We start from the raw sequence: 115,343 nt of genomic DNA, 5'->3' as shown, positions 1-115,343 counted from the left end.
ATTTCTTCCAGTTCAAGAAATCGGTTTGTTTCTCCCATATCGTTAGAATTACATAAGTTTCAGAGTTGATTGGCCGCAGTACACGAAGTGCGACGAAACCTGGTTCATTTTCGATGAATCCGGCCCGGTTTTTAAAACGATGTTCGAATACCGGCCTTCCTTCTTCACTGACAGGTATATTGTTCATGACTACATACCCATGATCCTGTAGGTTTCCTTTCCCATCAACTACTTCATACTTACGTGGGGAGCTGAAGATCGTTTTACCTGCTGTTTCATGTAAAAGTACTGCAGTGCCAGGATTTTGCATAAGTAATATTTTTTCATTCGGATGCTTATCTTTTTTGATTTTCAAAAAATCGAAACTTCCTGATGTGATGAATACATTCATAAATTCCCCTCCAATATCTATATAGTACCTGTATACCCATTTTACCCAATGAATAGTGCTTTTACCATTTCCAAACTAACCATTAGGCTTGGATTCCGGTATGATTTTAATAAAAACGTCGATTTTCTGACAAATATATAGGTTGGCTATACTTCTATTATAGAAAAAGCTATAGTTTAAGAAGATTCGATTTGAAATTCAACATCCTTCTGATATTCTATGTAGGTAATGAATAAAAATAGAAACGTGATTGCTTGAAAGGTGGATATTAATGTCTAAGGAAATTACGAATGATACATTTTTAAAAGCTGCGAGAGGAGAGAAAACGGATCATGTGCCTGTTTGGTATATGAGACAGGCTGGCCGTTCACAGCCGGAATACCGTAAATTGAAAGAGAAGTACTCCCTTTTTGAAATTACTCATCAGCCGGAATTATGCGCTTATGTGACTAGATTGCCAGTTGAGCAATATGATGTAGACGCTGCGATTTTATATAAAGATATAATGACACCGCTACCAGCCATTGGTGTCGATGTTGAGATTAAGTCCGGAATCGGTCCAGTCATATCCAATCCGATCCAATCAGTGACAGATGTTGAAAAATTAGGTGAATTGAACCCAGAGAAAGACATCCCATATGTGTTGGACACGATTAAATTATTGACCACGGAGCAATTGTCCGTTCCTTTGATCGGTTTCTCCGGGGCACCGTTCACCATTGCTTCATACATGATTGAAGGCGGCCCCTCCAAAAACTACAATAAGACGAAAGCTTTCATGTATTCCGAGCCAAAGGCCTGGTTTGCATTAATGGATAAGTTAGCGGATATGATCATCATCTATGTCAAGTCACAAATTAAAGCCGGCGTTAAGGCCATCCAAATCTTTGATTCATGGGTGGGTGCTTTGAACGTTGAAGATTACCGCGTATTCATCAAGCCAATCATGACTCGTATCTTTTCTTCATTGCGTGATGAAAATGTACCGCTAATCATGTTCGGGGTCGGCGCAAGTCACTTGGCACTTGAGTGGAATGATCTTCCGATTGATGTAGTCGGGCTTGATTGGAGACTACCAATTACAGAAGCAAGACAAATGGGAATACAGAAAACGGTACAAGGTAATCTTGATCCTGCCCTACTATTATCATCATGGGATGTTATAGAAGAACGGACGAAAAGGATCCTGGATCAGGGAATGGAACAAGATGGCTACATCTTTAATCTTGGACATGGGGTTTTCCCTTCCGTAAACCCGGAAACACTGAAGAGGCTGACCGCTTTCATTCATGAATATTCATCAAAAATGAAGTAAGGTGAGCGAACCATTTGCTAAAAATACATAATTGGATGCACAATAAAAGAACGAAATCTTTAAAAGAGGTGTAACTTCATGTCAAGAAAAAAAATGGGCCTTTTAGTCATGGCTTATGGTACTCCGTACACTGAAGAGGATATTGAAAGATATTATACACATATTCGTCATGGGAGACGGCCAAGCGACGAATTGATTGCCGACCTAAAAGGCAGATATGAAGCGATCGGTGGATTATCCCCGCTTGCAAAAATAACAGCAGGACAAGCTGAAGCCCTTGAAAAGAAATTGAATTCCGTTCAGGAGGAAGTTGAATTCAAGGCATATCTTGGACTGAAACATATTGAACCTTTTGTTGAAGACGCAGTGAAACAAATGCATGAAGATGGAATCAAAGAAGCGGTCAGTATAGTATTGGCACCTCATTTTTCAACATTCAGCGTGAAGTCTTATAATGGACGTGCCCAGGACGAAGCCGCTAAATTGGGGGACCTGACCATCACTTCCGTTGAAAGCTGGTATGATGAGCCAAAATTCATTCAATATTGGGTAGACCAAGTAAAAGAAGTAATCGGGAAAATGACCTCGGAAGAACGCGATGATTTCGCTTTGATTGTGTCGGCACATAGCCTCCCTGAAAAAATCTTGCAATCAGGAGATCCGTATCCAAATCAACTGAAAGAAACGGCAGACATGATTGCTGAGGGAGCAGGGGTTACCAATTATGCAGTAGGGTGGCAAAGCGCTGGACAAACACCTGAACCATGGTTGGGACCTGATGTACAGGATTTAACCAGAGATCTTCATCAAGCAAAAGGTTATAAAGCTTTCATTTATATTCCTGTTGGCTTTGTTGCCGAGCACCTTGAAGTCCTTTATGATAACGATTATGAATGTAAGGTTGTGACGGAAGATATTGGTGCAGGCTACTATAGGCCGGATATGCCCAATGTTAAACCTGAATTCATCGATGCTTTGGCCACAATCATTTTAAATGAATTACAGGAAAAGTGATCAGTCAATAGAGGAAATTAGTGTAACCATGTTTGCAATGTGCTCTACATATTTTCATATGAAGCTGATAGATGCTATACACCTGGAAAGTCGACGCTTTTTACATTACCTTGCTGATTTAAATAAATACCCCTTTTTTTGAAAAGTGGCTGTCCAGTAAGGGGGATGGCCATTGTTTCTCTAAAAAATCAAAAATTTAATTGAAAAGACTGAATATTTTTGGTATGATATCGTTGAACTAATGACTGTTTTATCCATTTGGTCAGGATTGAGGTGTGAAATGTCTGTTGATCGTAAAAAATTAATTTTAGAAGCTGCGACCAAGTCGTTTTCACTTTTTGGATATAAGGCAACGACGATGGATCAAGTCGCCAAAATTGCCAATGTGGGAAAAGGGACCATTTATACCTTTTATAAAAATAAAGAAGAGCTGTTTAAAGAAATCGTTCAGCGGATGATAGAGGAAATGAAATATGAGGCGGAACAATCTTTGGATGACCAACTCTCCTTTTTTGAAAATCTGCATCGGGCCGTTTATCGAATTCTGGAGTTCAGGCAGGAACATCAATTATCTTTAAAACTTTTTCAGGAAGAGCGGGAAATTGGTACGCCGGCCGTTCAGGAAATGGTTAATGAAATGGAAGAAGCCATTGTATCCTACATTAAGGAAAAACTAAAAATAGCGATTGATAAGGGCTATATACAGCCTTGCGATCCAGAGATAACAGCTTTCCTGATGCTAAAGATGTACCTTGCCCTGATTTTTGATTGGGAAAGGAACCACGCCCCATTAGAGAAAGAGGAAATTGCTGAACTATTTAAAATATATTTGTTCAAAGGATTATCCGTTACGTGATAATTCTATTTTTTTTGCTGGAAGGCAATGAATCCCAATAAAAAGAAGAGATACTGCACATAACCCTGTCAAGTAGACAATAAAAAAAGAGTATTTTAAGCTGCGGCCTTTTCTCGATATTCAATCGGGGAAAGGCCGTTAAGTTTTTCTTGGAAGCGATCAGTATTATAGAATTCTATATACTCCTGAATAACTACATAAGCTTCCTCTGCTGTTTTTGGGCGTTCCAAATATAACTTCTCTGTTTTTATATGCGAGAAGAAACTTTCTATACACGCGTTATCATGACAATTGCCACGACGAGAGTGGCTTCCTTGAATACCGAGTTCTTTTACCTGCTTTTCGTATGATTTCGTCGTATATTGGAATCCTTGATCAGAGTGAAGAAGGGCACCCTTTTCAAATGACTTGTCCCTTAACTGATTTAACGTATTATGAACCAATTCAAGATCGTTTCGCGTAGAAACTTCCCATGCCACAATTTCATTATTATACAAATCTAAAATGGCAGATAGGTAGACAAACGTGTCTCCAATCCGTACATAGGTTATATCTGTTACTAACTTTTGTAACATGGACTCTGCATAGAACTCACGGTTTAAAACATTTTTAAATACAACGGATCCTCTTCGACCATAGAAAGGGCGTTTCTTTCGAATAATAGATGTAACCCCCAATTCTCTCATCAATCGGCGAACACGCTTATGATTGACAACGATTCCCTCTCTGAATAAAGCTCGGGTCATCCGTTTATATCCGTAGTATGGATGTATCTTATGGATGGCTAATATATGTTCTTTTATCCATAGGTTTTTCTCAAGTCTCAGAGAACGTCTAGACTGAGTCTTCCTCCATTTGTAGTAACCAGCTCTTGAAACTTCACCGATTTTTAATAGCCACGCGAGTGGGTGTGTTTTCCTCAATCCATCAATCACTTTAAACCTTTCGGCTTTCAGGACCATTCCTTCCCATGTAGATTTGGATTGCGCTTTTTTAAATAGTCCACCTGCGCTTTCAGATAAGCATTTTCTTCTTCTACACTAGAAAAATTCTTACGGTTCCATACACCACGTTGGTCTTCAAAAGGCTCATTATTTTGCACTTTCTTTACCCAATTCGCTATTTGCGCATCACTTTTGATACCAAATCGCTCACGAAGCTGACGATATGACCAGCCTTCCTCCAACTTCAAACGAACAACTTCTCGCTTTAATTCTTCTGTATATGTTTGAAAGGTTTGCCCCTTTTTTGCCATAAAAAAATCCCCTCCAAGATAGACTGTTTAAGAGCATTTTATCATGCTCTCTTTTTACTCTGTCTACCTGTAGGGGATAATACCATACCGATCATCGGTATCTCTTCTTTTTATTGGGGATGTTTTTCAGCTGCGAAACTGAACCTTATATGAAATCATCCTGCTATTTGGGAAGCGGATGGTGAAACACAAGACTACTACTCTCCAGAAAGGCAATGATCACAGTGGTTTCCATAACATTCGTGCTGTTCTTCAATTTTTTTTCCGCATTCCGTGCATTGTTTCGGAGGCAGGTTTTTAAAGAACTCAACGCTACTTTGAATCATGAACATCATCTCCTGAGTTTTTTTATTATTCGCTTTTCTATGGTTTTATTGTATTATAACAGAATTATAAAGTCAATGAATGTTTTATAACATAAGTAAAATAGGTGAAATAAGGGAAAGAATAGTTTATATTAATGGGGAAGTCATTGAGAGAAAAAAAGGAGTGCCTAAGCATGAAAATCACCGTAATTGGCTGCTGGGGCGGTTATCCAGCTAAAAATGAGGCAAGTTCCGGCTATTTGCTTGAATATGAAGATTTTCGCATTCTGCTTGATTGTGGCAGCGGTGTTCTATCACAGCTGCAAAACCATATGAAGCCGGAGGACCTTGGTGCAGTTGTATTATCCCACTATCATCCGGATCATGTAGCGGATATCGGTGTCCTGCAGCACGCTGTTTTTATACAGCAGATATTGGGCAGCGAAAAAAGGACCATTCCTATTTATGGTCATGATTTAGACGAAGTCGAATTTGGTAAGTTAACTTATAAAGACGTGACAAAGGGAATAGCCTACTTTGCTGATCAACCCTTAACCGTTGGACCGTGTAAATTTACGTTCATGAAAACAAAACATCCAGTCCCTTGTTTTGCAATGAGGATTGAAGCTGAAAATCATTCGATAGTTTACACAGGTGACAGTTCATATATGGATGAGCTTGCAGATTTCGCTAAAGACGCTAATGTTTTATTATGTGAAAGTAACTTTTACAGTGATATGGATGGTTCAAAAGCGGGTCATATGACGGCAAGAGAAGCGGGAATGCTAGCAGAAAAGGCTGACGTCCAGCTTTTGCTGTTAACTCATCTCCCTCATTATGGGAATCTAAATCAACTGAAAAAAGAAGCATCCGAGGTATTCAAAAGGGAAATAGCTGTTGCTAAAACCAATCTCGAATTCCAACTATAAATGAAACATCAGTGATATGAAGTCTACAAGGAGGAACAACTGTGCTTTTTATTGATAATAAGAGAATTACAGATCCAAGAATTAACCTGGCCATCGAAGAATATGCGCTTAAACATTTAAATATAGATGAAACCTATCTTCTTTTTTACATTAATCGTCCTTCAATCATCATAGGTAGAAATCAAAATACGATTGAAGAAATCAATGCCGATTATGTAGATGGAAATGGCATTACAGTTGTTCGCCGTCTTTCCGGGGGTGGAGCGGTTTATCACGACCTAGGCAATCTCAATTTCAGTTTCATCACGAGGGATGACGGGGATAGTTTCCATAATTTTAAAAAATTCACTCAACCTGTCGTGGAAACGCTTGAGAAACTTGGAATACATGCTGAATTGAGCGGTCGTAACGATATTTTGGCTGAAGGGAAGAAAATCTCGGGAAACGCGATGTTTTCAACGAAGGGCAGAATGTTCAGTCATGGGACATTGCTGTTTCAATCAGAAATGGATCACATTGTATCCGCTTTAAAAGTGAAAAAAGATAAAATCGAGTCCAAAGGGATTAAATCGATAAGAAGCCGTGTCGGTAATATCGCTGATTTCTTAAAAGAACCGATGTCTGTTGAAGAATTCCGTTCATTCCTTTTGCAAAATATTTTCAAAGATAACGGAAAGGTTACAGAGTATGTTTTAACGGAGACGGATTGGGAGAAAATTCACAAAATCTCGGAAGAAAGGTATCAAAACTGGGAGTGGAATTACGGAAAATCACCTAAATTCAACTTGCAAAACTCACATAGATTCGCTGTGGGATCTGTTGACATCCGCCTTGAAGTGAACCGGGGAATCATTGAAAATTGTAAAATCTACGGTGATTTCTTCGGGGTCGGTGAGGTTGCGGATATTGAACAAAAGCTTACTGGAACACGCTATGAAAAGGAAGCAATCAGCAGTGTACTAGATGAGATTGATGTTCGTCATTATTTTGGCAATGTAACGAAAGAAGAAATATTGGCTTTAATATATTAAGCCTGAAAAAGCCGTCCCGACTTAATAGGACGGTTTTTGTGTCTAAAAATGACAGTAATTGCTTGAATATGGATAAAATTGTTGCTGTGATCGCTTTCTTTTAATATAATAAAAATGTATTTAGTTCACCATAAAAATGAATGACTATTCATTCATGCTATTTGCAGGGGAGGGAGAAAGATGAATTTATCTGAACAGCTTCATCAAATGGCTTTAAAAAAGGCTGATAAGCCAGCATATTACTTTATGGATCAATCCACTTCATATGGGGAATTGGATAAAGCCGTTACGAAGTTCGCAGACGAATTACATAGGCTTGGTGTTTCAAAAGGTGATAACATTGCGCTGTTATTAGGCAACTCTCCACATTTCATCATTTCGTTGTATGGAGCTATGCGAGCAGGGGCGACCGTTATTCCCATCAATCCAATTTACACATCTGACGAGATTGGTTACATCCTGAATAATGGCGATGTAAAGGTTGTTGTGGCATTAGATAAGCTTTTACCCTTACTAGAGAAAATGAATCCGATACTCTCAAGCGTAGAGCAATATGTAATTTGTGAAACGCAGCCGGATAATGGGGATATTAGCCAATTTAACATCTATCCAAAAATGAAATCGTTTACAAAAATGATCGAATCGGGGGATGATGGCTTTAAAGGTCCAGAACTGGATCCTGAAGATACGGCAATCATACTCTATACTTCCGGGACAACGGGGAAACCAAAGGGGGCCATGCTTACACATACCAATATATTTTCCAATGCACATGATATTGGTGAGTATTTAAAAATCACGGAAAGTGACCGGGTCATTACGACATTGCCAATGTTCCATGTTTTCAGTTTAACAGTAGTCGTGAATGCCCCATTGATAAGCGGAGGTACGCTTTTAATTGTCCCGCAATTCAGTCCAAAGGAAATATTCAGGCAAATCAAAAAATATGATGCAACCGTTTTTGCTGGAGTGCCTACGATGTATAACTTTCTTTTCCAATATCCAGATGCGAAAGAAGATGCATTGAAGTCGTTGCGCATATGCATATCGGGCGGATCCGCCATGCCAGTGTCCCTGCTTGAATCATTCGAGCGGAAATTTAATGTCAGGGTTTCAGAAGGGTATGGCTTATCAGAAGCATCCCCTGTTACCTGTTTCAATCCTTTGGATCGTCCAAGGAAAGCGGGATCCATCGGAACCTCCATCCTTAGGGTGGAAAACAAAGTGGTCAATGAGCTTGGAGAAGAAGTGCCGGTCAATGGGGTAGGAGAATTGATTGTCAGAGGCCCGAATGTAATGAAAGGTTATTATAAAATGCCTGAAGAATCAGCCGCTGTCTTGAAAAATGGTTGGTTATATACAGGCGATTTAGCAAGGATGGATGATGAAGGCTATTTTTTCATTGTAGACCGTAAAAAGGAGCTTATCATCGTCGGTGGCTATAATGTCTATCCTCGTGAAGTGGAGGAGATTCTGTATGCCCATCCCGAAGTAGTTGAGGCAGCAGCCATAGGCGTTCCCGATCCCAATCAGGGGGAAGTGGTTAAATGCTTTGTGGTAAAGAAAAACAAAGCATTGACCGAGGAAGAACTGCTTGCCTACTGCATGGAACACTTGGCCAAATATAAGGTACCGGCAAAAATTGAGTTTTTGGATGAACTTCCAAAAAATGCGACTGGTAAAATTTTACGCCGCTCCTTGAAAAGCCATGTACTACAAAACTGAATTTCATTGATCATAAGGAGATCATTGCCTATAACCGGCAATGGTCCTTTTTTTGTACAACCAAAGTGTATCAGGCTGCATAAAATATATTGGAGAATCTTAAAACCTTGATTCTTTTTTCGAAAAGAGTTATGATTGTCATTAAAAATTTCCACATAATTGTAAGGAGGGGTTAGATGAGAGATGTAAAGCTTTTGGATATTTTTACACATCCCATTGCTCAAAAATACTTGAACCGTTCAGGCCTGGCACATGCAATTGCGGTATCATACCATGCGTTTCACTTAGCAAATGAATATAATATAGACCCTGATATTGCTGCTAAAGCTGGACTTTTGCATGATATGGGTCATTTCACCTGGTATCGCAATGGTAAATGGGATTATGATCTGTATAAACAAAATGATATCCATCCCATCAAAGGTGCAGAACGAGCACATAAACTGTTAATCCGCTTGGGAGAAAACCCGATAAAGGCAAAGACCATTTCCCTCGCCATATTATTTCACACCGATTCGTTTTTACCTTCAAATGATATTATTCGCACACCGCTTCAGCAAGTCGTCAAATGGGCCGACGAAAAAGATGAAGAAGAAGGTGGAAAACACCATTATCGCAAAATTGATTTTCTAAGGGCAAAGGAGAGCATCATGAAACTTGATACACTCATAGATGAGGAACAAAGAAAAAGGCTATCATCCTGAAGGCAAACGGGTTGATAGCCTTTTTACTGTCAGGAGGTGCACTTTTTTTAGCATTCTATAGTTTAAATTTGTTATCAAGTGAATTAATGATGTAAAATATAGACCAATAGAACTATTTGCTGCAGGCAATTATAAAAAATTATCGGATTAATAACAAATAATGAAAGTAACGGGTGAAGTTATGAAGTCGATTAAGCTAATGATATATGGTGGTCAGGGAGGACTTGAGGGAATCATTGAAAAAGAAGAAGACATTAAGGTAATAGGGATAACCGGAAATGAAATGAAACTTCTTGATTCTGATCATACATCATCAGTCATGCCGGATGTCATTCTTATTGATGCCCGGTCATCAGGGAAGTATGGACAGGAAGTCATGCCAATCCTAAAGGAAAAACATCCATCCACTCCTTTCCTCATTTTTACTGCCTATTCAGAAGATCATTATCTTATCGAAGCGATATGCCATGGTGCAGCAGGTTATGTGTTACAGGATGGCGGAATGAAACAAGTGCTGTCGGCAATCCGTCAATGTGCCAATGGCCAGATAGTTTATCCTGCCTCATTTAAATCCATTTTAATGAAGAAGTTGCAGCAGGATGTTGAAAGATCACCAGTAACTTTGGATAAGGCAATCGGAAAATTGGGGGCCTTTTCTAAACGCGAGTATGAACTGCTTATCCTGCTAACCCAAGGCGAAACGAATCAGCAAATTTCAAAAAAACTTTTTCTATCCATCGGCACGGTAAAAAACTATATAAGCCGGATTTACAAAAAACTGAATGTTAATAATCGACCGGAGCTTATGGCACTTTTGTATAGGTTTCAAAATAGCGGGATGAAGGGATGACTACTCATTAACTTTGATGAAACGATTATGATCAAAGCAATTAGGTGGCGGCAGAGAGACAAATTCGTCTGTGCCTTATACGTCCCAGCCCTCCTTTTTTTATGTCTCTGCATATGCATCATCCCGGAAGTGCATTTTTGACTGAAGGTGTATTCTGTGAAATCTTAAGGTTGATAATAAAGAATAAAAAATCAACAATTGTTGGAAATTGCAAGGAATAAATAATATAGAAGTGAAATGCGGTTCTAACCTGTCCATTTTGGATTAAACTAATAAGAGGGAGATTCGTTTAAGGAGGGGCATCATGGTTAGAAAATGGGCTGGAAGAGCGATTCTATTATATATCCTTTATGCAGCAGCGATGTATTGGTATATTTTTTATGGAGCTGATACCTCCATTCCCGAAGCTTTGCGTGGAACTGCAGCAGATCCTGCAACATTCCTGAATGCAAGGGAACTAAAGCTTAGCGAAGAGTATTCAGGACTGCGGAATTTTATTTTTTTCGTATCCACGCCATATGAATGGCTGCTGTATTTCTTCATTTTATTATTTGGTTTATCAAAAGCATTTGAAAAGTCGTCAATGGCAGTCTCGAGTCGGAAAGTGATCAGAACGGGCATTTACTTATTCTGGCTTTCAGTTATTTCTTACCTGGCACTGTTTCCAATCAGTTTCATCGGATATCGGATGAGCAAGAATTACCATATAAGTACACAGAATTTCACCTCGTGGATGAAGGATGGAGTCATCGAATTCTGGGTGAATTTTGGGATGATGTTCATCATCGTTTCCGTTTTATATTGGTTAATGAAGAAAAGTGTGAAGAAGTGGTGGCTCTATGCTTGGATGTTGTCCATTCCATTTACCTTATTCCTGATGTTTGTACAGCCTGTACTGATTGATCCGCTGTATAATGAATTCTATCCGCTCAAAAATAAAGAGCTGGAAACGGAAATATTGGCACTTGCCTCACAGGCTGAAATTCCGGCTGAACACGTGTATGAAGTAAATATGGCGGAAAAGACAAATGCCTTGAATGCATACGTGACCGGCATAGGTTCCAACTCAAGAATAGTGCTTTGGGATACGACCCTGAACAAACTGAAGGAAGATGAAATCCTTTTTATCATGGCACATGAAATGGCCCATTATGTGGAAAAGCATATTTATATAGGGATTGCAGGTTATTTAGGACTGACTTTAATCGGTTTGTGGCTGACATCAAAAATCATGAATTTTATCATTAGACGCTGGGGCCATCTGTTAAAGGTTCGTTCGGTTGACAGCATTTCTTCTCTTCCATTATTTCTCTTAATAACGTCTGTGCTGCTCTTTGCTTCAAGTCCGCTGTCCAATTATGTTTCCAGATATCAAGAAACAAGGGCTGACCGTTATGCCATTGAAATGACCGGGGATAAAGAATCAGCAATCACGACGTTCCAGGAACTCACGAGGTCGGGTTTGAGTCAGGTCAACCCACCATTCCTGGTTAAATGGCTGCGATATTCCCATCCAACCATGCTCGAGCGGATTTCAACAGTTGAAAATGCAGATACAAAGGGTGATTGAAAGCCAGCTGAAAACCAGCTGGCTTTTTTTTTTCGGAAAGTGGAAGTTTGTAGTTGTTTTCAGAAAAAACTATTATTTTTAAAAATCTTAGGTTCTCTACTATAATAAATTAAATTCCCAGTTCGTTTTAAGGAGATCGGATATGTATAATGTACTTTTCATCACTATAGGCTCGGTGCTTGTTGCAGTAGCCTACAACTTATTTTTGATACCTCATTTAATTTTAAGCAGCGGACTTAGTGGACTTGCGATTATGTTCGGAATCATCACCCCAGTCAACACAGGGATATTGAATTTTCTGTTGAACCTGCCCTTGCTGATTCTTGGATACCTGAAATTAGGGAGACGCTTTATCACCTATACGATATTATCAGTTGTCGTGATTTCGGTCAGTTTATACCTCATTCCAGTTCACGGAATATCCACTGAACCGATTTTGTCTTCTTTATTTGGCGGAATCATATCGGGATTCGGTATAGGCATCATCTTTCGTGCTTCGGGGTCTTCGGGCGGTTTTGATATCATTGCCATGCTGTTAGCTAAGAAGAGCGACTTTCCACTTGGTACATTGCTTTCGGTGATGAATGGAGTTGTGGTGGTTATCTCAGGCTTCATCTTTGGGTGGGATGCCGCATTATATACGCTGATTTCCATTTATGCAGCAGGAAAGGTGATCGATACGATCCATTCCAATCACATTAAATTAACATTGATGATCGTTACCAAAAAGAGTGACGAAATGAAAACGAAGCTCCTGACGAACCTATATCGTGGAATTACAGTCATGGATGGTGAAGGTGCATATTCAGGAGAAAAGAGTAAAGTGATGATGACAGTCATTACACGTTATCAGTTGACCGATGTAAAAACGATGATAAAAGAAGTGGATCCGAATGCTTTTGTCAATATAACCGAAACAGCCGAGGTCATGGGGATGTTTCATAAAGAGTGATGATAATTAGAAAAGCCTCCCAACATTATGGGAGGCTTTTTTGATCATTAGGCTGTTTTTTAATCATGCATTTTAATTTCCAAACTGTTTGAGTAAAACGTTCATTTCAGAACTTAGTTTTAAGAATAAAGGTTTGTTTTTCATATCCAAGGCTTCATCGATCTGTTTTGCAAGGATATTCTTTTTGGTAGTAAGGACGGCTTCCTGAATAATCATATCAATTAACATTCCCTGAACCACGGCATCGTTTTTCATTTCGCTCATTGATAAGGACTTCACTGACTCTGAATAAGATTTTTCATTTTTCAAAGTTACCACCCCTGACCCTTTTTATTATTATATGGATTTGAACGGATAAAATCAACTGAAAATTTAAAAAATTTAAATCTAATAGAAAATGTGTCGTTTAGATGACGAAAAAGCCACTATATAAAAGAATTTTTAATTTTTTGTGAACTTACTTTTTATGTATGAGGGTTGTGCTATTATAGTGAGTAATTTAACATACATTTACTATCTCCCTTCATCTTCTTGGATAATGGGGAATGGAAGGGTACAAGCAATTAAGAGTATAAGCTTTGGTAAAGTAAAAGCGGTGTTTAGCAATGAGGAAGAGGTGGATTAAAAATGAAGGAAAACAATCAGGGAATCATCGAGGAATATGAAATCACGCCACATACACTAATGGTTTCACCAATCAATTACGGCAGTAAAATATATGCCCGTATCGTTGAAATGGAGGACGAGTTCATCTCCCCGTTTAAACCTATGGAAATAATAAAGAAAAGCTGTGAGTTCTTCGGATCAAGTTATGAAGGACGCAAGCAAGGCACGAAACAGCTCATAAACATCACACATAAAGCGCCTATTGCGATTGATCCGACCAGTTCGATTTTCTTCTTTCCCACCACATCTCCGTTGCGTCCTCAATGCATCTGGTTATCACATGAGCATGTGGTATCCTATGATCGCCTGGATTCCAAACATACAACCATCACATTCAGGAATAGACAAACCATCGATATAGAAGTATCATGCAGTTCATTCGAAAACCAGCTGCACAGGACATCTTTTTTAAAAACGAAATTGATCCAGAGGATTGAGGAAACAAAGAGGAAATCATTCTATCTGTTCACCGAAGCAAATGGGGCGAAGGCTTCAGAGGTAATGTCAAAGTATATACCACGTTAGAGGGATTTCAGGGATAATCATAGAAGAATGCAAACTGGATTCATTCAAAATTAAAGCAAGCCCTTCTTATTAAAGGAGGGCCCCGGAATTAATCTTCAAATAATTCATCCATTAAATCGTCAATCTCTTTTCTTAACTTCTCAGTGCCTCCTTTGGAAATGGTGATAGTATTACCATCGATAATTAGCATATCTCCTACTTTTGCTCCCTTGGGAAGAGCGCTTTTAGGAAAATCCTTCATGTCACCACCATCGATTTCAACGACAGCGATCTTTCCCTCGAAGCGATCGATAATTCCTTGTACCATTTATTTCACCGTCTTTACAGTAATTTTCTGACCTGTAGAAGTAAAAATAATGTTACCTGATTTATCTGTGCGATAAGTTTTGGCTTTCACTGAATTCAACCGTTTTACAACAGTAGAAGTAGGGTGCCCATATCCATTTTTCCCTACTGATTACAGCGTATTTCGGTTTTGCTTTGTTAATGAAAGCTGAACTTGTTGATGTTTTTGCACCATGATGGCCGACTTTAAGTACATCCACACTTGGTACCAGTTTTTTAGCCAGCATATCAGATTCTGCTTTTTCTTCAGCATCACCTGTAAACAAGAATGTTTTTTTGTCGTGTTTAAGTAAAAGGACTGCACTCCAATTATTTAAGTCAGACTTAGCATACTCTTTAACAGGTGCAATGAATTTAAGGGAATTATCCTTAGCTTTAGTGTTGATCTCCACGCCAGTCTGCGCTTTTTTTATTGTAAGCTTCTTCTGCTTAACAGCCGTTAAAAAGTCTTTGTATGCTTGGATAGTATGAGAAACTTTAGGGGCATACACAGATTTCACATTAACCGATTTAATCACATAAGCCAGACCTCCCACATGATACGCATCTGGGTGAGTGGATACTAATGCATTAAGTGTTTTTACCTTTTGTTTTTTTAGGTAGGCTACGACTTCGTCGCCCTTTCCTTTACCGCCGCCATCAATTAAAAAGTTTTCGTTACCGGTTTGAATGAGGATTGAATCTCCTTGTCCAACGTTGATGAAATGTACCTTCAAATTTGAGGCTGCCTCAGTTGTTTTAAGTCCAGTGAATAAAGACAAAACAAGAATAGCAACCAGTAGAATATTAATTTTCTTCATTTTTCCCCTCCAATAAATAATTTACCATGTGTAATAGGGAAAATGGGGATTTGGACATAATTTTCTTTGTGATAAAAAAGGAAGCGGGCGTCTGAATCGTGGTTAGGTAAAATGATCCTGGGTATTTATGATTAATTGTCGCTGTTGAAGAAGGGGAATGTACCTTTCTCCTGAGCTTGAGAACGATATGATTCATTCCGTAAAGGATATTGGAAATGGAGGTGAAGCAATCCGAAATTCAAGATTAGAAGGTGATTTTGTTTGATACTTTCATAAGATCGTTCAAATCAAAAGATAATATATGCTTACTTTAGCAAAAGGCCTTATTGCACAACGAAAGCCCTTCTCATATGAGAAGGGCTTTAGAATTAATCCAATCCCGTTACGATATATCCTCACATTTACTGATTAAGCTTAACCTTGTCTCTCAAATAAGATAATGGATGATATTCTCTATTTCTTCTAATGCAGTAATAAAAATCTTTTGCAAAAACGTTGTGCTGACTCAAAAATGATAATGCTGACGAATAGTATAATAGATGAATAGAAATTAAGAGGTGATTAAAATGACGATTAATTATGAACAGACGAGCCCGACCTATATTCGTTAAGATCTGTGTCCTCGAAAATATTTGCCTTTATCAGTAAGCTGCTAAATGTGCAAACGGCTTATGTAACAAAAAGAGGAGAAACGGCGATGACAGTCCTCAGTTCCTATAATAGGGAAGAGGAGATTATACTAGAAGGATACAGCGTAGAATATGGAGGGAAAGGGAATATATTTGGGACCCTTTGTGTAATGGACAAGGAGGAAAAGGTGTTTTCAGAAGAAGATATTAACTATCTGAAATCCATGGCAGACATTTTATCCCATTTTATTCCATATGATAGAGCTCGATCAAACAAAGTATGGCATGGGCTTTTTAATCGTACCGATCATCCCGATAACTAAAGGCATTTCCGTTCATTCGATACAGGGTATTGTTCACGGCAATCGATCAGAGCAAATCATGAGTGATGTTTTACATTCTGCAGCGGATAATGATATTGGTTACTTTATCATTGATTTGTCGAAGCTCCTCGTTCAAGATAACTGTTTTCCTACCTTTCTCTTCAATATGATGAGTGCTCTTGTTTGATGGGGGTGGAAACGACCATAACGGGTGTCACTCCAACCTTTGCCAAGAGCATGTAAATAACTTTGATTTAAAGAATCTCAAAACTAAAATGGTTAAGGATATTCAGTATGAACTTGATTACATAGGCTATGCCTGGATCGAAAAGTAATATTTCATGGCAGTAAATCCATGGTTTTGAACCTATCCAATTATATTATTGGCAGGACAATGATAATGGAAAATCCAAACAGGTGAATGGATGTAAGTGGGTCTTATCAATCTTAATTCTGAAAAATTGAAATGCCTTATCTTTATGCCAGGAAAGATGAAATGCTTTTTTTATGGTCATACTTTTTTACTAAGGGTATCTGTATTCTCCCCAAAAGGCTCCAAAAACCCACCCATATTTCACAGACAAACATATATGGAGGATACCTGTAACCCGCTAATTCCTTGAACGGTGTTTTTTTTCGAAAAAGTAATGACATAACAAGTCTTCGGTTTTGTTGCGAAGGCGGGGATTGAAATAATTATGATGTTCCTCGTATCCTTTATATAAAAAACAATACATCGTGAAGGATTCATCGCGTTTGATTTCACTAACCTTAATATTCTCCTTGCGCAAATAGCGCCGTACCTCGGCAAGTTCGTCTTGAACCACTTTTAAAATATGTTCGACTAGCTCCGAATAGGGCCTTTTTAATTTGAACGGACAAATTTCGATGACCTTGAGATCCCGGTTTAAGACTGTAATAACCATAGGAAGGTAGATGGCTTTTTCAATCATATTTCGGTCATCTTCTGGAATGCGGGTCATCTTGACCGCTCCTTTCTAAAATAGCACGTTTTTAATATAGTATGTATACCTTGCAAAGATGAGAACATTCGTTCTATTTTTTTATCCTAATGTATTTTCAGTGTATAAGCAAGCAGTTTTGATAAATCATAAAATATTCGTTAACAAGATTATGTTTTCCGGAGATAGGGAAAGTATGAAGATATATGGATAATAATTCTTGCAATTTCAGGGGAAAGTGATATATCTAAAATAAACAGTTTTTAATAAGTTTATGCTGCTTTGATAGCAGCATGTCGAGGGAGATAATTATGGATTTGGATACTATACGTGAGTGGTTTACACTTGATCATATATCTGCACTTATTCAGCAATATCGCTCATTCGGTCCAATTCCTGGGATCTTACTGCCGATGCTGGAAGCTTTTTTGCCCTTTTTGCCCTTAGTGGTGTTCGTGCTTGCTAATGCAACGGCTTTTGGTCTCTGGTGGGGATTTTTATTTTCTTGGATTGGTGCGGTAGCGGGTTCTTTTTTAATCTTTTTGGTTATTAGAAGATATGGTCAAATGAGGTTTTTCAGATTTTTGCAAAAGCATAAGCAGGTGCAGAGGTTGATGGTTTGGGTGGAAACCCATGGATTCGGTCCTTTGTTCATATTGCTCTGCTTCCCTTTTACACCTTCGGCTATCGTTAATATCGTGGCAGGACTTTCAAAAGTCAGTCCCTTGCAATATGGACTTGCAGTAGTGGGAGGGAAAGCGGTGATGATTTTTACGATCAGCTTCGTAGGTTACGATTTAGTATCCTTAATTCATAAGCCGGTGCGTACGATCATTATCGGGATCGTCATCTTTATCCTTTGGTATGTGGGTAAAAGACTGGAGGTCCGGTTAAATAAAAGCATGAAGAGGGAAGAAGGACAATAAATTAGTATATAAATGTAGTAGGGGTTGAATTAGATGGAAAAAACAAACAGGAATTCTTTATCCGATTGGATAAAACCAGCGATGATAGCTTTTGTTATTTACATCTTAATCCGTACATTTTTCTTTTCAAGCTATGATGTTGAAGGGAAGTCGATGCAGCCGACCCTTGAAGATGGAAATAAACTTGTCGTGAATAAAATCAATTACCAGATTCATGATATCAACCGTTTTGACATTATTGTTTTTCATGCGAATTCACAAGAAGATTATGTTAAGCGAGTTATAGGGATTGCAGGTGACCGAATTCGTTATAAAGATGATTGGCTTTACGTAAATGGTGAGAAAGTGGATGAGCCTTATCTTGAGAAATTCAAGGAAGGTTTCCCAGGACAGGACTTTACGGGTGATTTTACATTAAAAGAATTGACGGACATGACCAAAGTTCCGGAGGGCAAGCTTTTTGTCATGGGTGATAATCGTCTTGAAAGTGCTGACAGCCGTCACTTTGGTTATATACCGGTTGAAAATGTTGTCGGTAAAGTGGATGTTCGATATTGGCCGGTCAAAGAATTCAATTATAAATTTACAGGTGAATGATTGTGGAAGCCCAAAAATTATGTGGGCTTTTTCTTTTTGGGAAAAACGCGAACGTACGATTGGTGTTTTTTAAAGGGAAACGGTAAAATAATAGAAAGTAAATCTAATTGGAAACAGAAACTTAGTCATAAAGACGAAAGTATTTCTGGTATGATGGATCTAGATATTATGTTATAAGGGGGAAAAAGAGATGTCACTCCGTTTTTTACTGGGAAGATCAGGTGCAGGGAAAACTTCGAATATATTGGACGAAATTCGCTCCAAATTGGCAGAAGATCCCGAAGGAAATCCAATTATCTACCTGGTTCCTGATCAGATGACGTTTCTATCTGAATATAAATTAATTAAAACACCAGGCCTTGCCGGAATGATCCGGACACAGGTTTTCAGTTTTAGCAGGCTTGCTTGGCGCGTTCTTCAGGAAACCGGGGGGATGAGCCGGCTACATTTGGACAGTGTTGGCGTTAATATGTTGATACGGAAGATCATGGATGATAAAAAGGAAGAGTTAAAGATGTTTCGTCGATCTGCTGATAAGCTGGGGTTCATTGCACAGATGGAGCTAATGCTGGCTGAGTTCAAGCAGTATTGCATCCAACCTGATGACATTCAAAACTATTTGGACGAAACCTCACAGGCCGGCAGCGGCATTCAGGATAAACTGCATGATCTTGAATTGGTCTATCAGGCTTTTGAGGATGAAATGGTTAACAAATATTTAGATTCCGAAGATTATTTCACTTTGCTGATCGAAAAAATGTCAGAGTCTTCATATATAAGGAATGCGGATATATATATCGATGGTTTTTATAGCTTGACTCCACAGGAATTATTGGTTGTGGAAGAAATGATGAAGCTGTGCAGGAGTGTAACGATCTCGCTTACGTTAGATCAGCCCTACAGACAATATGCTCCGGATGATTTGCAATTGTTCAGGCAAACAGGAAATCTTTATCATCACCTTTATCAGGCTGGATTGAGGAATGGCATACCGATTTCAGAAGATCGAATCTTAAAAGGAACGGAAAGGTTTGGAAAGAGTCCGGGGCTGAATCATCTGGAAACTTATTTTGCCATTCGTCCTGCACAAGCGTTTGAGCAGTCACCTGATGTAACGATCGCCCAGGCAGTTAACCGCAGAGCTGAGATTGAAGGTGTTGCCCGGGACATCTTGTCGCTGGTCAGACAGAAACAGCACCGTTTCCGTGATATTGCGATTTTAGTCCGTAATGGAGAAGCATACGCAGATATTTTACAAACCGTTTTTCGGGATTATCAAATTCCCTTATTCGTCGATTCCAAACGGACGATGCTGAACCATCCTCTGATTGAACTGATTCGTTCCACTTTGGAGATCATCAATGGCTATTGGCGTTATGAGCCGGTATTTCGTGCAATCAAGACCGAGCTTCTATTTCCGCTGCAAAAAAACCACGATAGGATGCGTGAACAGGTAGATAAGTTGGAAAACTATGTGCTGGCCCGTGGCATTAAAGGAAGCAGGTGGACGTCCAAAGATCGTTGGACCTATCGGCGCTTCCGCGGACTGGAACTCGAGGACCGGAACCAAACTGATAAGGAAATGCGGCTTGAGCAAGAGTTGAATGAGATGAAGCAATTATTTACCGAGCCCATCTTGAAGCTCTCAAAACGTGTTAAAAAGGCTGCTAATGGCAGGGAATTGTGTGAAGCCCTTTATCTATATCTTGAAGAATTGCATGTACCGGAAAAATTGGAAAAGCTGAAACAAGAGGCAGAAGAAGCAGGTGATTTGGTATCGGCAAGAGAGCATGAGCAAACATGGAATGCGGTTGTCGACCTATTAGACCAATTCGTTGAACTGCTGAGCGGGGAAGAGCTTTCCATGAAACAGTTTGCCTTAATCATTGAAGCTGGTCTGGAGTCTCTTGAATTTTCTTTGGTACCGCCGGCAATTGACCAAGTATTGGTCGCTAATCTAGATTTATCCCGCCTGGATGATGTGAAGACAGCTTTTGTTATCGGCCTGAACGAAGGGGTTCTGCCAGGAAAAGCTGTATCTGACGGGATATTTTCAGATAGTGATCGTGAGGTGCTGCTGGCTGGTGGACTTGATGTTGCCCCAAGTTCAAAAGTGCGCCTGCTGGATGAGGAGTTTACAGCGTACAAAGCATTTACTACGCCTGCCGAGGCCCTTTATTTATCATATCCGCTTGCCGATGAGGAAGGAAAGGCACTTTTACCCTCATCCTATTTGAAACGGGTAAGGGACGTATTGCCTAACGTTTCCGATGTGTATTATATGAACGATCCGTCCGATCTGTCTGCTGAGGAACAGGTGAAATATGCTGCAAATCATGATGTGGCCCTATCGTACCTGGCTGCCCAATTGCAGCTGAAAAAAAGGAACTATCCAATCCATTCACTATGGTGGGATGTATATAATGCCATTATTGATGATGAAATGGCCGGTCCTTCCGCAACTAAGGTTTTATCGAGCCTTTTTTATCAAAATAGGACAAAGAAATTATCTGAGGAAACAAGTAAGCAATTATACGGTGAGAGCATTCTTACAAGTGTATCCCGGATGGAAATGTTCAATAGCTGCCCGTTTTCCCATTATGCCGCACATGGCTTGAAATTGCGGGAACGGCAAATTTTCCGTTTGGATGCACCGGATATAGGCGAGATGTTCCATGGAGCGTTGAAAATGATTTCCGATTACTTAAAGGAACATGATATTCCTTGGTCTACATTGACCTCTGAACAATGCTTGGAGTTGGCCAGAATTGCTGTGGAGAGACTTGCTCCTAAACTCCAAAATCAGATTTTGTTAAGTACGAACCGCCATCACTATTTACGCAGGAAACTGGAACACGTGATTGGACGGGCCTCGATCGTATTAAGTGAACATGCAAAGGTGAGCGGTTTTGCTCCAATCGGATTAGAACTTGGATTCGGAAAAAATGGCGAGCTGCCTCCACTTTCTTTCACATTGAAAAACGGTACGAAGATGGAATTGATCGGGCGGATCGACCGCGTGGATAAAGCGGAAGAAGATGAGGGTGTCTATTTGCGTGTGCTCGATTATAAGTCGAGTGAAAAGGAGCTGAACATGAGTGAAGTATATTATGGACTCGCGCTCCAAATGTTGACATACCTTGATATCGTCGTCACCCATTCCAAGTCGCTTATTGGAAAAGAAGCGATTCCAGCCGGCGTTTTGTATTTTCATGTGCATAATCCCGTTGTCAAATCAAAGGGAATGCTCAGTTTGGATAAAATTGAAGAAGAAATTTATAAAAGTTTTAAAATGAATGGACTTGTACTGGATCATTCAAATGTCATTCAAATGATGGATACCTCGCTTGATATTGAAAATTCGGGTAAGTCGGATATCATCCCAGCTGGATTTAAAAAGGACGGATCGCTCCTGGCGGCTTCCAAGGTTGCCAGCAGGGAAGAGTTTTCGCTTCTGAATCATCATGTGCGCCGTATTTATCAGGAGGCTGGTGATCGAATGGTCGATGGTGATGTGGATATAACGCCATACAAATTAAAGGAAAAAACGCCGTGTACCTTCTGTTCCTTTAAATCTGTATGCCAATTCGACCAGTCACTGGAGGAGAACCAATTCAGGAATTTGGCACAGAAGAAACAGAATGACGTTCTTGAGCTATTAAGGGGAGAGGGGGAGAGTGATGGGTAAAACGAAAATTCCAGCTCTGCCAGGAGACGTGACTTGGACGGAAGATCAATGGAAGGCGATATGGGCTAAAGATCAGGACATTCTGGTTGCGGCCGCTGCAGGTTCAGGGAAAACAGCGGTGCTGGTCAATCGGATCATTCAAAAAGTCATTTCGGAAGAAGATCCAATCGATGTTGATGAACTGCTCGTGGTTACATTCACCAATGCCTCGGCTGCCGAGATGCGCCATCGGGTAAGTGAGGCATTAGAAAAAGCGATCAATGATAATCCGCATTCACAGCATTTGCGTAAGCAGTTGAGCTTGATTAATCGTGCTTCGATTTCCACACTTCATTCCTTTTGTTTAGAGGTCATCAGGAAGTATTATTATCTGACGGATATCGATCCGGGCTTCCGGATTGCAGATTCTACGGAGATCCAGCTGCTCCGTGATGAAGTGATGGAAGAGCTTTTCGAGGAGCAGTATGGCCAAAGTGATAATGAAGAGTTCTTTAATTTGGTTGATGCTTTCACAAGCGATCGAAACGATGATGCACTTCAGAATATAGTTCGATCGCTTCATGATTTTTCGCAATCGAATCCTGACCCGGACCGGTGGCTCGATGGTGCCGCTAGCATGTATGAGCTGGCAGATGATGATGGGATTGATGACCTTTCGTTTATCGATTCATTGAAGTTCGATATTGGTTTACAATTGGACACTGCCAGGGATTTATTGGAACGCTCGCTTGCGTTGACAAAAGTCCCTGGGGGGCCGGCACCAAGGGCTGAGAACTATATCGCCGATCTTGCCATGGTTGCTAAACTTTCGGAAGTGAAGGACCAATCCTGGAATGCTCTTTATAAAGAAATCCAAAACGTGAAATTTGGAACGGCAAAACGCCTTACTGGTGCAGATTTTATCAAAGAAGTTACGGATGAGGCTACCAAGTACCGGGATAAGGCGAAGAAGATCATCAAATCGTTACAAGAAGAGTTATTTTCCCGTAAACCGGAAAGCTATCTTCGGGATATAAGGGACCTCAAGGGTTATGTCGATACACTAGTAATGCTTGTTAAAAGGTTTGATGATCGATTCTTCGCTGCAAAAGCAGAAAAGAACTTGGTGGATTTCGCGGATTTGGAACATTATTGTCTTCGGATTTTGACAGGGGAAACTGTGGATGGTGAACGAAAACCATCAGCAGCAGCCGCCGAATACAGGAACCAGTTCAAAGAAGTACTTGTAGATGAGTATCAGGACACGAACCTGGTTCAGGAATCCATCTTAAAACTGGTGACGGCTGACGGCGAATATAATGGGAATCTTTTCATGGTAGGCGATGTCAAACAGTCCATTTACCGGTTCAGGCTTGCGGAACCGAATCTCTTCCTTGGAAAATACACACGTTTTACCCATGATGGTGTTGATTCCGGACTGAAAATTGATTTAAACCGCAATTTCCGGAGCCGAAAGGAAGTTCTCGATGGGACCAATTTCTTGTTTCAACAGTTGATGGGCATTACAGTCGGTGAGATTGATTATGATGAAGATGCCCAATTGAAAAAAGGTGCCCCATATCCCGAAGACGATCCAAACCCGATCGAACTCCATTTAATTGATGGAACAGCCGATCCGGAAGCTCATTCGGAAGCGGAAGGATCGGATGGTGGGTTTGAGGCCGAGGAGCTTGAAAAAGCGCAGCTCGAAGCAAGGCAGATGGCAAAGCTCATTAAAAACGCTATAAGCGAAAAGCATCGGATATATGATACGAAAACTAATAAGTACCGCTCTGCCACTTATCGAGACATGGTCATTCTTCTTCGTTCGATGCCATGGGCACCGCAAATCATGGAGGAATTTAAAAAGCAGGGAATTCCAGTCTATGCCAACTTGTCGACTGGGTATTTTGAAGCGACCGAAGTGGCCATCATGATTTCCTTATTGAAGGTGATTGATAACCCGCAACAGGATATCCCATTGGCTTCCGTTCTCCGTTCACCTATCGTCGGACTGGATGAAGAAGAGATGTCACAGGTGCGTTTATTCCATACAGGGAGCTACTACGAAGCGCTAGCTGATTTTTATAGAAAGAGTGATCCGGAAGAACATCCGGGGCTTTATGAAAAAGCCGCAGCTTTTTATAAAAAACTAGTGAAGTGGAGGAAGCTTGCCAGGCAGGAGGCATTATCAGATTTGATTTGGCTTCTGTACCGCGAAACGCAGTTTTATGATTTTGCAGGTGGGATGCCGGGTGGCAAACAGCGTCAGGCCAATTTAAGAGCGCTGTATGACAGGGCAAGGCAATATGAAGCAAGTTCTTTCCGCGGTCTGTTCCGTTTCCTGCGGTTCATAGAAAGGATGCAAGAACGTGGAGATGATTTAGGGGCAGCTCGGGCTTTAGGGGAACAGGAAGATGTAGTCCGGCTGATGACGATTCACTCCTCAAAGGGGCTTGAGTTCCCGATCGTTTTCATTGCCGGTCTTTCCAAGCAATTCAATATGATGGATTTACGCAAGCCCTATTTACTGGATAAGGATTATGGCTTTGCGGCAAAGTATGTGAATTCCGAATTACGGATAACTTATCCATCCCTCCCTCAATTGGCTTTTAAGAAAAAAAAGCAGCTTGAATTAATTGCTGAGGAGATGCGTGTCCTCTACGTGGCGCTTACAAGGGCAAAGGAAAAGCTTTATTTGATTGCCAGTATCAATGATGCAGAAAAAACGCAGCAGAACTGGGAAAGTAATGCGGCACATGGAGATTGGCTATTAAAGGACTATGTACGGGCAGGTGCAAAAAGTTATCTTGATTGGATTGGTCCATCCCTTGTCCGACATCGGGATTCTCTTGGTGCTGCTGGTCAAGGCTTGGAAATGGAGTCGCATCCATCGAATTGGTCGATTTCCGTCATTCCAAGTGAAGAGCTTGCTGTTCTGGATGAGGAAGAGGCATTAGTTCAAGAGCAAATACTTGATCATGTCCAGAAATCGGAGAAGGTCGGTATCGTTTCCGAATTTTATGATGAAATCAAGGAACAGCTAGAATGGGAGTACCCCGAACATGAGGCGACGGTGTATCGTTCCAAGCAATCCGTTTCTGAACTAAAGCGTCAATATGAACTCAAGGACGAGCAAAGCTCCACAGAGTTGTTACGTAAATTTAAGCGTCCTATCACGAAGCGGCCTACTTTCATGCAAGAAAAGTCACTGACTCCTGCTGAAAGGGGTACGATTACACATTTAGTCATGCAGCATATTGATCTTTCTAAGGAGATTACCATTCAATCGATTCAGGAATTGATGGTTGACTTGATTCAACGAGAGTTGTTGACGGAGGAACAGAAAGAAGCTGTGGATCCGGAGACGATCGTCGATTTCTTTGACAGTGAAATCGGGCAAAGGATGCAGAGGGCCGAGAGCATTCGCCGTGAAGTGCCATTTACGATGTCGTTGCCTGCAAAGGAAGCATACAGCGATTGGGCAGCTGGAGATGAGGAGATCCTTATCCAAGGTGTGATTGATTGTATCTTTGAGGATGAACAAGGTCTTGTGCTTCTAGATTATAAAACGGATACAATCACCGGCCGTTTTGCTAGCGGGTATGAAGGGGCTAAAGAGATTCTTGCCGATCGATACCGGATGCAGCTTCAGCTCTATACGAGGGCTGTTGAAGGAATAATGAATAAGAAGGTGACCGGCCGTTACTTGTTTTTCTTTGACGGCTCGCATTTATTGGAAGTATAAGAGAGAAGGAGTGTCCCATTGATTTGGGACGCTCTTTTTGGTTAAATAAACAGAATAGTTTGAAAAGGTATAAATGCTTACTATATACTAGTGGAGAAAAATACCTTTTTAAAGGAGTAGAGAAGAGTATGACGAGTGAGATCAAGAGCAAGGGATACTTTGGTGAGTTCGGTGGAAGCTTTGTCCCGGGTGAACTTCAGGAAGTTATGGATATTTTAGAAACGGAATTCCTGAAATATAAGGATGACCCGGAATTCATTGAGGAGTTTCAATATTATCTGAAAGAATATGTCGGACGCGAAAACCCGTTAACACTTGCAAAGAATTTAACGAAAAAGGTTGACGGGGCAAAAATATACTTGAAGCGTGAAGATCTGAATCATACAGGTGCTCACAAAATTAATAATGCGATTGGACAAATCCTACTCGCTAAACGGATGGGTGCCAAACGCATCATCGCAGAAACTGGGGCAGGACAGCATGGTGTGGCGACTGCGACAGCATGTGCGATGTTTGACATGGAGTGTGTGATCTATATGGGTAAGCTGGATACGGAGAGACAGGCATTGAATGTCTTTCGGATGGAATTGTTGGGGGCAAAAGTCGTAGCGGTCGAAAAGGGACAGGGTCGATTGAAGGATGCTGTTGATGAGGCATTGAATGATTTGGTGCAAAACTATGAAAATACTTTTTACTTGCTTGGTTCAGCAGTGGGACCACACCCATATCCAACGATCGTTAAGCATTTCCAATCAATCATAAGTGAAGAATCAAAGCGCCAGATCCTTGAAAAGGAAGGAAAACTGCCGACTGCCATCATTGCTTGTGCAGGAGGGGGAAGTAATGCGATTGGGGCTTTTGCTCATTATATCGATGAAGAAAATGTCCGTTTAATTGGTGTAGAGCCAATTGAGGCCCCGAGTATTTCGCAAGGCGTCCCGGCAGTATTGCACGGATTCAAAAGTTTGACGTTAGTAGATGAACAAGGGGAACCCAAGCCTACTTTTTCCATCGCAGCCGGTTTGGATTACCCAAGTGTGGGACCCGAGCACAGTTTTTTGAAAGATAGCGGACGAGCGGAATATGTGACGGTAAAAGGGGAAGAAGCTCTTGAGGCTTTTCAGGTATTATCCAAGACAGAGGGGATCATTCCAGCTCTCGAAAGCTCACATGCTCTAGCTCACGCCATGAAGCTGGCAAAAGAGTTATCAAGAGAGGATATACTGATCGTTAATTTATCAGGCAGAGGTGACAAAGACGTCGAGCAAGTATTTAACATGATAGAAAAATAGGCCGAAATTAAAAGCCTCCCTGGAAATGGGAGGCTTTTAATTGGATTAATTATTCCCTGTAATGGGCTGGTCGACCCCATTGATATCAAGGACATTGCTTCCGTTCAGACCATTAGCCGTGAAGGTGATTGCAGCTGTGTTCCCTGAACCGGATCCGTAAACGGATTTGGAGGAAGACTTAGGGGAAATGACGGCGCAATCACCGAATAATAGGTTTCCTTGAGAGACATTAAATACTTGAACTGGGCCGATAATGGCGGGCATATGAACCCCTCCTTTAAAAGTTTAAGTGTTGTCTGTTGAATCTTTAGGAACCTCCCGAATATGTTTCACTCTTGATTCCATACGTGCATGGCCTACGTTCCCCACAGCAACCACAGATGATGATGATATACCGATTATATTGATATTGCCGACCCGTATGAAGGGATTCGGATTTGAAAACCGTGATATGACGAATTCATTCAATCTTGGGATATAAAGTGGTTTCTTAAAAATGTCATAGTCTTCGAAATGAACATCGACTGAATCGAAAGTTTCACTTTTCTTCTGAACGGCTATAGCCAGGGCATTTCCATCTATATATGAAGCATCCCCGATTTGCAGGGTGGAGCTGAATGATACCGTGTCGGATAATAAAGATTTTACTTTTGATATTCTAGAAAACATGTTATTTATCCTTCTGGAGAAAGCGGCACGAATGACCCGATGATAAGGGATTCCGGCGGGGTATCGAATGCGGAAGAAAGTTGGACCGTTTGGACATCCCCAATTAGAAATAAGGCAGAGCTTGCTACACCGGTAATTTTAATATCACCTACACAAAGCTGGTGATTGATTACATTAAACTCCATTTGGATTTCCTCCTGTCTCGGCTTGTGAATGGGTAATGAATTGTAATAATGCAGTTTGAATATCGGATTTTACCTTCTCCCTGACCTTTTCCTTGACATTATCCCGTTGCTGCGGTGCACGTTCCGCGTAAGAAAGATTATCGAAATACATATTGATCCGTTGATGAAGCTGGCGTTCGACATCCTGTTTAATGAAGTCATGATAAGAGGGCTCCAATGATATTTTCAGCTGGGTTTCTGCATCGTGGATCATATTTTCCAAGTCTGAAAGTATATCGTTGTGAATTTCCTGGACGACGATTTCCCTGCCTGGAAATAGGTTTGGTGCTGGGTGAACGGGTTGGTTGTTGACGGCAAATTCGTCAATGTTGTTAAGGTCATTGGGATTTAAACCGATATTCAATGTTCCATCTAAAGATTCGACCTTTAACTGATCGAATTTATATTCAATTTTATCTACATGGATTGGCGGTTTACTTTTCAGCTCAGCAAGTTCATCTGTCAGGCGTTTGAGTTCGTGTTCAAGTTTCATGATCCGTTTATCCTGGGCTTCAAGAAAACGCTGCATTTGTATGGAATATGAATATAGATCCTGATTCACGATTCAACACCTCACCTTCACAATAAGTTAATTTCATATATGACAGTATATGAAAAAGTTAGATGTAGGTGAATGCCTATGAACTAGGAGGGTGTAAATGGGACGAAACTGGTTAATGGGGTTACATCAGCTTCAATTTGTGGAGCAGGCTCAGTGAATCCTCCGGTATTGGCTAATGTGGAATATGGTTTAATCACCCCGGCACTTCCTATTTGAAAAACGGATGAATTGGAGATGCTTTCAATTTTTATCATATTGATTTGTATGGTCTGGTGAATATTGAAGATCATGCTGACTCCTTTCTTAAAAACATTAGAGATTTAAGACCAGTGGCTGATCAACACCATCTGTATCATTTGTATTTGTGGTGCTATAGGCATTATAAAGGGATATGGATTCACCCGTATATAAACGAGCCAGCACCTGCAAACGTTTTTGAAGTGGAATATGGACTAATTTTAAAGACGTCACCAATATGGACAATTCCACTGCTACCGACGTTGATGACTTGAACGATTCCTACGATGGCCGGCAAGAAAATCACCCTTTTTTCATTCTGGTTTTCCCCTTGAATCTCAGGCCATGAGCCTATCATTGAAGGGAGTTTCAATGTATTGTATGTTGACTCATGATTGATGTGATTCATCTGCCTATTAATATGTTGTTATATAACAATGACTTAATATTATTGAAATAATGGTAACAGATATGGTAATATAATACTAATTCAGAATTTTCAAATAAAATAAGAGGTGAGGAAATGAACGTACCATTAGTATTATCGCATTTCTTAGATCGAGCAGCCTTACTATATGGCGATAAGAAAGCCATCATTGGAGATGACAAGGTATTAACCTACTCAGAGTTGAACGGCCGTGTAAACCAGCTTTCAAATGGTTTAAGGGATCTTGGAGTCAAAAAGGGTGATAAGGTGGCATATTTGGCACCTAACTCAATTGAAATGCTTGAAGGCTTTTATGGGGTATTTCAACTTGGGGCAGTAATCGTTCCATTGAATATCCGTTTGAAGCCTGCCGATTATGTATTCATTTTGAACCATAGCGAGTCAAAGGTCCTATTCGTAGATCAGGAAATGTATCATCTAATTTCCCCTGTCAAGGATGAACTTGAATCAGTGGAGCACATAATCGTTCATTATAAAGATGAAGAGATAAATGAAACCGATTACAACCATTGGCTGGAACCTTATGATAACATGAGCTTTAACCGGGAGTCAGTGGATGAAAATGATGTTTCGAGCCTCCTTTATACTAGCGGGACCACAGGGAATCCCAAAGGGGTGATGCTGACTCACCGCAACAACTATTTACATGCCCTGGGTGCGATGCATCATTTCAGGGTCAATGACCGCGATACATATTTGCATGTACTGCCGATGTTCCACGTGAATGGGTGGGGTGCCCCATTTTATTATACGGCAAATGGTGCCACTCAAGTTTGTTTGAGGAAAACCAGCCCCGAAAGGATATTTAATGCACTACAAAAGCATAAGGTTTCCATAATGCATATGGCACCAACGGTTCTGAATTCCCTGTTTCAATATTATGAACGGAATGTTCCGAACATCGAGCAGGATATCCGAATCGTTGTTGCGGGTTCGGCACCGCCTCCTGCATTCGTTACAAGGGTGGAAAAAGAGTTAGGCTGGGAATTCATTCAAATTTACGGAATGACTGAATCAACACCGGTTAGCCTGATATCGCTGATTCGTTCTGAATTCGATGATCTTTCGGAAAAAGAAAAATACAGAATGAAGGCGAAAGCCGGATATCCCATCATAGGCAGTGAGGTAAAGGTTATCCATGACAATGGTGAGGAAGTTGCCCGTGATGGCGTGGATATCGGGGAGCTAATCGTCCGCAGTCATGGAGTGATGTTAGGTTATTGGAAAAATGAAGAAGCGACCAGCCAGACACTGAAAAATGGATGGCTGCATACTGGGGATATGGCCACAATCGATGAAAATGGTAATGTTGATATCGTTGACCGCAAAAAGGATATAATCATTAGTGGCGGAGAAAATATCTCTTCCATAGAAGTGGAGGGAATACTCTACGAACATCCGGACATTCTTGAAGCGGCAGTCATTGCCGTTCCACATGAAAAGTGGGGAGAGACGCCGCATGCCTTCATTGTGCCAAAAATGGGCGTGGAATTAACGGAGGATGATATAAAGGCCTTCACAAGGGAAAAATTAGCTCATTTCAAATCAGTTACCAGTGTGTCGTTCGTCGATGAGCTTCCAAAAACGGCATCGGGGAAAATACAAAAAATCCATCTTCGTAATGATTACTGGGAATCTAAGGGGAAAACAGGCAGATTCGTTAATTGATGCTCGCTAACGCTGTTCAGAAATGATCAGCGTTTCTTTCTGTTTGCCCTTAAAATTCGGTTAAATATAAAGTTATGAAGATATCGCCCCAGATGAAATGAAGAGAGAGGGCGAAATGTTTCCATTCTTAAATAAGCCACAGTAACTCATGCCATTGTTGGATAAGGGATGGTCATTCAAGAGCATTGAAATTTGTTTCGATAAAAGGCTTCCAGTTTAACGATAAAGTGTTACTATTATAAAATATTTCAAATTATTATAATTTTTCTTTTTCATCATGTTGATTCTAAGAGTTTTGGATTGTGGGGGAGAGCATTGAAACGTATTCATTATAGCTGGGTTATTTTAATCATAACATTCTTCTCGATCATTGTAGCCGGAATCGTTAGGTCGTCTTCGGGAGTATTCATCGTACCCTTTGAAAATGAGTTCGGGTGGGACCGGTCCGTCATTTCGTTAGCCTTCGCCATAAGTCTTTTTCTTTATGGATTATCGGGCCCATTCATGGCCGCTCTAATTGAAGTGCTTGGATTGAAGAAAATGATGGTATTGGCCATGTCCACTTTATTGGCAGGGATTTTCCTCACTTTTTTCATGGAGCATGAGTGGCAGCTCATTCTAATTTGGGGAATTATCATTGGATTGGGTTCTGGAGTGTTTTTAACGGTATTGAGCCCATATGTGGCAAATCGTTGGTTCGAGAAGAGGCGGGGGCTGGCGGTTGGGATACTAACGGCAAGTACGGCCACAGGTCAGCTCATTTTACTTCCGGTATTAGCCATCATCATTGAGAATTACTCGTGGAGATGGGCGATTGGATTAATTTTGGCACTTAGCTTGATCATGCTGGCTATCATCCTTTTATTCATGAAAAACAATCCGAAGGAAGTAGGCACTCTTCCATATGGATTAGAAGAAGAAAGTCAGGGGGCTGTTACAGTCCAAAAGAAGAACCCTATCGCCATGGCTTTTCAGTCGTTGATTGAAGCAGTGAGAGTGAAGGAATTCTGGTTATTGGCAGGAAGCTTTTTTATATGCGGACTTTCAACGAGTGGGTTGATCGGCACACATTTCATTTCTTACTGCATTAGTTATGGTTTACCGGTCGTGACGGCAGCATCTCTGCTATCTTTCATGGGAATCTTTGATTTGATTGGTACGACTGTATCCGGGTGGTTATCAGATCGTTTTGATAACCGTTGGCTGTTGTTTTGGTATTACGCTCTCAGGGGTGCTTCCCTCGTAGTACTTCCATTTGCGCTAAATGAAGGCTCAATCGGTCTATTGATCATCTTCTCCGTTTTTTATGGCTTGGATTGGATAGCCACCGTTCCTCCGACCATAAGCATTTCAAGGCAAGTCTTTGGCATGGAGAAAAGCGGGATTGTATACGGTTGGATTTTCGCAGCCCATCAGGTGGGTGCAGCAGTGGCGGCGTACGGAGGAGGGCTTATCTTCAAAATATTCAACTCCTATACATGGGCATTCTTCCTTGCAGGAATCTTTTGCTTATTGGGCAGCTTGTTTGTCATACTGATAAAAAAGCAAAAAGCGGTCACGAAGGTTAAAGATGATGCAATGGAGTTATAGAAATGATGTTAAATCTGTATGGATGAAAGAGGGTGTACCTATGAAGGGCACGATGGTTCCATTGCAGGAAAGTAAACGGATCGTAAGCATCGACATTTTACGTGGATTAGCCATTTTAGGGATTTTTTTAGTGAATATGCCTTCTTTCCACTCTCCTCTCTTGTACATAGATGGTGCCGGGCGTTGGTCCGGAGGATGGGACAGGGTTTTGTACAGGTTCAGTGATATTGCCGCACAGGCCAGCTTTTATCCGTTATTTGCCTTTCTGTTCGGTTTCGGGGCAATCATATTAGCTATAAGGAGTGAAGAAAAGGGTATTTCATTTCCTTTACTATATATGAAAAGGCTAAGTTTCCTGCTGATACTTGGATGCATTCATGCTTTTTTCATCTGGCATGGGGACATCCTCATAAATTATGCTGTATTTGGGTTTGCCTTTTTATTTTTTTATAGAATGAAGGGCAGGAATTTAATTCTGCTAGGCTCGGTTTGTTATGTCCTGCCTTTTGCGATATTGGGTTCGCTATTTCTTATAATGGGCATTTTTGATAGGGAAGGGATGGCAATTACGACTGATTCGGCAATGGTGAAACAGTCTTTGGAAGTTTATCAATCTGGTACATTTACTGAAATAATGAGTCAAAGGGCACTAGATTGGTATATGGTGAACAACCCTTTTAATGCCATTATCCTTTTTTTATCGATTTTTCCGTTTTTTTTAATTGGTGCAGGCGTTGCAAAACAAGGCTTTCTCCAAAAGCCAACTCAATATAAACGACAATTGAAAGCGATATCGATTGTAAGCTTGCTGGTGGGCATGTCGATTAAGATTCTGCCATATGTGACGGTATACCACTTTGGTACGATATTCGTGCAGGATTATTTGGGAGGACCGTTACTTACGATTTTTTATATCACGGCAATCGTGCTTTTGGCGGAACAGGCCGGGGCTTCCCGCCTGTTATACCCGCTTTCGTATATCGGAAGGATGTCGATGAGCAATTACTTGTTCCAATCGATGGTATGTACGGCCATTTTTTATTCATATGGCCTTGGTTTATATGGATCAGTCTCTTATACCACAGGATTTGTTTTCTTAATAGCCCTGTTTTGCCTGCAAATTCTGTTTTCCTTATTGTGGATGGGGCTGTTTAAATACGGACCGGTTGAATATATATGGCGTTTTGTTACATATGGTAAAAAGCCGGTTATACGCCGGTGAGGACCAGTTAAGAAAAAATGTAAATGATGTTCATTAAATTGTTGATTTTACCCATTCAGGTGGATCCTTAGTTTTGTTTTTTTGTAAAAGCCTATGATATGATGATATGGAAACTGAACGAGGGGGCAAAAAAATGACACATATGCATATTACGGCTTGGGTTATCGGAATCATTCTTTTCTTTGTCACATATTCGATGCTTAAAGGTGGAAATCCAAAAGCGAAAATGCTACATATGATAACACGGTTGTTCTATCTATTGATTTTCCTTACTGGCGGTATGCTGATCACCGATTTTGGTGCTTACGCAGTAAAAATGATTGTTGGAATCATCGTGATTGCGGCGATGGAAATGGTGCTGGTCCGTACGAAAAAAGGAAAAAGCACAAGTGCCATGTGGATATTGTTCATCGTAGCGCTTGTATTCGTCCTTTATTTAGGGCTTTCGCTGCCACAAGGAATGGACTTTTTTTAATACAGAATGAAAACGGGTAAATGAGGAAATCTCATTTACCCGTTTTCTTTTACCCGTTATTGTGAATTCACTTTCTCAATGACGATCCTTTTTCCAGTGTTCAGGGTGAATTCAAAACGATCGTGATCCTTTTTCCCATAAGAAAAGTGGTGCTGAACGAGACAAATTTGGCTCTCGTTATCAAAGGTGAAGAAATTCACGCCGGACTGGTTAGGGACGGCCCTTAAAAAAGTGAGCTGGTTATAGCTATATATACAATCATAAATAGAAAAATCAAGTGAATTCAATGTCGTTACAAATTGGAAAAAGGAATCGTCGTTCAATTCTTCCAATAAACGTTCAAAAGAGTAGAGCAGTTTTTTGCGTATCCGAATGGGCTCATTTTCCCTTAAGAAGGTGATTTCCCGGTGAAGCAGGATTTTTCCCTCTTCCTCAACTACACCTTGCTGCCAGCGCCCACCCCTGTAGACTTCAATGGTGCTATCAACGTGGTCTTCAATGGAGCAGGCCTCATCTGTTTCATCATCGAAAAAAATCCATTGTTGATTGATATTTTCCACTGTTCCTTCGGTAAAAGCTCTTGTTTGCCTGTTCATTAACTTGGTTCGTTGTTGCTGACTCATACATATACCTCCAATAGTGGAATCCTCACCTACTTTTTAGTCAAAATCCAATGAAAATATAACTGTATATTTTAAAATATTATGGACAAATAACCATCTTTCCGTCTTTGCATAGGCTATGTTTAAACACGGGATGCTTTGCTCAACAATTCATTAACAACGCCGGGCGTTGGCAGGGGATCCTACGGAATGATGCTGATCGATACTTAGGGACTGTAAATCTTTTTAAGACAGGGAGCCAATATATTTTTGATGGTCCGGATAGAAAGGATGAAGTGTAAAATGTGTGGAATAACAGGCTGGGTGCATTTTCAAAAAGATTTACGGACAAAAACGAAAACGCTGGAAAACATGACAAAAACGTTGGCAAAGCGGGGGCCAGACGAAGGAAATGTTTGGAGCGAAGCCCATGTTGCCTTTGGTCATAAACGGTTAACGGTTGTCGATGCGGAAGGCGGAAAACAGCCGATGACGAAAAATCACAAAAACGGCAGATATACGCTTTGTTATAATGGTGAGCTATATAACACCGAGGATATTCGTAAACAGCTATTATTAAAAGGATATTCCTTTAACGGTCATTCTGATACAGAAGTTTTGCTAACTTCTTATATAGAATGGAAAGAAAAATGCATTGACTTGTTCAATGGGATTTTTGCGTTTGCGATTTGGGATGAAAAGGAACAGAAATTATTCGTTGGAAGAGATCGCATGGGGGTAAAACCATTCTTTTACGCGGAAAGGGACGGTGGGTTCATTTTCGGATCGGAGCTGAAGGCGATTCTGGCCCATCCGGATGTTAAAACGGAGATTGACCGCGAAGGGTTGTCTGAGGTTTTTGGTGTTGGTCCATCCCGAAAGCCAGGTTCAGGCATATTTCATAATATCCAGGAATTGAGGCCTGCCCATGCGCTTACCTTATCAAGGAACGGCCTCCGGATTTGGAGATATTGGAATGTGAAAAGCGAAGAACATCGGGATACGCTTGATGAGACGGCCGAGAAGGTTCGCTTCCTTGTCGAAGATGCAGTGACACGGCAACTTGTATCAGATGTTCCACTTTGTACCTTCTTATCAGGAGGGCTTGACTCAAGCGCGATAACGGCCATTGCTGCAAATGCCTATCAAAAAGAAGGGAAAGGCCAGCTTCATACGTATTCCATTGATTATGAGGATAATGAGCGCTATTTTAAGGCAAATGATTTTCAGCCTAACTCTGATGGGTATTGGATTAAAAAGATGTCGGATAGTTTTAACACGGTTCACCATTCATCGATCATCACTCAAGAGCAGTTGACGGATTATTTAACAGAAGCTGTCCTTGTAAGGGACCTCCCAGGCATGGCGGATGTCGATTCTTCTTTACTTTGGTTTTGTAAGGAAATCAAGCGGGATTTCGTCGTAGGCCTGTCCGGCGAATGTGCGGACGAAATTTTTGGAGGTTATCCTTGGTTTCATCGTGAGGATGATTTGAATCGTGCTGGTTTTCCATGGATGAGATCGACCGGGGAGCGGGTATCTTTATTGAAAACGGGATGGCGCGAGAAATTGAAGCTGGAGGAATATGCGCTGGAAGCCTATTTGACCACCCTTGCCGAAACGCCTAAATTGGAAGGGGAAAACGGTGTAGCAGCAAAGCGGAGAGAGCTTTTCTATGTGAATTTATTATGGTTCATGACGACGCTCCTTGACCGGAAGGACCGGATGAGTATGGGTGCAAGTCTAGAGGTGCGCGTGCCATTTGCCGATCATCGCCTTGTTGAATATGCATGGAACATTCCTTGGGAAATGAAAATGGAAGGCAACCGTGAAAAGGGTATTTTAAGGAAGGCTTTGGAGGGGCTATTACCGGATGAAGTATTGTATCGTAAAAAAAGTCCTTATCCAAAAACCCATAACCCTATATATACAGACCGTGTGCAGGCGTGGTTGAAAGACTTACTGACGGATAAAAATTCGGTCCTGCATGAGTTTTTCGATAAACAGAAGCTAACCGATATAGTAGATTCCAAGGGTGCCGCTTTTAAAGTGCCGTGGTTCGGGCAATTGATGTCAGGTCCACAGTTGCTCGCTCACTTGGCACAAACCCATGTATGGTTCAAAGAATATGATATCCAAATAATCGATTGAAAAAAACGGGGCGGATGATTTTCATTGCCCCGTTTTCATTGCCTCAATGATTGAATGCGAGAATTTTATATTGATAACCACCCAAATCAAATTTACCTTCCTGTGTGGTTTCTTTTGTTCTTAAATCCGTTAGTGTACTTCCTTTCAAATCAAAAGGGAGGGTAAAGGAGTGCTGGACATCCGTCGGATTGATGATGATCACGACAGAACGTTTTCCATTATACTTTTGGTAGGCCACGATATTTTCATTTCCGGCTGTATCAAGGAATTTGAACTTTCCGTCATTGGCAAGTAATCGTTCTTCTTTTCGCAAGAGAATCAATGCCTTAATTTCATTGAAAAGCTCGGTATTTTGTTTTTCTTCTTCCCAGACCATGCATTTTCGGCACCCTGGATCCATGCCTCCGGTTAAGCCAATTTCATCCCCATAGTATATACAAGGGCTGCCATTGAATGTCAGCAGGATTGCGTGGATGAGCTTGGCCCGAGCTAGATCTTCCCCGCAATCCGTGAAAATCCGCGGTGTATCATGGCTTCCAAGAAGATTGAATGTCACGTCAAAAACATTGGTGGGATAACTGTGATAGATGGCTGTCATTTCTTCTCTGAACTCGCGTGCATTGATGGTTTGTGAAGCGACCAAGCGAAAAACTTGGTTGGTAAAAGGGTAATTCATGACCGCATCGAACTGATCGCCGCGAAGCCATGGCATCGAGTCATGCCAAATTTCCCCAAGAATATAAAGGTCAGGCTTTATCTTTTTCACAGTTGTTCGAAATTCACGCCAGAATGGCTGATCGACCTCATTTGCCACATCGAGCCGCCAGGCGTCTATATCGAACTCCTTGATCCAATAAGCCGAGACTTCGAGCAGATATTCTTTCACCTCCGGATTCGCCGTATTCAATTTTGGCATCGATTCAAAAAAACCGAATGTTTCATAATTGGGCCTTTCCCCTCCCTTAAGAGGGAAGCTGTGTGGGTGGAACCAATCCTTATATTTCGATTTCTCTCCTTTTTCGAGTAAATCCTGAAAAGGGGGGAAATAGTAGCCGCTATGGTTAAAAACGGCATCCAGCATGACCCGTATATTCCGTTTGTGGCATTCGGTTATTAGTGTTTTCAATGTTTCCTTCGTTCCGAATTGCGGATCGATACTCCGGTAATCAATCGTATCGTATTTATGATTGGAGTAGGCATGGAAGATTGGCGTGAAATAAATTCCGTTGATGCCGAGATTCTCTAGGTAATCCAAATGTTCAATGATTCCTTCGAAGTCCCCGCCAAAAAAATTATCCACGGCCGGATCTTCACTTCCCCAAGGTTTCACACCTTCCGGATCGTTGTCGGGGTTTCCGTTCGCGAATCGTTCAGGGAAAATTTGGTACCAAATTGTATCTTTTACCCATTCCGGTGCCCCGAAAACTTCATTTTGATGTAGAAAGGGAATTGCGAAATAGCTTCCGGGATCTCGGGGGGGTTCTTTAAAGAAGCCCTTTTCCGTGTAAATGGCACTTTCATCTTCTGAGGATACCTTGAACCCATATCTAATTCTTCGGTAGGGAGGCTTCACATAAATATGCCAATAATCATAACGGTTATCGCTGCCTGACAAACTCATCGGAAGTTCTTCGTACTGCCATTGACCATTATCTGAAATGTATGGATCCCCGAAAATCAATCCAACTGAGGAGATATCTTGTTTTTTCGTACGTAGGCGGATATGTAGGGTTTCAGTGTTGATGGGATAGCTGTAATTGTCATTAGGTCTATGGTGTATGGATGAAAATTCCATTGAAAACCACTCCAATTCTATAAGTATTTGAGGATGTGAAAAAGGAAACTTCCGGCTGTTTATTAGGGGGTTCTATGCAGTTGTACTAAGCCGTGTTTAAGTTTTTTTTCAATATGGTTATATACCCAATTCCAATTGAAAGAAGCACTTATTAACTAAAAAATAACAAAAAGTGTTCATCACTACAAGGAAATAAATACGTCGAGGAAAATGTTGTAAAAAATCAAAGCCGTTCATATAATGATAACAATAGCCTTGGTATCGCTTTCATTAAGGGGCTTTATTTGAATGACTGAACTGAAAAACAGTATTATTTGATGCTTTTGGACATGATAGAATAAACATTTTAAAAAGGAGAATGAAAGTGAAGAAGCTGATTTTTCATTTGTTCATGTCCATATTTTTGATCGTTAGTGTAAGTGCTTGCGGATCCAGTTCAGATTTGGAAAATAAAGTAGTGAAAGAAAATAAGAAAAAAGAAGAAGCCAGCAATGAAGCGAAGCCGGAAAAATTGATCATTTGGGAGGAAAAAGGTAAAGCGGAGGCCCTGAAGCCGATGATTGAAGCTTTTGAAAAAGAATATGGAATCAAAGTGGAGCCTGAAGAGCTAGAAATAGCTAGCGAAATGTATGAGCGGCTTCGTCGTGATGGGCCAATCGGAAATGGAAAGGCCCCGGATGTCGTAACTTTTTCTCATGAAAAAGTCGGGCAAATCGTGAAGGAAGGCCTAATTCAGGAAGTGAAGGTGAATGATGAAGTATTAAATGCCTTCATTGAACCTTCAATTAGGGGAGAAATATATCAAGATAAGGTATTTGGATTGCCAAAATCCGTAACCACTTCCGTTTTCATTTATAATAAAAAATTGATGGCTAAGGCTCCTGAGACGATGAATGACCTATATAAAATGGCGGGGAAGTTAAGAAAGGGTAACGTGAATGGTTACTATGCCAATTGGAATGATTTCCATGATTCGTATGGAGTAATGGCTGGAATGGGAGGTTATATATTTAAAGATAAGAATGGAAAACTAGACCCTTCTGACATTGGTTTGAATAATAAGGGTGCTATAAAAGGGGCTGCCTACATCCAAAAATGGTATAGGGCGGGCTTGATTCCTAAAGGCGACAAGGCATCGATCGAGAAGTTGTTCATACAGGGGAGTTTGGCTTCTTTCATGAGTGACGGGACCTCATTTACCGAGCGAAAGGATACAGGCACAGCACCCATGCCCAAATTGCCCAATGGCCAGCCAATGAAAACGTTAATGAAAATCAAAGGCTGGCATGTAACAGCATTCACAAAACATCCTTATTGGTCTACGAAGTTAGTTGAACATTTGACTAATGATGATAATGCAATGAAACGTTATGAAATAACAGGGGAAATCCCTCCTAATAAATCAATCAAACACAATGCCGCAATCAATGAAAATGAAAGGGCACAAGCCTTAAGCATACAATTACAATACGCTGAACCAGTGCCGAATATTCCGGAAATGAATAAGGTATGGGGACCGATGAATTCAGCCATGGATGAAATAACCATTCAAAAAGCAAAACCAAAAAGGGCCTTGGATAAAGCGGTCAAGACGATAAAAAAGGAACGTTAATCGTGTTCTGCCTTTTCCAATTCTGTGACCATAACCAGTATCCCCAATTTGTCCCTTTAGTGTAAAGTTTTTTATAAATTGGATTTGACGTTAAGGGGTCAAAAGGCTAATCTTAAAGGCGTAAAGAGATAGCTAGGAGGAGAGCGGATATGAGAAAAAGAGTGTTATCACTCGCTTTAATTCCGTTGCTTCTTTTTTACGCCATTCCAGTAGGAGCAGCTGAAAAAGAACAACGAACTTGGAAGGATGAAATCGTATATTCATTATTGGTCGACAGATTTTTCGATGGGAATATTCAAAATAATGGAGATGCGAACGTGAATGACCCTTCCACGTTTAATGGTGGGGATTTCGAAGGTGTCACGAAGAAGTTGAATTATTTAAAAGATATGGGTTATACCGCTATCATCCTTTCACCGATTTTCGCTAATGATGAAAATGGCTATCATGGCGATTGGGTGGCCGATTTTTATAAAACGGATAAACACTACGGGACTATTAAAGAGTTTAAAAAGCTCGTGAATGAGGCACATAAACGCGATATGAAAGTGATCATTGATTTCCAAGCAAATAATGTGGGTCCTGACTCCACTTGGCTGACCGATCCAAAAAAACAAGATTGGTTCCATGAAGAAAAAAAGATTTCGAAGGACGGTAACCAGACGGATTTGGAAACAGGCTGGGTCGATGGTCTTCCCGATTTGAATCAAAATAATGAGGAAACACGGAAATATTTACTTGATGCAGCCAAATGGTGGATAACGGAAACCGATATTGATGGATACCGTATAAATAAAGTCCAATACGTAGCGAAGGATTTTTGGAAGGAATTTGTAGATGCAGTCAAATCTGAAAAATCAAATTTCTATACAATCGGCGATATACAAGGTGATGCCGATTTGATTTCAAGCTACAAGAAGACCGGTATCGATGCTTTTATGGCTTATCCGCAAAATGCTGAGCTACGGGAAGCATTTGCCGCACCCGATAAAGAATTGAAACCTGTTTTTAATGCGTTTGCGAAAAGTGAAGATGAACTAGGGGGCGATGCCCATCAGGCATTGTTCATGGATACACAGGGAATGCCCCGTTTTACAAAGGATGCAGCCGATCATAACGAAAACCCAGGTTCCAGATGGAGAATGGCGCTGTCGTATCTATATACGATGCCAGGAGTGCCAATCGTATTTTATGGATCGGAAATTGCCTTAAATGGCGATATTGCCCCGGATAATCATAAGTTGATGAATTTTAAGACAGAACAGGAATTGGTGGAATATATAACAAAGCTTTCTGATCTCAGAGATATGTACCCGGCATTGGTAAAAGGGGATATGGAGCTTTTATATGAAAAAGGTGGAACTTCGGTATTCAAGCGTGTTTATGGTGATGAAACGATTGTCGTCGCCATGAACAATACGACTGAAACCCAAACGATAAACCTAACTGATAAGGAACTTGAAAGTAATAAAGAGTTGAGAGGTATGCTGAATGGGGATCTGGTCCGCAGTAAGGACAACAGTTACTCTATCGTAATCGACAGGGAGACGACAGAAGTTTACACGCTATCACCTAAGTCGATTATTAATATTCCTTACCTGTTAGTTATAGGATTGGTTCTTCTTATTTTTGGTATATTCATTGCTTTGGTTATTAAGCGTTCGAAACGGAACCAACCAAAATAATCATATGCCTCTCGATTGTCGGTAGCCGCCAAACATTGTCCCTAAGGCTTTGTGGAAAACAGGATCGGGAGGTTACAGCATGAATAAGACCTGGTGGAAAGAAGCGGTTTGCTATCAAATATACCCGCGCAGTTTCATGGATAGTAATGGTGATGGAGTCGGAGATATAAAGGGTTTGATTTCAAAGCTTGACTATCTGCAGGAATTAGGGATAGATGTTATTTGGATTTGTCCGTTTTATAAATCGCCCAATGCGGATAATGGCTATGATATTAGTGATTATCAAGCAGTTTCCGATGAATTCGGTTCAATCGAAGATATTGATCTGTTATTGAAAGATGTTCACGGACGTGGGATGAAGGTGATACTCGATCTTGTTTTGAATCATACAAGTGATGAGCACCCCTGGTTCGTAGAGTCACGTTCGTCCCGCGATAATCCGAAACGGGATTGGTATATATGGAGGGATGGGCAGGACGGTCGTGAACCTAATAATTGGGAAAGCATCTTTTCCGGAAGTGCCTGGAAATTCGATGAAAGGACCAATCAGTACTATTTACATTTATTTGCCGAAAAGCAGCCAGACTTAAACTGGAAAAATACTGATGTGCGACAGGCATTATATGAAATGGTCAATTGGTGGCTCGATAAGGGAATCGATGGCTTCCGGATTGATGCGATCACGCATATTCATAAGCGTGAAGGCCTTCCGGATATGCCCAATCCTTATTGGCATCAGTATGTACCTGCGTTTGAAATGCACACCAATCAGGACGGGATTCTGGATTACCTTCAGGAGTTGAAAGAAGAGACTTTCTCTAAGTATGATATCATGACGGTTGGTGAAGCCAATGGCGTCAGGATTGAGCAGGCGGAAGAATGGGTCGGGGAATCGAATGGGAAGTTCAATATGATATTTCAATTTGAACATCTTGGACTTTGGAATAGGGGACAGAATCACGATGTTGATGTTCAGGGGTTAAAGCGCACAATGACCAAGTGGCAAAAGGGGCTGAAAAACAAAGGATGGAATGCTTTGTTTTTTGAAAATCATGATCAGCCAAGAAGTGTATCCACCTGGGGAAATGATCATCAATACTGGTTGGAAAGCGCAAAAATGATTGGGGCTCTTTACTTTTTCATGCAAGGCACACCTTTTATTTATCAAGGTCAGGAAATTGGCATGACGAATGTCCAATTTGATTCGATTGATGATTATGATGATGTAGGAATGAAAAACTTTTACCGGATAGAGACCTCCAAAGGTCGTCCGCATGATGAAATCATGAACATTATATGGCATAGCGGCCGTGATAATTCACGAACACCGATGCAATGGAATGATATTGAAAATGGCGGATTCACCCACGGAACACCTTGGATGAGGGTTAATCCCAATTATCGTGCCATTAATGTAGAACAGCAGAAAAAGGACCCGTCATCCATTTATCATTTTTATAAAAAGATGATTGAACTTCGAAAAAAACATCAGGTCCTTGTTTATGGGGAATATGAATTATTATGGGAAGATCACCCTGAACTTTATATTTATACAAGAAATATGAATGATAATTCAGTCATGGTAGTATGTAACTTTAGTATGAATCACCACCAAATTGACCTTTCTCATTGGGGTAAAATGGAACTTTTGCTAGCTAATTATGAAGATTGTCCTGAGGTGTCCCTTATTGATTTACGTCCATATGAAACGAGGGTTTATCGTTATTAATTTGTAAATCACTTTTATGGACTTGATTGGAAATCAGCTTAAAACCTATGTAGTTAGTCGTCTGACTTCTTAATTCCCAATAGACCTGTCGTTTCTTTAGAAGCTGATCATACATCAGCTTCTTTTTGAATTTTAAAACAGAGATGAAAAAACGGAAAAGTGAGTATTTTCTGAAAAATTGAATAAACATTAAAAAAAGTATGGATATAACTATTGAACTGAGTGTATTATGAATACATACAAAATGTATAAATATAAAATGAATATTAGATAAGTGTTTATTGGTATTCACCTTTGAAGTCAATAAAGGCTAAGAGAGGAGAGGGGAAATGCATGGCCATCACAATAAAAGATGTGGCACAGCTAGCGAATGTTGCTCCTTCAACAGTTTCTCGAGTGATTGCAAACAATCCTCGAATAAGTGAAAAAACAAAGGTACGGGTACGTAAGGCGATGAGTAAATTAGGATACCATCCAAACTTCATTGCACGTAGTCTTGCCAATCAATCGACCAGGATCATTGGCTTGGTAATGCCAAGTTCGTCAAATGATTATTATCAAAATCCATTTTTTTCGACGATCCTCCAGGGTCTAAGTGAGGGAGCTCAGGAAAACCATTATTCCCTGTTGCTAAGCACGGGCAAAACAGAAGATGAAATCTACGAAGGAGTAGTGAATATGGTGCAGGGGGGGATGGTGGATGGAATAATCCTGATGTATTCAAGGATAAACGATCACATTCTTACCTATTTAAGAGCAAGGGCTTTTCCATTTGTGATCATTGGGAAACCCTTTGATTTTATCGAGGAGATAACATATGTTGATAATGATAATGTCTTGGCTGCCGAACAGGCAACGGATTACCTCATACAGCTAGGACATGAAAGGATTGGATTCATCGGAGGTGATGTGACCCTTGTGATGACCCTTGATCGCTTGTCAGGATATGAACGGGCATTGAAGAGGGCTGGAATCGATCGAAGGCGGGAATATACCCTGCATGAAGATTTTTTGCATGAAGGGGGACAAGCAGCTGCAAAAAGGTTACTATCCATCGATGAACCACCAACCGCATTGGTGGTCAGTGATGATCTTATGGCACTTGGAATCGTGCATTCACTTCGCGAGATGGGCGTGAGCACTCCTGAAGAAATGTCAATCGTCAGCTTCAATAACGTTGTTTTCTCTGAACTGTCATTACCAGCCCTGACTTCCGTAGATATTAACATTTTTGATTTGGGATATCAGGCCGCTAAGGGCATCATTCACATGCTGCAGACTGGAGATGCTCCTGCTGGAACCATCATTCCACATCATTTCGTGGAAAGGCATTCCTGCAGATCAATCAAGCAGGGTGCAATGGCCATGACTTATTGAACGAAAAGGGCATTGCGTAAAAGCAATGCCCTTTTTTTGCTAGAAATGTACGCTGAAACTTTTGAATGCATGTACACCCGTTCCGTGTCTGACTAAATTATTCTCTTTAAGGTATTGAATGGCTGCAAGGACTTCTTCAAGGATCTTTGGTTCGAGGCCTAGTTGGTTGTGTCCGCCATAGATTTTGGAGACTGCCTTGATCTTTGTGATCTTTTCCAACGAGTTCACAAGGTCTTCAGGGCTTGTCGAGGGATAAAATGCATAAACGGGAGTATCTGAATAAAGCAGGTCGCCAGTAAATAAATAACCTGTTTCATCATCCAAAATTGAAATGTGGCCAGGCGAATGACCAGGTGTATGATAAATGCTTACACTTCGGTTTCCAAGATCAATCGTGTCCCCATCCGATAAGAGCCTATCAGGGTACCCCTGATATGGCTTGTATGTATCAGGATTGAATGATTGGGTATGGGTAATGTGATATCCCGGGCCATGTTCTTTCTTATTTGTTCCAAGGACAAACCTTCAATGCCGTTAATCAGCCAATTGGCATCATCACCATGAACATAAATCGTTTCATAATCACCGTGACCGCCAATATGATCCGCATGAACGTGTGTGGTCAGGACGATGATCGGAAGATCGGTAAGCTGGTCTGTAATCCGCTTAATCGAATCGATGCCTAACCCTGTGTCGATTAACTCAGCCCGGGTCTCACCAAGTAATAAAAAGGAATGAACTTTCTCCCAATGACCATATTCACTGATTGCAAACGTTTTTGAGTCCAATCCCTGAACGGTGAACCATGGATCTACAATATTTTTCAAAAGTGACTCCACTCCTTCCCACTCATATATTCCGCGTTAACCGGAAATATCCTGCCTTAAAGATAAAAGCAGTGGATTTCAATTTGTGAAATCCACTGCTTTTGGAAAAAAGGTAAGGCCTTATCCGTTTACAACGGTCCCGCCGTTTACATGGATGACTTGTCCGCTGACATAGGATGAATCATCACTTGCCAAATATACATAGGCTGGTGCCAATTCCTCAGGCTGACCTGCGCGGCCCATTGGAGTATCCTGTCCGAATTTGGCAACATCCTCTTCACCGAATGAGGCAGGAATCAGCGGTGTCCAGATTGGGCCTGGCGCAACACCGTTCACTCTGATGCCATCTTTTGAAATGGAGTTCGACAGGGCTCTTGTAAATGCCAGTATTGCACCTTTTGTTGAAGAGTAATCGATTAGTTTTGGGTTGCCTTGATAGGCTGTGATAGAGGTTGTATTAATGATGCTGCTTCCTTTTTTAAGGTGCTTCAATGCAGCTTTAGTTAAGTGGAACATCGCGAAAATATTCGTGCGGAACGTTTTTTCCAATTGTTCAGCTGAAATGTCAAGGATGCTTGTCTGCACATGCTGTTCTCCGGCGTTGTTGACTAGAATGTCCAAACCGCCAAATTCATCAACCGTTTTTTTGACGACATCCTGGCAGAAGGCTTCATCACCGATATCTCCGGAAATGAGTAAACATTTCTGGCCTTCTTTTTCAATCAATTCTTTTGTCGCTTTGGCATCCTCGTGTTCATCCAGGTATGCAACTGTCACATTCGCTCCTTCTTTAGCGTAATAAATGGCAACCGATTTACCGATTCCGCTGTCTCCTCCTGTTATGATTGCCGTTTTACCTTTTAGTTTGCCGCTTCCTTTGTAGGCAGCTTTAACTGAATCTGGGTTCGGTTCCATTTTTGTTTCCAATCCAGGTTGATGCTGTTGATGTTGAGGTGGAAATCCTTGTTTGTTCTGATTTTGGTTTTGAGTAGCCAAGATTAAAACGCCTCCTGTTTAATTATCAACGCTTTTTCTATTCCTTTTTTTAAAAAAAAGGAAACATGGAAAAAATGACCAAAATAAGTCTTGTTTAATGTTTTAACTGAAGGGACATGACTAGTCTTTCCATGTTCCATGAAGGCGATTCATTTGAAGAGAAAGGGGATTTGACCGCTGATAGAGGCATTTGCAACAAAAAAAGACCCACCTAAAGCAGGTGAGGCCTTCATAATTAGCGGTAATTTAAGAATTGTACATCAATGGACAGATCAGCGCCCCGGATTGCGGAAATGATTCCTTGCAAATCATCCCGGTTCTTACCGGTAACACGGATTTGATCATCCTGGATTTGGCTTTTCACTTTAAGACCGCTATTTTTAATGATGGTATTGATTTTTTTTGCTTGTTCCTTATCGATGCCTTGAATTAACTTAGCCCGTTGGCGAACGGTTCCGCCAGAAGCTCCTTCTAATTTGCCATAGTCCAGGTTCTTGACTGGTACGTCACGTTTAATGAGTTTACTAATGAGAACATCCTTCAGCTGTTCAAGCTTATATTCATCGTCGGATACTAAAACCAGGTCTTCTTTTTCAATGGTGATGCTGCTTATACTCCCTTTAAAATCATAGCGTGTTTGTATTTCCTTCATAGCCATGGTAACTGCATTCGTTACCTCTGAAAAGTCTACTTTCGAAACAATATCAAATGAATTTTCCTTTGCCATCACTTACCTCCAGCAGGGTTTATTTCCTTTATTATAGAGAAAGTGTGAAAGGAAGACAACTATATAAACCATATTAAAAAAGCGAGGGGACAAGCCCCGCGCTTCATTTATGGTCCGTTTTCTTCGAATAGGAGTGCTTACCTGCAGCAAGGTTTTCCTGATATGCGATATTTTTTTCAGCATTTCTCGCTTGGTTATCTTTTGGCCTTTTATTGTCATCGGTTGTTTTGGTCATAGTGAAAACTCCCTTCCATTATCTGATCAATATATATTGTTCACAATTATGGAAGGGAGTATGTATGTTTATGATTTCTCAGGGGTATCGTTTAAGAAGAAGAGGGCAATTGTACCAGGACCGGCATGTGCACCGATGACGGAGCCAATTGAATGGATCATGAAATCGGTTGTCCCGAACTCATTTTGAATGGCTTCCTTCCATTCCAAGGCCGTTGCTTCATCATCACCATGACTAATGGCAATCGTTTGGGTTGTTAAATTTTTTCCTCTTTCGTGCATTAATTCGATTATACGTTTAATCAATTTCTTTTTGCCGCGTATCTTTTCAAGCGGAACAAGCTTCCCATCTTCAACATGCAATAACGGTTTAATGTTCAATAAACCGCCAACAAGGGCAGATGTCTTGGAGATGCGGCCGCCACGGGCCAAATATTCAAGGTTATCTACAGTGAATAAATGCTCCATATGCCGGGTTTGGAATTCGATATCAGCTAGGATTTCTTCTTTAGTGGCACCGTTTGCTGCTAGATCGGCTGCTTTCTTTACAATTAAACCTACGCCCATCGAAGCGCATTTCGTATTGACGATTTCAATGTCAAGGTCAGGGTACTCTTCCTTCACTTGATTAAGAATCATCACTGCCGTTTGATATGTTCCTGATAACTCAGAGGAAAAAGCTATATAAATCCCTTGTTTTTTCTCCTTGGCAAACTGTGTGAAAAGTTCTATAAAGTATTCTGGGGAAGCTTGCGATGTTTTCGGGGCTTTTCCCTCCAGCATCGCCTGATAGACTTCGTGAGAATTAATGGTAAGTAAATCTTCGTAATTTTCCCCGTCAAGATGGACTTGTAAAGGGATTAATGAAACATTGTTTTCCTTATAGAAAGACAACGGCAAATCACATGCACTATCTGCAAGAATTGTGATAGCCATAATACACCTGCTTTCTTTTTACAATTTTTAGAAAATGAGTGGTCACTCTACTTTTTAGTGTAGCACGTAACGGTAAAAATTCAATCTCTACGTAAATAGAATAAATAATTAAGGGTAAAAAGATAATAGAATAAGGGTGAAATGGAGGTTTTTAGGATGTACAGTGGTGAAATGAAGAAGATTATCATAGTTGTGGTCGGAGCATTACTGAATGCCATCGCAATGAACTTTTTTCTAATACCGGCAAACGTATATGCAAGCGGCTTTACAGGAGTGGCCCAGCTTCTATCGAGGATGATTGGTTCTTTTGCTCCTTTTAATGTATCGACAGGTATTCTATTGCTTTTATTGAACATTCCAGTAACGATCATTGCTTGGCGAAAAGTTGGAAAGTCTTTTACTTTTTATAGTTTCCTCAGCGTTGTCTTGATGTCCTTCTTTATGGAAATCATTCCGATTACACGCTGGTCACCTGACATATTATTGAATGCGGTGTTTGGCGGAGTCATAGCTGCAGTAGGTGTGGGGATCACCTTGAAATACGGTGCATCGACTGGCGGAATGGATATTATCGCTATGCTTCTATCACGGAAGAAAGATAAACCTGTGGGTACTTATTTATTTCTGCTGAATGGCGTGATCATTGTAACGGCAGGAGCTGTTTATGGACCGGAAAAAGCTTTGTATACACTTGTTACCCTTTACACATCGACCCGTGTCGTTGACGCGATCCATACGCGTCATGAAAAGCTTACGGCCATGATCATTACAAAGAAAAGCGAAGAACTAAAACAGGCAATCCATGCAAAGTTAGTTCGTGGAATTACAAGGGTTCCCGCAAAAGGGGCGTTCACCAACGAAACTAAGGAAATGTTATTGATTGTCATTACAAGGTATGAACTGTATGACCTTGAACGGATCATCAAGGAAGTGGATCCGCATGCTTTCACAAACATCATAGAAACTTCAGGCATTGTTGGAACTTTCCGCAGGGAATGATATTAACAAAAAATTAAGGCCATTACACTTCTATTATAAAAGGTAGTATTTCGGCGTTTTAAGTTTATTGCCTGTACAAAACGGCTAATTCTCATATTGTAGCGCCAATTTAAAATCTTATGAAAGAGTGATGAAAATGGCTGACGACGAAAAAATGAGCAGACAGGAAGCAGGCCGTAAAGGTGGGGAAGCCGCTTCTAAAAATCACGACAAGGATTTTTATCGGGAAATGAGCCAAAGGGCGGAGAAGCCACTGCTGATTCCCATGGTAAAGACTTTTATGAAGAAATCGGTGAAAAAGTCGGTAAGGCATGAAATAACAATTAATGAAAACAAAGCGAAAGCCTCCAGGAATCCTGGAGGCTTTCATTTTATTTAGAGTGGTTTTCCAGCTCTTCCTGGAGTTCTCGCAGTTGTTCTTTTTCGGCCTCGGTCGTATTGGCAAAGGCTGATGAAAGAGCGTTTTTAGCGATTTCCTCTGTCTTGTGCTGGTCACCGTTTTGCTCAGAGTGGAGAGCTTCTTCAACAAATTCCCTAGCTTTCTGAAATAATTTGTTTCCCATTAGAAGCCACCATAGCTTTGTTCAGACATAATTCTTAACCTGTCTTTTTCAGCCTCTTCAAACGTAGTGTGATAAGGGATTTTTTCGGCATGCCTGGCAACACTTTCTTTGCCTTGCTGTACAAATCGTTTAGATTTACTGCTTTTACCCATTCTTATCTCCTCCGATTCTGAGCGTTGTCGACAACGGAATGGAAGCTGTTGTCCATATTAGTTTGGCTTGAAAGATAGATATTATGAAGGTAAAAAATGACGTATTAGGCTTTGATGTTGAATTTTTCTTCGAGGAAGACGGCTATACCATCTTCTTCATTCGTCAATGTAGTCGTATTTGCTACCGTTTTTACTGGTGAAATCGCGTTTCCCATGGCCACCCCGGTTCCTGCGTAATCGAGCATTTCCAAATCATTATCTTCATCACCGAAAGCGATTATCCTGTTTTGAGGAATTTCCAGATAATTGGATACGCGTTTTAGACCTACGGCTTTACTTAACCCGCTTTTTATTATTTCGATGATATGAAAAGGCTCTGCCCAGCGGCGATGATCGACCAATTCTGCATGGACATCGGATAAATGCTGGCGAATCTGTCCTACGAATTCACTATCTGTGTGAATTAGCATGGAAGTTGGGGAATCCTGAAGGTAATTGCGCAAGTCACCTGTCTTCATGATCGGATTTCCTACATTGAACATGTTCATCAACTTTTCATCATGATAATGGACATAAACTTCATCCCGGACTTCTGCGATAATGTTATGATATTTAAACTGATCACACGCTTCAACAATATCTTTCGCAACACTTATATCCAGTGGAGAGTGGTATACCCCCCAGCTTGTATGTAATGGGTGATGGACGAAAGCGCCATTGAAATTAACGATTGGTGTAGTCAACCCCAATTCCCGGTAATAAAGTTCACTTGAGCGAAAGGGACGCCCGGTAGCGATCATAACTTCGTGTCCATCTTCTTTTAGTTTTAGGAGTGTTTTTTTAGTCCTTGAAGAAATGGTTTTGTTATCTGTAAGTAAAGTACCATCAAGATCCAATACGATTAAATGTTTCTCAGCCATGTCACACCTTCTGTTCTTTTTGATTTCATTATATGCAAATATTGTTAAGCCTATTTTAAAGTAAATGTAAATCTTTTTCATTCTTTATGCATTCCTGTATGATATTACTATATCCGGGATTAGATAATTGAAGCGGAACTTAGGTATAAAGGAATGGAATGATGAATGCCAATGCCATTTTGATAAGGGTATTGAAAAGACCTGAACAAATTATTAGGAGGGGTTAACTTGATAATAATTGAAAAAGAACTAATTGGACATATTCCTGTATTGCACCTAGGTAAAGAAGCCACTTTCAATCAGGAGTTGCCGCTTATCATTTTTATACACGGTTTTCAAAGTGCAAAAGAACACAATCTCCACTATGCCTATTTATTGGCTGAAAAGGGGTTTCGTGTGTTTCTTCCGGATGTGATTCATCATGGGGAAAGGGAAGCTGGTTTAAGTGATTCTCAAATGATGCCCCGTTTTTGGGAAATGGTTTTACAGACAATCCAGGATTTATCTTTGTTGAAGGATGATTTATTATCCCGAAAATTAATTGATCCTGACAGAATTGGCGTAGCAGGTACTTCTATGGGGGGAATAGTGACTAATGGGGCTCTAGCTGTTTATGAATGGATATCCGCCGGAGTCAGTTTAATGGGAAACCCATCATATGTCGCGTATGCAGAGCTCCAAATGGAGGAGATTAAGAAAAGGAAAGTTAATTTCCCAGCTACTGATGAGGAAGTTGCCAAGGTGATTGAACAGCTCAAGCCATTTGATTTGAGTCTTAATCAGGATAAGCTTTCCAACCGTCCGCTTCTTTTTTGGCATGGTGCCAAAGATCCGGTTGTGCCTTATCAACATGCATATCGTTTTTATGAAGGGGTCAAAGCAGGGTATAATGAGGCAGATGAAAAAATTGATTTTATCCTTGACCCTAAGGCTGGACATAAGGTCAGTAGAGAAGGCGTGCTTATGACTGCAGACTGGTTAGCGAAACATTTACTGTCAACTGTGCAAAATGCTTAAGTACTCACTCAAAATCTGTTATGATTCTAATACGGACATAATATAAAGTCCAAAATGGACATAGAGATGAAACCGACAATCTAAAACGAAGAGATTTTCCATAAAAGGAGTGATCGAAGTGGATCAAGATACAAAAGACATTATTTTTGGAGCTTTGGAGCAGGTCATAGACCCTGAGCTTGGTATAGATATCGTTAATTTAGGTTTGGTATATGATGTGGATATGGATGAGGAAGGTCTGACTACTGTGACGATGACATTGACAGCAATGGGCTGTCCGATGGCTGGGACGATCGTCGATCAAGTTAAATTGGTTCTGGAAGATATCCCTGAGGTCAAGGAAACGGATGTGAAGATTGTCTGGAGTCCGCCATGGACTAAAGACAAAATGTCTAGATATGCAAAAATTGCATTAGGAATCAAATAATATCTCTGTAATAGAAATGTAAAGCCAGTCAAAAAACGGTGAATCCATTCAATGGAGCCACTTTTTATGGTCTGGTTTTTTTCTAATACTTTTGGCTAGGAGTGGTTAATTGAACAGTCATATTAAGGATTCATTGGGCAGGCCACTTAGGGATTTAAGGATTTCAGTCATAGATCGCTGTAACTTTCGCTGCCAGTATTGCATGCCTGCTGAAATTTTTCATGAAAATTTTCAGTTCCTGCCAAAAAGTGAGCTACTATCTTATGAGGAAATTGTAAGGCTTTCTGAAATATTTGCAGGCTTAGGGGTTAAAAAACTAAGGTTGACAGGCGGGGAACCATTACTCCGGAGAGATCTTACCACTCTGATTTCAAATCTTGTTAAAATTGATGGTATTGAAGATATTGGATTGACTACGAATGGTGTCTTCTTGAAAAAACATGCAGCGAATTTGAGGGCAGCTGGTTTGCAGAGGGTGAATATCAGCTTAGACAGCCTCGATGATGAACTTTTCAAGAAGATGAACGGCAGGGATATCGGTACAAAGCCTGTTATTGAAGGCATAGCTGCAGCAAAAGAAGCAGGGCTGGGCGTTAAAGTGAATATGGTAGTGAAAAAAGAGACCAATGAATCTCAAATTCTGCCGATGGCCCGATTTTGTAAAGATGAGGGCATTCAATTACGCTATATAGAATTTATGGATGTCGGGCATACAAACGGCTGGCAGTTGAAGAATGTCATTGCGAAAAAAGAACTGTTAGCGATGCTCCAAACCGAATTCGATCTTGAACCAGTTGAGGAAGATTATTTTGGAGAGGTGGCAAAACGCTTCCGTTATAAGGGCACTACTGCAGAAGTGGGCTTCATAACCTCGGTTTCCGAGTCTTTTTGTTCAAGTTGTACACGTGCACGTCTTTCTGCTAATGGAAGTTTATATACATGCCTGTTTAATGGAAAGGGACATGACTTAAAGTCTTTGCTCCGTTCCGACATGACAGATGAAGAATTGACCGGGTTCATCATTTCACTTTGGAATCGTAGGGACGACCGCTATTCGGATGAGCGGGCATCGGGAACAGTGAAGAAACAGGAAAAAATCGAAATGTCATTCATTGGCGGGTAAAATACATGGGACTCCCGTCCGAATGAATAAGAAATTAAGGGATGGCAGTTATGCCATCCCTTTTTTGTATGGTTGTTACGAACCTAAGATGCCAGTCAATGGCCGAAATCGATTTTTATACTTTTTTTATGCATTTTTATATAGGAACATTGTAATGAAAATAATTCAATGGTCCTAGGGATGGATTTAGCCTGAAATAAACTCCAATCACTTTAAGATCAGTAAGGCAGTATGTATTATTCTTATTATGGGAGGGATTTAATCGATGGTACAGATTTCTATTGGACAGTTTTCACAGTCGATTTCCTGTTTCAAATAGTCAAAGTCAAGAATCGTAATGCGTCCCTTTTTAATGGAGATGACATTGTTTTTCCTTAATTGTGCGAGCATTCGATTGACTACCTCGCGGGATGTGCCGCAAAAATTGGCGAGTTCTTGGTTTGTAAAGGGAAGATTGATAACTTTCCCGTCCTCTACTTCGGTGCCATAGCTATTTGATAAACGTATGAGGGTGGAGTAAAATGCACCTTTCTTACCGTGCAGGAGCATATCACGGAATTTAGCCTGATTTTTACGGTTTTGAGCGGATAACCATGTCATCATATCGACTGCAAGACGGCTATCGGAGGCGATTTTATCTTCTAATGCTTCTTTGGAAATAACCGCAACAGTTCCATCTTCCATCATTTTTGCATTCATCATATATTTAGGATTTTGAGAAAATAAGACTGTTTCCCCAACCAAATCATTCTCTGAACTAATGCGTATGGTTAATTCCCGACCGTCGGGAACAACCTTACTCACTTCTACTTTCCCTTTTATAATGTAATACAAATCACTTGCTGGGGTGCTCTCCTGAAAAAGGTAGCGCCCTTTTTCCATATGTTTAACTTGATGTTTATTATCTAAAATTGCATGCATCCGATTAGATAACGATAATTCATTCATGCATATGACCACCTTTCAGATACCGCTATTACTCAATTACTACCTTTGATTTAAACGGAAAAAACCCCAGTAGTCAACAAGTTTGGATAATTCTAGGATTTTTGATGGATGATTTTTCATTTAAAATTAATGTTTAAAGTTTTATAAAAATACATTTGATTTTATTTTTATTCAGTCTTATAATAATAGAATCAAAGAATGACAGGGACCAGAAAATATAGGAGATGGTTTTATGAACGTATCAATAGTAGGTGCAACGGGTTATGGAGGACTGGAACTAATAAGATTTTTGAATAATCATCCGCAATTTAAAATAAAATCATTGCATACTTCATCCCAATTTGGTCGAAGTTTATATGAAGAAAATGCACATTTAATGCATATGAAAGATAAATTAGAAGAAATTGACCCGGAAGCGATTGCAAAAAAATCCGATATTGTATTTCTAGCAACTCCTTCAGGTGTTTCCTCGCAATTGGTTTCGGAATTTTCTGACCTTGACATTAAAGTAATCGACCTATCTGGAGACCTCAGGCTTCAAACTCCGGGTGAATACGAACACTGGTATAAAAAACCGGCAGCGCCACAGCAAATTATAGAAGAAGCCGTATACGGATTGGCTGAATGGAATGCCGAAGCAATAAAAAAAGCAAAGATCATTGCCAATCCAGGGTGCTACCCAACCGCATCACTATTAGGTCTTGCCCCATTATTCACTGAAGGATTGGCAGGAGCAGCTGCCGATGTGACCATCGATGCAAAATCGGGGGTTTCAGGGGCGGGTAAATCACCTTCGGCAGTCACCCATTATAGTGAAATGAATGAGAACTTTAAGATATATAAGGTAAATCGACATCAACACATACCGGAAATCGAACAGCAGCTTGGGCGATGGTCATCAGGTTTACAGCCTATCACCTTTAATACACATCTTGTTCCCATGACAAGAGGGATTATGGCAACGATGTATATAAAGGTAAATCGGGAAACCTCTAATGTTGTATTAAAGGATTTATATGAAACAGTATACGAGAACCACCCATTTGTCCGGGTACAGCCCCTTGATCGCTTTCCATCCACGAAACAGGTATATGGATCGAACTTTTGCGATATTGGTGTCGATTATGATGAAAGAACAGGTAAGGTAACGGTGGTTTCAGTTATTGATAATTTAGTGAAGGGTGCTGCAGGGCAGGCCATTCAAAATGCAAATATATTAATGGGACTAGAAGAAACGGCAGGACTATGGAACAGTCCGCTATATCCGTAAACTATGGAGGGAAACAATGAATACACTACAGCCAGTTGAAGTAATCAAACAAATTCAAGAAGGTAACATTTTAATGCCCCAAGGGTTCAAAGCGTCAGGTGTCCATGCAGGATTACGCTATTCTAAAAAGGACGTTGGCATCATTTTTACCGATGTCCCAGCATCAGCCGCGGCGGTTTATACACAAAATGTAGTTCAAGCCGCTCCAATCAATGTAACGAAAGATAGCATTGCAGTTACTGGAAAACTTCACGGCATTGTAGTGAATAGTGCTTGTGCGAATGCTTGTACAGGTGAACAGGGTTTAAAAGATGCAAATGAAATGAGGAAGATTGCGGCTCAAAAGTTCGGTTTGGAGGACCATTCATTTGCAGTGGCTTCAACGGGAGTCATAGGGGAATTCATGGAAATGGAAAAAGTAAGAAAAGGCATAGAGTCATTGCAGCCAGAAAATACACCTGAAGCTGCTGCAGATTTTGGTACCGCCATCTTAACAACGGATATTGTAACGAAGAGCTGTGGTTATGAAACAATTATTGACGGTAAAACCGTGAAGATGGGCGGCGCTGCGAAGGGATCGGGAATGATTCATCCAAACATGGCCACAATGCTCGGTTTCATTACCACGGATGCTGTAATTGAACCAGATGATTTACAGCAAGCACTATCCTCCATTACAAATGATACATTCAATCAAATCACGGTTGATGGTGACTGTTCAACGAACGACATGGTGTTAGTGCTCGCGAATGGAGAAGCGAACAATGACCCTTTGACACCTAACCATCCAGAATGGTCCATCTTCCTGGAATTATTAAAACAAACTTCCGAAAATCTCGCTAAACAAATTGCGAAAGACGGAGAAGGAGCCACAAAGCTGATAGAAGTGAATGTTCATGGCATGCATACGAAGCAAGATTCACAGATGATGGCGAAGACGATCGTTGGGTCAAATCTAGTGAAAACGGCAGCTTTTGGAGCGGATGCAAACTGGGGACGGATCATTGCTGCGATGGGAAGAAGCGGAGTGGCATTCAATCCGGACCAAACAACGATCGCTTTTGGTGATATCGTCGTACTTAAAGATGGTGAGCCGATCATGTTTTCTGAGGAAGAAGCCAAAGCATACTTGGAAAATGAAAGTATCATCATTCATGTTTATTTAAAAGATGGTAATGAATCAGGCACAGCATGGGGCTGCGATTTAACCTATGATTATGTGAAAATAAACGGAAGCTATCGTTCGTAAGAGGTGAAAATATGGATATATTAGTCATAAAGTGCGGCGGCAGCATCATTAATGAGTTATCTGAGTCGTTTTTCAATAGTGTTAGAGAGTTGCAAAACCGCGGCTACCAAATTGTCTTTGTGCATGGAGGCGGCCCTGATATAAATTCAATGCTTGAAAAATTTGAAATTGAACCAGTATTTGAAGATGGTTTAAGAAAAACGACCACCGAAGTGTTGGAAATTGTGGAACTTATGCTGGCAGGCAAATCGAACCGCAGCCTCGTTCATAAATTGGAAGCTCATGGCATCAAGGCAATCGGTTTAAATGGCTCTGACGGCGGAATTCTTTCAGGTGATTATATCGATGAACAGAAACTTGGAGCTGTAGGTGAGATACAACAAGTCAATACGGAATTATTCGAACTTTTATTCGAAAAAGGGTATTGTCCGGTATTGACGCCCATTTCAACTACCGAAGAAGGCAATAAATTAAATGTGAATGCCGATATGGCTGCTGGGTCTGTAGCGAAGGCACTATCGGCCGATATGTGTTTATTTGTGACCGATGTTAAAGGGGTCTTGAAGAATGGGCAGATCATTGAGAAATTGAATGAAACGGAAACGAAGAATATGATCATGGATGGAAGTATCCATGGGGGAATGATCCCGAAAGTCAATACAGCGTTGTCGGTGCTGAATAAAGGGATTGAAGAAGTGATGATCGTTAGTGGGAAAGATCATTTTTATCAAGGCGGACAATTCATCGGTACGAAATTTCTTCAGGAGGAAGGGGTATTTCAATGAGTTCTTTATTTCCAACATATGCAAGGTGGAACATTGAGCCAGAAACAGCGTCAGGATTGAAGATTACGAGTACAACAGGTAAAGAGTATCTGGATTTCACATCCGGAATCGGGGTTTTGAATCTTGGACATTGTCATGAGAAGAGTAAAAATGGCTGTCACGGAACAGCTTAATAAATATTGGCATGTATCGAACATGTTTCAAAGTTCCTTACAGGAACGGACAGCAAAAATGCTGGCTGATGCCTCTGGTTTAAGTCAGGTGTTCTTTGCCAACAGCGGTGCCGAGGCGAATGAGGCAGCTATCAAACTAGCACGTAAAGCCACTGGGAAAAGCAAAATTGTTACATGTCAGCAGTCTTTTCACGGCCGTACGTTTGCAACGATGGCTGCAACGGGGCAGGAAAAAATCAAGACTGGTTTCGGACCGATGCTAGCTTCGTTCGAATATGTTCCATTTAATGATAATGATGCCATGACAGCGGCCATTGATGAAAATACGGCAGCTGTAATGATTGAAATAGTTCAAGGAGAGGGCGGCATTCATGTTGTTCAGCAATCTTATCTGGACGCGATTCAAACTCAATGCCAAGAACACGGAGCTCTCCTTATCATAGATGAAATTCAGACTGGAATAGGGCGTACAGGGAAACCTTTTGCATTCCAGCATTTTAATATCCAACCGGACATCATCACTTCAGCAAAGGGGCTGGGAAATGGCCTGCCAATCGGGGCGATGATTGGAAAGGAAGCACTGTCTGAGTTCTTTAACCCTGGAAGTCATGGGTCCACTTTTGGCGGTAATCCCGTTAGTGTCTCAGCGGCCGAAGCCGTGTTGAAGGAAATTTTCCAATCAGGGTTTTTAAAAGAAACCGTTAAAAAGGCTGAATACCTTGAGAGCGAATTAGCAAAGGCATTGATGGAAATGGAAGAAGTGAAAGAGATTCGCGGTCTGGGAATGATGGTCGGAATTGAATGTAAACAGGATGTTCAGGTGTTTTTAATGGAACTGCAAGAAGAGGGCTTACTTGTATTGAGTGCAGGTCCTACAGTACTTCGTTTACTCCCATCTCTGACAGTTACCGAATCGGAGATCAATAGTGCTATAAACAAAATTAAAAAAGTATTGGCAGTAAAACAAACTATCTAAATTTATTGAATTTTTATAGAATGAAATGAATAATTATGCTATTGTGTATATAAATATACATCATCTAAAGAGGTGAAGATCATGAAAAGCTATCTATACTTAGAGAATGGTTCCGTCTTTGAAGGGGAACTGCTGACTGAATCGACTGAAAAAACAATCACTGGAGAGATTGTCTTTTTTACAGGAATGACCGGATATCAAGAAGTGTTGACAGATCCTTCATATAAGGACCAGATTGTCATCTTCACATACCCACTAATCGGAAATTATGGAATCAATGAACATGATTTTGAAAGTAAGAAGCCGCATGTTGCCGGTGTGATTGTATATGAGGGAAATATGAGCCATTCCCATTATCAAGCTAAATATTCACTTGGTGAATATTTAGACAAGTGGAACATTCCTCTTTTAAGCCATGTTGACACAAGAGCGGTCGTTAAGAATATAAGACAGGAAGGTTCCATGCAGGCAGTCATCTCGGCGGAAGAAAAATACACTGTCGTACCTAGTCTGAATGGTTTATCAGCCCACGTTGCTGAGGTATCCACAAAGGTTGTCGAGAGTTTTGGGAAAGGTGACAAGCACGTGGTAATGATGGATTTTGGCTATAAAAAATCCATATTGGATTCATTGGTCGAGCAAGGCTGCCGAGTCTCTGTCGTGCCATTCGATACTGAATTCGAGCAAATCAAGGACTTGAAGCCAGATGGCATTTTGCTTTCAAATGGGCCTGGGGATCCAAAACAGCTTGAATACCTCTTAGGAAACATTAAAAAGATCATTACGAATTTTCCAACGATGGGCATCTGCCTCGGTCATCAATTAACGGCCCTTGCCTTAGGTGGAAATACAAAAAAAATGCTGTTTGGACATCGCGGTGCGAATCAGCCCGTGGTCGATTTGAAAACTAAAAAGGTGTATATGAGTTCGCAGAATCATAGTTATGAGGTTGATGAACCGAGCTTAAAAGGAACATCGCTGCAAGTGAGATTTAGAAACGTGAATGATAACACGGTTGAGGGGCTCATGCATGAAGAATTGCCAATCTTCACTACCCAGTACCACCCAGAGGCAAATCCAGGACCTATCGAGAGTTCAATACTATTCAACGACTTTTTACAAATGATAAATGAATATAGCGGGAGAGAAAAAGCTTATGCCTAAGGACGACACGATACAGACCATTTTAGTGATTGGTTCGGGGCCGATTGTCATCGGGCAGGCCGCCGAATTCGACTATGCAGGTACACAGGCCTGCCTTGCTTTAAAGGAAGAAGGATATAAAGTCATACTGGTCAACAACAACCCTGCAACAATCATGACTGATGATATGAATGCGGATGCTGTCTATTTCGAACCTTTAACAGTTGATGTACTTGAAAAGATCATTTCCAAGGAAAAGCCGGATGGCCTGCTCGCTACATTAGGCGGTCAAACAGGATTGAATCTTGCTTATCAATTGGATGATGCTGGAGTACTTGAAAAATATAAAGTCAAATTATTGGGAACTCCGATCGACTCCATCAAAAAAGGGGAGGATCGTGAACTGTTTCGTGAGTTGATGTTTGAAATAGGTGAACCCGTTCCCGACAGTACGATTGTCCATACTCTTGAAGAAGCGCTGGCTTTTGCCGACAAAATCGGTTTTCCGATCATCGTTCGTCCCGCATATACACTCGGCGGAACTGGCGGTGGGATTGCTGATTCACTGGACACCTTTAAGGAACTTGTACGGGGCGGACTTCAAGAAAGTCCGATTACACAATGCTTGATTGAAAGAAGCATAGCTGGTTATAAGGAAGTCGAATATGAAGTTATGCGAGATGGCAACAATACGTGCATCACTATCTGTAATATGGAAAATATCGATCCGGTAGGGATCCATACAGGTGATTCGATTGTCGTGGCACCATCACAGACTTTATCGGACGATGAGTTTCAGATGCTGCGTGCCGCTTCGATTAAAATCATCTCTGCGTTAGGTATCATAGGCGGCTGTAACATTCAATTTGCACTTGATCCGAATAGCAAGCAATATTATTTAATAGAAGTAAACCCGCGCGTCAGCCGTTCATCGGCACTAGCTTCCAAAGCAACAGGTTATCCCATAGCACGCATAGCCGCAAAGCTCGCTGTCGGCTACGATTTATCGGAGCTCATCAATCCTGTAACGAAAAGCACATATTCAAGCTTCGAACCTGCTCTTGACTATGTAGCGGTGAAGTTCCCGAGGTGGCCATTCGATAAATTCACGACCGCTAACCGCAAATTGGGAACACAGATGAAGGCGACTGGTGAAGTGATGGCTTTACACCGCAGCTTTGAAGGAGGAGTCCAAAAGGCCGTCGATTCTTTGGAATTGAAAACGATTGGGCTGCAGCTATCATCGCTGAAAAATAAAACGGTTATGGAACTTTGGGGAAAGCTTGGCGAAAAATCCGATGAACGAATATTTGTCATTTTTGAAATGCTTAGAAAAGGTGTGACGATTGAAGAAATCCATGAAGCGACAGCCATAGATTATTTCTTCCTTAAATCCTTTGCGTCATTGATCCAAAATGAAATGGAGATTGAAGCTAAGGCAATCGATCAGGTAACAAGGGAAGAACTGCAGACATACAAGGAAAAGGGCTTTTCAGACCGCTATCTTGCTTCCGTATGGAAAGTAAGTGAGATGCAAGTGAGAGCACACCGTAAATCACTAGGCCTTACGGCGGTCTACAAAACGGTTGATACATGTGCAGCCGAGTTCGAATCACATACGAACTATCACTATTCAACATATTTTGGTGAGAACGAACAGAAAAAAACTGATAAAAAGAAAGTCTTGATGATTGGCAGCGGTCCGATCCGCATCGGACAGGGTATAGAATTTGATTACTGTTCGGTTCACGGTGTTTATGCACTCCAGGATGAAAATGTTGAAACGATAATGATCAATAATAATCCGGAAACGGTAAGTACGGATTTTGCGACGGCAGATCGCCTTTATTTTGAACCTTTAACTCTTGAATATGTTCTTAATGTAATAGAAGCGGAAGATATAAAAGACGTTATCGTCCAATTTGGTGGGCAGACTGCGATAAACCTGGCAAAAGGCCTGGAAGATTACGGGGTCAATTTGTTGGGGACTTCCTTCGATACACTTGATCAATTAGAAGACCGTGATCGTTTTTATCAGCTTCTTCAAAAACTGGATATCCCCCATGTACCGGGTTCAATGGCTAATGGTGAAGAACAATTAATTGCCTGTGCAGAGGAAATCGGTTTTCCAGTGCTCTTACGCCCATCCTATGTAATTGGCGGCCAGGGAATGGAAATCATCCGCTCCAAGGAAAGCTTAGTGAATAGAATGGTAAATGGAACGGCACTTGTATATCCCGTGTTGATCGATTCCTATATTCCAGGGAAGGAAGCAGAAATCGATTTGATTGCGGATGGAAATGATGTATACATTCCCATCATTGCCGAACATATAGAGAAAGCAGGTGTCCATTCAGGGGATAGCATGGCAATATTGCCAGCTCAATCCTTAACGGATGATATCAAAGATAAAATGACCCTTTATGCTACAAAACTAGTTAGGGAACTTGGTTATAAAGGACTTATGAACATCCAGTTCGTGATTGAGGGAAATAGTGTATATGTATTGGAAGTGAATCCCCGTGCCAGTCGGACAATTCCAATCATCAGTAAAGTGACCGATGTATCCTTGGTGCAAATAGCGACAAAAATATTGCTTGGGAAATATTCATTGTCGAATGCGTTCGAAAAAACGGGCTTAATGGAAGAAATTCCGTATGCTGTCGTCAAATATCCTGTATTTTCTACCTTTGCACTAAGCGGACTTGATTCGAAGGTAGGTCCGGAAATGAAATCAACAGGTGAAGGAATCGCCATCGGAGAAACGGTAAATGAAGCGCTGACAAAAGTATTCCATGCTCAAAAAGCTAAACATACTTCAGGTGTTTATCAATCAGGATCAGTCCAATTAAGTGAAGATTTGTTAGTGCAAATCAAAGAAGCAGGTTTGATATTGGGAAATTCAGATTTTGATAAATGGTTAAATGAAGGAAATGCTTCGGTCGTTTTGGCATATGGAACAACGGAAGAAGATAAGAAGCTAAGGTTACTTGCAGCGAAATACAGACTGCTTGCATTTACGGAAGAAGAGACTTTCAAGGCCTATCTACAATCGGTAGAAAATGCTGATCCAGGGGTTACCTCGCTTCAGGAATGGCTTGTACCATATTCGAAAGGAGTGTCACACGTATGAGTTCAATGACGGCACTGACACAAGCGAAGATTTTAAATGGAAAAGATTTTTTGACCATGAAAGAGTCTACACCAACGGCAATTGCAGATTTGTTAAAGCTAGCGCAGACCATTAAAGGCAAATTGCAAGCTGGTGAAGAATATACGCCTTTAAAAGGGAAAACGCTGGGGATGATCTTTGAAAAATCGTCTACCCGTACTCGTGTTTCTTTTGAAGTAGGCATGATGCAGCTTGGTGGACACGCTTTGTTCCTGAGTGGCAATGACTTGCAAATTGGACGTGGTGAAACTATTTCCGATACTGCAAAAGTCCTTTCTGAATATATTGATGGCATCATGATTCGTACCTTCGAGCATGAAAAAATCCTGGAATTGTCAGAAAACGCTTCTATCCCAGTCATCAATGGATTAACTGATCTTGCACACCCTTGTCAGGTGCTTGCTGACTTCTTGACGATCATCGAGATAAAAGGGCAGCTAAAAGGCTTGAAAATGAGTTATATCGGTGATGGCAATAATGTTGCCAATTCATTGATGGTAGGCTGTGCAAAAATGGGAATGGATTTTTCCATTGGGTGTCCTGAAGCCTATAAACCCGATGAAAAAGTCGTCGCCTATGCTCAAAAAGTGGCAGAAGAGACTGGCAGTGAAATTGTGGTGACAACCTCCGCTTCAGAAGCCATAAAAGATGCGGATATCGTCTATTCCGATGTTTGGACCTCCATGGGGCAGGAAATCGAGAATGGTATCCGCTTAGAAGCCTTTAAAGATTATCAAATCAATGGTGAACTTGTAAAATTTGCTAAAGAAGATTACTTATTCATGCATTGCCTGCCTGCACACAGGGAAGAAGAGGTAACGGCTGAAGTCATCGATGGACCTAATTCCGTCGTTTTCCACCAAGCCGGAAATCGTCTGCATGCCCAAAAGGCGGTCCTGGTGGATTTAATGTCTTAACCAAAAAAGCGTCTCTTCAAAGAGCAGTCGCTCAGTTTGTAGAAAAAAAGGTTTCGGAATGGTCTCATTCCGAAACCTTTTTGATTTTATTTGTAGCAGTTAGAGAATAATAACTGGATCAATACTTGGGCGTCCTACCTCTGAAACATATTTTCCACCAAGTCATAAATGAAAAAGACACCAATTGTTGCCTCCATTTTACGAACCAAATGGTTCGATGGCACCAGTTGATCTAAAGTAAATCAATTCAAGTTGATCTCACTGAATAGAACCATGTTTAGAAGCATCATTATCACCTCAAGTTTTAATCCATCTATTTTAAACAAAAAAGACTGTAGGTAAAAGGGTCTATCTTTATTGTTAAAACAAGGTTGATTGGAACGGAAGGTACGGGAATCCTGCGGGAAAAGCGTGTCCAAGGGAGACCCGGCAGGCGCAATGGCGCCGAGGGCGGACCGCCCGCGGAGAGCGAGTGCACGAAGTTCCAATTCACGTTCAAGTTTAAAAAATTAAAAAGACTGGTAGACAAACTCAACTATTATCGAGTTTGTCTACAGTCTAAGCGTCTGCTCAGAGAACAACGCTTTTTTAATTCAGCCGAATTTCCTGTGTGTCCTTAATTTTTCTGACATGAAAGGAAGGAACCTGGTAATAATAACAGGGAAAGCATGTAAAGGGGTGAAATCTATGGGGCAAAATCGTCAATTTAAGCCAGGTCAGAAGGCACCTAATAATGGGACCTACGTAGAAATCGGTGAAACGGGCAGCACGGTAGTGAATCCGAAGATGGTAAAGCTTGATGCAGGGGATTCTTTTCCTGAAACATCCAATCATAACCGGATATGGACATATAAGCGGAAGCCATGAAACATCTAAAAGCAGGAAAAAGGAATGAGCGCCATCCTTTTCCTGCTTTTTTCTATTCAGCGGAATAACCGAATATTTTCGAGATTTCCAAACAGCTCTTTCTTAAATAGTGACTTAAAGGATCTTCACAATGATCAGGAATGCTTTCGGTGAACCCAACGGCAGTGATCGCTCCCAGTAATTCTGAATTATAATTAAAAACCGGAATGGACATGGAGGAAACAGATGGTACAAGAGGCTCTTTGGCAAAAGCTATTTTGTTTTTCCGAATTTCATCATATTCATTTGTTTCTTTAAGGAATGAGCCTGTAACATTACGATCTTTTTCAATCCATTCCGCCGTCAAGGAAGGATCCTGAAATACAGTGAATACCTTTCCGGAAGAGGATGATGGGGGAAGTCGCGTACCTAACTGTGCCCCGATGTTTAAGTTTTGGTTGGAATTCCATATTTTTGCCGTGATTGGTCCATCATATGTCCAAACGGAAAAAAGGACCGTGCAAGAAGTATGGTGACTGATTTCCTGTAAATAAGGAGTTATTCTGCTCGTGACATCCTCATTTCCTATCGCTGCCATGCCGTATTGAATCAATTTGCTCCCAAGGTGATACATTCCAGTTGTCTTATCGCGATATAGTAACTCCAGTTGAGTCAAAGTATTCAAATACTTATATAGGTTACTTTTCGTTATTTCCGTTAATTCTTGAATATCAGAGAATCTTAAAGGAGTTCTTTGAGAAGCAAGTAAATCTATGATGCTCATCCCTATTTGTAATGATTGAATCGTCGAACCGGATTTTACGATTTCCATAAATCAATCTCCCTAATCTGTTTTAATTTAGGTCTAGTATATCAGAATCTGTAAAAGTTAATGAAATTTAGCCAGAAAAACCGGAGGCTGCTTGACGCTATCAATATACTTTCCTATTAAATAAATAACTTTAGCTGACCTTTTTATTGATTTCGAAGTAGTCATAATGGTGTAGATGATAACATTTGCACAAAAATTTGCAATACTTTCTTGACAATATTCCGAAAATTGAGTTATTATTTATATAAATAGTGAACAGTGTTATCTATAAGTGAAATCAGTAGATGTAAAGTCATTCATATTCTGGTTTGTGAAGCGAATCAGCAAAATTAGCCCACAAATAAGGATAGTGGCATCAAAAAGAGATTTTTTAAAAAAATCCAGATTAATAAAGGAGAATGAAATATGAAATTAGTAACTTTCAGCAGTAAAGGATTTAAACGTATTGGTGCAATTTACCCGAATAATGTAATAGTCGACTTGAATTATGCCTATCAAGCGCTTCTTGAAAGCGAAGGGAAACTTCGCAGTGAACAAATCGCTGAAGCATATGTCCCTGCAACCATGGAGGCATTTTTACAGGGAGGGAATGAAAGCCTTTCCATCGCGAAAAAGGCTGCGGACTACGCATTGAACAATCGTGATTCCTTCAGACATGAATTGGTGCATGAAGTTGAAAATGTAAAGCTTGAGGCCCCCGTCCAAAAGCCAGGCAAAATTATTTGTGTCGGACATAACTACCGTGAGCACATTGCTGAAATGGGTCGCGAATTGCCGCCATTCCCTGTGGTATTCGCAAAGTTCGCCAATACAGTAATCGGCCCCCAGGATGATATACCGTTTTTCCCAATCTCTGAACAACTTGATTATGAAGCGGAATTCGCTTTTGTAGTCGGACAAAGGGCACGTAATGTTTCTAAAGAGGATGCTCTTGATTATGTAGCTGGTTATACAATTGCGAATGATGTTACGTATCGTGATATCCAACGGCGTACACTTGAGTGGCTTCAAGGGAAAACGGTTGAAGGAAGTGCTCCGATGGGTCCTTGGTTAGTCACTTCCGATGAACTATCCGATCCATCTGGCTTAAATGTCCGATTAACGGTAAATGGTGAAGAACGCCAAAAAACGAATACATCCAACTTCGTATTCGATGTGAAATATCTAGTTGAGTTCTTATCGAATTTAATGACTCTTGAACCAGGTGACATCGTCCTCACAGGAACACCGGGTGGGGTAGGAGTAGCCCGTGATCCACAAGTGTTCTTAAAAGATGGTGACGTAGTCAAAATCGAGATCGACAAAATAGGTTATCTTGAAAACCGTGTGCGACGTGTCGGGGAGGGAAAATAAAATGGCTTATCAGGAAATCGGTACATCAATCCTATCGGTTCAACAATCAATCGACCACATTCTTGAGACAGCGGCAAACCTTCCGGAAGAAACGATCAGATTTAAGTCTGCAGATGATGAATGGTCAATCATGCAGATACTTTCCCATTTAGCTGAGGCCATTCCTTATTGGTTAGGTGAAGTGGAAAATGTAATAGCGCTTCCTGGATCCAAATGGGGGCGTGGATTGCAAGATTCAGCCCGACTGGCAGCAGTTACTGATACTGACAAACTTGCTTTTGATGATGTCATGAAGCAAGTGAAGGAGCTTAAATATAAAGTGGAAAGCAGTCTCGGGAATTTAGATGAAGAAACACTATCCAAAGAATCGCCACACCGGAATTTCGCTAAATTCGGAAACAAACCAGTTTCTTATATAGTCGATCACTTCATCGATGAGCATGTTTCAGGACACTATGATCAAATTAAGCGAAACCTTTCTAAAATCCAGTGAGGAAATGATAAAAAAAGAAAGTAGGGATGGATTAATATGGCTGAAAAATCGGAATACATGAATAGTACAATCGTAAAAGATTTTACAAAGGATATTCAGCAGTATAACCTTGGGCCGCTGTGGGAAGCCATTCCCGCTCTGATGGACCATGAACCTAAACCTCATGCCCATGCTTATTTATGGAAAGAAGAACTTTTGACAAAAAAATTGATGGAAGCAGCTGAAATCTTCACTCCTGACCGAGGAGGGGAGCGCAGGGCCATATATTTTCAAAACCCTGGCCTTACTTATCGCCAGCCTTGGGGATGGGCCTCGACAACACAAACGCTTTATGCAGCGGTTCAGCTATTGTTGCCGGGTGAAGTGGCCCCTTCCCACCGTCACTCCCAAAGTGCACTTCGTTTCATTACGAATGGTGAAGGTGCCTACTCCATCGTACAGGGAGAAAGGATCTTCATGGAAGAAGGAGATTTCTTGATCACTCCTAAAAACCTGTGGCATGGTCATGGACATGTTGGCGAAAAGCCAATGATTTGGATGGATGCCCTTGATATCCCAACCATCTATTCCATAGGTGGCACTTTCTTTGAACCATATCCAGATCGGATTGAAACGCCTAAACGGCCGGATAATTTTTCAGAGCTCCGTTATCAAGGCGGAATGGTTCGTCCAGTATCCGACCGCTATTCACAAGTGGCACCGCTTGCCAACTACAAGTGGAAAGGCACCAAAGCAGCGTTAGAAGGATTAATGAATTTCGAACCGGACCCATATGAAGGTTTCGCCGTGGAATATATCAATCCATCAAATGGCCAAACGGCCAATCCGACGATGGGGGCATGGATGCAGAAACTTCCTAAAGGTTTCCATACGAAAGCACATCGCCATACCCATTCCACAATTTATCAAGTGCACCAAGGATCAGGCTATACGGTCATTAATGGAGTGCGTTTTGACTGGTCCAAAGGAGATTACTTCGTCGTTCCGAATTGGGCCTGGCATGAGCACGTTGCAGAAGCCGATTCTTACTTATTCTCGGTAAACGACCTGCCAATAATGGAGAGATTCGATTTGGAACAGCAACAGGCATTAGACGCAAACAATGGTTACCAAAAGATTGAAAGTGAATTCAAGCCTGTTTTGGTTTAAAAATAATCGGTTTGAAACTTTCAGAATGATCCTGATGGATATATAGAATGCCAGTCGAATTAAAACGCTTACTGTGGTATTGGCCCGCAACATTGGCTAAACAACTAATTTAGGGGGAATTGATGATGAACACAGAAAAAAAACCATTCATCGTTATCGGTGGAGGAATTGGCGGATTGGCAACTGCTTTAGGAATCGCAGAAACGAAACAGTATGTAAAGGTCCTTGAACAAGCTCCCGAATTTGGTGAAATTGGTGCAGGGATTCAGCTTGCAGCAAATGCCACCAACGTATTGCAGCGTTTAGGCGTCATGGATAAAATCAATGAAATTGCAGTATTTCCAAAAAGGTTGGTGATGATGGATGCCTTTTCCGGAAAAGAGCTTTCCGCTTTGGACTTAGGTGATGTTTATAAAGAAAGATATGGAGCTCCGTATGTTGTTTTGCATCGTTCCGATTTGCATAAAGTACTGGCTGAAGCCTGTGAAAAGAACCCGTATATCGAACTGGTTACGAACCAAACAATTATTGAGACAGTAGAAAATGAAGGTGAAGTGACGGTTACTTCTGCCAACGGGTCCCAACATTCAGGATCTGCTGTCATTGGAGCCGATGGATTATGGTCCAAGGCACGGAAACTTTTTGTGGAAGATCAACCGGTCTGCTCTCAATATGTTGCATACAGGGGAGCGATCCCGATGGAAGAGGTTACGAGCCATGGTGATTTAGATGATGTATATATGTGGATTGGGCCAAACCTCCATCTTGTTCAATACCCGGTTAGAAGGGGGGAACTATACAACCAAGTAGTGGTGTTCAAAAGTTCTCATTACACGGAAGAAAACGAAAAAACAGATCAATGGGGAACCCCGGAAGAAATGGACCGTGTATTTGCCGGAACTTGTGAGCTAGTTCAGAATGCGATTTCATTCATTCAGAGGCAACGCCGCTGGCCAATGTATGACCGTTTACCAATTGATAATTGGACAAAAGGAAGAATTACGCTTACGGGCGATGCGGCACATCCGATGCTTCAATACTTGGCACAAGGGGCTTGCCAGGCTTTGGAAGATGCAGCTTATTTGTCGGATATGCTTCATAAGCATGGGAATGACATTGAACAGGCATTTTTGGAATATCAAGAGGAACGCATTCCGCGTACGGCTCATGTTCAAACGAGCGCAAGAATGTGGGGGGAAATCATTCACAATACGACCGATGCAGGCATTCTGCTTCGAGATACGATCCTTGCTGGTCGCACGGACAAGGATTTCCAATTCGTCGATAAATTTCATGGGTACAATAAAACGGCCGTGAAAGCATAATCCGTTTTGTTTCATCCAAATACTGTGCTAAGGGATTTTATGCATTTTACAAATGGGCCTGCCTTTCTTCTATATGAAGAAAGGCTTTTGCCGTTTATCCTCCATGCGTCCTGCATTTTTTATAACTTTCCTTTACATGGGGAAAATTAGAAGTATAATGAAAATTATAAAGGTCAAATTTGGTCAAACTAAGCGGGGATTCGTTCATGATATAGATGAATGGGAGGTTTTAAGATGGATATTAATAAAATGACGGAGAGAACCCAACAGGCGTTCATTGGCGGCCAGGAACTAGCCAAAGATAGAGGGAATCCCGAGCTGACGGAGCTTCATTTATTTAAGACCTTAATGGAACAGGATGAAAGTTTATTAATCAGGATTTTATCGGAATCTGGTAAACCGATGAATCTATTTGATATAGAGCTAAATAAGGAACTGGATCGATTACCGGAGGTGAGCGGGAGTGTTTCCCAAGTTTACATGTCATCCTCCCTACAGCAAATTTTGACGGCTGCCGAAAAAGAAATGCAGATGTGGGAGGATGAATATTTATCTGTCGAACATATACTGCTTGCGTCATTGCAAGTCAATAAAACGAATGTAAACAGGCTGTTTTCATCACATGGAATGGATTATGATAAAGCAAAACGGGTTATAAACGATATAAGGGGGAATCAGCGAGTGACTAGTCAAAATCCTGAAAGCACTTATGAAGTACTGAAAAAATACGGCAGAGATCTCGTTGCTGAGGTTAAATCGGGGAAGGTCGATCCCGTAATTGGTCGAGATACGGAAATCCGTAACGTCATCCGGATCCTTTCACGTAAAACGAAAAATAATCCAGTGTTAATAGGAGAACCGGGAGTAGGTAAAACAGCCATCGTCGAGGGGTTGGCACAAAGGATCGTCAGGAAGGATGTGCCGGAGGGATTAAAGGACAAGACCGTTTTTTCACTAGATATGAGTGCGCTTGTCGCTGGGGCCAAATTCCGCGGTGAATTTGAAGAACGCCTAAAAGCGGTGTTGAATGAGATCAAGAAGAGTGAAGGTAAAATTCTTCTATTCATTGATGAATTACACACAATTGTCGGTGCAGGAAGAACGGATGGCGCACTTGATGCCGGAAATATGTTAAAGCCGATGCTTGCGCGCGGTGAGCTGCATTGTATCGGTGCAACGACCCTTGATGAATATCGACAATATATTGAAAAAGATCCGGCTTTGGAACGCCGTTTCCAACAGGTTCTGGTTCCTGAACCGGATGTGGGAGATACGATTTCAATTTTGCGGGGATTAAAGGAACGGTTTGAAATTCACCATGGCGTCAGGATACATGATCGGGCGATCGTTGCTGCCTCTGTCCTTTCGAACCGATATATAACGGAGCGATTTTTACCGGATAAAGCGATAGATCTTGTAGATGAAGCGTGTGCAATGATTCGAATGGAAATCGATTCAATGCCATCCGAGTTGGATGAAATCACGAGAAAAGTCATGCAACTTGAAATTGAAGAAGCTGCCTTGAAGAATGAGGAGGACCCTCAAAGCAAAGTAAGGCTTGAAGCGCTTCAAAAAGAACTATCAGAACTTCAGGATCAAGCGAATAGCATGAAATCCAAGTGGCAAATGGAGAAATCAGCGCTTCAAAAGGTGCAGGATCAACGTGAAGAGCTTGAGAAACTGCGTCATGAACTGGAACAAGCAGAGAATGACTATGACCTTAACCGGGCAGCTGAACTTCGGCACGGAAGGATTCCGCAGCTTCAAAAAGAATTGGAAGCAATGGAAGACGAATTGGAAAAGGAAAAACAGGAATCACGATTGCTTCGCCAAGAAGTCACGGAGGAGGAAATAGCCTCGATTGTTGCAAGGTGGACGGGGATTCCCATAAGCAAGCTGGTGGAAAGTGAAAGGGAGAAACTGCTTCGCCTATCTGATATCCTGCATGAACGCGTAATAGGTCAAGGAGAAGCGGTGGAACTCGTATCCGATGCCGTTTTAAGAGCAAGGGCTGGAATTAAAGATCCAAACAGACCAATCGGTTCATTCATCTTTCTTGGGCCGACGGGTGTCGGTAAAACCGAACTGGTAAAAGCTTTGGCAGAAACGTTATTCGATAGTGAAGAACATATGATTCGAATCGATATGTCGGAATATATGGAGAAACATTCCGTGTCGCGCCTTGTTGGTGCACCTCCTGGATATGTTGGATTTGAGGAAGGGGGCCAACTTACGGAGGCTGTTAGGAGAAACCCATACTCAGTCATATTATTAGACGAAATTGAAAAGGCGCATCCGGAAGTCTTCAATATTTTGCTGCAAATGTTGGATGATGGAAGGATAACAGACTCTCAAGGCAGAACAATCAACTGTAAAAATACGGTGATCATCATGACTTCCAATATCGGTTCCCATTTCTTATTGCAGTCCAACCGGTTGGATGGAGGCATTGAAGAAGAAATAAAAGATCAGGTCTTTAAAGAGTTAAGAGGCCATTTCCGTCCGGAATTTTTGAATCGAGTTGATGACATTGTTTTATTCAAACCTCTGACGAAACAAGAAATCGTTGAAATCGTAGATAAAATGGTTCATCAATTACAAGTAAGGTTAATTGAACAAAATATAGTCCTGAACGTCACTGAAGCCGCTAAGGAATTCATTGCGGATCAGGGATATGATCCGGTATATGGAGCAAGACCGCTGAAGCGATTCATCCAAAAGCATCTGGAAACCAAAATCGCGCGTAAAATCATAGCTGGGACTGTTGAGGTTAAAGAAGGAATCACGGTTGATTATGATCATGATGAATTGGTCCTCATATAAAAACGTTGAAATGCGGTTTACCCGTAAGCAAAGTACGGTATAACAAAAAGGACATCCTAAAAAGGATGTCCTTTTTTGCTTCTTAATGTTGATGAGAGTCTTTAGCTGGCCCGGCAGGCAAGATAGCAGGGATGATAAGAATCAGGATAGCAGCAGCTAATCCTAAAATCGTTCCCTGCGCAGCATCGTATGAAACTCCGATCATGGAAGAAACAACATATACAGTCATATGCACTAATAAGAATGTCCAAAAAATTGCCCAAGCATAACGCATCGAATTTCACCTCATTCCACTACATTCATTTTTATCTTACCATAATTAATATACAGTTAAAACGTGTTTTTAATAATAACCTTTAAATAATTCAATACATTAAATCATAAGAGAACTTTTTCTGGCAGACTAGTTGGTTCCAAACGTCAAAAGGGAAATCATAGGGGAAAAAATAAAATCAAAAATCATCCCAGCTTGGTTAATTTAAGATAAGAATAGGCGTTTCCACTGACCCTTTCTATTTTTCGTCATAAATTAATATAGTAGTAGTAATATTCCTTAAAGGAGTTTGAACGATGGAACAACGAACTTTTCAAATTGATGACCAATGGAATATCATCTATTATCCAGAGCGGCCCAGTGGTTTTTCCGTAATGGTAATTGGAGACCGTAGTCATTTTGTCGAAAAAGACAGCAGCTTTTGGCTGCAGCATCCTGGCAGGCTGCAGATATTGGAATATTTAAAGGAATACGGATACACTCTATTTTCATCCAATTTTCATGGAGCCAACTGGGGCAGTCCTAAAGCACTGGACCTTTCCCTCAACCTGTATATTCTATTCATGAAAAAAGAAATAGTCAATCAAAGGGTTCATATATTGGCAGAGGGGACAGGCGCGCTCCTTGCTTTAAAGCTAATGAATGAACTTGGGAATAAAATCCGGTCTGTCGTATTGATCGACCCGGTTTTTTCCTTGAAAGCACAACTGGAGAAAGAAAAGGAAAATAAGTTCTTCTATAAAAAGTGGCTGTCCGAGGTCGCCGCTGCATATGAGCTCGATCCGGCAGAATGTGAACGGCATATACTGGACACTGAAGATTCAGTAATCGCAGAGAATATCCCCATGAAAGTGATTCAGGTTTTTGGAAGCTTACGGAAAGAGCAAGCCTCCCTTTATCGGCAAATCCAGCTGGCTAGAAAAGCAGACTTACAGCTGACATATATATTGCCCGAAAAACGTTATAAAATCCCCTATCAAATACAGAAGTTTTTCAATGAGAATGAAGAGACTTTATGAGAAGAGATATATTTTTACAATAGTTTGCATACGATACAGCATCTAAAAAAACTAGACGTGCCGGATGAAGCGGGCTTGATGGCATACGAGGAGGCTGTATATATGCAAACAAACATTGTCATTGGCACTTATCAATTCGTGGGCTTCTATGTGACTCAATATTTTTTGAACCAAGGTGAAGAAGTAATCGGAATCGATTGGGCTGATTCCGAAGCAAGTCAATATATTATGGAAGAAAAGGAACTTGAAATAGCCAGGAATTCAAATTATTTATACTTTCCGATAAATAAACTTAAATTATTGGATATTTCACAGCAGGACACGGTGTTCATATCTTGTTACGATATTCAAAGTGGAAAAATGGATAAAATCGATTTTTTAATAGGCGAAATCGTTTCCTTCATTGAGAAATGCAAAAAAAACGGCAAGAATGAAACGCCAAATTTCGTTCTTTTCATGCCTGTTGAAAAAGATGTCAGTATTTTTCAGTCCATATTAAGCTCGATTCGTGGAATAGATTCTGCAAAAATCATATTTTTACCGACGATTTATGGACCTTGGCAATCGGAAGGCATGAGCTTTGAAGCTGGAATCAATCAGCTTGAACAGTCTGGTATCAAGGCTGCAATTGCTGCCGAATATACCGGGGATGCTCTCTACATCACTGATTTTGTTAATGCTTTGGATACAGTGCTCACCTCATCTTCCGATAGGGAAATCCAATTGTGCAGCAGTATAGATGATCATTGGAATAAATGTGCCAAGCTAATATTTGGTGATAGTATGGATTCAGTCACTTCCCAATCAACAACTAAAATCAATAAAGGAACAATTTTTGAAGTGCAAAGCAAATTGGAACCAGAAGAAGGCATTGCTTTACAAAGAAAACATAATAAACGATTAAACTTACTTAAAACATGGAGAAAGCGTGATAAACGGGGGAGACCATAATCAAATATGAAACCGGAATTTTTCGTTATTTCGGGAAGGGCAAAACTGCATATTTGCCTCTAATCCATATGTCTTGTACTATAATGTTCAAGGATAGGAATTAACTTCAAAAGATATTCATGATTTTATATGTGCGCCCTTTACGAAAGGGGCATGTGGAATTATGATAATATTGAGCTTTATTTGGGCATCACAACGATCACAAAAGATAGGGGGAAAAGCAATGAGTTCAGATAAAACTCTTGAATTTATGGGAATCGCCATGAAGTACTTCCCAGAGGCTAAAGCGAAGCTTGAAGCAAGCGGGATTCCATTCTCAATGGAGATGGCAGAGCCATTCATGGAGCTCTTTAAAAGCGTAATGCAAGAAGCTTATGAGCTTGGAAAACAAGATGCTCAGCGTTAATTAAAGGCAGGCTGTCCGGTAAAAGGGCAGCCTTAAATTTTTTTATTCTTTTTTCAAGAACTTAGCGATCAATGGGTTCAGATTAATTTTATCAATGGTAGGTTTGTATTGACTGTATAAGCCCATCAATGTTTCGACGCTCGCCATCAATTGCATGTAATCAACCTTCGATTCCTCTTGCACAGGTTCAGCTTTCCTGCCAAACATCAAATTCGAAAAATGATCATCCGGTTTTCTCTCGCTGTTGCGATTGAATATGTCCATAATAAATTCCTCCTATCTCCTTTTATTAATAATGTATGTCCCTAAATTCCCCTGGCATAGGCGCTTGGCCGACTTCGGAAAGAGATTTCTTTAGGTTTTCAAATTGTTAACTCTTGCAAGGAAGTGTTTTTTTATATAAAATTAGTACCAGGTAATAATAGATGCTTATAATAACTCATTAAAATATAAGGGGATGGCAAAATGAATGCTGGAGTACTAGGGCTTGGCCGCTACTTACCCGACAAAATCGTTACAAATGCGGATTTAGAGAAAATTATGGACACTTCCGACGAGTGGATTCGGACTAGGACGGGTATTGAGGAAAGAAGAATTGCCAAAGATGATATTGATACATCAGATATGGCTTATGAAGCCGCAAAAGCTGCATTGAAAAATGCGGAAATTTCGGCTGAAGAGATAGATTTAATTCTTGTAGCTACTGTTACACCGGATCAGTCGTTTCCTTCTGTCGCTTGCATGATTCAAGAGAAATTGGGAGCGATGAAGGCAGCTGCAATGGATGTAAGTGCTGCATGTGCCGGTTTTATGTATGCAATGATCACGGCACAGCAATTTATTAAGACAGGTGCATATAAGCATGTGTTGATTGTCGGTGTTGAAAAACTTTCGAAAGTAACCAATTGGGAAGACCGTAATACTGCTGTACTTTTTGGTGACGGAGCGGGTGCAGCTGTACTTGGACCTGTATCTGAAGGCAAAGGGGTCCTTTCCTTTGAATTAGGCGCAGATGGAACTGGTGGGAAGCACTTATTACAGGAAGGAGATTTCATTCATATGAATGGACGTGAAGTATTTAAATTTGCTGTCCGTCAGATGGGGGAATCCAGCCTGAGTGTATTGGACAAAGCTGGTTTGACAAAGGAAGATGTGGATCTGCTTGTTCCGCATCAAGCAAACATTCGCATTATGGAAGCCTCAAGGGAACGCTTGGGTCTCCCACTTGAAAAAATGACAAAAACGGTTCATAAATATGGAAATACTTCATCAGCGTCCATTCCAATGGCCCTTGTGGAAGAAATGGAAGCAGGAAGAATCAAGGACAATGACTTAATCGTCATGGTCGGTTTTGGTGGTGGCCTTACATGGGGAGCGATCGCTCTTAGGTGGGGTAAATAAAAGAAGAAGCAAATCGTAAGAGCTTTAAAAATAGGAAGGAGCCATTTTTAATGACTAATCGCCGTGTAGTTGTAACAGGTATTGGAGCAATCTCTCCAGTTGGTAATGATGCAGAAACTGGATGGAAGAATATAATCGAGGGGAAGTCGGGGATAGGGCCTTTAACTCGTTTGAATGCTGAAGAATTCCCCGTTAAAGTGGCTGCTGAAATCAAGGATTTTGATATAGAGACATATATAAATCGTAAAGAAGCACGCAAAATGGACCGTTTTACCCATTATGCAATTGCAGCTTCCGTTATGGCATATAATGATAGCAAGCTGGAAATAACCGATGAAAATGCTGCACGTGTCGGGGTCTGGATCGGTTCGGGTATCGGCGGGCTGGAGACACTTGAAACACAGCATGAAAACTTTTTAAACAGAGGATATAAACGGGTGAGCCCATTTTTCGTTCCAATGATGATTCCGGACATGGCAGCCGGCCAGGTTTCCATCTTACTGGGTGCAAAAGGAATCAATTCATGTACGGTAACAGCCTGTGCAACAGGAACAAATTCAATTGGTGATGCGTTTAAAGCCATTCAACGCGGCGATGCCGATGTAATGATCACAGGCGGGGCCGAAGCGCCAATCACAAAAATGTCGGTTGCAGGCTTCTGTGCAAATACGGCTTTATCGACCAACCCCGATCCACAAACGGCTAGCCGTCCTTTTGATCTTAATCGTGATGGTTTCGTAATAGGGGAAGGAGCTGGAATTATCGTTCTGGAAGATCTTGAACATGCATTGAATAGAGGAGCCAAGATTTATGCTGAAATAGCTGGTTATGGCTCAACTGGAGATGCCTTCCATATTACCGCTCCGGCACCAGGTGGAGAAGGCGGGGCAAGAGCGATGAAAATTGCAATTGAGGATGCAGGTTTGAATCCGGAAGACATCCAATATGTGAATGCCCACGGAACGAGTACGCCATACAATGACAAATACGAAACGATGGCAGTCAAAGAAGTCTTTGGCGACCATGCTAATAAACTTGCAATAAGTTCCACTAAATCAATGACAGGCCATATGTTAGGGGCAGCAGGCGGTGTGGAAGCAATTTTCACGATTCAGGCAATCAGGGACAGCATTTTACCTCCAACCATCAATATTGAAACACCAGACCCTGAGTGTGATTTGGACTATGTTCCGAATCAAGCAAGGAAGGGCGAAATCAATGCAGCCATCAGTAATTCACTTGGATTCGGTGGACATAACGCAACTATTCTTTTCAAGAAATATCAATAAGTTTTGAAGGAAGGGCAGATCTTTTGGGATCTGCTCTTTTTATGTTGAAGTGAAAATGCAAATGCAAAGGATAGAATATGTGTCAACCGCCCTCTTTAAATCATACGATAGTCAATAGAAGCGGAGGTGTATGGGAAATGGGAGTCATTTCAACCAATGAATGGATGTGGAAGGATTTCAACCGCCCGATCCAGATGATGGAAAGACTTAAAAGTACATTCAACAACCTTGATGCGGACATGATTTATCATCATTTATTGAAGCATGGCATGTATTCGCCGAATCAAAAAACAAAACTCACATGGGAAGACTTAAAAGAAAATAATGTATGGGAAAAAACACAAAGCTTGTTTACAGCTTATAAGAAGCTGTGGGGAGGTCCTGATGTTCCCATATATATTTTTCCGCTCATGTCTTCAGGTATATGGAATAAAAAAGTTGAAACGAAGTCAGGGTTGGCATTTAAAGATAAACTATTCCTTTTTTACGGCAAGGGGATAGCCGAAAAGGAAATGGAGGCCCTGTTGATTCATGAATATCATCATGTTTGCCGTCTGCATCATTTGAAAAAGGACCAAAATGAATTCACTCTCCTGGATACGATGATCATGGAAGGATTGGCGGAAAGAACGGTGGGAAAATATTTAGGAGCAAAATTTTTAGCGAAATGGACTAAGTTATATCAGGAAGATAAACTAAGAGAATTTTGGAGCAAGCATTTAGAGGAAAGGCACATGATAAAACGTACAGATCCTCTTCATGATGTACTTCTGCTTGGGACGAAAGGATATCCATATATGCTTGGATACTGTAGTGGCTATTATCTAGTGAAAAATTCTGAAAAACTCTCTGTGAAAAAATCATTCACTATTCAATCTGAAGAATTCTTATCAAAAAAGAGTTAATATATACGTTCTTTTTTTCTTAATCTGTTTTCTAGAATAGGAATAAATTGTATGGTTCCTGCCTATACTGATTGACAAACAGAAATTTGTTTAAGTGAGGGATGAATGATGCTATATCTTCATGATGTATGGGTTAACTGGTTTGAAGGAGAAGAAAACGGCTATAATATTTGTCATTTTCATGAATGGAGGAAGGATGATGGGATTGAACTACTAGATCAAGTTCCTTTGTTGAAAGTGTCATCAACATTGTTCCACTACATAGAAAACGACTTGTCAGAATTACCTAAGCCATTGCTGAATGATGTGTATCAAAAAGCATATGCAAGGAAAAATCATGAACGAATTCAGCTTGACTATTGTTTTATCGTGACTGACGGAAATGGAATTTTAGCTGTTGATACGATAGGTTATCATATTCCGATTAGGAAAAGCAGAATAATTCCCCGGCAGGAACAAATTGTTTATGACATGATAGAAAACCACGATGAGATGGATTACACCTTTACTGAAAAACCTACATCTGAGAAAGAATATCATATTCTGTCGCCGTCTCCCTTATTCATGAACGGTTTGACAAGAAAAGAAAGACAGCTTAAGCAATTGCTATTCATGGCCATGGACCAATTATTTACGGCGAAAAACACTGCTGAAATCCGCTATTGGTATACAGAATGGGCCCCTGAGAAATATGAAAGCATACAAGAAATGGATTTTCAGATAGCTTGGCTTGAGTTATATGAAGAAATGAAGGAAGGTTGGTCAGAGAAGCACCTTCAACTTTGTGAAAACCTTGTGAAGGGGCAGCCTTTTTTTGAAAAGCTTTGGCAAGTGGAGGCTGGCGATAGCCCATCGATATTATGAAAAAAAAGACGATCCGTCGAGGATCGTCTTTTTTTTATCTCTTTCTGCCAAGTCCCATGCCATTATACATTTTTCTGATCATTTTATTGGCTTCAATATTCGCCTTTTCTGCACCGCGGTCCAGAATTTCATCCAATTCAGGCGAATCGATCAATTCATTATAGCGTTCCTGGATTGGTAGGATTTCTCCAAGAACCACCTCAGCCAAATCACTTTTAAAGTCACCATACCCTTTGCCCTCATACATCTCTTCAATTTCTGAATAGGATTTTCCAGTGAAGATGGAGTATATGGACATCAGGTTGGAAACACCCGCTTTGTTTTCCTTATCGTAACGGACAATTCCTTCCGAATCGGTAACTGCGCTCTTGATGTTTTTTTCGATTTGCTTCGGATCATCCAATAGGGCAATCGTTGCCTTTTTATTAGGATCAGATTTGCTCATTTTCTTGGTCGGTTCCTGAAGGGACATGATACGGGCCCCTTCTGTAGGGAGGCTGATTTCCGGGATTTTAAATATATCATTATGCTTTTTATTGAACCGTTCAGCCAAATCGCGAGTCAATTCAAGATGCTGTCTTTGATCTTCCCCGACAGGGACCACATCTGTACTATAAAGGAGAATATCGGCAGCCATCAACGGCGGGTAAGTTAGCAGTGCTGCGGATACCCCTTCTTTGCCAGCGGATTTGTCCTTAAATTGCGTCATTCTCTCAAGTTCACCAATATAGGAGATACTTTGTAAAATCCAGCCCGCCTGAGCATGCGCGGGTACTTCTGATTGAATGAAGATGGTATTTTTTTCAGGATCCAGGCCAATGGCTAAATATAAAGCGGCCAATGTTTTGATGTTTTTCCTTAACTTTATGCGATCTTGTGGAACTGTAATTGCATGCTGGTCAACAATACAAAAGAAACATTCATATTCATTTTGTAAGTTAACGAATTGTTTCATGGCTCCGATGTAATTTCCTAAAGTAACGGAACCGGATGGCTGAATGCCGGAGAAAATCCTTTTCAACTGCTAGTCACTCCTCTAATTGCGTTTATTGATAAATGGATATTCGCTCTTCATTATTGTAAGGATAAATAGAAAATGAATCCACTTTCTTTGAAAGAAATGTGCGTGCTCCCCGTGATGGGGAAACGCACATTTAAATCTTGTGGAGGGCCGTTCTGTCCTGTATCGATGCCATTCTGAGAATACGAAATGTCCACTATACTGTATTTTAGCATTTATTCATATTAAATGTATAATCGAAACGGCAATCAAGCAAATAGAACGGATTTTCCGTTTCTTTTTTTGATTATGGAAAAAATGAAGGGTTCAAGGAAAATCAAACCGTTTAACATATATCACAATGAGCTGACCATTTTAGGGAAGGATACTCACAAGGGAATACAGAATTGTGAACGTATTCTTAAAGCTGAAACTTTGTAATGCAGGTTTTTTAAATTATTTTTAATATATAGGAGTAAAGTTAATTGTTTGTGGTATTAAAGAAAGGGGTTTATTATATTTGTTGAATAATGATGACTGATGGCGAATGAGGTGGAGAAAATGAAACCAATGTGTAAATGGTTGATGACAGGTATATGCGCATTCCTGATTCAACAGCCCGTTCATGCACAAGGCATGAACGAAACCAGGCAGGTGGCATTAGAAAATAAAGAATTGCCTATGAGCGTACCGCGTTTTGTTTTTGATTCGGGGCTGAAATTCGGTTATCCGGATGCTGTGCGCGGAATATATGTGACCGGACCTGCAGCGGGTGGCAATAAATTGAATGAACTTATCAAGTATGTAGATGAAACCGATTTGAATGCGATGGTCATTGACATTAAGGATGACAGGGGGAACGTTACGTTTAAAACCGAAGATGCCGATTCTCCATATGCTGGGATTGGTAAAGACTACATAAAGAACCCAAGGGGAATGCTGAAAAAACTTGAGGATAAACAGATTTATCCAATTGCAAGGGTAGTCGTCTTTAAAGATTCCATTCTGGCTAAAGAAAAGCCTGAATTATCATTTTTAGATGGTGAAAAGGTATGGAAGAATGGTCGAGGGGAAGCCTTCGTTAACCCATTCTTAAAAGAAGTGTGGGATTATAATGTCGGTATTGCCATTGAAGCGGCAAAGATGGGTTTTAAAGAAATTCAATTTGACTATGTCCGTTTTCCTGAAGGATTCGAAAATAAAGAAGAAAATTTGAAATATGATGTCGGTGAATATGATGAAGCGAAAGTGAGTCATACAGCCAAAAGGGTTCAGGCAGTGACAGATTTCGTAAGTTATGCGAGGAAACAACTGGAGCCATATGGTGTGGAAGTGTCAGTGGATATTTTTGGATATGCGGCTACATTGCCTGAAGCTCCCGGAATTGGGCAAAACTTCACAAAAATCTCTGAGAATGTCGATGTGATTTCCTCGATGATCTATCCAAGTCACTGGACATCTTATTTTGGTATCGATAAGCCTGATTTGGAGCCTTATAATCTCGTTAAGGAATATGCGAAATTGGAGAACGGGAAGCTGAAGGAATTAAAAACACCACCTACTTCAAGACCTTGGCTACAAGATTTTACTGCCTCATATTTAGGAGAGGGGAATTACCAAAGGTATGGTAAGGAAGAAGTGGAAGCCCAAATAAAAGCATTGAATGATAATGGTATTGATGAATACTTATTATGGAATGCAGCAAATCGATATACAAAGGGAGTAGACTATACCCCATAAAAAAAGGATGACCTTGGAAGATCCTTCCGGTCATCCAAATTCTCTCTGAATTACCGCTTTTTATTCCCGCCAACTTGACTCCACCCTGACTGAATTCGTTTCGATTGATCGAAAATATGGGAGTGACGTTTCCCGCCAAACCATTTTTCGCCGATGCCATTCGTCACAACGCCATTCACAGCTGTAATGCCAATAACGCAAGCAGCCACTAAAAAAAAGTCCAAAAAGTAACTAATCATCAAATGGCCTCCTAATATTTTCAAGTTATTCAAGTTCCATTGTAGTGGATAAGAAAGAATCTGGAAAGTATAAACTAGCAAATGAGGAGATTAAATTATGAATTGGTATGAAAAGCTAAACCAGTATTTCCCTATTGAGGAAATGAAGTCCAAAGAACATATAGAAGTTCTTTTAGAAGATAAGCAGGAAATATATAAAAAGGATGAAGGTCCCGACCATGTTTTATTGTATGTGGAAGGGGAAGAGTTTATATTCGTTGATTACCTTTTTGTATCCAAGAAATCAAGGGGGCAGGGACTAGGAAGGAAATTGATTCAAAAATTGCAAAAAAAGCAAAAAACGATCTTGCTGGAAGTAGAACCAGTACAAGAAAATGATGATGATACATTTAAAAGGCTGAAATTTTATAAAAGGGAAGGATTCCAGCATGCCTCTGCGATTTCTTACAGCAGAAAATCACTTGCGACCAAGGAGAATACGCCTATGGAAATCTTATATTGGCCGGCAAATCCATCTGTTGATGAAGAAGACGTATTTGATTTCATGAAAGAGATTTATTCTGAAATCCATACTTACAAAGATGATGATCTTTATGGGAAATCTTATCAAGATGTAGAAGATGTACTAAGCTTGAATACAGGTCAGGAAACGGATATTTTTAAAGAAATGGAAGTTTGAGTAAGGTAAAGGTCGAAAAAATTCGTGGTAGGCCGAAAAAAGTGCTTCAGCAGAAAACAACGAACATTTTTCAAAGAAAAATTGAACAAACCGTCTTTTCTGAGAATTTGTCGATAAAAGGAGTTACTGAATGGTTTTACCCCGAACCATGTATTAAAAAAAGACTTGGTTAACCTTCAATTTTCATTTTTTTTATAAGGATGCAACCCTCAATATATTGAAGAAATTTGCGACACTGTCGAAAACTGGCTAGCCAAGATCCGCTAGATGCTTTGGGAGAGGAGTCTTGGCTGACAGTCGGCGGAAAGGGAGCGGATTTCTGAAATCAGCTGGAACTTATTTAAACGAGAAAACTGTAGGCAACAGGTTTTTGTTCGAATTTGTCTACAGTCTGGAGGGTTCGGAATGGTCTCGCCCCGAACCATGAATTTAAAAGAAGATTTGGTTATCCTTTATGGTTTTTTACTGTTTTATGAAATCCTCAATATATTGAAGCATTTGCGATAATCCAGCCGAAAAAACTGGCTAGCCGAGGCCCCGGAGGCGCTTGCGGCGAGTAGGCTTGGCAGACAGTCGGCGGAAATTGTGCATATTTTGCATGAAAATGAATATCTATAACTTCTTGGATGGTAGATTGCTCCCTTATCGCTGATTCTTTTGAATTACCTTTTTTACCTTTGATAATATATGTGCTAAAAGAATGGTTTTTCTTGTAAAAGGAGGAATTTGCTTTTTATTAAAGAAAATATATTAACATGATCTTGTTTATTGACAAAGATTGGGGGTAAATAAAAGTAACGAGTTCATTAAAAAACCATGAGGGCCGTATTGAGAGTTAAATGAGAATGGTAGGTAGGTATTTTCAATTAGAAAAAGCGGTTTTAATGTATTACATAAAAAACAGAAATAGCTATAGTACAGGCTAAACTAGAAGTTTAAAAGGATTTTTCCAAATATCAAAAAGGGTATTCATTTTAAATGAATTAGTGTATAATAAAGAAAATGAATTACTTATTTAAAATTATTTCAAATTAGAGTGGTACTTATGAATACTAATAGTAGATTTCCCCTCATAGATCACCGATTCTATATTTAGGGAGTGTGAGTAAACATGGTAACATTATATACATCACCTAGTTGTACTTCATGCAGAAAAGCAAAAGCATGGTTAGAGGAACATGAGATTGGATATAAAGAAAGAAACATTTTTTCAGAACCATTAACGATTGATGAGATTAAAGAAATTCTTCGGATGACAGAAGATGGAACCGATGAAATCATTTCAACACGGTCAAAAACTTTCCAAAAGTTAAACGTAAATTTAGAGAGCCTGCCTCTTCAAGAATTATATAAATTGATCAAGGAGAATCCAGGTCTGTTGAGACGTCCAATTATCCTTGACGAGAAACGGCTTCAAGTTGGTTATAATGAAGATGAGATAAGACGCTTTTTACCGCGTAAAGTTCGTACCTTCCAGTTACGGGAAGCACAACGTATGGTTAACTAATAAGGTCTTTCAAGCTCTGCCAGGAAATGTGCAGGGCTTTTTCTTTATACATAACCGATTTTCCGCTGTTTTTTTTAACTTAATGACGGGGAACATAACAGGATTCATAGGGCGACGGCAGACGTTTCCGAGCTGCAGCAGGTCCCTTGAACCGGTCATCATTTAAAGAAAAAATAAGAATGCAGCTCATCATGCCGTGTATATAATAAGGCATTAACGGCAGTAAGATTAAAATTGAATAAAGCATTATGATAGTTGCATGCGGATGTATTTTTTTATAGAATGAATGGAATATTAGGCAAACAATTGTTTTTTAGATAAGTAATGTTTTTTATTTCCCTTCTTCAAGGTTTTGTCATAAAATGATGTAAAATAGTCTGTTTTATGACTATCATGATTTACAGTATTCACTTACGGGTAAAGAGCTTTTAAGAGCAATTTTCGCTTGGGGGTTATTATCCCTTCAAAATGAGAAAGGAAGGGAGAGGGGAATCATGGAAATCGAACGCATTAATGACGATACAGTTAAATTTTATATTTCCTATATAGATATTGAGGAAAGAGGCTTTGATCGCGAAGAAATTTGGTACAGCCGCGAGCGAAGTGAGGAGCTTTTTTGGGAAATGATGGATGAAGTGCATCAAGAAGAAGAATTCATGATTGAAGGACCTTTATGGATTCAAGTTCAAGCCCTTGAAAAAGGCTTGGAAGTTTTGGTCACAAAAGCCCAGCTTGCCAAAGATGGTCAGAAACTCGAGCTGCCTCTTTCAGATGATAAGTTAAGGGATTTGGAAGTATCAGATAAGATGGATACGCTTTTTGATCAACATTTTCACGGTAAAGATGAAGAAAGCGGTATGACATTCGAAGATGGTATGATTGAATTCATCACGATTTTCGAGGATTTTGAAGATGTCATTTCATTAAGCAAGCGTCATGGATTGGATGACTGGACGACAAAACTTTATGTTTATCAGAATAAATATTATCTTTATATCGAATTTTCCGAGGCGGAGATTGATGAGGAAGAAATCGATAATGTTCTAAGTCTTTTATTGGAATATAGTCAGGAGTCACCTATAACGGTGCACATGCTTGAAGAGTACGGGAAGATAGTTATCGAAAATGATGTATTCACAACGGTCGATAAATATTTCGCATAGACTGTTGAGGCCGATTTCAGTAGAAATCGGCCTTTTCGTCCAAGAATAAATGTTTTTTACCTTAGCAGGGAGGTTTTAAATGTGCCTGTGTTTGTTAATTGGAGGTAGTCTAGGTGAAGAATATAGTTGGCATCGGTCTGCTTATTCTCTTGTTGGTCAGCACTTGGTATTTTCTAATAAATGGCGTCGATGGCGGGCTGATTTTTTATTCCAGCCTTATATTGACCCTTTTCTTGGTGATAATTGGATTCAACATTTTCATGGAAAACCGAGATCCCATCCAGACCATAACATGGCTTGTTATTTTTGGGGCTTTTCCATTCATCGGTTTCATTTTTTACTTTTTGTTTGGCCGTAATTTTCGGAAAGAAAGGATATTTCGCAAGAAGTACTTTTTGGATAAACAGAGTTTCGTGAAAATAAGCGGCGAAGCGGAATATAATGAACGAATTAAGGAAATGGGCGAGAACCCTCAGCAGTTAATCACTCTTGCAAATAGGCTGGGGAATAGCCCTATTTCATTTGCGACTGAAACCCGGGTTTTAAGGAATGGTGAAGAGACGTTTTCCAATATCATCGAAGAATTAAAAAAAGCCAGACATCATATTCATTTAGAATATTATATTGTGAGGGATGACCGCATTGGCGGTCTGCTAAAGGACATCTTGATACAAAAGGTAAAAGAAGGGGTAGAGGTCCGATTTCTCTATGATGCGGTTGGTTCTTGGAAGTTAGCTCGCTCTTATATCGATGAACTGAGGAATGCGGGAGCCGAAATGGTAGCCTTTGGTCCGTTGCATCTCCCTTTATTAAATAATAAATTCAACTTTCGTAACCATCGTAAAATAATTGTGATAGATGGCTCGGTCGGTTTCATCGGCGGCCTTAACATTGGGGATGAATATTTGGGACAAGATCAGAAATTCGGTTCTTGGCGGGATACGCATCTAATCATAAAGGGGGAAGCGGTCAGGACTTTACAGCTCATATTTCTGCAGGATTGGTATTATAGCACCAATAATAGTTTTTTAAGTGATGAATATCTCATGGCTGGCCTGCCGAACCATCACGGACATGGCGGAGTTCAACTGATTGGCGGCGGGCCGGATAGTGAGTGGACGATCATTAAAAGCATTTTTTTTAAGATGATCACTTCAGCAGAAAAGTCCGTCTGGATTGCCTCCCCGTATTTCGTTCCTGATGACGATATCTTACAAGCGTTGAAAGTGGCTGCTTTAAGTGGTTTGGATGTCAGGCTGCTCGTCCCGAAGAACCCCGATAAACGTATCGTATTTCATGCTTCGAGAACTTATTTTCCCGAAGTGCTTGCTTCCGGAGTTCGTATATTCCAATATACTGAAGGCTTCATGCATAGTAAAATCATCATCGTTGATGGCCAACTGGCATCAATTGGGACAACCAATATGGATATGAGAAGCTTTCACCTGAATTTCGAAGTCAATGCTTTTCTCTACCGGACGGAAAGTACTCAGCAGCTGGTGAATGATTTTTTGGAAGATATAAAGGTATCCCAAGAAGTTGAGTTTGATGCGTTTTCCAAACGGAATTTCGGTTTGAAAGTATTGGAGTCCACTTGCCGTTTGCTTTCACCCCTTCTTTAGATACTTTCCTTTATGCCGACCAGGCATTTTTTTTTGCGGATTAAAAGGAATCCTAAGCGAAGCAGGCGAATGTAGTGGATGAGGAGGAGATTTATGCTAACTGCGATAAAGAAGGATGGGACATGGATTACCCTCCCTGAAAAGATACCGGCAAACGTGATTGATGAATGGAGAAAGTCAGCAGATTATTACTGTCCATGCTGCAAGATGGAAATGACCATCAAAGCGGGAAACGTCAGGATTCCGCATTTCGCCCATAAAAATAGTTCTTCATGCCGTGCTTTTTCAGAACCGGAATCCGCCTATCATTTATTGGGAAAAAGAAAATTGTTTCAATGGTTTTTATCACATGGTTATCAAGTGGATCTAGAGGCCTACCTACCCGAAATTAAGAAAAGGGCTGATATTTTAGCTAGGATAGGAGGTAATCGCTATGCAATAGAATTTCAATGCTCAGTTATCCCCGAGGTTGAATTCATGGAAAGGACAAGAGCCTATCAAAGCATAGGCATCAAGCCAATCTGGATCCTCGCTGCAAAGCGCTTAAAAAGGAAAAGTTTGTATGAATTCAGTTTATCCCGCTTCCAATGGCTCTTCGTCACCGGCAGCATCCATCATCCGTTTCTTTGGACGTATTGCCCGGAAACTGATCATTTATCAGTATTGAAGAACCTCACTCCTTTTACCCCTAGAACCGTCTTTGCCGAATTGACAACAGCTTCTTTAAAGCTCCTTCCCCCTAGTCGGGCATTGCCCCAAAACTGCTTTCGTTTCCCTTTTCTGCCTGCGTGGAGATATAAACGAAATGGCTGGGCCCTCCATCGAGTGAAAACGGCACGCAGATGCGATCCTTTTTTCGAAGGGCTATATTTACATCATATTTCACCTGCGACACTTCCCATTGAAGTGGGTGTTCCCGTCAGAGGGATGCTGTTGATCGAAACTGCCTCGCTCGAATGGCAGGCATGGTTATACATGGATGTGCTTCAAGAGAAAAGAACAGGGGAAAAGATTTCTATGGCTGATATTATCCACATTTTTAGAAAGCGTTCAATAAAAGGGGAAATAAAGTTCAGACCGTTGCCATTGCTTCATGAAAAACCCATCGAGTATCCTGTAGGTCAATATATCATGCTTTTGGAGCAATTGGGTCATCTATCAAAGCTGGAAGAAGGGGTTTTTAAAGTTGAAAGGGAATTTACCCTTCCCTTATCCAGTGATCAAGCTCAAATTTTGGAAAAAAATTTCTATGATAAGCATAAATTGATGATGGAAAAGGGGAATATCCAGTATAATCAGTGATAACATCTCTATTTATCTTGAATTCAGATGAAATGGCAGGATTATTTTTGGGAATGGAGAAATAGTAATAAGAACTGGGAATTAAAAACTTTAAGAAAGAATGAACGCCGAATGAAGTATTGCAGCGTTCAATCCGGTTTAACGAGTTAGCCCAATGGCAAGTTTCTATAGAATGGGGAGGAATTTTTTATGGCACAGGAAACAAAAGCGAATACATTACCCTCAAGAAGTGAAATAGCTCCTGAAGATACTTGGAGACTGGAGGATATCTTCGCAACCGAGGAAGATTGGGAAGCTGCTTTCAAAGCGGTAAAGGAAGACCTCAAGAAAGCGGAGGCACATAAAGGGACGTTGGGAGAAAGTGCAGAAAAATTATTTGCGGCCCTTCAACTCCAAGATGAAGTATTCGAGAAGCTAGGGAAAGTTTATTCTTATTCACATATGCGCAATGATCAAGATACAACCAATCCTTTTTATCAAGGGATGGAGGATCGGGCAAAAGCTTTATACGCCCAGGCAGCGGCTGCGTTTTCATATATGGTTCCTGAACTATTGAGTATTGACGAAAGCAAAGTGGAAGGGTTTTTGGAAGAAAAAGAAGAATTGAAGTTATATAAACATTCTTTAGAGGAAATTAATCTTCAGAGACCCCATATCTTATCTGCAGAGCAGGAAGAATTATTGGCGCAAGCATCAGAAGTACTGGATGCATCGGGCAATACTTTCGGTATGCTTAACAATGCCGATTTGAAATTCCCGACCATCAAGGATGAAGAGGGAAATGAAGTGGAAATAACTCACGGAAGGTATATCAGTTTTCTTGAGAGTGAAGATCGCCATGTACGTGAGGAGGCATTTAAAGGGGTATACAGCAAGTATGGGGAGTTCCGTAATACATTTGCTTCAACCCTGTCAGGTGAGGTGAAAAACCACAACTTCAATGCCACGGTTCGAAAATATGATTCAGCACGCCAAGCGGCGTTAAGTAATAATAACATTCCGGAGAGCGTATATGATAATCTCGTTAAAACGGTCAACGACAACTTGCCATTACTGCAGCGTTATCTTGATTTACGTAAAAAAGTACTGCAATTAGATGAACTTCACATGTATGATCTATTCACTCCACTTGTTAAAGAAGTGAAGATGGAAGTGACATATGACGAGGCCAAAGATTATGTCCTTAAAGGTCTTGCTCCGCTTGGGGAGGACTATTTGAACGTTTTGAAAGAGGGATTTGAAAATCGTTGGGTCGATGTGCATGAAAACAAAGGGAAACGAAGCGGTGCCTATTCTTCTGGTACATACGGGACGAATCCTTATATTTTAATGAACTGGCAAAATAACGTAAATAACTTATTCACGCTCGTTCATGAGTTTGGGCATTCGGTCCATAGCTACTATACACGTAAATATCAGCCATATCCATACGGGAATTATTCAATATTTGTAGCGGAAGTTGCATCGACTTGTAATGAAAACCTGTTGAATGATTATTTACTGAATTCAATCGAAGATGAAAAGAAACGCATCTATTTATTGAATCATTACCTGGAAGGTTTCCGTGGCACATTGTTCAGACAAACGATGTTTGCAGAGTTTGAACATACCATTCATTTAAAGGCTCAAAATGGGGAAGCGTTGACAGCGGATATGCTTACTAAGGAATATTATGAGCTGAACAAGAAATACTTTGGCGAGAACGTGACCATTGATGAAGAAATCGGTTTGGAATGGGCTCGTATTCCACACTTCTACTATAATTACTATGTTTATCAATATGCAACTGGAATAAGTGCAGCAACAGCATTGAGCAAGCAAATCCTTGAAGAAGGAGAGCCTGCTGTCAAAAGGTATCTGGAGTTCTTGAAGTCAGGAAGTTCCGATTATCCGATTGAAGTACTCAAAAAGGCTGGCGTCGATATGACAAAATCCGAGCCTGTACAAGAAGCGATGAATGTATTCGAAGAAAAATTAAATGAGTTGGAAGAGCTTTTGAATAAATAGGATGTGGAAGGGACCCGAGCACCTCGGGTCCTTTTCAACTTATTGGATGTCCGTCATAATCCTTTAAAACGATTTCTCTGATTTAAGCTATGAAGAATTATGAAGAAAACAAAAAATAAAATAGGGGAAGTAAAATACAGAGGAATGAGGTTCATGATACCGAGTAGCTGGACAAATAGCGACCCTATCAAGAGTATGAGTAGAATAAAGCCTTTCAATTTGGTCACCTCCAACCTGGCAGCAGTAAAAGCTCATCTGCTCTTTATTAGATAGTATGTTATAGAATTAGCAGTATTCTAAGAATATGACAATAATGTGAAGTTACGCACAAAGTTCTTGCAAATAAGGTGTATATTCTGCTATAGTACAGATATAGAAGTTATCACATCCCAAACATATACCCCTTTGTTTGTTCGTCGTGAAATTTCTCCCATCCCCTTATTCGTATAAATAGATGAAAACCCCAGCAGATTTCGCGATTTGCCGGGGTTTTTCATTTGCATAAAAAGTAAAAAGATTAAAATGGTACCGGTTGTAACAAAAGTTGAACGAAAGATTAAGGAATAAAAAGAAATCATTTGATTAATATTGTGATATATTTCACAGTTTGATTCATGCCCGTTCTATATCAGATTTAAAGTGGATATCAAAAACACTTATACTATAATTAAAAAGGGCTCTTAATTAGCTATATTCCAGAAGGGATAATAAAAAATGAAAAATGTATATTGTGAACAATTTGTGAAAAGTTACACATATAGTTGAAACATAAATGGGTTATCTGTTATATTATTTATTGTAAAGTGAATCACAAACAAACTTATACCCCTTTGTTTGATCGTGAAAAAATTTCTCCCATCCCCTTATTTCTAATAAAAAAACCATGCCATTCTTTCGATTTGCATGGTTTTTTCTTTTTATATAACAAATTAAAAAAGCAGTCAAATTCATGACTGCTTCTTTGTATATCTCCAAAACGTTCCGTATTTAGCAGGTATTTTCTCTGCGAACTGTTTTAAAACAAGTTTTTTCATTTCCAACTCGACGTTATTCTTATTCATATTATAAACCGTTTCAATTTCCTTTGTGGCCACTAGTTTGAAACAGCTTAAAAACTCTTCGAGAGAGGGGGGTTTTGCAGGGGCGGGAAGACCATTCAGCATATCTTCTAAGATTTGAACATATACCTCGTAAGAATAGACACCCGAAACTTTAATTCCCTCTTCTTCAATATTTTGATTGAAAAAAACAAGGGAAGGTATTTCAGTCACTTCCATTTCGCTTGTGATTTTCATGTCACATTGAAAACCTTTGGCTGCACTGGAAGAATTGATGTCATGAAGGAATTCCTTCACATCCAATCCAACCATTTTGGCACATTCGGTCAAGACTTCGATATTGGATATATCCTTTTTTCCTATGAATACATATTCTTGAAGCTGCCTTAAAAAGCGAATCGCCAATTTACGGCCCTGCAATTCCGCTGCTTTTATTGCGATGGAAGCTGTGTATGGAGAAGAGATTGGGTTTTCGGACCAAAGGCTCCCGTCGCAGGACATCCCCGAGCGGCTGGCTGTCTTTTCCCAAACTTGAGCAATGTTTTCATAATTTTTATTTTTCCCCATATTAAGAGAATCGATCTTACCGCTTAAAACATGGCGTAAACTGAATAATTGGCCATATTCTATCTGTAATTTCCTAATAATTGGTTCTAAGCCCCAGCATTCGGGACAGAGCGGATCAACAAAAACATAAATTTCAATTGGCTTTTTTCCTATATCATAGCAATGCTGCGTCTTGATCCAATCGGAAATATTGAAAACTGGTTTTTGGGCGCTCAACTGTCTTCTCCTTTCCCGTCAGTTCCGGATGTATTGATCATATGCTGTGCCGTCAAATAGAGCCGGTGATAGAAAAACTCCCTAATCTCACCCTCAAGGCCAACTTCGTCCATAGCTTGATACATGCATGAGAGCCATGCTTTCGCACGTTCTGGTGTAATTTCAAAAGGTATATGTCGAGCCCGCAACATAGGATGGCCATGCTCTTCGGTATATAAAGAGGGACCGCCTAAATATTGAGTCATGAATTGTTTTTGTTTACGGACCGTTTCAGTTAAATCGTCAGGGAATATTGGCTGCAGATCCGGGTGTTGACTAACGTTGGAGTAAAACACATCAATTAATTTGTGTAATTGCCCTTCTCCAATTAATTCATATGGTGTAGGGTTCCCTTGCATCATGTTGATTACTCCTTTTAAAGAAAGATGATTGATATTTATTCATATTTTATCAATGACGTACTGATATAACAAATATATAGCTTAAAGAAAATTTTACATCTGTAGTATGACACAGGGGAATGATCGGAAATGACAGCTTTTGGGGAGCTTTACCATTTGTTGTGGGTTCGTGGAAGAAGCATATATAGACATGAAAAAACTGACCCGTCACAAATAAACAGGGTCAGCTTGCTTTAGCTTGAAAATGTGCCATAAACTTTTTGAACATAGTTCTGAGCTTCTTTTAAGGGCGGGATGCCGTTATATTTATCGACGTTTCCTGGCCCTGCATTATAAGCAGCAAGGGCAACCTGGATGTCCCCGTCATAGCGTGCCATCATTTGACTTAAATATTTACTCCCGCCCATGATGTTTTGTTCTGGATCGGTTGCATCATCCACCCCAAGGCTTTTTGCAGTTGCTGGCATTAACTGCATAAGGCCTGTTGCACCCGCATAACTGGTGGCCTTGAAGTTCGATTCTTGTTTTAATGACAGACTTAATCAGTTTTTCCGGGAGATTATATAAACTGGCCGCATGGCTGATGATATGATCATAGTTTGTTGCGGTTTCGCTGCTCTGATTGTTAGCATGGGCAGTGGATATCGGGTTGATGTTCATGGATGTCATGCCGCCGGGTTGAAGAAAGGACTTCGTTTCCGCTTCCGCATTTTGGATAATAAGGAACCCAATGTCTGCGAAGTGCCTTCAAGAGCATCACCCGAAGCCAGTTCCGAGAGCATGTCCTGGAAAACGGATCGAGATGAATTTGTATTTGTGATGTTGCCATTTGTGAATTGCTGGATTGCCTGCAATTCCATAAACGTTTTGAAATCCTGGATTTTCAAACTCTCCGCCTCCGAATGGGTTCAAACAGGATTATTCCTGGAATTTGGCACGATAAAACCTCTTAACTTTATTTTCGGTTTCCCTTACCGGAATTTGAAGGGTTTCTAGGAGGGTCAGGAAGTTTTTTTTCCCGGCTTTTGCATCCATCACTTCATATTCAAGCTCAAAGTCTTCCTTATTCAAATACGTACTATGATCTAAAACAAGTAAACCTTCTTTGTAAGGAAATTCAAAACGGTCCGTCTTTAGTGTCCCAAAGCAGGCAAAGTCTTTTGGATCAATTCCGCATTCGAGGATAAGATTTTGGATCTCGCCATCAGGGAATGTGTTATGTTTCAGAAACGCATATGCGGTTTCTTCGGGAATATCTTGATTCGTTTCCAATAATCCTTCTGTAGCGGGCTGTTTTAAAGTCAGCTCATAACGCCCGTTTTTCTCCCGGATCCTAAGCGCAGAGTCTTGATTTTTCAAAGAGAATCCGAGTGTATCGAAGTAATGATTTTTCTGTGTTTTAAAGTTCGAAGCCCCGACATCAAAGTATTCGATCAGTTGACGAAATTCTTTTTCGTGTAAGAGGTTTTTAAATTCAATTTCAATATGCTGGTTCATGTGTTCCTTCCTTTCTTGCTGATTCTTAGGTTAGGTTAATCATATAAGAACCATTCCAGCTGTCAAATTGAATTCAATAATTTTTTGCTATTGAACTTGAATATTTAGGAATCAATTGCAGGATATGATAAAATATAAACGTTGAGCACGAGAAATGGATTATCGTATATATAGAAATTTAATACATACTTTTTGCTAGAGAAAGATTTAATAGGATCCAGTGGTGAATTGGCATAAAGTCATGTGACTGCTGGATTTAGGAGAGCGTTCTGCCCATACCAGAGTTGAACAGGCGCTTTTTAGATAGATATAGGTGGTGTGGCAATGGAGAGTTGGGACGATTTCTTGGCGCCTTATACTCAGGCTGTCGAAGAATTAAAGGTTAAGCTTAAGGGATTAAGGAAACAGTTTGAGAGAGAGAATATTCACTCACCGATCGAATTTGTAACAGGCAGGGTAAAACCGATTGTCAGCATTTTGGATAAGGCGAGCCTGAAGGATATTCCCATTGATAAATTGGGAACTGAAATTCAGGATATTGCAGGGCTTCGCATGATGTGCCAGTTCGTGGATGATATCGAACAGGTAGTTGAACTATTACGAGGTCGCAATGACTTCGAGATAGTCGAGGAGAGGAATTATATTTCCCATAAAAAAGCAAGCGGCTATCGTTCTTATCATGTTGTAATCCGCTATCCGGTCCAGACGATCCATGGCGAAAAAAATATCCTTGCCGAAATTCAAATCAGGACTCTTGCGATGAATTTTTGGGCGACGATTGAACATTCTTTAAATTATAAATATAAAGGCATTTTCCCGGAAGATATTCAACTGCGACTCAAACGTGCAGCGGAAGCGGCCTTCCTGCTTGATGCAGAGATGTCACAAATCCGTACGGAAATCCAGGAAGCACAGCGTCTTTTTTCCAGGAAGAAAGATTCTTGAACGCATAAATGGGTAAACGAGAAGAAATCTAATTTGTGAGGTGGGATTACATGAAATTTGCGATTACGTCAAAAGGAGATGCGAAATCGAATACTTTAATGCAAAGGATGCGAACGTATCTTCAGGACTTTCATTTGGAATATGACGAAGATCAGCCGGATATTGTCATTTCTGTCGGTGGTGATGGCACTTTATTATATGCTTTTCACCGTTATAAGAATCGGTTGGATAAAACTGCCTTTGTTGGTGTACATACAGGACATCTTGGGTTTTATGCAGATTGGACCCCTGATGAAATTGAAAAATTGGTGATAGCTTTAGCGAAAACCCCATTTCAAATAGTGGAATATCCACTGCTCGAAACGATCGTCCGTTATCAGCATGGAGGACGGGAAACCAGATTTTTGGCTTTGAATGAATCGACAGTCAAAAGTGTCGAAGGGACGCTCGTCATGGACGTTGAAATACGCGGCCAGCACTTCGAGACGTTCCGTGGAGATGGTTTATGCATTGCGACGCCATCTGGAAGCACGGCGTATAATAAGGCGCTTGGCGGGGCCATCGTCCATCCATCAATCGATGCCATCCAGATTACCGAATTGGCATCCATTAATAACCGGGTGTTTAGGACGGTAGGATCTCCACTTCTGCTGCCGGCACATCATACGTGTATGTTCAGGCCGGTCAATGCGGTCAATTTTCAAATAACGGTCGACCATTTGTCCTTGCTTCAGGAAAATGTAAAGTCGATACAGTGCCGAGTGGCAGATGAAAAGATCCGATTTGCCAGATTCCGCCCTTTTCCTTTCTGGAAAAGAGTGCATGATTCATTTATTGCTAATTAAGGAGATATACTCACCTCATGTCAAATCAAAACTTTTCTTTGACCTGGTCGGTTTTTGAAGAGGATTCTGGCTCTTTATTGCGAGAGTTCCTCAGCAAATGCGATATTTCAAAACGAGCATTAACGGATATTAAGTTTAAAGGTGGATATATCCAGTTGAACGGCGAAGAAGTGACCGTAAGGGAACGGATTGAAACAGGCGACATCGTCACCGTCATATTTCCGCCGGAGCAGGCAAGCCAAGGCCTTTTGCCGGAACCCATCCCCCTGAATGTCAGGTATGAAGATGAGTTTGTATTGGTGGTTGCCAAGCCCCCTTCCATGAATACCATTCCTTCCCGCGAGCATCCCAACGGCAGTCTGGCGAATGGCTTGGCGGGTTACTATAGGAAGACGGGAATACAGGCAACGATCCATGTAGTTACACGTCTTGACCGGGACACATCAGGTCTGGTTTTAATTGCCAAGCACCGGCATATCCACCACCTTTTAAGTGAACAGCAAAAATCAGGACAGGTTAAACGGAGATACCAAGCCATAGCTGAAGGAATCGTTGAAGGACCTGCAGGAGAGATAGTGGCGCCAATCGGACGAAAATCGACCAGCATCATTGAACGGGAAGTCAGGGAGGATGGCCGGTATGCCTGTACCCTATTTAAGGTATTGGCACACACAGAGTCCCATACATTCCTTGATTTGGAACTCCAAACAGGGCGTACACATCAAATCAGGGTCCATATGGCGCATATTGGTCACCCGCTGGCTGGTGATGATTTATATGGAGGGAACAGGAGCGGTATCCCTCGCCAAGCCCTTCATTGTTATGAATTGAAATTTTTACATCCTTTCACCAAGAAGATGATGTTGATCCAAGAAGAGTTACCAGAAGATATGACCCGTTTGCTCAAGGGAAGTAAAGGATGGGATTCCTGACTTTATAACGGGGCCGCATTAAAAAGGAATTCAAATTTACGAAAAAATCCATAGACGCTAAAAAAACTCACCAAGATGGCGAGTTTTTTTGGTTAATCAAAAGATGTCCTGAATTTTTCACCTATATATGGCATGGTTGAAGGCACCTCTTGAAGTTCCATTTCGGGATAACGGACAGCCGTCAGTTTTCCACCGAAGACGCAGCCTGTATCAATGTTGTATGTATGATTGACTCGTCTAGCTTCAGGGACTGGTGTGTGTCCATATACGATCCATGTTTCCCCTTTGTATGATTGGGCCCAGTCTTTCCTGACCGGGGACCCATCGGGATGTTTGGAGCCATTGATATCACCATAGAGGACAAAGGTTTTTACCTTACTGCTATATTGACCAATATAGTCACTGCGAATTCCTGCATGGGCAATGATCAATCGCCCTTCATCAATTAGTTGATAAAGTGGGGAACGTTCATACAGATCCATGAATTTTTTTCGGATCTTCTTCTGCTCCCGAATGTTCAGTGATTCATATTCAGCTACAGTAGTCTCTAAACCGTGTGATATTTGAACTTTATTGCCTGAAAAATAACGATACAATTTATTGCAGTGGTTACCTGGGGCATACCTTGCCATATTTTGGTTGATGACTAACTCATGGACAACCTCGATTACTTGAAGGGAATTTGGGCCGCGATCGGTTAAATCCCCTACAAAGCCGAGAATCCTTCCAGAGGGATGTACAGGAAACCCAGTCTCCCATTTATAGCCCATTTTTTCGGTCAGCTGCCTGAATTCAGCGAAACATCCATGAATGTCCCCTATGATATCAATGTTCATTTGACACACCCTTTGTTTGTTTTGTATATGTTTATGGTATTAGTATAGTATTATTTAAAAAAATAAAATATAAACGAGAAAATGAAAAAATATGTTTTAGGAGGTGTATTGGTTATGGAGGAGATGAAGGACCGGGAGCGGGAGAGGGAGAGTATTCAAATGAATAACGAGCTTTTGCTTGAAGCGCTTAAAACGGAAAATCTAGAACAGTTTCGTACGGAGTTCCTTGAAATGCATCCGTATGATCAGGCTCAATTTTATACAAGCTTGTCAGATGAATTCAGATCCGTCGTTTACACATATTTGTCACCGGAAGAAATGGCGGACCTTTTTGAAAATATAGAAATAGATGAAGAGGATTATGAAGGCCTGTTGGCTGAAATGAATCCTTCTTACGCGGCCGATATGCTTTCCCATATGTATGCGGATGATGCGGCTGACGTCCTGAATGAAATCAATGATGAGCAGGCCGTCAGCTATTTGACCATCATGGATGATGAAGCGGCAAGTGAAATCCAGGAGCTTCTGAACTATGAGGAATCTACGGCAGGAAGTATCATGACGACAGAGTTCATTGCAATTGAAGCAAACGAAACGGCTCGATCTGCCATGCAGATCTTAAAAAGGGAAGCTCCGGAAGCAGAAACGATATATTATGTGTTCGTTACCGATCAGGATAAGAAGCTGCTTGGTGTTTTATCGCTCAGGACATTGATCATAGCTGATGAAGATGCTTTAATCGGTGATTTAATGGATGACAGGGTAGTTTCCGTACCTGTATCTGAAGACCAGGAAGAGGTGGCACGAAAAATAAGGGACTATAACTTCCTTGCCGTGCCGGTCGTCGATTTCCAAAACCATTTGTTAGGGATTATTACGGTTGATGATATCATTGATGTCATGGATGAAGAGGCATCCGATGATTATTCTAAATTGGCAGGTATATCTGATCTTGATCATGTTGATAAGAGTCCATTTTCAGCTGCAAAAAAACGGCTGCCATGGTTGGTCATCCTCTTGTTTTTAGGTTTGCTGACTGCGAGTTTGATTGGCCGATTCGAAGAGACACTAAGCCAAAAAGCGATTCTGGCTGTATTTATTCCATTGATTGGCGGCATGGCTGGAAATACAGGAACACAAGCATTGGCAGTAGCGGTCAGAGGAATCGCAACAGGTGAATTAGAACAGGAAAGCAAGTGGAAACTAGTCCTTCGAGAGGCTGGAACTGGCCTTATTATTGGCCTGACATGCGGAATTGCCATCATTTTTATCGTTTATTTTTGGCAAAACGATTTAATGCTAGGATTATTAGTCGGTATTTCGATTTTCATAACCCTAATCGTTGCCACACTTGCCGGTTCGATTGTCCCGCTTCTCATGCATAAAATGAAAATCGACCCAGCAGTTGCTTCAGGTCCTTTCATTACAACTATCAACGATCTTATCAGTATTCTGATTTATTTCGGATTAGCAACATTATTAATGGGCTATTTACAATAAGTCAAAGAAGGTCCTCTTGGAGGGTTATTACCAGAGGACTTTAGAAAACGGTGTTTTTATCAAAGGAATTTTGATATACTATCATTAGTAGCAGGTACTAATAACTTGTATTAAAAATAGGAGGTCACATACGATGACTTTTTCATTAGAGGGAAAAACGTTTGTCATAATGGGTGTAGCGAATAAAAGAAGTATTGCATGGGGAGTTGCCCGTTCCTTACATAAAGCAGGTGCAAAGCTGATATTCACTTACGGAAAAGACCGTACGGAAAAAAGCGTTAGGGAACTATCTTCTACATTGGAAGGGGAGCCTTCCACCATTTTACAATGTGATGTAACGAAGGATGAAAGCATTGAAAAATGTTTTGCGACGATTAAGGAAGAAACAGGTATCATTCATGGCGTGGCACACAGTATCGCCTTTGCCAACAAGGAAGAGCTGGACGGTGAGTTCGTCAACACGAGCCGTGAAGGGTTCTTGCTTGCCCATAATATCAGTTCATTCTCTTTAACGGCTGTAGCTAAAGCGGCGAAGGAAATCATGCCGGAAGGTGGCAGCATTGTCACAATGACGTATCTTGGCGGTGAACGGGTCATGCCAAATTATAATGTAATGGGAGTGGCTAAAGCTTCACTTGAAGCCAATGTCCGTTACCTCTCAAGTGATCTTGGCAAAGATAACATTCGAGTGAATGCAATTTCAGCAGGACCAATCCGTACCTTATCCGCAAAAGGTGTTCGTGACTTCAATACAATTTTAAAGAAGATTGAGGAAGAAGCACCGCTCCGTCGTACAACGACTCCGGAAGAAGTAGGGGATACGGCAGTATTTTTATTAAGTGACATGTCCCGCGGAATTACCGGGGAAAATATCCATGTGGATTCTGGTTATCATATAATTGGATGACAGTAAAGGAGGGGGCCGATATCGGTCCCCTTTTTTATTGTCCACTCTGCATATCTTGAATTGCTGCATCCTCAATTGAAATCTTTCCGATTTTTTCATCTTCAAATGTTTTAGTTTTCCCGCTAATCCCGAACATACTTAAGATTGGTTGATGTCCTTTTTTTGGGGAGTGGCACATCCCCAGCATAAAGAAGGGTGAACCTCATATAAATGATACATAGAGCCGATATTCATTGTTTGCAAGAATCGGCAAAAACCTGCTTTCAACCCTATTCGTGAAAAAGAAGGAGGGGGATCATGGACGTGAAGAAAGTTGGTCTGCCTTGTGCTGTTGGAAAACAAACCATACACCATACGCTGAAGAGACAAATTAATTTGAATGAAAAAAATATCAGCACTTCATATACCGCCGAGGAATTGGTGGAGCTATTGTCCCGACTTCCAGCCTTTGCACCTAAGCCTGTATGTAAGTTCATCATCAATGACCGTACACTATTCGGGAAATTGGAACAAAAAAAAGAATCAAGTTTGTTCATAAGGCATAAATTCGGGAAAAAAGTTGTCCAATACCAGATGGAACAGCTGCAGTCTGTGGATATTCTGAAATATTAAGGAGGGTTTTCATGTCAGAGAAAAATGGCGATAAGGAATCCAAACCACTTTTATATGTCGATCAAGCAAAAATATCAGATCTGCGTGGGAATATGCAAAGTGATTTTCGAACGAAAAAAGGTACACCTCAAGACAGCGTTGAGCCGGAACTTCAGGAGGCCGAGGATAAAGAAGAAAAAATCGAAAAAGTCAAACGAGAATTTGGTGTTTATGATGCCATGAAGGAAATTGAAAAAGAGATTTCGGGATTACGGAAAATCACCGAACAATATGTCCCTGAGCAAACTTCTGCTGAACAAATGGAACATCCTGAACAAATAGAACAGGAAAACGAAAAGCCAGTTAAGAGGAAAAGGAAAAAGGTCGAAAAGAAAGATTCTTCCCGGGACATCATTTCACGCCTATCCAATCATCAAGGTTTTCCAAAGCCATTATGTGAGGCTGTTATTAATGGAGAAACGCTTCAGTTTCATGTGTTGGGAATGAAGGGGGAATCAGTGAAGATTAAAAGAGGGAACCATATTCGTTTCGTGGGTCTGCCGGATATTAGCGATGCCAAAATAATTGAAGAATCCAAGTGAAGGAGCAATATTAGATGTTTCCCCCACAAAATGAATTTACCTTATTTATAATATTAGGCTTGGCTTCCTTCAGGCTGACACGCTTGATCGTTTTCGATAAAATCATGGAGCCGCTGCGTCGCCCCTTTTTTAAAGAGATAGTGGAAAAAAATGAAGAAGGAGATGTGGAAATATTTTTAATGCCCAAGGAAAAGGGCCTGCTTGGCTGGTTTGGACAATTGCTAAGCTGTTTTTGGTGCGTTGGTGTCTGGGTCAGTCTTTTTCTGGTTTTTCTTTATATCCAACATTGGTTTATTGGCGACGTACTGATATTAATCCTTGCCGTAGCGGCAGTAGGAGCGATTATTGAGGTCATAATCAGCAAAATTATGGACATTTGATTGGAAACAACTTGTCTCTTCGTTCATATAGTATGTTATAGATCTTAAAGGAGGGGTCATTAATTGAATCAGAAACAGAATCCATGGGCTTATGCCAAACCGATAAAAAAAGATCAGCCGGTCAAAATCAAAAAAGACTGTGGCTGTAATAATAAAAATAAAAATAAAGGCTATTGAGTAAAAAAACCTTTCCGCTTTGGAAAGGTTTTTTATTTCCTAATCCTACCATTCATAAAAAAACAGATAAACAAGAAAATAACAATAGAACGATAAATTAGGATGTGATTCAATGTTCAGACAAGGAAGGTATTTTAAGGGCAGCCTGCTGGTTTTTATAGTTGTTTTGTGTGTGCTTACTGCATGCAGCAATAAGAATGATGGAAAAACGGAGAATTTAGCAATGATTAAACGTACGAATCCTGAACCGATGGATATCATTAATGGAATGGATGAGAAGGATGAAAAGGGACTGATTTCAAAGGTCAAGGAAACAGTTGCTAATGAAGACACGATCTATGACGTGATCGTCGTGAAAAACGAAAAAAAGATTATCGTCGCTTATAAAGTTAAGCACTTAAAACGTTTTCATATGAAGAAAATTGAAAAGACTGTGACTGAAAATCTGGAAGAGAAGTTTCCCAAAAATGATTTTATCGTATCAAGCGATTATAAAATCTTTTTGGAATCTGTAAGATTGAACGAGTTACTCAAGGAGAAGGATGTACCCGAGAAAAAGGCAAGGAAGAAGTTCAAGGAAATTGAAGAACTTCAAAAAGAATTAATTTAGAAGAGAGGTTCAGCACAATGAGCGGCAAGGACAAAACGACCCCAATTCAGGATGCGTATCAAGAGCTCCAAGGGAAGCATGAAATTAAAAGACCAATATTGAAGAATTGTTTGAAAGCCTTTTTAGTAGGTGGCATTTTCTGTATAGTGGGACAAGCCATTTCCTACTTCTATATTTACTTTTTCAACTTTACGGAACAGACAGCCGGTGGTCCGACAACTGCTACCATGGTGTTCCTGGCTCTTTTGATGACCGGTTTCGGATTTTACGACCGCATTGGCCAGTTTGGTGGGGCAGGAAGTGCCGTCCCTGTTACAGGATTCGGTAACGCAGTCATTTCGGCAGCAATCGAACATCGGACGGAAGGTTTTGTACTTGGTGTTGGATCCAATATGTTTAAATTGGCCGGATCGGTCATTTTATTTGGAGTATTTTCAGCCTTTGTCGTGGCATTGATAAAAACGATTTATCAAATGATTGGGGGCTAAGCGGTGTTAAAGGGAAAACAATCATGGATTTTCACCAATAAGCCGGTCATCTTGGATACAGGAGTAACAGGCGGTCCATTTGAAGCAAATGGAGAAATCGCGGGTGATTTCGATATTCTATACGACGATTTGTGGATGGAGCAGGATTCATATGAGAAGGCTCATCGACATTTGATGGAAAAAGCGGTTGAGCTTGCATTGGAAAAAGGTAAGGTCGAGAGGGAACAGGTACAATTTTTCTTGGCGGGTGATTTAATCAATCAGGTTACACCTACAAGTTTTGCAGCCAGAACTAATGGAATTCCATATTTCGGCTTGTTTGGAGCCTGTTCCACTTCAATGGAAGGGCTCGCTCTAGCTGCCTTCATCACTAATTATGGCGGGGCTAACTATGTGTTGACAGGCGCCTCGAGCCACAATGCAGCTGTTGAAAAACAATTTCGCTATCCCACTGAATACGGAGGGCAAAAACCACCTACAGCCCAATGGACGATAACAGGAGCGGGGGTGGCGCTGGTTGCTCCTAATGGAAGCAAGCAAGGGGAATTTCCCCATATTGTCTCGGCCACTATCGGAAAGGTCATTGACATGGGATTGAAAGATCCTTTCAATATGGGGGGAGCGATGGCACCGGCTGCCGTCGATACGATACTTGCCCATTTCAAAGATACTGGTTTGACCCCGGATGATTATGATTTCATCATTACCGGTGATTTAGGTCAAATAGGAAGGAAGACAGCCATTGACTTATTAAAGCAAAAGGGCTATGGCATCAATCAGGAAAAATTCAAGGATTGCGGATTGATGATTTTTAAAAAGGATCAGCCTGTTTTGGCTGGCGGGAGCGGTGCGGGATGTTCGGCAGTGGTTTTATACGGTCATATACTAAATGAAATGATTTCTGGTAAATATAAAAAAATCCTGCTTGTCGCAACAGGAGCATTATTGTCACCACTTTCCGTCCAGCAAAAAGATACGATTCCGTGCATTGCCCATGCGGTAGCCATTGAATATGGGATGAATTCATGAAAAAGGAGAGATTTCGATGTTAGCAATGTTTTTTTGGGCCTTTGTCATCGGTGGCTTGATCTGTGTAGTCGGCCAGCTTCTTTTCGATGTCGCTAAGCTGACACCAGCACATACGTTAAGCTTATTCGTTGTAATAGGAGCTGTTCTTGGCGGATTTGATTTATATGAGCCGCTTGTTGACTTTGCCGGTGCTGGAGCAACCATACCGATCGTTTCGTTTGGGAACTCGCTGGTGAACGGGGCAATGATGGAATCGGAAAAGCATGGTCTAGTTGGCGTACTGACTGGTATGTTTGAAATTACAAGTTCCGGTATCTCTGCAGCAATCATCTTTGGATTCATCGGAGCTTTGGTTTTCAGACCAAAAGGATAAAATAAGCTAAATAGGCAGCCAGGATTAGGACATGGCCTATACATATTTGTCCAGACCTACATATGTTATCAGTAAGCTTTAGCGAGAGCGAGGTGATATAGATGTTTGGTTATGGTGGCTACGGTTGTTGTGGCGGCAGCGGTTATGGATACGGCGGAGGATACGGTGGCGGTGGTTCTACTTTCGCGATAATCGTTGTATTATTTATCCTATTGATCATTGTAGGGGCTTCTTTCTGCTAAAATAAAAGGAATAGGCAGAAGAAGCCTATTCCTTTTATTTTTAATTTGTATGGGCCTAGCACCATTTTTCTGATAATGCCATAGGATAGGTACAGAAAAGGGAGGGGCTTATGTATGGATAATAACTTTTTTAAAAACATAGAAGGTAAAACGGGCGTAAATATGAAGGATGTATTAGAATTGGCAAACTCGCTGCAAGGAGCCAATTTCAAAGATGAAACAACAGTTAGAAACGTTATTAAGCGTGTATCAAAAATAGCGAACAAACCGGTCAATAAGGAAACGGAAGATAAAATCGTCCATTCCATCGTAGCTGAAGGGAATAAACTGGATTTCGGGACTATTTCCAATATGATAAATAAAAAGTGACAAAAAGGCCTGCTATCATGCAGGCCTTCAGACTGTAGACAAACTCAAAGAAAAAAACAGTAAAAAATCATGGAGTATAACCAAGTCTTGTTTTAAAGTCGTGAAAGGGATTCGGGATGAGACCATTCCGAATCCCTTTTTGTTTTATCCTTCCATTTCCAAAGATGGATAGCATCAGCTTTTGGTCAAAGCTTCAGGAAACGTGATGGATGGGCGGTCCGTCCGCGTCTGGTTTGCAGGATGGAAAGGTAAAGATCCTTTTTAGCCCTGGTTGCCGCTACATAGAGCAATCGTCTTTCCTCTTCAAGAGGGGATAGTTCCCCTTTTCGATAAGATTCAAGTGCGAAATCATGAGGAATGCTGCCATCGACAGCAGCAAGGACATAAACGGTTTGATATTCAAGCCCTTTGGAACGGTGTATGGTGGTAAGCTGTATGGCATCCTTAAAATGTTTCGATAGCTGTTTAATCTCTTGGACCATCGCAGTCATATGATCGACATGTTCAAGGAAAGCGGCGACGGTGGGAAAACGATTTGCTGCCACCTTTAAGTCACGGATGTCATCGGCCCCTTTTTCCAGGTTCGCATCATTTCCGCGTTTTTTTACATATTCCTGGTATCCTAAATCTTTCTCGATGATTTCTAAAGCTACGAGTGGCGACAAATTTTTTAAAGAGCGGATTTGTCCTGGAATCGTTTTTAATTTTCGTTCTTGAAAAGCATGTCCTGTCTTAACGAAAGCAAATGCATCGATGAAATCACAATCCTGCAATATTGTCATTGCTTTTAACTCCTGTAATATACTTTGCTTTAAGAATAAGGAGGAAAGGACATCAGATGCTGCCTTGCTGTCATGCGGGAACAAACTCAAGCGCATAAAGGCAAGCATGCCGCGAATGATCCTGCGCTGATAAAACGAATCCGCATCCTTTTCAATGACGAATGGCAGGTTGGAAGCGGCTAGCCGTTCAAAAATGGCCCTGGACATCGTGTATGTCCTGTACAATACTGCAAAGTCCCCAGGGTTTGCTCCCTTGGATATTTTCTCTTGGATATCGGATACGATCATCGTTGCTTCCAATTCCTCGTCATAAGGATAAAATAAAACAGGGGGATTTCCTGAATCATGCTGTGCCCTCATCTTTTTCTCCATCCGGTTCTGGTTGCGCTTGATCAATCTGTTCGCTGTAGCGACAATTTCATGGGAAGAGCGGTAATTCTCCGTCAGCTTCACAACTTGGGATCGAGGGAAATCATGATTGAAATTCAATATATACTTCGGATCGCTTCCCCGGAATGAATAGATGGATTGATCATCATCTCCAACTGCACATACATTTTTTGATTCAGCAGAGAGGAGTTTTATCAATTCATATTGAACTTTATTGATATCCTGAAACTCATCTACCAAAAAATAGTTAAACCTTTGCTGATATTTCTTTAAAAAATCCGGGTGATTTTTTAAAAATACATAACAGCCTACAAGCATATCATCGAAATCATACTTCCCTGTTTGCTGTTTATATTCTTCATATTTCTTATATAAAAATAAACACGATTTCTCCCAATCGTCCTTAGGGTGAATATCTTCTGGAAAGGCCAATGAGTTTTTCCAAAGCCCAATTTGTTGAAGGGCTTGATCATATGCAAATTCCTTATCTTCAAGTTCCAATTCCCTGCCAGCCTGTTTCAATACCTTTTCTTTTTCCCACTCCCACTTCAATAGGAAATCGCGCTGCCATTTGGCTGGTTCATGGAAAATCAGGATTTTATAAAAGATGCTATGAAAGGTCCCGCTAACGATTTGAGAAACAAGGGAAGGAGTCATATAGGGATAGCCGAGCAGACGCTGCTGCATTTCCTTTGCGGATTTCGCCGTAAATGTTACAAGCATGATACTTTTTGGATCAATCTTTTTCACTGTAAGCATATAAGCAGTACGAACCGTCAATACGCGGGTTTTCCCGCTGCCTGCTCCTGAAAGGACGAGAATGGGACCATCGATCGTCATTACCGCCTTGAGTTGCTCTGCATCGAGAACAACCCCTGATGAGGATAATTCTTGAAAGTATGGTTCCTCTGATTGTGCCAGGCCATATGGTTTATCTGAATATTTCGGATTGCCGGTTATGGGCCGGCTTTTAAGGAAAGGTTCTGTAATGGTTTTTGTTTCCGTAATGGTTCGCGATGTAGGAATCCTAAATCCATTCTGTTCCATATATTCTAATGGCTTGTCCTCATTTATTGGTTCTGAAATTGGCATATCACAGGGTCCCTGGGAGGGGTCACCATGATAAAAATAAGGTGTCTCATGGATTCCAATAAATAATTTCACTGGTTTATGACAAATGATACAAGAAAGCTGATCACGTTTTCCTTTTTCAAAAAGTGTCTGCAGCTCACCAGCTGAAACGGTATGTAAATGTACGATTTCATTGCCAGATTTTGCTTGATTCATATAAATGGATACCTCTAATCTATTAAAAATATCGGCAATACTCATCATACCAGAAGATTAGGAAAAAAGAATGCGGAAATCATGTTTAAATATTGTTCTGGACGGGTAATTAAATGACAACATAACTATTTAAATATAAAGAGGTTACACGGGATACATAGCACCTGTCACACAATTTGATTTTATTCAATATGCCAACCGGACGGTCGAAGCTGCAGGGAAAGTAAGAATTGTTAAAGGAACGACACCCATTCAACCTATCCGTTTTGATCAGTTGTTGGATAAGGAAAGGGGAAGCGTTGAAGGATTACATCAAAATCAAGATATTGATCGGGTAAGTACATATGGCAGGCACATATAAATATCAAATGGGCATGAGGGTAAGTGAAGATTTAATGGGTGAAATGACAGGAAAAGGAAGGCTTTTCAACGGAATTGTCTAGTTCTTCCATGAAAGACAAAAGAGGACACGTGAGTGTCCTTTTTGTGTTGATTTCTTATAGAATGTCGATTTCAACGATTAGAGCTAACAATAGTTGCAGTAATAGTTGGATGTTTAGAGCGATTTGTGCATCAGTTGTTGTAATGTCGATATCACGGCTGTTTTCAACAATTGTTTTTTGGCGCGTGATTTGTTTAACATTAGAAGATTGGATTAATTCTTGAGTAATCTTTTCAGCATTATCAGCATCTGCAATGGAAATGCTTACGATGACCGCAATTGCAGCTTGTAGAGCAGCTTGTAGAGAAAGGGCCGCTTTAACATCCGTTGAAGTGATATTTACATTACAAGAATCTTTAATGTAAATAAGTTCTTCAGAAAGCTGAACTTGATTATTATCCTGTCTTGCCTCTTGGTCAATCTTTGTGTCATCGTCGTTACAGAATCCTGATAGGGGATGTCTGGAAGCGGAATCTAGAGCCGACCATGATCTTTCAGAGTCATCATGTGTGTTACAGTTGCTACGATATACATTTTGGTTCATGTTGTTTTTTCCTCCTTAGGTTTTATTCCCTATTAAAATATGCTTTGATGGGTAATCGGGTTGGACGAATAAATCAGTTAATTCGTCTATTTTTTAAATACTTAGATAAAGTATTAGTGGGTGGGGGATGAATAATAAAGAAGCTGGAGCTTTAGGAATGAAATGTAAGTGCTGCTATGTCTCGTTTTACTTATTTCTCGCCAGCAAGTAAGGTTTGATTAGGTGATATGGTGCGTCATTTATCTTTGGAATCAGTGAATTTGTTGTGAATGGAATTTGTAACTGGATTGACATCATGTTCCGTGATGTTCTTTTCTTGGTTTATGATTTTTAGTGATTGTTCTTGTAAATAACGAATGGTTTCTTTAAGGTTGTTTCGCTCTCTTTCAGTTAGATCGACTTTTTCCTTTTTGAAACCATGTTTTCTCATAGTCCTCGAAACCAGCAGTTCCATCAGTCTTTTTTGAGACTCCTCCAGGTTAAATTCATTGTTACCCATAAAATTTTCCCTCCTTCTTGCTTTCTATATATAGACTATGTATTTCTGCGTAGATTGCCATTGAACGGAAATGGTTTTTTTAATAAAACGATAATTTAAGTTCATGAACGAACAAAAAAAAGCTGTCCAATCAGAAGACTGAAAGGACAGCTTTTTTATATCATAAAATGGTTTTCTTCATCGTTTTATGAGGAATGCCAGCATCCATGAATTCGCTGGAAACGATCTCATACCCTAATTTCGAATAAAAAGGGATGGCGTGTACTTGGGAATCAAGCTTCAATTGAGGAACTTCCTGCTGGATTGCGTAATCCTCAATAGCTTTCATGATCATGGCACCGGCACCATTTTTACGGCCCGATGATAGTACACAAATTCGCTGGACTTTACCGATGTTGTCGATGACCCTGAAGCGGCCGGCACCGATTGGCTGATGCTGCTCATCATATAAAACGAAATGTGTAGATTCTTCTTCATATTCATCGATCTCTTCTTCAAGAGGGACGTTTTGTTCTTGGACAAACACTTTTTTTCTGATCATATAAGCATTTTCAAGCTCTTGGCTGTTCTCTGCAATCTTTACAAACACGAAATCATTCAGCTCCTAATCTAAATGTTTCGTAAACGGTCCATGCCCCGTCTTCAAGTTGATACAGCAAGTGAACTCGTTTCACCTCTTCTTCATGGCTGATGTCAAGCATGCTTAATTGGCCTAAAACATCAGAATGCTCATTATCGGATAAATCTTGAGCGATGGTAATATGAGGGACAAATGCATGTTCACTTTCACTTTTGATGAAGCCCTCATTGTTGAGTGCATCATGCAGCTCTTGAAGCCCTTCGGATAATTCCACTTTGAAATAAATAGTATTGCTTACGGGTTGGAAAGACTTCGTTTTCGTTACGCTCAACGTAAAAGGCCTGCACTTTTGAGCAATGCCTTTTAATTGTTCCGCAATTGTTGAAATTTCCATATCCGTTGCTTCGAACGTTGGTTTAAGCGTCAGATGCGGTGGTATGAAAGCATATTTCGTATCATACCGTTTACGATAGGAGTTAGCTAAATCTTGAAGTTTTTTTGATGGGAAAATTGCAACACCATATTTCATAAATAAAACCTCCTGATATTTTTTATTGTTGTATTATAGTTGGACATGTTTTTACTTGAAACCATCTCAAAGAGATGATTTCGAGTAAGTTAGAACATTTCCAATAGTGCTCGTTTTAAATCTGCCTGCCAGTATTTCCAGGTATGATTACCTTCAAATTCTTCATAGAAGCAAGGAAATCCTTTTTGGTTTATTAATTTATGCAATTCCCTATTGGGTTCTATGAAGTTTGCCTTGTTGCCATCCGTAGTTGGAACATCTGTTTCACCAGTCCCGATCACATGGTAAAGTTCGAGGAGATGCGGATCCTCAAAATTACGTACAGCATCCATTACTGCTTCATTGGCAAGTGGCGACTGCATGATGCATTTCCCGAATGTATGCGGATACTTTAGAGCGGCCAATAAAGATACTGTACCGCCAAGAGAGTCACCGATCAAAGTTCGACCATGCCCCATTTGATAGGTTGGGAATTCATCATCTAAAAACGGGACAAGTTCATGGGCAAGAAAACGTATGTATGCAATGTGCTGTTCCCCGTCCGGATGATATTTTCGCCTGCGGTCAAAGCGGTCTTTATAGGGAATGCCGACAATGATGATATTCTCGATCTCATCGTTCCCTAACAGTTCATCTGCTACCCGTCCAATTCGGCCCATTTGAAAATAATCACGGCCATCCTGAGCAATCACAAGCGAATATTTATACAATGGCGAAAAATTTGCAGGCAAGTAAACAAGTAGTTCCAATTCTTCTGCTAAAGCTTCGCTTTTAAACATGTACTCTTTAATTGTGCCTTTGCGTAAACTCATTCTTCCGCACCTCGATGATAATTAATAATGAAAAACAACTTACTTGATTATTTTAGCATAGCCTAGCGACTTTTTCCCGTGACAAGAATTTAGAATATAAAATTTTCGTTATATTTTCTAAAAATTTAAATTATAAGGTGATATAATACAAGGATATAGAAAAATAATACAAAAAAGGTGGCGAATAAAATGGCAGATGTACACGTACATAGCAGGGAAGTAACAAAGGCGGCTAAGCGAACATTATTAGAGCGTGGTGTCAGTGTGGAGGCAATTGCAAAAATCGTCTATGAATTGCAGTTCCCGTACAAAGCTGACCTTAAGCTGGAGGAATGCGTCCACAGCGTTGAGCGTGTCCTGTTGAAAAGGGAAATTCAACATGCCATTTTAGTCGGTGTGGAGCTGGATAAACTGGCAGAGCAAAAAAAGCTATCAGAACCCCTGCAATCGATTGTTGAATCTGATGAAGGGCTATTCGGGGTGGATGAAACGATTGCCTTTGGTGCAGTACTCGGCTACGGAAGCATTGCTGTAACGACCTTTGGACATTTGGATAAAAATAAAATAGGCGTCATACACGAACTTGATAAGAAGCAGGAAGGAATCGTGCATACCTTCCTGGATGATATCGTTGCAAGCATTGCCGCGAGTGCCGCCTCAAGGTTAGCTCATCGTCTGAGAGATGAAGAAGAATCGTTAACTGAACAGGAAAAGGACATCCAGGAAGAAGAAGAGTTAATAGGTTGAACCTTGATTAACAATCTTCATCCAGACCTGTCAAACCTTGCCTTAATGAGGCGGGCAGAAAGGATATTGGCCACTTTAAACGTCCGTTTTGTCTGCCTTAGAAAACAGAATGCGTGAATATGGCCTGGATAAATTTCAAGCACCTGAATTTTCCGCTGCGTAATCTTCCCTTGTTCGGAGAGATAAATTATCTCCAATGGAGCATTTTCTTCCATATGTTTACGAAGTATATATTTCATTCCCTGTCACTCCTTTGCTGACTTAGCTTGCTATCATTATATGCGAACGTACGTTTTATATGCAAGTTAAAAAGGAACGTTAGTTCGTTTTTTGGTGAGGGGAAATAAAATAAGTTAAAGTTAAAACTTTTTTAATATAATGCGTTGACTTTTTAATAAAAAAACATATAACAAATTATGTATTTTAAGTATCTTACTAGTTAGTCATTACATACGACTTGTTAACTTAGTGGGAGAGCACTTCCTTGACTGGGAAGGCTGGTAGAGTTTATTCCACATTAAAGCTCTTGTCCTTTAACACCAATGATTTCAAGTTAATGAAGCTTACGAGATGAAAAGTAGTCATGTATCGACACTTTCAGTTCAATCCTTAACGGCTTTACAAATAATAAACTTCTGAATCACTTTTCTTTCTATTTCAAAAAGAAAAGTGATTTTTTGTTGATTTGATTTGCTTTCAAAAAATTCATTCATGATTAGGAACTAGAGGGATGAAGAGAGACAACCCTCAGTGGTTGCAAAAAGCTTTTAATGATTCAGAGCTGGACTGAGGAAGAAGGAATAACTCAAGACCAAGGGTACTCCGCAACGTGTATTCTTGTTCGGGATTGTGAAGGGTGGTTAATGTTTTGTAACTTCTTTAAGCTCTTCAACTTCTGACCTTTCTTCTAACGGTCCTCTTAGAAGTACAGTAGCTGGTTCTTCATCAATCCAAACTGAAGTGACATTATACCTCACCTCAATGTCAGATGTAGAAGAAAGAATCTATTTCCACGATTACCATGCACAAAAATCCCTTCCTTATTATTAGTCTCTTAGAATTTCCTCATTAGTAAACGAATGGTATCCTAGCGACATTTGGATACCTATCCTTATAAATACATTGAACGTTGAGTACAACACTCAAGGTAACATTAATTTTCATAGTTGATTTTGAACAAATAAAAGAGACCACTTATTGTGTTCTTCTTTAGTGTTTACTTAATGAACTAGCTTACCTGTTAGTTAGTGTTTGAATAAATTTAAAAAGTTAATATTACTTCAACCCCTTTTTGTTAACAACCAACCTTCTTAAAAACGGTATATAAACCAGTGGATTTTTGCTGTTTGGGTTAGATTTATTTTCACTTTTGTACCATATTGTACAAACATCTCTTCTTTTAATGAATAAAATAACCCGAAAATAAAAAAAGAAAAAGGTGATTATCATTAAAAATCATATTCTTATTCCACATTGTAATTCCTTTGTAGACACCACATATCTTAATAAGAAATGTGATCAAAAGAAACCCGATGATTGTCATTCTTGTCATAAGAAACACAATGACTGTATTTGTGTTCAAAAGAAACCGGACGATTGTCATTGTTGCCATAAGAAACACAATGACTGTATTTGTGTTCATAAGAAACCGGATGACTGTCATTGTTGCCATAAGAAACACAATGACTGTATTTGTGATCAAAAGAAACCGGATGACTGCCATTTGTGCCATAAGAAACATAATGACTGTCACTGTGACTATAAGAAACAAAATCTAGTGAGAACATCTGCGTTTAAGGCTAATAAGAACACACCACAACTTTACGAAGCAGCGGTTACTCCCTCTGTAAAAGTTTTATACCAAACTGAACAGTTTGATTTAGCAAATGAATATAATCCGCATATATCAACATTTATTCCAACTAAGGATGGAATTTATGAGATAATAGCAAAAGTCTCATTTTGTCCGTCAAAAAGTAAAAGCGATAATTCCTCAAAAA

The 115,343-nt window shown here is 40.5% G+C and carries 112 protein-coding genes and 5 pseudogenes (2 of these 117 running past the window's edge); 74 read left to right on the top strand and 43 right to left on the bottom strand.

Annotated features, from left to right (window positions below; all coding sequences use genetic code 11):
* Positions 1 to 391, bottom strand: the 5' portion of a protein-coding gene (locus QFZ73_RS05240) for an antibiotic biosynthesis monooxygenase family protein (RefSeq protein ID WP_144477784.1). It extends 125 nt beyond the left edge of the window; only the first 391 of its 516 coding nucleotides appear in the window; the start codon lies at positions 389 to 391; the stop codon falls past the left edge of the window.
* 271 nt (positions 392 to 662) lie between these two features.
* Here QFZ73_RS05240 and hemE point away from each other — a divergent pair, with 271 nt between their 5' ends.
* The 3 genes from hemE to QFZ73_RS05225 all read left to right on the top strand — a co-directional run bounded on the left by hemE (position 663) and on the right by QFZ73_RS05225 (position 3,576).
* Positions 663 to 1,706, top strand: coding sequence for a uroporphyrinogen decarboxylase (hemE, locus tag QFZ73_RS05235; protein WP_307263795.1), 1,044 nt, complete (start codon positions 663 to 665; stop codon positions 1,704 to 1,706).
* A gap of 78 nt (positions 1,707 to 1,784) precedes the next feature.
* Positions 1,785 to 2,720 carry a ferrochelatase gene (gene hemH / locus QFZ73_RS05230; protein ID WP_307263792.1) on the top strand — a complete coding sequence of 312 codons (936 nt, stop codon included), beginning with the start codon at positions 1,785 to 1,787 and terminating at the stop codon, positions 2,718 to 2,720.
* Positions 2,721 to 3,000: 280 nt separating this feature from the next.
* Positions 3,001 to 3,576, top strand: coding sequence for a TetR/AcrR family transcriptional regulator (locus tag QFZ73_RS05225; protein ID WP_251433425.1), 576 nt, complete (start codon positions 3,001 to 3,003; stop codon positions 3,574 to 3,576).
* Positions 3,577 to 3,671: 95 nt separating this feature from the next.
* Here QFZ73_RS05225 and QFZ73_RS05220 read toward each other — a convergent pair.
* Positions 3,672 to 4,831, bottom strand: a protein-coding gene (locus tag QFZ73_RS05220; protein WP_373458911.1) for an IS3 family transposase whose coding sequence is annotated in 2 segments (ribosomal slippage) — positions 3,672 to 4,573 and positions 4,573 to 4,831 — 1,161 coding nt in all. Because the reading frame shifts where the segments join, the coding sequence is not laid out codon by codon here.
* A 197-nt stretch (positions 4,832 to 5,028) separates the two neighbouring features.
* Positions 5,029 to 5,157 carry a protein YhfH gene (gene yhfH, locus QFZ73_RS05215; protein ID WP_065310849.1) on the bottom strand — a complete coding sequence of 43 codons (129 nt, stop codon included), beginning with the start codon at positions 5,155 to 5,157 and terminating at the stop codon, positions 5,029 to 5,031.
* A gap of 173 nt (positions 5,158 to 5,330) precedes the next feature.
* On the opposite strand from yhfH, the gene QFZ73_RS05210 reads away from it, so the two are divergent.
* The 7 genes from QFZ73_RS05210 (at position 5,331) to QFZ73_RS05180 (ending at position 12,897) form a co-directional block, all read left to right on the top strand.
* Positions 5,331 to 6,065 (top strand): MBL fold metallo-hydrolase, encoded by a 735-nt coding sequence (locus QFZ73_RS05210; protein WP_307263783.1) that lies wholly within the window; start codon positions 5,331 to 5,333, stop codon positions 6,063 to 6,065.
* Positions 6,066 to 6,106: 41 nt separating this feature from the next.
* Positions 6,107 to 7,096: a lipoate--protein ligase gene (gene lplA, locus QFZ73_RS05205; RefSeq protein WP_307263778.1), complete on the top strand. Its 990-nt coding sequence runs from the start codon at positions 6,107 to 6,109 to the stop codon at positions 7,094 to 7,096.
* A gap of 180 nt (positions 7,097 to 7,276) precedes the next feature.
* The gene (locus QFZ73_RS05200) at positions 7,277 to 8,821 is read left to right on the top strand and encodes a fatty acid--CoA ligase family protein (protein WP_251433434.1); all 1,545 of its coding nucleotides are present in this window, start codon (positions 7,277 to 7,279) and stop codon (positions 8,819 to 8,821) included.
* A gap of 176 nt (positions 8,822 to 8,997) precedes the next feature.
* Positions 8,998 to 9,525, top strand: coding sequence for an HD domain-containing protein (locus tag QFZ73_RS05195; protein ID WP_251433437.1), 528 nt, complete (start codon positions 8,998 to 9,000; stop codon positions 9,523 to 9,525).
* Between the two features lie 181 nt (positions 9,526 to 9,706).
* Positions 9,707 to 10,375 carry a LuxR C-terminal-related transcriptional regulator gene (locus QFZ73_RS05190; RefSeq protein ID WP_307263771.1) on the top strand — a complete coding sequence of 223 codons (669 nt, stop codon included), beginning with the start codon at positions 9,707 to 9,709 and terminating at the stop codon, positions 10,373 to 10,375.
* Positions 10,376 to 10,679: 304 nt separating this feature from the next.
* Positions 10,680 to 11,945 carry a M48 family metallopeptidase gene (locus tag QFZ73_RS05185; protein ID WP_307263768.1) on the top strand — a complete coding sequence of 422 codons (1,266 nt, stop codon included), beginning with the start codon at positions 10,680 to 10,682 and terminating at the stop codon, positions 11,943 to 11,945.
* Between the two features lie 142 nt (positions 11,946 to 12,087).
* Positions 12,088 to 12,897 (top strand): YitT family protein, encoded by an 810-nt coding sequence (locus QFZ73_RS05180; RefSeq protein ID WP_251433446.1) that lies wholly within the window; start codon positions 12,088 to 12,090, stop codon positions 12,895 to 12,897.
* 72 nt (positions 12,898 to 12,969) lie between these two features.
* Here the strand turns inward: QFZ73_RS05180 and QFZ73_RS05175 are convergent, their stop codons facing one another.
* Positions 12,970 to 13,206 (bottom strand): IDEAL domain-containing protein, encoded by a 237-nt coding sequence (locus tag QFZ73_RS05175; RefSeq protein WP_251437004.1) that lies wholly within the window; start codon positions 13,204 to 13,206, stop codon positions 12,970 to 12,972.
* Between the two features lie 318 nt (positions 13,207 to 13,524).
* Here QFZ73_RS05175 and QFZ73_RS05170 point away from each other — a divergent pair, with 318 nt between their 5' ends.
* The gene (locus tag QFZ73_RS05170) at positions 13,525 to 14,088 is read left to right on the top strand and encodes a competence protein ComK (protein WP_307263765.1); all 564 of its coding nucleotides are present in this window, start codon (positions 13,525 to 13,527) and stop codon (positions 14,086 to 14,088) included.
* Between the two features lie 88 nt (positions 14,089 to 14,176).
* On the opposite strand, the gene QFZ73_RS05165 is transcribed toward QFZ73_RS05170, so the two are convergent.
* Positions 14,177 to 14,395, bottom strand: a complete 219-nt coding sequence (locus tag QFZ73_RS05165; RefSeq protein WP_251437008.1) for a DUF3006 domain-containing protein — start codon at positions 14,393 to 14,395, stop codon at positions 14,177 to 14,179.
* Positions 14,396 to 15,233, bottom strand: a pseudogene (locus tag QFZ73_RS05160) (ComEC/Rec2 family competence protein).
* 914 nt (positions 15,234 to 16,147) lie between these two features.
* Between QFZ73_RS05160 and QFZ73_RS05155 the strand changes: the two are divergent.
* Positions 16,148 to 16,372 carry an STAS domain-containing protein gene (locus QFZ73_RS05155; RefSeq protein WP_307263761.1) on the top strand — a complete coding sequence of 75 codons (225 nt, stop codon included), beginning with the start codon at positions 16,148 to 16,150 and terminating at the stop codon, positions 16,370 to 16,372.
* 424 nt (positions 16,373 to 16,796) lie between these two features.
* Here QFZ73_RS05155 and QFZ73_RS05150 read toward each other — a convergent pair whose 3' ends face one another.
* On the bottom strand, positions 16,797 to 17,168 hold the full coding sequence (locus QFZ73_RS05150; protein ID WP_307263758.1) for a YhjD family protein: 372 nt from the start codon (positions 17,166 to 17,168) through the stop codon (positions 16,797 to 16,799).
* A gap of 290 nt (positions 17,169 to 17,458) precedes the next feature.
* On the opposite strand from QFZ73_RS05150, the gene QFZ73_RS05145 reads away from it, so the two are divergent.
* The 5 genes from QFZ73_RS05145 to trpB all read left to right on the top strand — a co-directional run bounded on the left by QFZ73_RS05145 (position 17,459) and on the right by trpB (position 27,377).
* Positions 17,459 to 18,073: a TVP38/TMEM64 family protein gene (locus QFZ73_RS05145; protein ID WP_307263755.1), complete on the top strand. Its 615-nt coding sequence runs from the start codon at positions 17,459 to 17,461 to the stop codon at positions 18,071 to 18,073.
* A gap of 33 nt (positions 18,074 to 18,106) precedes the next feature.
* Entirely contained in the window at positions 18,107 to 18,670 is a 564-nt protein-coding gene (gene lepB, locus QFZ73_RS05140; RefSeq protein ID WP_251437018.1) for a signal peptidase I, read from the top strand.
* Positions 18,671 to 18,860: 190 nt separating this feature from the next.
* Entirely contained in the window at positions 18,861 to 22,358 is a 3,498-nt protein-coding gene (addB, locus tag QFZ73_RS05135; RefSeq protein WP_307263752.1) for a helicase-exonuclease AddAB subunit AddB, read from the top strand.
* Entirely contained in the window at positions 22,351 to 26,085 is a 3,735-nt protein-coding gene (gene addA, locus QFZ73_RS05130; protein ID WP_307263749.1) for a helicase-exonuclease AddAB subunit AddA, read from the top strand. Before addB ends, addA begins: the two co-directional genes overlap by 8 nt.
* Before the next feature lie 128 nt (positions 26,086 to 26,213).
* Positions 26,214 to 27,377, top strand: coding sequence for a tryptophan synthase subunit beta (gene trpB, locus QFZ73_RS05125; protein WP_307263744.1), 1,164 nt, complete (start codon positions 26,214 to 26,216; stop codon positions 27,375 to 27,377).
* Positions 27,378 to 27,422: 45 nt separating this feature from the next.
* Here trpB and QFZ73_RS05120 read toward each other — a convergent pair whose 3' ends face one another.
* The 6 genes and pseudogenes from QFZ73_RS05120 to QFZ73_RS05095 form a co-directional block, all read right to left on the bottom strand.
* Positions 27,423 to 27,641, bottom strand: a complete 219-nt coding sequence (locus QFZ73_RS05120; RefSeq protein ID WP_251437024.1) for a spore germination protein — start codon at positions 27,639 to 27,641, stop codon at positions 27,423 to 27,425.
* 21 nt (positions 27,642 to 27,662) lie between these two features.
* A complete protein-coding gene (locus QFZ73_RS05115) occupies positions 27,663 to 28,046 on the bottom strand; it encodes a spore germination protein GerPE (RefSeq protein ID WP_251437026.1) in 384 nt (127 codons plus the stop codon).
* Between the two features lie 5 nt (positions 28,047 to 28,051).
* On the bottom strand, positions 28,052 to 28,231 hold the full coding sequence (locus QFZ73_RS05110; RefSeq protein ID WP_251437028.1) for a spore gernimation protein GerPD: 180 nt from the start codon (positions 28,229 to 28,231) through the stop codon (positions 28,052 to 28,054).
* On the bottom strand, positions 28,221 to 28,832 hold the full coding sequence (gene gerPC / locus QFZ73_RS05105) for a spore germination protein GerPC (RefSeq protein WP_251437030.1): 612 nt from the start codon (positions 28,830 to 28,832) through the stop codon (positions 28,221 to 28,223). The genes QFZ73_RS05110 and gerPC overlap by 11 nt, the downstream gene beginning before the upstream one ends.
* Before the next feature lie 83 nt (positions 28,833 to 28,915).
* Positions 28,916 to 29,122, bottom strand: coding sequence for a spore germination protein GerPB (locus QFZ73_RS05100; protein ID WP_251437032.1), 207 nt, complete (start codon positions 29,120 to 29,122; stop codon positions 28,916 to 28,918).
* Positions 29,123 to 29,144: 22 nt separating this feature from the next.
* Positions 29,145 to 29,367 (bottom strand): annotated as a pseudogene (locus QFZ73_RS05095) (spore germination protein).
* A 225-nt stretch (positions 29,368 to 29,592) separates the two neighbouring features.
* Between QFZ73_RS05095 and QFZ73_RS05090 the strand changes: the two are divergent.
* From QFZ73_RS05090 to QFZ73_RS05075, 4 genes are all read left to right on the top strand, one after another.
* The gene (locus tag QFZ73_RS05090; protein WP_307263729.1) at positions 29,593 to 31,185 is read left to right on the top strand and encodes a long-chain-fatty-acid--CoA ligase; all 1,593 of its coding nucleotides are present in this window, start codon (positions 29,593 to 29,595) and stop codon (positions 31,183 to 31,185) included.
* 315 nt (positions 31,186 to 31,500) lie between these two features.
* Positions 31,501 to 32,775, top strand: coding sequence for an MFS transporter (locus tag QFZ73_RS05085; protein WP_307263726.1), 1,275 nt, complete (start codon positions 31,501 to 31,503; stop codon positions 32,773 to 32,775).
* A gap of 40 nt (positions 32,776 to 32,815) precedes the next feature.
* Positions 32,816 to 33,997: a DUF418 domain-containing protein gene (locus QFZ73_RS05080; RefSeq protein ID WP_307263723.1), complete on the top strand. Its 1,182-nt coding sequence runs from the start codon at positions 32,816 to 32,818 to the stop codon at positions 33,995 to 33,997.
* 133 nt (positions 33,998 to 34,130) lie between these two features.
* On the top strand, positions 34,131 to 34,472 hold the full coding sequence (locus QFZ73_RS05075) for a YisL family protein (protein ID WP_076367205.1): 342 nt from the start codon (positions 34,131 to 34,133) through the stop codon (positions 34,470 to 34,472).
* Positions 34,473 to 34,528: 56 nt separating this feature from the next.
* On the opposite strand, the gene QFZ73_RS05070 is transcribed toward QFZ73_RS05075, so the two are convergent.
* Positions 34,529 to 35,095 carry a DUF2777 domain-containing protein gene (locus QFZ73_RS05070; RefSeq protein WP_307263719.1) on the bottom strand — a complete coding sequence of 189 codons (567 nt, stop codon included), beginning with the start codon at positions 35,093 to 35,095 and terminating at the stop codon, positions 34,529 to 34,531.
* Between the two features lie 282 nt (positions 35,096 to 35,377).
* Between QFZ73_RS05070 and asnB the strand changes: the two genes are divergently transcribed.
* Complete coding sequence (gene asnB / locus QFZ73_RS05065; RefSeq protein ID WP_307263716.1) at positions 35,378 to 37,225, top strand: asparagine synthase (glutamine-hydrolyzing); 1,848 nt, start codon at positions 35,378 to 35,380, stop codon at positions 37,223 to 37,225.
* Positions 37,226 to 37,268: 43 nt separating this feature from the next.
* Here asnB and QFZ73_RS05060 read toward each other — a convergent pair whose 3' ends face one another.
* On the bottom strand, positions 37,269 to 39,020 hold the full coding sequence (locus QFZ73_RS05060) for a glycoside hydrolase family 13 protein (RefSeq protein ID WP_307263713.1): 1,752 nt from the start codon (positions 39,018 to 39,020) through the stop codon (positions 37,269 to 37,271).
* A gap of 364 nt (positions 39,021 to 39,384) precedes the next feature.
* On the opposite strand from QFZ73_RS05060, the gene QFZ73_RS05055 reads away from it, so the two are divergent.
* The 4 genes from QFZ73_RS05055 (at position 39,385) to QFZ73_RS05040 (ending at position 45,423) form a co-directional block, all read left to right on the top strand.
* A complete protein-coding gene (locus QFZ73_RS05055) occupies positions 39,385 to 40,632 on the top strand; it encodes an extracellular solute-binding protein (RefSeq protein ID WP_307263709.1) in 1,248 nt (415 codons plus the stop codon).
* Positions 40,633 to 40,781: 149 nt separating this feature from the next.
* Positions 40,782 to 42,317, top strand: a complete 1,536-nt coding sequence (locus QFZ73_RS05050; RefSeq protein WP_251437045.1) for an alpha-amylase family glycosyl hydrolase — start codon at positions 40,782 to 40,784, stop codon at positions 42,315 to 42,317.
* A gap of 79 nt (positions 42,318 to 42,396) precedes the next feature.
* A complete protein-coding gene (locus QFZ73_RS05045; protein WP_307263705.1) occupies positions 42,397 to 44,046 on the top strand; it encodes a glycoside hydrolase family 13 protein in 1,650 nt (549 codons plus the stop codon).
* A gap of 333 nt (positions 44,047 to 44,379) precedes the next feature.
* Entirely contained in the window at positions 44,380 to 45,423 is a 1,044-nt protein-coding gene (locus QFZ73_RS05040) for a LacI family DNA-binding transcriptional regulator (RefSeq protein ID WP_307263702.1), read from the top strand.
* A gap of 39 nt (positions 45,424 to 45,462) precedes the next feature.
* On the opposite strand, the pseudogene QFZ73_RS05035 reads toward QFZ73_RS05040, so the two are convergent.
* From QFZ73_RS05035 to QFZ73_RS05015, 5 genes and pseudogenes are all read right to left on the bottom strand, one after another.
* Positions 45,463 to 46,250: pseudogene (locus QFZ73_RS05035) on the bottom strand (MBL fold metallo-hydrolase).
* A gap of 120 nt (positions 46,251 to 46,370) precedes the next feature.
* A complete protein-coding gene (locus QFZ73_RS05030) occupies positions 46,371 to 47,246 on the bottom strand; it encodes an SDR family oxidoreductase (protein WP_307263700.1) in 876 nt (291 codons plus the stop codon).
* A 235-nt stretch (positions 47,247 to 47,481) separates the two neighbouring features.
* Positions 47,482 to 47,973: a YajQ family cyclic di-GMP-binding protein gene (locus tag QFZ73_RS05025; RefSeq protein WP_063232211.1), complete on the bottom strand. Its 492-nt coding sequence runs from the start codon at positions 47,971 to 47,973 to the stop codon at positions 47,482 to 47,484.
* Between the two features lie 103 nt (positions 47,974 to 48,076).
* Positions 48,077 to 48,208, bottom strand: a complete 132-nt coding sequence (locus QFZ73_RS05020) for a DUF3941 domain-containing protein (RefSeq protein ID WP_251437051.1) — start codon at positions 48,206 to 48,208, stop codon at positions 48,077 to 48,079.
* Between the two features lie 68 nt (positions 48,209 to 48,276).
* Complete coding sequence (locus QFZ73_RS05015) at positions 48,277 to 49,143, bottom strand: DegV family protein (RefSeq protein ID WP_307263693.1); 867 nt, start codon at positions 49,141 to 49,143, stop codon at positions 48,277 to 48,279.
* A 156-nt stretch (positions 49,144 to 49,299) separates the two neighbouring features.
* Between QFZ73_RS05015 and QFZ73_RS05010 the strand changes: the two genes are divergently transcribed.
* Together QFZ73_RS05010 and QFZ73_RS05005 are read left to right on the top strand one after the other, a co-directional pair.
* Positions 49,300 to 50,142: a YitT family protein gene (locus tag QFZ73_RS05010; protein ID WP_251437055.1), complete on the top strand. Its 843-nt coding sequence runs from the start codon at positions 49,300 to 49,302 to the stop codon at positions 50,140 to 50,142.
* Positions 50,143 to 50,278: 136 nt separating this feature from the next.
* Positions 50,279 to 50,454 (top strand): annotated as a pseudogene (locus tag QFZ73_RS05005) (hypothetical protein); the annotation flags it as partial.
* 59 nt (positions 50,455 to 50,513) lie between these two features.
* On the opposite strand, the gene QFZ73_RS05000 reads toward QFZ73_RS05005, so the two are convergent.
* The 3 genes from QFZ73_RS05000 to QFZ73_RS04990 all read right to left on the bottom strand — a co-directional run bounded on the left by QFZ73_RS05000 (position 50,514) and on the right by QFZ73_RS04990 (position 51,777).
* Positions 50,514 to 50,705 (bottom strand): DUF3813 domain-containing protein, encoded by a 192-nt coding sequence (locus tag QFZ73_RS05000; protein ID WP_251437057.1) that lies wholly within the window; start codon positions 50,703 to 50,705, stop codon positions 50,514 to 50,516.
* Entirely contained in the window at positions 50,705 to 50,857 is a 153-nt protein-coding gene (locus QFZ73_RS04995; protein WP_164468789.1) for a hypothetical protein, read from the bottom strand. Before QFZ73_RS04995 ends, QFZ73_RS05000 begins: the two co-directional genes overlap by 1 nt.
* A 104-nt stretch (positions 50,858 to 50,961) precedes the next feature.
* Entirely contained in the window at positions 50,962 to 51,777 is an 816-nt protein-coding gene (locus QFZ73_RS04990) for a Cof-type HAD-IIB family hydrolase (RefSeq protein WP_076367175.1), read from the bottom strand.
* Positions 51,778 to 52,005: 228 nt separating this feature from the next.
* On the opposite strand from QFZ73_RS04990, the gene QFZ73_RS04985 reads away from it, so the two are divergent.
* From QFZ73_RS04985 to moaA, 3 genes are all read left to right on the top strand, one after another.
* Positions 52,006 to 52,794, top strand: coding sequence for a prolyl oligopeptidase family serine peptidase (locus tag QFZ73_RS04985; protein ID WP_251437061.1), 789 nt, complete (start codon positions 52,006 to 52,008; stop codon positions 52,792 to 52,794).
* A gap of 118 nt (positions 52,795 to 52,912) precedes the next feature.
* Positions 52,913 to 53,221, top strand: coding sequence for a metal-sulfur cluster assembly factor (locus QFZ73_RS04980; protein ID WP_133348747.1), 309 nt, complete (start codon positions 52,913 to 52,915; stop codon positions 53,219 to 53,221).
* Between the two features lie 109 nt (positions 53,222 to 53,330).
* Positions 53,331 to 54,344 carry a GTP 3',8-cyclase MoaA gene (gene moaA / locus QFZ73_RS04975; protein ID WP_251437063.1) on the top strand — a complete coding sequence of 338 codons (1,014 nt, stop codon included), beginning with the start codon at positions 53,331 to 53,333 and terminating at the stop codon, positions 54,342 to 54,344.
* Positions 54,345 to 54,602: 258 nt separating this feature from the next.
* Here moaA and QFZ73_RS04970 read toward each other — a convergent pair whose 3' ends face one another.
* The gene (locus QFZ73_RS04970; RefSeq protein WP_307263670.1) at positions 54,603 to 55,292 is read right to left on the bottom strand and encodes a Crp/Fnr family transcriptional regulator; all 690 of its coding nucleotides are present in this window, start codon (positions 55,290 to 55,292) and stop codon (positions 54,603 to 54,605) included.
* A 232-nt stretch (positions 55,293 to 55,524) separates the two neighbouring features.
* On the opposite strand from QFZ73_RS04970, the gene argC reads away from it, so the two are divergent.
* From argC to QFZ73_RS04930, 8 genes and pseudogenes are all read left to right on the top strand, one after another.
* On the top strand, positions 55,525 to 56,562 hold the full coding sequence (gene argC / locus QFZ73_RS04965; protein ID WP_251438201.1) for an N-acetyl-gamma-glutamyl-phosphate reductase: 1,038 nt from the start codon (positions 55,525 to 55,527) through the stop codon (positions 56,560 to 56,562).
* A 16-nt stretch (positions 56,563 to 56,578) separates the two neighbouring features.
* A complete protein-coding gene (gene argJ, locus QFZ73_RS04960) occupies positions 56,579 to 57,811 on the top strand; it encodes a bifunctional ornithine acetyltransferase/N-acetylglutamate synthase (RefSeq protein ID WP_251438202.1) in 1,233 nt (410 codons plus the stop codon).
* Positions 57,812 to 57,822: 11 nt separating this feature from the next.
* Positions 57,823 to 58,596 carry an acetylglutamate kinase gene (argB, locus tag QFZ73_RS04955; protein WP_307263666.1) on the top strand — a complete coding sequence of 258 codons (774 nt, stop codon included), beginning with the start codon at positions 57,823 to 57,825 and terminating at the stop codon, positions 58,594 to 58,596.
* Positions 58,593 to 59,745, top strand: a pseudogene (locus QFZ73_RS04950) (acetylornithine transaminase). Before argB ends, QFZ73_RS04950 begins: the two are co-directional and overlap by 4 nt.
* 81 nt (positions 59,746 to 59,826) lie before the next feature.
* Positions 59,827 to 60,909 carry a carbamoyl phosphate synthase small subunit gene (locus QFZ73_RS04945; RefSeq protein ID WP_307263663.1) on the top strand — a complete coding sequence of 361 codons (1,083 nt, stop codon included), beginning with the start codon at positions 59,827 to 59,829 and terminating at the stop codon, positions 60,907 to 60,909.
* Positions 60,902 to 64,021 carry a carbamoyl-phosphate synthase (glutamine-hydrolyzing) large subunit gene (locus tag QFZ73_RS04940; RefSeq protein ID WP_307263660.1) on the top strand — a complete coding sequence of 1,040 codons (3,120 nt, stop codon included), beginning with the start codon at positions 60,902 to 60,904 and terminating at the stop codon, positions 64,019 to 64,021. The genes QFZ73_RS04945 and QFZ73_RS04940 overlap by 8 nt, the downstream gene beginning before the upstream one ends.
* Positions 64,022 to 64,026: 5 nt before the next feature.
* On the top strand, positions 64,027 to 64,977 hold the full coding sequence (gene argF, locus QFZ73_RS04935) for an ornithine carbamoyltransferase (RefSeq protein ID WP_373458991.1): 951 nt from the start codon (positions 64,027 to 64,029) through the stop codon (positions 64,975 to 64,977).
* Positions 64,978 to 65,664: 687 nt separating this feature from the next.
* The gene (locus tag QFZ73_RS04930; RefSeq protein WP_034314546.1) at positions 65,665 to 65,844 is read left to right on the top strand and encodes a YjzC family protein; all 180 of its coding nucleotides are present in this window, start codon (positions 65,665 to 65,667) and stop codon (positions 65,842 to 65,844) included.
* Between the two features lie 52 nt (positions 65,845 to 65,896).
* Here the strand turns inward: QFZ73_RS04930 and QFZ73_RS04925 are convergent, their stop codons facing one another.
* Positions 65,897 to 66,655, bottom strand: a complete 759-nt coding sequence (locus tag QFZ73_RS04925; protein ID WP_307263652.1) for an IclR family transcriptional regulator — start codon at positions 66,653 to 66,655, stop codon at positions 65,897 to 65,899.
* Between the two features lie 405 nt (positions 66,656 to 67,060).
* Between QFZ73_RS04925 and QFZ73_RS04920 the strand changes: the two genes are divergently transcribed.
* The 5 genes from QFZ73_RS04920 to clpB all read left to right on the top strand — a co-directional run bounded on the left by QFZ73_RS04920 (position 67,061) and on the right by clpB (position 73,798).
* Complete coding sequence (locus tag QFZ73_RS04920; protein WP_251437684.1) at positions 67,061 to 68,008, top strand: fumarylacetoacetate hydrolase family protein; 948 nt, start codon at positions 67,061 to 67,063, stop codon at positions 68,006 to 68,008.
* Between the two features lies 1 nt (position 68,009).
* Entirely contained in the window at positions 68,010 to 68,501 is a 492-nt protein-coding gene (locus QFZ73_RS04915) for a DinB family protein (protein WP_307263647.1), read from the top strand.
* A 36-nt stretch (positions 68,502 to 68,537) separates the two neighbouring features.
* Positions 68,538 to 69,650 carry a cupin domain-containing protein gene (locus tag QFZ73_RS04910; RefSeq protein ID WP_251437686.1) on the top strand — a complete coding sequence of 371 codons (1,113 nt, stop codon included), beginning with the start codon at positions 68,538 to 68,540 and terminating at the stop codon, positions 69,648 to 69,650.
* Between the two features lie 125 nt (positions 69,651 to 69,775).
* Positions 69,776 to 70,975 carry an FAD-dependent monooxygenase gene (locus tag QFZ73_RS04905; RefSeq protein WP_307263641.1) on the top strand — a complete coding sequence of 400 codons (1,200 nt, stop codon included), beginning with the start codon at positions 69,776 to 69,778 and terminating at the stop codon, positions 70,973 to 70,975.
* Positions 70,976 to 71,209: 234 nt separating this feature from the next.
* Positions 71,210 to 73,798 carry an ATP-dependent chaperone ClpB gene (gene clpB / locus QFZ73_RS04900; RefSeq protein ID WP_307263638.1) on the top strand — a complete coding sequence of 863 codons (2,589 nt, stop codon included), beginning with the start codon at positions 71,210 to 71,212 and terminating at the stop codon, positions 73,796 to 73,798.
* Positions 73,799 to 73,880: 82 nt separating this feature from the next.
* Here the strand turns inward: clpB and QFZ73_RS04895 are convergent, their stop codons facing one another.
* Positions 73,881 to 74,072 carry a YjzD family protein gene (locus QFZ73_RS04895; protein ID WP_207441043.1) on the bottom strand — a complete coding sequence of 64 codons (192 nt, stop codon included), beginning with the start codon at positions 74,070 to 74,072 and terminating at the stop codon, positions 73,881 to 73,883.
* A gap of 296 nt (positions 74,073 to 74,368) precedes the next feature.
* Here QFZ73_RS04895 and QFZ73_RS04890 point away from each other — a divergent pair, with 296 nt between their 5' ends.
* From QFZ73_RS04890 to QFZ73_RS04880, 3 genes are all read left to right on the top strand, one after another.
* The gene (locus QFZ73_RS04890) at positions 74,369 to 75,091 is read left to right on the top strand and encodes an alpha/beta fold hydrolase (RefSeq protein WP_251437691.1); all 723 of its coding nucleotides are present in this window, start codon (positions 74,369 to 74,371) and stop codon (positions 75,089 to 75,091) included.
* Positions 75,092 to 75,193: 102 nt separating this feature from the next.
* Complete coding sequence (locus QFZ73_RS04885) at positions 75,194 to 76,042, top strand: Rossmann-fold NAD(P)-binding domain-containing protein (RefSeq protein WP_307263631.1); 849 nt, start codon at positions 75,194 to 75,196, stop codon at positions 76,040 to 76,042.
* Between the two features lie 223 nt (positions 76,043 to 76,265).
* Complete coding sequence (locus QFZ73_RS04880) at positions 76,266 to 76,448, top strand: ComZ family protein (RefSeq protein WP_034314525.1); 183 nt, start codon at positions 76,266 to 76,268, stop codon at positions 76,446 to 76,448.
* Positions 76,449 to 76,490: 42 nt separating this feature from the next.
* Here QFZ73_RS04880 and QFZ73_RS04875 read toward each other — a convergent pair whose 3' ends face one another.
* A complete protein-coding gene (locus QFZ73_RS04875; RefSeq protein ID WP_307263627.1) occupies positions 76,491 to 76,712 on the bottom strand; it encodes a hypothetical protein in 222 nt (73 codons plus the stop codon).
* Positions 76,713 to 76,913: 201 nt separating this feature from the next.
* Here QFZ73_RS04875 and QFZ73_RS04870 point away from each other — a divergent pair, with 201 nt between their 5' ends.
* The 4 genes from QFZ73_RS04870 to QFZ73_RS04855 all read left to right on the top strand — a co-directional run bounded on the left by QFZ73_RS04870 (position 76,914) and on the right by QFZ73_RS04855 (position 80,907).
* A complete protein-coding gene (locus tag QFZ73_RS04870) occupies positions 76,914 to 77,849 on the top strand; it encodes a beta-ketoacyl-ACP synthase III (RefSeq protein ID WP_307263622.1) in 936 nt (311 codons plus the stop codon).
* A 50-nt stretch (positions 77,850 to 77,899) separates the two neighbouring features.
* Positions 77,900 to 79,138, top strand: a complete 1,239-nt coding sequence (gene fabF / locus QFZ73_RS04865; protein ID WP_063232185.1) for a beta-ketoacyl-ACP synthase II — start codon at positions 77,900 to 77,902, stop codon at positions 79,136 to 79,138.
* Between the two features lie 137 nt (positions 79,139 to 79,275).
* Entirely contained in the window at positions 79,276 to 80,043 is a 768-nt protein-coding gene (locus QFZ73_RS04860; protein ID WP_307263617.1) for a DUF2268 domain-containing putative Zn-dependent protease, read from the top strand.
* Positions 80,044 to 80,151: 108 nt separating this feature from the next.
* Entirely contained in the window at positions 80,152 to 80,907 is a 756-nt protein-coding gene (locus QFZ73_RS04855; protein ID WP_034314514.1) for a YjbA family protein, read from the top strand.
* 34 nt (positions 80,908 to 80,941) lie between these two features.
* Here QFZ73_RS04855 and trpS read toward each other — a convergent pair whose 3' ends face one another.
* Complete coding sequence (gene trpS / locus QFZ73_RS04850) at positions 80,942 to 81,928, bottom strand: tryptophan--tRNA ligase (RefSeq protein ID WP_251437701.1); 987 nt, start codon at positions 81,926 to 81,928, stop codon at positions 80,942 to 80,944.
* Positions 81,929 to 82,468: 540 nt separating this feature from the next.
* Between trpS and QFZ73_RS04845 the strand changes: the two genes are divergently transcribed.
* Entirely contained in the window at positions 82,469 to 83,647 is a 1,179-nt protein-coding gene (locus QFZ73_RS04845; RefSeq protein ID WP_251437703.1) for a putative glycoside hydrolase, read from the top strand.
* Positions 83,648 to 83,697: 50 nt separating this feature from the next.
* On the opposite strand, the gene QFZ73_RS04840 is transcribed toward QFZ73_RS04845, so the two are convergent.
* Entirely contained in the window at positions 83,698 to 83,886 is a 189-nt protein-coding gene (locus QFZ73_RS04840) for a hypothetical protein (RefSeq protein WP_034314508.1), read from the bottom strand.
* 97 nt (positions 83,887 to 83,983) lie between these two features.
* On the opposite strand from QFZ73_RS04840, the gene QFZ73_RS04835 reads away from it, so the two are divergent.
* From QFZ73_RS04835 to pepF, 6 genes are all read left to right on the top strand, one after another.
* Positions 83,984 to 84,565 carry a GNAT family N-acetyltransferase gene (locus QFZ73_RS04835; protein WP_307263602.1) on the top strand — a complete coding sequence of 194 codons (582 nt, stop codon included), beginning with the start codon at positions 83,984 to 83,986 and terminating at the stop codon, positions 84,563 to 84,565.
* A gap of 1,111 nt (positions 84,566 to 85,676) precedes the next feature.
* The gene (gene spxA / locus QFZ73_RS04830; RefSeq protein ID WP_034314502.1) at positions 85,677 to 86,072 is read left to right on the top strand and encodes a transcriptional regulator SpxA; all 396 of its coding nucleotides are present in this window, start codon (positions 85,677 to 85,679) and stop codon (positions 86,070 to 86,072) included.
* A gap of 494 nt (positions 86,073 to 86,566) precedes the next feature.
* The gene (mecA, locus tag QFZ73_RS04825) at positions 86,567 to 87,235 is read left to right on the top strand and encodes an adaptor protein MecA (RefSeq protein ID WP_307263598.1); all 669 of its coding nucleotides are present in this window, start codon (positions 86,567 to 86,569) and stop codon (positions 87,233 to 87,235) included.
* A 113-nt stretch (positions 87,236 to 87,348) separates the two neighbouring features.
* The gene (gene cls / locus QFZ73_RS04820) at positions 87,349 to 88,857 is read left to right on the top strand and encodes a cardiolipin synthase (protein ID WP_307263595.1); all 1,509 of its coding nucleotides are present in this window, start codon (positions 87,349 to 87,351) and stop codon (positions 88,855 to 88,857) included.
* 93 nt (positions 88,858 to 88,950) lie between these two features.
* Positions 88,951 to 90,159, top strand: coding sequence for a competence protein CoiA (locus QFZ73_RS04815; RefSeq protein ID WP_251437711.1), 1,209 nt, complete (start codon positions 88,951 to 88,953; stop codon positions 90,157 to 90,159).
* Between the two features lie 189 nt (positions 90,160 to 90,348).
* Complete coding sequence (gene pepF, locus QFZ73_RS04810; protein WP_307263588.1) at positions 90,349 to 92,166, top strand: oligoendopeptidase F; 1,818 nt, start codon at positions 90,349 to 90,351, stop codon at positions 92,164 to 92,166.
* A 947-nt stretch (positions 92,167 to 93,113) separates the two neighbouring features.
* On the opposite strand, the gene QFZ73_RS04805 is transcribed toward pepF, so the two are convergent.
* From QFZ73_RS04805 to QFZ73_RS04785, 5 genes are all read right to left on the bottom strand, one after another.
* Positions 93,114 to 94,007 (bottom strand): ClpXP adapter SpxH family protein, encoded by an 894-nt coding sequence (locus QFZ73_RS04805; RefSeq protein WP_285847164.1) that lies wholly within the window; start codon positions 94,005 to 94,007, stop codon positions 93,114 to 93,116.
* Positions 94,004 to 94,408, bottom strand: a complete 405-nt coding sequence (locus QFZ73_RS04800) for a globin domain-containing protein (protein ID WP_053534150.1) — start codon at positions 94,406 to 94,408, stop codon at positions 94,004 to 94,006. The genes QFZ73_RS04805 and QFZ73_RS04800 overlap by 4 nt, the downstream gene beginning before the upstream one ends.
* A gap of 233 nt (positions 94,409 to 94,641) precedes the next feature.
* Positions 94,642 to 94,884, bottom strand: a complete 243-nt coding sequence (locus QFZ73_RS04795; RefSeq protein ID WP_307263584.1) for a lytic transglycosylase domain-containing protein — start codon at positions 94,882 to 94,884, stop codon at positions 94,642 to 94,644.
* 189 nt (positions 94,885 to 95,073) lie between these two features.
* A complete protein-coding gene (locus QFZ73_RS04790; protein ID WP_251431331.1) occupies positions 95,074 to 95,295 on the bottom strand; it encodes a hypothetical protein in 222 nt (73 codons plus the stop codon).
* Between the two features lie 31 nt (positions 95,296 to 95,326).
* On the bottom strand, positions 95,327 to 95,905 hold the full coding sequence (locus QFZ73_RS04785) for a CYTH domain-containing protein (protein ID WP_307263581.1): 579 nt from the start codon (positions 95,903 to 95,905) through the stop codon (positions 95,327 to 95,329).
* A 324-nt stretch (positions 95,906 to 96,229) separates the two neighbouring features.
* On the opposite strand from QFZ73_RS04785, the gene yjbM reads away from it, so the two are divergent.
* Genes yjbM through QFZ73_RS04770 form a run of 3 tightly spaced genes read left to right on the top strand, consistent with a single transcriptional unit; the run spans position 96,230 to position 98,627 of the window.
* The gene (gene yjbM / locus QFZ73_RS04780) at positions 96,230 to 96,850 is read left to right on the top strand and encodes a GTP diphosphokinase (protein ID WP_034314484.1); all 621 of its coding nucleotides are present in this window, start codon (positions 96,230 to 96,232) and stop codon (positions 96,848 to 96,850) included.
* Between the two features lie 50 nt (positions 96,851 to 96,900).
* The gene (locus QFZ73_RS04775; protein WP_307263575.1) at positions 96,901 to 97,695 is read left to right on the top strand and encodes an NAD kinase; all 795 of its coding nucleotides are present in this window, start codon (positions 96,901 to 96,903) and stop codon (positions 97,693 to 97,695) included.
* A gap of 17 nt (positions 97,696 to 97,712) precedes the next feature.
* A complete protein-coding gene (locus QFZ73_RS04770; RefSeq protein ID WP_307263572.1) occupies positions 97,713 to 98,627 on the top strand; it encodes an RluA family pseudouridine synthase in 915 nt (304 codons plus the stop codon).
* 92 nt (positions 98,628 to 98,719) lie between these two features.
* Here the strand turns inward: QFZ73_RS04770 and prpE are convergent, their stop codons facing one another.
* A complete protein-coding gene (gene prpE / locus QFZ73_RS04765; protein WP_251431323.1) occupies positions 98,720 to 99,463 on the bottom strand; it encodes a bis(5'-nucleosyl)-tetraphosphatase PrpE in 744 nt (247 codons plus the stop codon).
* A gap of 123 nt (positions 99,464 to 99,586) precedes the next feature.
* Here prpE and mgtE point away from each other — a divergent pair, with 123 nt between their 5' ends.
* The 11 genes from mgtE (at position 99,587) to spoVIF (ending at position 106,731) form a co-directional block, all read left to right on the top strand.
* Positions 99,587 to 100,963 carry a magnesium transporter gene (gene mgtE / locus QFZ73_RS04760; protein ID WP_251431355.1) on the top strand — a complete coding sequence of 459 codons (1,377 nt, stop codon included), beginning with the start codon at positions 99,587 to 99,589 and terminating at the stop codon, positions 100,961 to 100,963.
* 133 nt (positions 100,964 to 101,096) lie between these two features.
* A complete protein-coding gene (fabI, locus tag QFZ73_RS04755; protein WP_251431321.1) occupies positions 101,097 to 101,870 on the top strand; it encodes an enoyl-ACP reductase FabI in 774 nt (257 codons plus the stop codon).
* Between the two features lie 297 nt (positions 101,871 to 102,167).
* Positions 102,168 to 102,482, top strand: a complete 315-nt coding sequence (locus QFZ73_RS04750) for a hypothetical protein (RefSeq protein WP_063232167.1) — start codon at positions 102,168 to 102,170, stop codon at positions 102,480 to 102,482.
* 11 nt (positions 102,483 to 102,493) lie between these two features.
* Entirely contained in the window at positions 102,494 to 103,063 is a 570-nt protein-coding gene (locus tag QFZ73_RS04745; protein WP_307263563.1) for a hypothetical protein, read from the top strand.
* Between the two features lie 14 nt (positions 103,064 to 103,077).
* On the top strand, positions 103,078 to 103,443 hold the full coding sequence (locus tag QFZ73_RS04740; RefSeq protein ID WP_307263560.1) for a DUF1360 domain-containing protein: 366 nt from the start codon (positions 103,078 to 103,080) through the stop codon (positions 103,441 to 103,443).
* A 289-nt stretch (positions 103,444 to 103,732) separates the two neighbouring features.
* Positions 103,733 to 104,230, top strand: a complete 498-nt coding sequence (locus QFZ73_RS04735; RefSeq protein WP_251431314.1) for a YhcN/YlaJ family sporulation lipoprotein — start codon at positions 103,733 to 103,735, stop codon at positions 104,228 to 104,230.
* A gap of 17 nt (positions 104,231 to 104,247) precedes the next feature.
* Complete coding sequence (gene spoVAC, locus QFZ73_RS04730; protein ID WP_251431311.1) at positions 104,248 to 104,718, top strand: stage V sporulation protein AC; 471 nt, start codon at positions 104,248 to 104,250, stop codon at positions 104,716 to 104,718.
* Between the two features lie 3 nt (positions 104,719 to 104,721).
* Positions 104,722 to 105,747, top strand: a complete 1,026-nt coding sequence (gene spoVAD, locus QFZ73_RS04725; protein WP_307263554.1) for a stage V sporulation protein AD — start codon at positions 104,722 to 104,724, stop codon at positions 105,745 to 105,747.
* A gap of 16 nt (positions 105,748 to 105,763) precedes the next feature.
* Positions 105,764 to 106,120 (top strand): stage V sporulation protein AE, encoded by a 357-nt coding sequence (gene spoVAE / locus QFZ73_RS04720; protein WP_057278904.1) that lies wholly within the window; start codon positions 105,764 to 105,766, stop codon positions 106,118 to 106,120.
* A 101-nt stretch (positions 106,121 to 106,221) separates the two neighbouring features.
* Positions 106,222 to 106,362, top strand: coding sequence for a YjcZ family sporulation protein (locus QFZ73_RS04715; RefSeq protein ID WP_101224097.1), 141 nt, complete (start codon positions 106,222 to 106,224; stop codon positions 106,360 to 106,362).
* Positions 106,363 to 106,476: 114 nt separating this feature from the next.
* A complete protein-coding gene (gene spoVIF / locus QFZ73_RS04710; protein ID WP_034314458.1) occupies positions 106,477 to 106,731 on the top strand; it encodes a sporulation-specific transcription regulator SpoVIF in 255 nt (84 codons plus the stop codon).
* A 185-nt stretch (positions 106,732 to 106,916) separates the two neighbouring features.
* Here the strand turns inward: spoVIF and QFZ73_RS04705 are convergent, their stop codons facing one another.
* From QFZ73_RS04705 to QFZ73_RS04680, 6 genes are all read right to left on the bottom strand, one after another.
* Positions 106,917 to 109,190, bottom strand: coding sequence for an ATP-dependent helicase (locus QFZ73_RS04705; protein ID WP_307263547.1), 2,274 nt, complete (start codon positions 109,188 to 109,190; stop codon positions 106,917 to 106,919).
* Between the two features lie 497 nt (positions 109,191 to 109,687).
* A complete protein-coding gene (locus QFZ73_RS04700; protein ID WP_251431300.1) occupies positions 109,688 to 110,176 on the bottom strand; it encodes a spore coat protein in 489 nt (162 codons plus the stop codon).
* Between the two features lie 235 nt (positions 110,177 to 110,411).
* Entirely contained in the window at positions 110,412 to 110,675 is a 264-nt protein-coding gene (locus tag QFZ73_RS04695; protein WP_207437760.1) for a hypothetical protein, read from the bottom strand.
* Positions 110,676 to 110,835: 160 nt separating this feature from the next.
* Positions 110,836 to 111,264 (bottom strand): GNAT family N-acetyltransferase, encoded by a 429-nt coding sequence (locus QFZ73_RS04690; RefSeq protein ID WP_307263541.1) that lies wholly within the window; start codon positions 111,262 to 111,264, stop codon positions 110,836 to 110,838.
* A gap of 4 nt (positions 111,265 to 111,268) precedes the next feature.
* Positions 111,269 to 111,784: a YjcG family protein gene (locus QFZ73_RS04685; protein ID WP_251431293.1), complete on the bottom strand. Its 516-nt coding sequence runs from the start codon at positions 111,782 to 111,784 to the stop codon at positions 111,269 to 111,271.
* A gap of 89 nt (positions 111,785 to 111,873) precedes the next feature.
* Complete coding sequence (locus QFZ73_RS04680; RefSeq protein WP_251431290.1) at positions 111,874 to 112,596, bottom strand: alpha/beta hydrolase; 723 nt, start codon at positions 112,594 to 112,596, stop codon at positions 111,874 to 111,876.
* Positions 112,597 to 112,785: 189 nt separating this feature from the next.
* Here QFZ73_RS04680 and QFZ73_RS04675 point away from each other — a divergent pair, with 189 nt between their 5' ends.
* Positions 112,786 to 113,343 (top strand): phosphatidylglycerophosphatase A family protein, encoded by a 558-nt coding sequence (locus QFZ73_RS04675; protein ID WP_251431287.1) that lies wholly within the window; start codon positions 112,786 to 112,788, stop codon positions 113,341 to 113,343.
* A 17-nt stretch (positions 113,344 to 113,360) separates the two neighbouring features.
* Here the strand turns inward: QFZ73_RS04675 and QFZ73_RS04670 are convergent, their stop codons facing one another.
* Together QFZ73_RS04670 and QFZ73_RS04665 are read right to left on the bottom strand one after the other, a co-directional pair.
* On the bottom strand, positions 113,361 to 113,582 hold the full coding sequence (locus QFZ73_RS04670; RefSeq protein WP_076367067.1) for a hypothetical protein: 222 nt from the start codon (positions 113,580 to 113,582) through the stop codon (positions 113,361 to 113,363).
* 621 nt (positions 113,583 to 114,203) lie between these two features.
* Positions 114,204 to 114,347 (bottom strand): H-type small acid-soluble spore protein, encoded by a 144-nt coding sequence (locus QFZ73_RS04665; protein ID WP_307272590.1) that lies wholly within the window; start codon positions 114,345 to 114,347, stop codon positions 114,204 to 114,206.
* A 773-nt stretch (positions 114,348 to 115,120) separates the two neighbouring features.
* On the opposite strand from QFZ73_RS04665, the gene QFZ73_RS04660 reads away from it, so the two are divergent.
* Positions 115,121 to 115,343 carry the 5' end (the start) of a hypothetical protein gene (locus QFZ73_RS04660; protein ID WP_251431278.1) on the top strand. 335 nt of this gene lie beyond the right edge of the window, so the window shows 223 of its 558 coding nt (coding positions 1-223); the start codon lies at positions 115,121 to 115,123; its stop codon lies beyond the right edge, outside the window.

Origin of the sequence: Peribacillus sp. V2I11, assembly GCF_030817135.1 — a bacterium.
Lineage (GTDB): Bacteria > Bacillota > Bacilli > Bacillales > DSM-1321 > Peribacillus > Peribacillus simplex.
The sequence above is the reverse complement of the archived record's forward strand: the minus strand, read 5'-3'. Positions and strand labels throughout refer to the sequence as shown.

Coding starts and splice junctions, on each gene's coding strand:
- yhfH (WP_065310849.1), bottom strand. CDS start 5,157: ATGATTCAAAGTAGCGTTGAGTTCTTTAAAAACCTGCCTCCGAAACAA.
- argC (WP_251438201.1), top strand. CDS start 55,525: ATGAACGTATCAATAGTAGGTGCAACGGGTTATGGAGGACTGGAACTA.
- QFZ73_RS04855 (WP_034314514.1), top strand. CDS start 80,152: ATGCTATATCTTCATGATGTATGGGTTAACTGGTTTGAAGGAGAAGAA.
- QFZ73_RS05190 (WP_307263771.1), top strand. CDS start 9,707: ATGAAGTCGATTAAGCTAATGATATATGGTGGTCAGGGAGGACTTGAG.
- QFZ73_RS05080 (WP_307263723.1), top strand. CDS start 32,816: ATGAAGGGCACGATGGTTCCATTGCAGGAAAGTAAACGGATCGTAAGC.
- yjbM (WP_034314484.1), top strand. CDS start 96,230: ATGGAGAGTTGGGACGATTTCTTGGCGCCTTATACTCAGGCTGTCGAA.
- QFZ73_RS04680 (WP_251431290.1), bottom strand. CDS start 112,596: ATGAGTTTACGCAAAGGCACAATTAAAGAGTACATGTTTAAAAGCGAA.
- QFZ73_RS04745 (WP_307263563.1), top strand. CDS start 102,494: ATGTCAGAGAAAAATGGCGATAAGGAATCCAAACCACTTTTATATGTC.
- lepB (WP_251437018.1), top strand. CDS start 18,107: ATGGAAAAAACAAACAGGAATTCTTTATCCGATTGGATAAAACCAGCG.
- QFZ73_RS05150 (WP_307263758.1), bottom strand. CDS start 17,168: ATGACCCGCATTCCAGAAGATGACCGAAATATGATTGAAAAAGCCATC.
- spoVAC (WP_251431311.1), top strand. CDS start 104,248: ATGAGCGGCAAGGACAAAACGACCCCAATTCAGGATGCGTATCAAGAG.
- QFZ73_RS04840 (WP_034314508.1), bottom strand. CDS start 83,886: ATGATTAGTTACTTTTTGGACTTTTTTTTAGTGGCTGCTTGCGTTATT.
- QFZ73_RS05075 (WP_076367205.1), top strand. CDS start 34,131: ATGACACATATGCATATTACGGCTTGGGTTATCGGAATCATTCTTTTC.
- asnB (WP_307263716.1), top strand. CDS start 35,378: ATGTGTGGAATAACAGGCTGGGTGCATTTTCAAAAAGATTTACGGACA.
- QFZ73_RS05170 (WP_307263765.1), top strand. CDS start 13,525: ATGAAGGAAAACAATCAGGGAATCATCGAGGAATATGAAATCACGCCA.
- QFZ73_RS05100 (WP_251437032.1), bottom strand. CDS start 29,122: ATGATCTTCAATATTCACCAGACCATACAAATCAATATGATAAAAATT.
- spoVAE (WP_057278904.1), top strand. CDS start 105,764: ATGTTAGCAATGTTTTTTTGGGCCTTTGTCATCGGTGGCTTGATCTGT.
- QFZ73_RS04970 (WP_307263670.1), bottom strand. CDS start 55,292: ATGAATGAATTATCGTTATCTAATCGGATGCATGCAATTTTAGATAAT.
- QFZ73_RS04945 (WP_307263663.1), top strand. CDS start 59,827: ATGAAAAGCTATCTATACTTAGAGAATGGTTCCGTCTTTGAAGGGGAA.
- QFZ73_RS04740 (WP_307263560.1), top strand. CDS start 103,078: ATGTTTCCCCCACAAAATGAATTTACCTTATTTATAATATTAGGCTTG.
- QFZ73_RS05090 (WP_307263729.1), top strand. CDS start 29,593: ATGAACGTACCATTAGTATTATCGCATTTCTTAGATCGAGCAGCCTTA.
- QFZ73_RS04705 (WP_307263547.1), bottom strand. CDS start 109,190: ATGAATCAAGCAAAATCTGGCAATGAAATCGTACATTTACATACCGTT.
- QFZ73_RS05180 (WP_251433446.1), top strand. CDS start 12,088: ATGTATAATGTACTTTTCATCACTATAGGCTCGGTGCTTGTTGCAGTA.
- QFZ73_RS04860 (WP_307263617.1), top strand. CDS start 79,276: ATGGGAGTCATTTCAACCAATGAATGGATGTGGAAGGATTTCAACCGC.
- QFZ73_RS05200 (WP_251433434.1), top strand. CDS start 7,277: ATGAATTTATCTGAACAGCTTCATCAAATGGCTTTAAAAAAGGCTGAT.
- QFZ73_RS04990 (WP_076367175.1), bottom strand. CDS start 51,777: ATGGCTGAGAAACATTTAATCGTATTGGATCTTGATGGTACTTTACTT.
- QFZ73_RS05145 (WP_307263755.1), top strand. CDS start 17,459: ATGGATTTGGATACTATACGTGAGTGGTTTACACTTGATCATATATCT.
- QFZ73_RS04835 (WP_307263602.1), top strand. CDS start 83,984: ATGAATTGGTATGAAAAGCTAAACCAGTATTTCCCTATTGAGGAAATG.
- QFZ73_RS04995 (WP_164468789.1), bottom strand. CDS start 50,857: ATGGGTAAAAGCAGTAAATCTAAACGATTTGTACAGCAAGGCAAAGAA.
- QFZ73_RS05115 (WP_251437026.1), bottom strand. CDS start 28,046: ATGTTTTCTAGAATATCAAAAGTAAAATCTTTATTATCCGACACGGTA.
- QFZ73_RS04750 (WP_063232167.1), top strand. CDS start 102,168: ATGGACGTGAAGAAAGTTGGTCTGCCTTGTGCTGTTGGAAAACAAACC.
- QFZ73_RS04880 (WP_034314525.1), top strand. CDS start 76,266: ATGAGTTCAGATAAAACTCTTGAATTTATGGGAATCGCCATGAAGTAC.
- QFZ73_RS04675 (WP_251431287.1), top strand. CDS start 112,786: ATGGCAGATGTACACGTACATAGCAGGGAAGTAACAAAGGCGGCTAAG.
- QFZ73_RS05195 (WP_251433437.1), top strand. CDS start 8,998: ATGAGAGATGTAAAGCTTTTGGATATTTTTACACATCCCATTGCTCAA.
- QFZ73_RS04925 (WP_307263652.1), bottom strand. CDS start 66,655: ATGGAAATCGTAAAATCCGGTTCGACGATTCAATCATTACAAATAGGG.
- QFZ73_RS04940 (WP_307263660.1), top strand. CDS start 60,902: ATGCCTAAGGACGACACGATACAGACCATTTTAGTGATTGGTTCGGGG.
- QFZ73_RS05120 (WP_251437024.1), bottom strand. CDS start 27,641: ATGCCCGCCATTATCGGCCCAGTTCAAGTATTTAATGTCTCTCAAGGA.
- mgtE (WP_251431355.1), top strand. CDS start 99,587: ATGAAGGACCGGGAGCGGGAGAGGGAGAGTATTCAAATGAATAACGAG.
- argB (WP_307263666.1), top strand. CDS start 57,823: ATGGATATATTAGTCATAAAGTGCGGCGGCAGCATCATTAATGAGTTA.
- fabI (WP_251431321.1), top strand. CDS start 101,097: ATGACTTTTTCATTAGAGGGAAAAACGTTTGTCATAATGGGTGTAGCG.
- argF (WP_373458991.1), top strand. CDS start 64,027: ATGACGGCACTGACACAAGCGAAGATTTTAAATGGAAAAGATTTTTTG.
- QFZ73_RS05020 (WP_251437051.1), bottom strand. CDS start 48,208: ATGACCAAAACAACCGATGACAATAAAAGGCCAAAAGATAACCAAGCG.
- pepF (WP_307263588.1), top strand. CDS start 90,349: ATGGCACAGGAAACAAAAGCGAATACATTACCCTCAAGAAGTGAAATA.
- QFZ73_RS04795 (WP_307263584.1), bottom strand. CDS start 94,884: ATGCAGTTAATGCCAGCAACTGCAAAAAGCCTTGGGGTGGATGATGCA.
- mecA (WP_307263598.1), top strand. CDS start 86,567: ATGGAAATCGAACGCATTAATGACGATACAGTTAAATTTTATATTTCC.
- QFZ73_RS05210 (WP_307263783.1), top strand. CDS start 5,331: ATGAAAATCACCGTAATTGGCTGCTGGGGCGGTTATCCAGCTAAAAAT.
- spoVIF (WP_034314458.1), top strand. CDS start 106,477: ATGGATAATAACTTTTTTAAAAACATAGAAGGTAAAACGGGCGTAAAT.
- QFZ73_RS05060 (WP_307263713.1), bottom strand. CDS start 39,020: ATGGAATTTTCATCCATACACCATAGACCTAATGACAATTACAGCTAT.
- QFZ73_RS04800 (WP_053534150.1), bottom strand. CDS start 94,408: ATGATGCAAGGGAACCCTACACCATATGAATTAATTGGAGAAGGGCAA.
- addA (WP_307263749.1), top strand. CDS start 22,351: ATGGGTAAAACGAAAATTCCAGCTCTGCCAGGAGACGTGACTTGGACG.
- QFZ73_RS04695 (WP_207437760.1), bottom strand. CDS start 110,675: ATGGGTAACAATGAATTTAACCTGGAGGAGTCTCAAAAAAGACTGATG.
- QFZ73_RS04775 (WP_307263575.1), top strand. CDS start 96,901: ATGAAATTTGCGATTACGTCAAAAGGAGATGCGAAATCGAATACTTTA.
- QFZ73_RS05185 (WP_307263768.1), top strand. CDS start 10,680: ATGGTTAGAAAATGGGCTGGAAGAGCGATTCTATTATATATCCTTTAT.
- QFZ73_RS04905 (WP_307263641.1), top strand. CDS start 69,776: ATGAACACAGAAAAAAAACCATTCATCGTTATCGGTGGAGGAATTGGC.
- QFZ73_RS05000 (WP_251437057.1), bottom strand. CDS start 50,705: ATGGGAAACAAATTATTTCAGAAAGCTAGGGAATTTGTTGAAGAAGCT.
- QFZ73_RS04685 (WP_251431293.1), bottom strand. CDS start 111,784: ATGAAATATGGTGTTGCAATTTTCCCATCAAAAAAACTTCAAGATTTA.
- QFZ73_RS04895 (WP_207441043.1), bottom strand. CDS start 74,072: ATGCGTTATGCTTGGGCAATTTTTTGGACATTCTTATTAGTGCATATG.
- QFZ73_RS05015 (WP_307263693.1), bottom strand. CDS start 49,143: ATGGCTATCACAATTCTTGCAGATAGTGCATGTGATTTGCCGTTGTCT.
- QFZ73_RS05045 (WP_307263705.1), top strand. CDS start 42,397: ATGAATAAGACCTGGTGGAAAGAAGCGGTTTGCTATCAAATATACCCG.
- hemH (WP_307263792.1), top strand. CDS start 1,785: ATGTCAAGAAAAAAAATGGGCCTTTTAGTCATGGCTTATGGTACTCCG.
- QFZ73_RS04930 (WP_034314546.1), top strand. CDS start 65,665: ATGGGGCAAAATCGTCAATTTAAGCCAGGTCAGAAGGCACCTAATAAT.
- QFZ73_RS05010 (WP_251437055.1), top strand. CDS start 49,300: ATGTACAGTGGTGAAATGAAGAAGATTATCATAGTTGTGGTCGGAGCA.
- QFZ73_RS05050 (WP_251437045.1), top strand. CDS start 40,782: ATGAGAAAAAGAGTGTTATCACTCGCTTTAATTCCGTTGCTTCTTTTT.
- prpE (WP_251431323.1), bottom strand. CDS start 99,463: ATGAACATTGATATCATAGGGGACATTCATGGATGTTTCGCTGAATTC.
- QFZ73_RS04815 (WP_251437711.1), top strand. CDS start 88,951: ATGCTAACTGCGATAAAGAAGGATGGGACATGGATTACCCTCCCTGAA.
- QFZ73_RS05040 (WP_307263702.1), top strand. CDS start 44,380: ATGGCCATCACAATAAAAGATGTGGCACAGCTAGCGAATGTTGCTCCT.
- argJ (WP_251438202.1), top strand. CDS start 56,579: ATGAATACACTACAGCCAGTTGAAGTAATCAAACAAATTCAAGAAGGT.
- QFZ73_RS04670 (WP_076367067.1), bottom strand. CDS start 113,582: ATGAAATATATACTTCGTAAACATATGGAAGAAAATGCTCCATTGGAG.
- fabF (WP_063232185.1), top strand. CDS start 77,900: ATGACTAATCGCCGTGTAGTTGTAACAGGTATTGGAGCAATCTCTCCA.
- trpB (WP_307263744.1), top strand. CDS start 26,214: ATGACGAGTGAGATCAAGAGCAAGGGATACTTTGGTGAGTTCGGTGGA.
- QFZ73_RS04885 (WP_307263631.1), top strand. CDS start 75,194: ATGCAAACAAACATTGTCATTGGCACTTATCAATTCGTGGGCTTCTAT.
- QFZ73_RS05070 (WP_307263719.1), bottom strand. CDS start 35,095: ATGAGTCAGCAACAACGAACCAAGTTAATGAACAGGCAAACAAGAGCT.
- hemE (WP_307263795.1), top strand. CDS start 663: ATGTCTAAGGAAATTACGAATGATACATTTTTAAAAGCTGCGAGAGGA.
- QFZ73_RS04785 (WP_307263581.1), bottom strand. CDS start 95,905: ATGAACCAGCATATTGAAATTGAATTTAAAAACCTCTTACACGAAAAA.
- QFZ73_RS04915 (WP_307263647.1), top strand. CDS start 68,010: ATGGCTTATCAGGAAATCGGTACATCAATCCTATCGGTTCAACAATCA.
- QFZ73_RS04845 (WP_251437703.1), top strand. CDS start 82,469: ATGAAACCAATGTGTAAATGGTTGATGACAGGTATATGCGCATTCCTG.
- QFZ73_RS04770 (WP_307263572.1), top strand. CDS start 97,713: ATGTCAAATCAAAACTTTTCTTTGACCTGGTCGGTTTTTGAAGAGGAT.
- QFZ73_RS05110 (WP_251437028.1), bottom strand. CDS start 28,231: ATGGAGTTTAATGTAATCAATCACCAGCTTTGTGTAGGTGATATTAAA.
- QFZ73_RS04920 (WP_251437684.1), top strand. CDS start 67,061: ATGAAATTAGTAACTTTCAGCAGTAAAGGATTTAAACGTATTGGTGCA.
- QFZ73_RS05165 (WP_251437008.1), bottom strand. CDS start 14,395: ATGGTACAAGGAATTATCGATCGCTTCGAGGGAAAGATCGCTGTCGTT.
- QFZ73_RS04735 (WP_251431314.1), top strand. CDS start 103,733: ATGTTCAGACAAGGAAGGTATTTTAAGGGCAGCCTGCTGGTTTTTATA.
- QFZ73_RS04870 (WP_307263622.1), top strand. CDS start 76,914: ATGAATGCTGGAGTACTAGGGCTTGGCCGCTACTTACCCGACAAAATC.
- QFZ73_RS04715 (WP_101224097.1), top strand. CDS start 106,222: ATGTTTGGTTATGGTGGCTACGGTTGTTGTGGCGGCAGCGGTTATGGA.
- addB (WP_307263752.1), top strand. CDS start 18,861: ATGTCACTCCGTTTTTTACTGGGAAGATCAGGTGCAGGGAAAACTTCG.
- QFZ73_RS05225 (WP_251433425.1), top strand. CDS start 3,001: ATGTCTGTTGATCGTAAAAAATTAATTTTAGAAGCTGCGACCAAGTCG.
- QFZ73_RS05025 (WP_063232211.1), bottom strand. CDS start 47,973: ATGGCAAAGGAAAATTCATTTGATATTGTTTCGAAAGTAGACTTTTCA.
- clpB (WP_307263638.1), top strand. CDS start 71,210: ATGGATATTAATAAAATGACGGAGAGAACCCAACAGGCGTTCATTGGC.
- QFZ73_RS04890 (WP_251437691.1), top strand. CDS start 74,369: ATGGAACAACGAACTTTTCAAATTGATGACCAATGGAATATCATCTAT.
- QFZ73_RS04910 (WP_251437686.1), top strand. CDS start 68,538: ATGGCTGAAAAATCGGAATACATGAATAGTACAATCGTAAAAGATTTT.
- QFZ73_RS05155 (WP_307263761.1), top strand. CDS start 16,148: ATGGGCTTTTTAATCGTACCGATCATCCCGATAACTAAAGGCATTTCC.
- QFZ73_RS04875 (WP_307263627.1), bottom strand. CDS start 76,712: ATGGACATATTCAATCGCAACAGCGAGAGAAAACCGGATGATCATTTT.
- spxA (WP_034314502.1), top strand. CDS start 85,677: ATGGTAACATTATATACATCACCTAGTTGTACTTCATGCAGAAAAGCA.
- QFZ73_RS04700 (WP_251431300.1), bottom strand. CDS start 110,176: ATGAACCAAAATGTATATCGTAGCAACTGTAACACACATGATGACTCT.